The 92,817-nt window shown below is 68.9% G+C and carries 75 protein-coding genes and 1 riboswitch (1 of these 76 cut by a window edge); of the genes, 46 read left to right on the top strand and 29 right to left on the bottom strand.

Annotation, left to right across the window (positions count from 1 at the left end; translation table 11 throughout):
- On the top strand, nucleotides 1-2,561 hold the 3' portion of the coding sequence (locus E3O62_RS08580) for an ATP-binding protein (protein WP_134398221.1). Its footprint begins 820 nt before the window's first position; the window shows 2,561 of its 3,381 coding nt (coding positions 821-3,381); its start codon lies beyond the left edge, outside the window; its stop codon occupies nucleotides 2,559-2,561.
- 72 nt (nucleotides 2,562-2,633) lie between these two features.
- Nucleotides 2,634-3,191 carry a hypothetical protein gene (locus E3O62_RS08585; RefSeq protein ID WP_134394518.1) on the top strand — a complete coding sequence of 186 codons (558 nt, stop codon included), beginning with the start codon at nucleotides 2,634-2,636 and terminating at the stop codon, nucleotides 3,189-3,191.
- 230 nt (nucleotides 3,192-3,421) lie between these two features.
- Here E3O62_RS08585 and E3O62_RS08590 read toward each other — a convergent pair whose 3' ends face one another.
- From E3O62_RS08590 to E3O62_RS08600, 3 genes are read right to left on the bottom strand one after another with little or no spacing between them, the layout of a single operon-like run.
- On the bottom strand, nucleotides 3,422-3,862 hold the full coding sequence (locus E3O62_RS08590) for a DoxX family membrane protein (RefSeq protein WP_134394517.1): 441 nt from the start codon (nucleotides 3,860-3,862) through the stop codon (nucleotides 3,422-3,424).
- Nucleotides 3,859-4,167, bottom strand: a complete 309-nt coding sequence (locus E3O62_RS08595) for a hypothetical protein (protein WP_134394516.1) — start codon at nucleotides 4,165-4,167, stop codon at nucleotides 3,859-3,861. Before E3O62_RS08595 ends, E3O62_RS08590 begins: the two co-directional genes overlap by 4 nt.
- Nucleotides 4,164-5,123: a 1-phosphofructokinase family hexose kinase gene (locus E3O62_RS08600; RefSeq protein ID WP_174720126.1), complete on the bottom strand. Its 960-nt coding sequence runs from the start codon at nucleotides 5,121-5,123 to the stop codon at nucleotides 4,164-4,166. Before E3O62_RS08600 ends, E3O62_RS08595 begins: the two co-directional genes overlap by 4 nt.
- Before the next feature lie 96 nt (nucleotides 5,124-5,219).
- On the opposite strand from E3O62_RS08600, the gene E3O62_RS08605 reads away from it, so the two are divergent.
- The 4 genes from E3O62_RS08605 (at nucleotide 5,220) to E3O62_RS08620 (ending at nucleotide 10,510) form a co-directional block, all read left to right on the top strand.
- The gene (locus E3O62_RS08605; RefSeq protein WP_134394515.1) at nucleotides 5,220-5,636 is read left to right on the top strand and encodes a VOC family protein; all 417 of its coding nucleotides are present in this window, start codon (nucleotides 5,220-5,222) and stop codon (nucleotides 5,634-5,636) included.
- Nucleotides 5,637-5,711: 75 nt separating this feature from the next.
- The gene (locus tag E3O62_RS08610) at nucleotides 5,712-6,443 is read left to right on the top strand and encodes a glutamine amidotransferase (RefSeq protein ID WP_134398222.1); all 732 of its coding nucleotides are present in this window, start codon (nucleotides 5,712-5,714) and stop codon (nucleotides 6,441-6,443) included.
- Between the two features lie 76 nt (nucleotides 6,444-6,519).
- Entirely contained in the window at nucleotides 6,520-8,667 is a 2,148-nt protein-coding gene (gene malQ, locus E3O62_RS08615) for a 4-alpha-glucanotransferase (protein ID WP_134398223.1), read from the top strand.
- A 139-nt stretch (nucleotides 8,668-8,806) separates the two neighbouring features.
- Nucleotides 8,807-10,510 carry an AMP-binding protein gene (locus E3O62_RS08620; protein ID WP_134398224.1) on the top strand — a complete coding sequence of 568 codons (1,704 nt, stop codon included), beginning with the start codon at nucleotides 8,807-8,809 and terminating at the stop codon, nucleotides 10,508-10,510.
- Between the two features lie 17 nt (nucleotides 10,511-10,527).
- Here the strand turns inward: E3O62_RS08620 and E3O62_RS08625 are convergent, their stop codons facing one another.
- Genes E3O62_RS08625 through E3O62_RS08640 form a run of 4 tightly spaced genes read right to left on the bottom strand, consistent with a single transcriptional unit; the run spans nucleotide 10,528 to nucleotide 14,428 of the window.
- A complete protein-coding gene (locus tag E3O62_RS08625; RefSeq protein WP_134398225.1) occupies nucleotides 10,528-11,955 on the bottom strand; it encodes a phosphotransferase in 1,428 nt (475 codons plus the stop codon).
- A 4-nt stretch (nucleotides 11,956-11,959) separates the two neighbouring features.
- On the bottom strand, nucleotides 11,960-12,475 hold the full coding sequence (locus E3O62_RS08630) for a GNAT family N-acetyltransferase (protein ID WP_134398226.1): 516 nt from the start codon (nucleotides 12,473-12,475) through the stop codon (nucleotides 11,960-11,962).
- Between the two features lie 25 nt (nucleotides 12,476-12,500).
- Nucleotides 12,501-13,703: an MFS transporter gene (locus E3O62_RS08635; RefSeq protein WP_134394509.1), complete on the bottom strand. Its 1,203-nt coding sequence runs from the start codon at nucleotides 13,701-13,703 to the stop codon at nucleotides 12,501-12,503.
- Between the two features lie 41 nt (nucleotides 13,704-13,744).
- A complete protein-coding gene (locus E3O62_RS08640; RefSeq protein WP_134398227.1) occupies nucleotides 13,745-14,428 on the bottom strand; it encodes a GntR family transcriptional regulator in 684 nt (227 codons plus the stop codon).
- Nucleotides 14,429-14,654: 226 nt separating this feature from the next.
- Between E3O62_RS08640 and pflB the strand changes: the two genes are divergently transcribed.
- The 3 genes from pflB (at nucleotide 14,655) to E3O62_RS08655 (ending at nucleotide 20,197) form a co-directional block, all read left to right on the top strand.
- Nucleotides 14,655-16,913, top strand: coding sequence for a formate C-acetyltransferase (gene pflB / locus E3O62_RS08645; protein WP_134398228.1), 2,259 nt, complete (start codon nucleotides 14,655-14,657; stop codon nucleotides 16,911-16,913).
- A gap of 40 nt (nucleotides 16,914-16,953) precedes the next feature.
- The gene (gene pflA / locus E3O62_RS08650) at nucleotides 16,954-17,811 is read left to right on the top strand and encodes a pyruvate formate-lyase-activating protein (protein ID WP_134394506.1); all 858 of its coding nucleotides are present in this window, start codon (nucleotides 16,954-16,956) and stop codon (nucleotides 17,809-17,811) included.
- A 193-nt stretch (nucleotides 17,812-18,004) separates the two neighbouring features.
- The gene (locus E3O62_RS08655) at nucleotides 18,005-20,197 is read left to right on the top strand and encodes a transglycosylase domain-containing protein (RefSeq protein ID WP_166786447.1); all 2,193 of its coding nucleotides are present in this window, start codon (nucleotides 18,005-18,007) and stop codon (nucleotides 20,195-20,197) included.
- On the opposite strand, the gene E3O62_RS08660 is transcribed toward E3O62_RS08655, so the two are convergent.
- Both E3O62_RS08660 and E3O62_RS08665 read right to left on the bottom strand, forming a co-directional pair.
- Entirely contained in the window at nucleotides 20,194-20,724 is a 531-nt protein-coding gene (locus E3O62_RS08660) for a heme-binding protein (RefSeq protein WP_134398230.1), read from the bottom strand. The two genes, E3O62_RS08655 and E3O62_RS08660, sit on opposite strands and share 4 nt — an antisense overlap.
- A gap of 21 nt (nucleotides 20,725-20,745) precedes the next feature.
- Nucleotides 20,746-24,150, bottom strand: a complete 3,405-nt coding sequence (locus tag E3O62_RS08665) for a DNA polymerase III subunit alpha (RefSeq protein WP_134398231.1) — start codon at nucleotides 24,148-24,150, stop codon at nucleotides 20,746-20,748.
- Nucleotides 24,151-24,311: 161 nt separating this feature from the next.
- On the opposite strand from E3O62_RS08665, the gene E3O62_RS08670 reads away from it, so the two are divergent.
- Nucleotides 24,312-25,388, top strand: coding sequence for an AI-2E family transporter (locus tag E3O62_RS08670; protein ID WP_134398232.1), 1,077 nt, complete (start codon nucleotides 24,312-24,314; stop codon nucleotides 25,386-25,388).
- Nucleotides 25,389-25,416: 28 nt separating this feature from the next.
- Here the strand turns inward: E3O62_RS08670 and E3O62_RS17545 are convergent, their stop codons facing one another.
- Nucleotides 25,417-27,666: a 3-hydroxyisobutyryl-CoA hydrolase gene (locus tag E3O62_RS17545; RefSeq protein ID WP_370448901.1), complete on the bottom strand. Its 2,250-nt coding sequence runs from the start codon at nucleotides 27,664-27,666 to the stop codon at nucleotides 25,417-25,419.
- A gap of 273 nt (nucleotides 27,667-27,939) precedes the next feature.
- Here E3O62_RS17545 and E3O62_RS08680 point away from each other — a divergent pair, with 273 nt between their 5' ends.
- From E3O62_RS08680 to E3O62_RS08740, 13 genes are all read left to right on the top strand, one after another.
- Nucleotides 27,940-28,158, top strand: a complete 219-nt coding sequence (locus E3O62_RS08680) for an FAD-dependent monooxygenase (protein WP_134394501.1) — start codon at nucleotides 27,940-27,942, stop codon at nucleotides 28,156-28,158.
- 17 nt (nucleotides 28,159-28,175) lie between these two features.
- Nucleotides 28,176-29,003 carry a CoA transferase subunit A gene (locus E3O62_RS08685; protein ID WP_134398233.1) on the top strand — a complete coding sequence of 276 codons (828 nt, stop codon included), beginning with the start codon at nucleotides 28,176-28,178 and terminating at the stop codon, nucleotides 29,001-29,003.
- Nucleotides 29,004-29,005: 2 nt separating this feature from the next.
- On the top strand, nucleotides 29,006-29,695 hold the full coding sequence (locus E3O62_RS08690) for a CoA transferase subunit B (protein WP_134394499.1): 690 nt from the start codon (nucleotides 29,006-29,008) through the stop codon (nucleotides 29,693-29,695).
- Complete coding sequence (locus E3O62_RS08695) at nucleotides 29,692-30,903, top strand: acetyl-CoA C-acetyltransferase (RefSeq protein ID WP_134398234.1); 1,212 nt, start codon at nucleotides 29,692-29,694, stop codon at nucleotides 30,901-30,903. The genes E3O62_RS08690 and E3O62_RS08695 overlap by 4 nt, the downstream gene beginning before the upstream one ends.
- A gap of 62 nt (nucleotides 30,904-30,965) precedes the next feature.
- Complete coding sequence (locus tag E3O62_RS08700; protein WP_134398235.1) at nucleotides 30,966-32,243, top strand: serine hydrolase; 1,278 nt, start codon at nucleotides 30,966-30,968, stop codon at nucleotides 32,241-32,243.
- 146 nt (nucleotides 32,244-32,389) lie between these two features.
- Nucleotides 32,390-32,872 carry a molybdenum cofactor biosynthesis protein MoaE gene (locus E3O62_RS08705; RefSeq protein WP_241973392.1) on the top strand — a complete coding sequence of 161 codons (483 nt, stop codon included), beginning with the start codon at nucleotides 32,390-32,392 and terminating at the stop codon, nucleotides 32,870-32,872.
- Between the two features lie 117 nt (nucleotides 32,873-32,989).
- Complete coding sequence (locus tag E3O62_RS08710) at nucleotides 32,990-33,280, top strand: DUF2249 domain-containing protein (RefSeq protein WP_134394496.1); 291 nt, start codon at nucleotides 32,990-32,992, stop codon at nucleotides 33,278-33,280.
- A gap of 22 nt (nucleotides 33,281-33,302) precedes the next feature.
- Complete coding sequence (locus tag E3O62_RS08715; RefSeq protein WP_134398236.1) at nucleotides 33,303-34,409, top strand: hypothetical protein; 1,107 nt, start codon at nucleotides 33,303-33,305, stop codon at nucleotides 34,407-34,409.
- A complete protein-coding gene (locus tag E3O62_RS08720; RefSeq protein WP_134398237.1) occupies nucleotides 34,406-37,021 on the top strand; it encodes a multicopper oxidase domain-containing protein in 2,616 nt (871 codons plus the stop codon). The genes E3O62_RS08715 and E3O62_RS08720 overlap by 4 nt, the downstream gene beginning before the upstream one ends.
- A 341-nt stretch (nucleotides 37,022-37,362) precedes the next feature.
- Nucleotides 37,363-39,732, top strand: a complete 2,370-nt coding sequence (locus tag E3O62_RS08725) for a nitric-oxide reductase large subunit (protein WP_134398238.1) — start codon at nucleotides 37,363-37,365, stop codon at nucleotides 39,730-39,732.
- On the top strand, nucleotides 39,729-40,547 hold the full coding sequence (locus E3O62_RS08730; protein WP_174720127.1) for a hypothetical protein: 819 nt from the start codon (nucleotides 39,729-39,731) through the stop codon (nucleotides 40,545-40,547). Before E3O62_RS08725 ends, E3O62_RS08730 begins: the two co-directional genes overlap by 4 nt.
- On the top strand, nucleotides 40,547-41,392 hold the full coding sequence (locus E3O62_RS08735; RefSeq protein WP_134394568.1) for a slipin family protein: 846 nt from the start codon (nucleotides 40,547-40,549) through the stop codon (nucleotides 41,390-41,392). Before E3O62_RS08730 ends, E3O62_RS08735 begins: the two co-directional genes overlap by 1 nt.
- Nucleotides 41,392-41,640, top strand: a complete 249-nt coding sequence (locus E3O62_RS08740) for a hypothetical protein (RefSeq protein WP_134394492.1) — start codon at nucleotides 41,392-41,394, stop codon at nucleotides 41,638-41,640. Before E3O62_RS08735 ends, E3O62_RS08740 begins: the two co-directional genes overlap by 1 nt.
- Nucleotides 41,641-41,732: 92 nt before the next feature.
- Here E3O62_RS08740 and E3O62_RS08745 read toward each other — a convergent pair whose 3' ends face one another.
- Nucleotides 41,733-42,893 carry a TIGR04053 family radical SAM/SPASM domain-containing protein gene (locus tag E3O62_RS08745; protein WP_134394491.1) on the bottom strand — a complete coding sequence of 387 codons (1,161 nt, stop codon included), beginning with the start codon at nucleotides 42,891-42,893 and terminating at the stop codon, nucleotides 41,733-41,735.
- Nucleotides 42,894-42,967: 74 nt separating this feature from the next.
- On the opposite strand from E3O62_RS08745, the gene E3O62_RS08750 reads away from it, so the two are divergent.
- From E3O62_RS08750 to E3O62_RS08795, 10 genes are all read left to right on the top strand, one after another.
- Complete coding sequence (locus E3O62_RS08750; RefSeq protein ID WP_134398239.1) at nucleotides 42,968-43,693, top strand: metalloregulator ArsR/SmtB family transcription factor; 726 nt, start codon at nucleotides 42,968-42,970, stop codon at nucleotides 43,691-43,693.
- Between the two features lie 62 nt (nucleotides 43,694-43,755).
- The gene (locus tag E3O62_RS08755; protein ID WP_134398240.1) at nucleotides 43,756-44,436 is read left to right on the top strand and encodes a Crp/Fnr family transcriptional regulator; all 681 of its coding nucleotides are present in this window, start codon (nucleotides 43,756-43,758) and stop codon (nucleotides 44,434-44,436) included.
- A gap of 45 nt (nucleotides 44,437-44,481) precedes the next feature.
- The gene (locus tag E3O62_RS08760) at nucleotides 44,482-44,739 is read left to right on the top strand and encodes a heavy-metal-associated domain-containing protein (RefSeq protein ID WP_134398241.1); all 258 of its coding nucleotides are present in this window, start codon (nucleotides 44,482-44,484) and stop codon (nucleotides 44,737-44,739) included.
- 21 nt (nucleotides 44,740-44,760) lie between these two features.
- Nucleotides 44,761-46,734, top strand: a complete 1,974-nt coding sequence (locus tag E3O62_RS08765; RefSeq protein WP_134398242.1) for a cation-translocating P-type ATPase — start codon at nucleotides 44,761-44,763, stop codon at nucleotides 46,732-46,734.
- The gene (locus E3O62_RS08770) at nucleotides 46,731-47,441 is read left to right on the top strand and encodes a metalloregulator ArsR/SmtB family transcription factor (RefSeq protein WP_134394486.1); all 711 of its coding nucleotides are present in this window, start codon (nucleotides 46,731-46,733) and stop codon (nucleotides 47,439-47,441) included. The genes E3O62_RS08765 and E3O62_RS08770 overlap by 4 nt, the downstream gene beginning before the upstream one ends.
- A 79-nt stretch (nucleotides 47,442-47,520) precedes the next feature.
- A complete protein-coding gene (locus E3O62_RS08775) occupies nucleotides 47,521-51,306 on the top strand; it encodes a nitrate reductase subunit alpha (RefSeq protein WP_134394485.1) in 3,786 nt (1,261 codons plus the stop codon).
- Nucleotides 51,307-52,974, top strand: coding sequence for a nitrate reductase subunit beta (gene narH, locus E3O62_RS08780; RefSeq protein WP_134394484.1), 1,668 nt, complete (start codon nucleotides 51,307-51,309; stop codon nucleotides 52,972-52,974).
- Nucleotides 52,971-53,663, top strand: coding sequence for a nitrate reductase molybdenum cofactor assembly chaperone (gene narJ, locus E3O62_RS08785; protein WP_134398243.1), 693 nt, complete (start codon nucleotides 52,971-52,973; stop codon nucleotides 53,661-53,663). Before narH ends, narJ begins: the two co-directional genes overlap by 4 nt.
- Nucleotides 53,660-54,433: a respiratory nitrate reductase subunit gamma gene (gene narI, locus E3O62_RS08790; protein WP_134394482.1), complete on the top strand. Its 774-nt coding sequence runs from the start codon at nucleotides 53,660-53,662 to the stop codon at nucleotides 54,431-54,433. The genes narJ and narI overlap by 4 nt, the downstream gene beginning before the upstream one ends.
- Nucleotides 54,434-54,721: 288 nt before the next feature.
- Nucleotides 54,722-55,243: a DUF2231 domain-containing protein gene (locus tag E3O62_RS08795; RefSeq protein ID WP_134398244.1), complete on the top strand. Its 522-nt coding sequence runs from the start codon at nucleotides 54,722-54,724 to the stop codon at nucleotides 55,241-55,243.
- A gap of 444 nt (nucleotides 55,244-55,687) precedes the next feature.
- Here the strand turns inward: E3O62_RS08795 and E3O62_RS08805 are convergent, their stop codons facing one another.
- From E3O62_RS08805 to E3O62_RS08840, 8 genes are all read right to left on the bottom strand, one after another.
- Nucleotides 55,688-56,155, bottom strand: a complete 468-nt coding sequence (locus E3O62_RS08805) for an SRPBCC domain-containing protein (protein ID WP_134398245.1) — start codon at nucleotides 56,153-56,155, stop codon at nucleotides 55,688-55,690.
- Between the two features lie 15 nt (nucleotides 56,156-56,170).
- Nucleotides 56,171-57,496, bottom strand: a complete 1,326-nt coding sequence (locus E3O62_RS08810; RefSeq protein ID WP_134394478.1) for an MFS transporter — start codon at nucleotides 57,494-57,496, stop codon at nucleotides 56,171-56,173.
- 131 nt (nucleotides 57,497-57,627) lie between these two features.
- Entirely contained in the window at nucleotides 57,628-57,867 is a 240-nt protein-coding gene (locus tag E3O62_RS08815) for a MoaD/ThiS family protein (protein WP_104170174.1), read from the bottom strand.
- Entirely contained in the window at nucleotides 57,867-58,154 is a 288-nt protein-coding gene (locus E3O62_RS08820) for a DUF6457 domain-containing protein (RefSeq protein WP_134394477.1), read from the bottom strand. Before E3O62_RS08820 ends, E3O62_RS08815 begins: the two co-directional genes overlap by 1 nt.
- A gap of 6 nt (nucleotides 58,155-58,160) precedes the next feature.
- The gene (locus tag E3O62_RS08825) at nucleotides 58,161-58,844 is read right to left on the bottom strand and encodes a molybdenum cofactor guanylyltransferase (RefSeq protein ID WP_134398246.1); all 684 of its coding nucleotides are present in this window, start codon (nucleotides 58,842-58,844) and stop codon (nucleotides 58,161-58,163) included.
- A gap of 2 nt (nucleotides 58,845-58,846) precedes the next feature.
- Nucleotides 58,847-59,344, bottom strand: a complete 498-nt coding sequence (gene moaC, locus E3O62_RS08830) for a cyclic pyranopterin monophosphate synthase MoaC (protein ID WP_134398247.1) — start codon at nucleotides 59,342-59,344, stop codon at nucleotides 58,847-58,849.
- Nucleotides 59,341-60,639 (bottom strand): gephyrin-like molybdotransferase Glp, encoded by a 1,299-nt coding sequence (glp, locus tag E3O62_RS08835; protein ID WP_134398248.1) that lies wholly within the window; start codon nucleotides 60,637-60,639, stop codon nucleotides 59,341-59,343. The genes moaC and glp overlap by 4 nt, the downstream gene beginning before the upstream one ends.
- A 2-nt stretch (nucleotides 60,640-60,641) precedes the next feature.
- On the bottom strand, nucleotides 60,642-61,892 hold the full coding sequence (locus E3O62_RS08840) for a ThiF family adenylyltransferase (protein WP_134398249.1): 1,251 nt from the start codon (nucleotides 61,890-61,892) through the stop codon (nucleotides 60,642-60,644).
- Nucleotides 61,893-62,083: 191 nt separating this feature from the next.
- Here E3O62_RS08840 and fdhA point away from each other — a divergent pair, with 191 nt between their 5' ends.
- From fdhA to fdhD, 3 genes are all read left to right on the top strand, one after another.
- Entirely contained in the window at nucleotides 62,084-63,298 is a 1,215-nt protein-coding gene (fdhA, locus tag E3O62_RS08845) for a formaldehyde dehydrogenase, glutathione-independent (RefSeq protein WP_134398250.1), read from the top strand.
- Nucleotides 63,299-63,430: 132 nt separating this feature from the next.
- A complete protein-coding gene (moaA, locus tag E3O62_RS08850) occupies nucleotides 63,431-64,459 on the top strand; it encodes a GTP 3',8-cyclase MoaA (protein WP_134398251.1) in 1,029 nt (342 codons plus the stop codon).
- Between the two features lie 6 nt (nucleotides 64,460-64,465).
- Nucleotides 64,466-65,326, top strand: coding sequence for a formate dehydrogenase accessory sulfurtransferase FdhD (fdhD, locus tag E3O62_RS08855; protein ID WP_134394471.1), 861 nt, complete (start codon nucleotides 64,466-64,468; stop codon nucleotides 65,324-65,326).
- Here fdhD and E3O62_RS08860 read toward each other — a convergent pair.
- Together E3O62_RS08860 and E3O62_RS08865 are read right to left on the bottom strand one after the other, a co-directional pair.
- Complete coding sequence (locus E3O62_RS08860; RefSeq protein ID WP_174720128.1) at nucleotides 65,323-66,711, bottom strand: phosphatase PAP2 family protein; 1,389 nt, start codon at nucleotides 66,709-66,711, stop codon at nucleotides 65,323-65,325. The two genes, fdhD and E3O62_RS08860, sit on opposite strands and share 4 nt — an antisense overlap.
- Nucleotides 66,708-69,023, bottom strand: coding sequence for an FdhF/YdeP family oxidoreductase (locus E3O62_RS08865; RefSeq protein WP_134398252.1), 2,316 nt, complete (start codon nucleotides 69,021-69,023; stop codon nucleotides 66,708-66,710). Before E3O62_RS08865 ends, E3O62_RS08860 begins: the two co-directional genes overlap by 4 nt.
- 93 nt (nucleotides 69,024-69,116) lie before the next feature.
- Between E3O62_RS08865 and E3O62_RS08870 the strand changes: the two genes are divergently transcribed.
- Nucleotides 69,117-71,366: a glycosyltransferase gene (locus E3O62_RS08870; RefSeq protein WP_134398253.1), complete on the top strand. Its 2,250-nt coding sequence runs from the start codon at nucleotides 69,117-69,119 to the stop codon at nucleotides 71,364-71,366.
- A complete protein-coding gene (locus tag E3O62_RS08875; RefSeq protein WP_134398254.1) occupies nucleotides 71,363-72,679 on the top strand; it encodes a glycosyltransferase in 1,317 nt (438 codons plus the stop codon). The genes E3O62_RS08870 and E3O62_RS08875 overlap by 4 nt, the downstream gene beginning before the upstream one ends.
- A 19-nt stretch (nucleotides 72,680-72,698) precedes the next feature.
- On the opposite strand, the gene E3O62_RS08880 is transcribed toward E3O62_RS08875, so the two are convergent.
- The 4 genes from E3O62_RS08880 to E3O62_RS08895 all read right to left on the bottom strand — a co-directional run bounded on the left by E3O62_RS08880 (nucleotide 72,699) and on the right by E3O62_RS08895 (nucleotide 76,205).
- Nucleotides 72,699-73,268, bottom strand: coding sequence for a DUF2017 family protein (locus E3O62_RS08880; protein WP_241973397.1), 570 nt, complete (start codon nucleotides 73,266-73,268; stop codon nucleotides 72,699-72,701).
- Nucleotides 73,268-73,552: an ATP-dependent Clp protease adapter ClpS gene (gene clpS, locus E3O62_RS08885; protein WP_241973393.1), complete on the bottom strand. Its 285-nt coding sequence runs from the start codon at nucleotides 73,550-73,552 to the stop codon at nucleotides 73,268-73,270. The genes E3O62_RS08880 and clpS overlap by 1 nt, the downstream gene beginning before the upstream one ends.
- 83 nt (nucleotides 73,553-73,635) lie before the next feature.
- On the bottom strand, nucleotides 73,636-74,304 hold the full coding sequence (locus tag E3O62_RS08890) for an NTP transferase domain-containing protein (RefSeq protein ID WP_134398256.1): 669 nt from the start codon (nucleotides 74,302-74,304) through the stop codon (nucleotides 73,636-73,638).
- Between the two features lie 479 nt (nucleotides 74,305-74,783).
- Nucleotides 74,784-76,205 carry an amidohydrolase family protein gene (locus E3O62_RS08895; protein ID WP_134398257.1) on the bottom strand — a complete coding sequence of 474 codons (1,422 nt, stop codon included), beginning with the start codon at nucleotides 76,203-76,205 and terminating at the stop codon, nucleotides 74,784-74,786.
- A gap of 204 nt (nucleotides 76,206-76,409) precedes the next feature.
- On the opposite strand from E3O62_RS08895, the gene pulA reads away from it, so the two are divergent.
- Nucleotides 76,410-82,187: a pullulanase-type alpha-1,6-glucosidase gene (gene pulA / locus E3O62_RS08900; protein ID WP_134398258.1), complete on the top strand. Its 5,778-nt coding sequence runs from the start codon at nucleotides 76,410-76,412 to the stop codon at nucleotides 82,185-82,187.
- 44 nt (nucleotides 82,188-82,231) lie between these two features.
- Here the strand turns inward: pulA and E3O62_RS08905 are convergent, their stop codons facing one another.
- The 3 genes from E3O62_RS08905 to E3O62_RS08915 form a co-directional block, all read right to left on the bottom strand.
- Nucleotides 82,232-85,051 (bottom strand): molybdopterin-dependent oxidoreductase, encoded by a 2,820-nt coding sequence (locus tag E3O62_RS08905; protein WP_134398259.1) that lies wholly within the window; start codon nucleotides 85,049-85,051, stop codon nucleotides 82,232-82,234.
- Nucleotides 85,048-86,058 (bottom strand): FAD binding domain-containing protein, encoded by a 1,011-nt coding sequence (locus E3O62_RS17410; protein WP_134398260.1) that lies wholly within the window; start codon nucleotides 86,056-86,058, stop codon nucleotides 85,048-85,050. The genes E3O62_RS08905 and E3O62_RS17410 overlap by 4 nt, the downstream gene beginning before the upstream one ends.
- 188 nt (nucleotides 86,059-86,246) lie before the next feature.
- Nucleotides 86,247-86,786 carry a molybdenum cofactor biosynthesis protein B gene (locus tag E3O62_RS08915; protein WP_241973394.1) on the bottom strand — a complete coding sequence of 180 codons (540 nt, stop codon included), beginning with the start codon at nucleotides 86,784-86,786 and terminating at the stop codon, nucleotides 86,247-86,249.
- Nucleotides 86,787-86,870: 84 nt separating this feature from the next.
- Between E3O62_RS08915 and E3O62_RS08920 the strand changes: the two genes are divergently transcribed.
- The 7 genes from E3O62_RS08920 to E3O62_RS08950 all read left to right on the top strand — a co-directional run bounded on the left by E3O62_RS08920 (nucleotide 86,871) and on the right by E3O62_RS08950 (nucleotide 92,049).
- Entirely contained in the window at nucleotides 86,871-87,293 is a 423-nt protein-coding gene (locus E3O62_RS08920; RefSeq protein WP_134394460.1) for a molybdopterin-binding protein, read from the top strand.
- Nucleotides 87,290-88,084 (top strand): molybdate ABC transporter substrate-binding protein, encoded by a 795-nt coding sequence (modA, locus tag E3O62_RS08925; protein WP_198410900.1) that lies wholly within the window; start codon nucleotides 87,290-87,292, stop codon nucleotides 88,082-88,084. The genes E3O62_RS08920 and modA overlap by 4 nt, the downstream gene beginning before the upstream one ends.
- A gap of 7 nt (nucleotides 88,085-88,091) precedes the next feature.
- On the top strand, nucleotides 88,092-88,910 hold the full coding sequence (locus tag E3O62_RS08930; RefSeq protein ID WP_241973395.1) for an ABC transporter permease: 819 nt from the start codon (nucleotides 88,092-88,094) through the stop codon (nucleotides 88,908-88,910).
- Nucleotides 88,907-89,665 (top strand): sulfate/molybdate ABC transporter ATP-binding protein, encoded by a 759-nt coding sequence (locus tag E3O62_RS08935; RefSeq protein ID WP_134394459.1) that lies wholly within the window; start codon nucleotides 88,907-88,909, stop codon nucleotides 89,663-89,665. The genes E3O62_RS08930 and E3O62_RS08935 overlap by 4 nt, the downstream gene beginning before the upstream one ends.
- Before the next feature lie 55 nt (nucleotides 89,666-89,720).
- Nucleotides 89,721-91,037 (top strand): aminotransferase class V-fold PLP-dependent enzyme, encoded by a 1,317-nt coding sequence (locus E3O62_RS08940; RefSeq protein ID WP_134398262.1) that lies wholly within the window; start codon nucleotides 89,721-89,723, stop codon nucleotides 91,035-91,037.
- On the top strand, nucleotides 91,034-91,597 hold the full coding sequence (gene sufU / locus E3O62_RS08945; RefSeq protein ID WP_134398263.1) for a Fe-S cluster assembly sulfur transfer protein SufU: 564 nt from the start codon (nucleotides 91,034-91,036) through the stop codon (nucleotides 91,595-91,597). Before E3O62_RS08940 ends, sufU begins: the two co-directional genes overlap by 4 nt.
- 52 nt (nucleotides 91,598-91,649) lie before the next feature.
- A riboswitch (guanidine-III (ykkC-III) riboswitch) is annotated at nucleotides 91,650-91,713 on the top strand.
- Between the two features lie 12 nt (nucleotides 91,714-91,725).
- Entirely contained in the window at nucleotides 91,726-92,049 is a 324-nt protein-coding gene (locus E3O62_RS08950; RefSeq protein WP_134342038.1) for a multidrug efflux SMR transporter, read from the top strand.
- A 57-nt stretch (nucleotides 92,050-92,106) separates the two neighbouring features.
- Here the strand turns inward: E3O62_RS08950 and E3O62_RS08955 are convergent.
- A partial coding sequence (locus E3O62_RS08955; protein WP_134398264.1) for an HNH endonuclease signature motif containing protein occupies nucleotides 92,107-92,817 on the bottom strand: 711 nt, incomplete at its 5' end.

Below are 92,817 nucleotides of genomic sequence, written 5' to 3' on the forward strand. Positions count from 1 at the left end.
TCGCCGAGGCGCAGAAGGCCAAGGTGCTGGAACGCCTGCCCGACCTGCATCGCGTCTACGAGACGGCGACCGATAAGGCCGACCTGATCGACACCTTTGGCGTGCACCGCTCCGGCGACACCCCATTCGTGCTGTGGCAACTCCGCACGGAGCAGAGCCTGCTCGAGGAAGCAGCCGACGTCAACCGGGTGCAGCGGCGCGACACCCAGCTGCGCTCCACGACGGCCCGGGATGCCGAGACCGCGTTGAAAGCGCGCGTCGCCGACCTGCAGCGCCAGCAGCGTGACAACGGTGGCGACGTGCTCGTCAGCCTGCAGAACGAGCTTGGCCAGCTCACCGACAAACGCGACGACGTGGCCGCCGAGCGCTCCAAGTTCGACGAGCGCATCCGGCCTCTCGGCCTCTCCATCGACTCCGGCGACGACTTCGATCGGGCCCGCGCCGCGGCCGACGGGTTCCTGTCCGGCTTTCCCACTGCCGAGACCGACCTCGAGAACACGAGAAGCGCGCTGCAACGCACGGCCTACCCGGTCGAGGAGAACCTCCGCACCCTGGGGCAGGAGCACCAGTTCCTGTCCGGGCGGGCGAGCCTGGTTCCCCAGCACCTGCACAGCGCACGCCTGCTGATCGCCGAGGCGTCGGGCATCCCCGCCGAGGAGCTACCCTTCCTCGCCGAACTGATCGATCTGGCCCCCGGCGAGGACGCCTGGCGCCAGGCGGCCGAGGTCACCCTGGCATCCGTCGTGCGCGTCCTGCTCGTCGACGAGACTCGTCTGCGCGCGCTGAGCCTGGCCATCGACCCGCTCCGCATCCCCGTGCGCATCCACTTCGACGGGGTGCCGCTGCGCTCGCACGAGCAGATCGACGGTGACCCGCGCTTCGTGTCGGGAAAGCTCGTCTTCAAGGACTCGCCCTTCAGCGGTTGGGTGCGGGACCGGGTACAGGCCGCGAATCTCGACGCGGAGTGCGTCGCCACGGCCGCCGACCTCGTCGGGGACGGCCCGAGGGTCACCCCGAGTGGGCAGACCCGCAACGGTTCCCGCGGCGCCCATGGCTGGAACAGCGACCAGAAGTCGATCATCGGCTTCTCCAGTCGCACCCGCCTGCACGACATCGACGAGGAGTTGGCCCGCCTGCGGCTGGAGGCCGACAGCCTCGCGCGTGAAGCCTCCGCGCATGGTGCGAGCCTCGCCAACCTCCGGGCCCGCAGGGCCGCACACCAGTTCGTCGTCGACGCGGCCTGGCCGGCCATCGACGTGCAAGCCGCGGATGTCCGCATCGCTGAGAAGCAAGCCGAGCGCGAGCGCGTGCTCGCCGACAGTGACGTGCTGCGCGCCCTGAAAGATGAGGAAGAGCGGCTGGCCGCCGAACTGGAAACAGCCCAGAAGCTGAAGCACGCCACGGAGGTTGCCCTGCAGGCCCTCGTCGCCGAGCAGGGCCGCATCGTGGACCGGCAGGATGCGGTGAGCAGCCGCCTCGACCGCATCGATGGTGATCCGGAGACCGCGCTGTCACTGTCGGAGGAGCACACCACCCACCTCGACGCCCAGTTCGCGGCTGTCGCCGACCAGCATGACCTCGACGCGTTCGACGGGGCCATCAGGCGGCTGCGCGAGCGCCTCACCGAGCAGTCCAGCCAGGACCGGGACAGCGCCGCGGGCGCCCGCAACACTCTGGTCGGCATCTTCGAGACCTTTCAGAACCGCTGGCCCGACCCGAACATCGGCGTCTCGCTGGATTCCTACCCGAGCTACCGGGACATCCTTGATGCCGTCTACACACTCGGCCTGCACGAGCGGCGTCAAGAGTGGAAGCGCCGCCTCGCGCTCTGGAGCGGCCAGGACCTGGTTCCCCTGGTCGGGGCATTCACCTCCTCCATCGAGGAAATCGAAGATCGCCTCCGTCCCATCAATGAGATCCTCACCACGCTGCCGTTCGGAGCCGGGCGCGACCGCCTCAAGATCGCGTTGCGTCGCCTCCACCGCGACGACGCCACCGCGTTTCGCACGGAACTCAAGGTGCTGTCCTCCGGATCCACGGACGCCTTCACCGACGAGCAGACCGAAAGCCGGTTCACCCGGTTGCAGGCGTTCATGAACCTGATCCGTAAGTCCGCCGACGGTCCGCGCCAGGAATCCCAGCGCGATCTGCTGCTCGACGTGCGCCGGCACGTGGAGATCACCGCCGTGCGCACCACCCCGGAGGGCGTGGAAGTCAGCACCTACTCGTCGCTCGGCGGCAAGAGCGGTGGCGAGTCCCAGGAACTGGTGGCGTTCGTCGTGGGAGCCGCCCTGCGGTTCCAGCTCGGCGACGAGAGTCGCACCCGCCCGCGCTTCGCGCCGGTCTTCCTCGATGAGGGTTTCGTGAAATCGGACTCCGAGTTCGCCGGCCGTGCCGTGTCGGCGTGGAAGGGACTGGGCTTTCAGCTCATCATCGGTTCCCCGCTCGACAAGGTCACCGCGCTTGAGCCGCACATGGAGCTGGTGCTCTCGATGACCAAGAACAACAGCACCGGGTTCTCCTACATCACGCCGCTCTCGTCGCCGGTGCGTTCGGGTTAAGCTTCGCGCAGGGCCCAACCGCGACAGGGGAAGCCCTGGTTTCGGCGGGCCCGCACAGTAAGATTTTGTAGCGTGGCCGCAATTAAGGTGATCGTCGACGAGGGGCTAAAGATCGCGCTTTCCGCCGTCCGGATGGCGGTGAAGAACGACATCATCGTGGGCGCTCTCGGTGATCACGCCGACTACGATCCGGAACGCTACGCGGCGACCGCCCGTCACGAGCTGCACCTGCTCACCCGGCAGAACGAGCAGTACGCCCGCCGGGTCAAGGACCAGCGCAAAGAACTGACCAGGTCACGGTGGACCTCCGATCTCACGGAAGACCAGCATCACGACATCATTCAGCTCAAACTGCGCCGCCGCGTGCACGAGAAGCTCGCCGAGGCCCTCGAGGCCGTGGCCGCCGACGACGACAAGGTCGCGCGTCTCGTGCGGCGGGCTCAGCGGGCCGCCAGCGACGAGGTCAGTGACGCGGTGTCATCACGCCTGATCAGGCTGAACATAGACTGGCATGACCCCGATTACGAGGCCCGGCGGGAGGCCCGCACCGAGGTGTTCCTGCACATCGACCTCGCCCTTTTGAAGCTCAAGCATGACGCCGCGACCGACCTGTCCGCCAGCGACTACTGACTCCGGACTCAGCTGCGGGAGAAGAACCGAGCGAAGAAGCCGGGGGTCGGGGCGTCTTTCTCGTGTCCGCGGCACCGCTGTGCCCCCGGAACGCCTCGCATCACCTGGTCGACGTGCTGGCCGCACCCGGCCCAGGTCGTTTTTCCACACTTCTTACACGTAACTTGACGGCACATCCGTTGAACCCTTTCGTTGAACTCGTCCGCCCAACATACCCCATGGGGTATCAGTTACGCTGCACGGCGTGCCCGCCAGGCGCGCCACGCACCGGTCGACCACAGCGCCCACGCCACGAGCACCGGCTGGAAGAGCAGGCGGATGCCGCGGGACAGGTCCGAATCCAGGCCGAACGAATCGGTGGCCGTGACGAACTGGGAGATGTTGCCGGGGAAGATTGCCAGGAAGAACAGGGCCACGACCCAGCCCACCTGCACCGTGCGCCTGGCCAGCAGCAGCAGTGACAGGCCCAGAGCGATCTCGACCAGGCCCGACGCAACCACGACGAAATCACCCTCGAGCGGCAACCAGGTGGGCACCTGGGCGAGGAACGCCTCACGGTTCCACGCGAGGTGGCTGATTCCGGCGACGAGCAGGAACGCCCCCAGAGCCAATCGGCCGATCAAGCGGGGGATCGAGGTGCGGAGGGTGCCGGTGGCAACGTCAGCGGTCATGAATCGACTTTAGCCGCGATCTCGGCGTCCGTTCGGGCGTTGAAGATGCCCCACATGATGTGCGTCGGGCCGCTGCCGTCCCTGCCGGGCGCCGCCGCGCGGCTGATCCACCGCTCGGCGGCCGCGGTGGCGCCGAGCGCGGTCAGAGACGGCGCGATCCGGGACTTGCGAATCTTGCCGGCCATCACGCCGCCGTCCGGCGCAAGCCTCCAGCCGCGGCTGGAGGCGAGCACCTGCCCCACCTCTTCGTCGGTGAGCCACCGGGAAAAGCTGCGGCTGGGTGGATCAATGTCGGTGAGCTTCACGCGAGTGCCACCAGTTCGGCCTCCAGGCGTTCCACATCGACCCGGTGGCAGAGTTCCGTGGCCGGTGTCATCGCGGTGGCGGTGCCGGCGGCGACGGCGGCCCGGAACGCCCGGTCCACCGGGAACCCCTGCGCGATCCGCAGCACGAACGCACCGAGAAAGCTGTCGCCGGCCCCGACGGTGCTCTGCACCGTGACCTGCGGCACCCCCAGACGGATGATCCCGCTCGCCGAGGCGAGCACGGCTCCCGCTCCGCCGAGCGTCAGCGCGACGACTTCCGCGGACCCGCGGGCGACGAGCTCGGCGGCCGCGTCGATCTTGCTCTGTTCGGTGTCGAGGGTTGCGCCGACAAGCTCTCCCAGCTCACGCCCGCTCGGTTTGACCAGGTAGACCCCCTCGTCGAGCGCGGCCGCGAGCGCGGGACCGGACGTGTCCACGATGCAGCGGGCGTCGCGCCCGTGCGCCAGACGGGTGACCCGGGCGTAGAAATCGTCCGGGACTCCCGGCGGCAGGCTGCCGCTGGCGACCACATAGCCGCCGACCGGAATCGACTCTCCGACGACCGCGAGACAGGCCCGCCACTCGGTTTCACTGAGCTCGGGGCCTTCCAGCACGAAGCGGAACTGCTTGCCGGTGCCCGTCTCGTCGACGGTGAAGCTCTCGCGGGTGCTGCCGTGGATCGGCACCGCCAGGGTCGGGATGAGTTCGGCTTCGATCAGCCGGCGGAAGGCCTCCCCGGTGGGGCCGCCCGCGGTGTACACGGCCAGGGCCTGCCCGCCGAGACGTTGCACTACCCGAGCCACGTTCACACCGCCGCCACCCGGGTCGAGGCGGGACCGGCCACAGCGCATCTTGTGTTCGCTGACCACGTGCTCGGTTGACGTGCTCACGTCGAGAGCAGGGTTGATGGTGAGGGTGAGAATCGGCCGCAGCAGGGCGGCCCTGGGGGAGTCCATGGTCCCAGCGTAGAAGACTTCCCCGCACGCCTCGTGCTGGCGCGGGGTCGGGCCGATAATCGGAGCATTCGCCCCATGACAGAAGGAGGCTCCACCATGACGACCCAACTCAATCCCTACCTGGGGTTCCGGGATACGACCCGGGAAGCGATGGAGTTCTACCGGACGGTGTTCGGCGGCGAGCTGACGCTGAGCACGTTCGCCGAGTTCGAGGCGAGCGACGACACGGCTGAGCAGGACAAGATCATGCACGCCATGCTGACCACCGACGACGGCCTGGTGCTGATGGCTTCCGACACCCCGAACCGGCTGGAGCACCGTCCGGGCACCAACTATTCCGTGTCGCTCAGCGGCGACGACGAACCGGTGCTGCGCGGCTACTGGGACAAGCTCGCGGCCGGGGGCACCGTCGTCATGCCGCTCGAGCCGTCGCCGTGGGGCGACAGCTTCGGCATGTGCGTCGATAAATTCGGCGTGAGCTGGATGGTCAACATCGCCGGCGCACCCGCATAGGTCGGTGGTGGGGTTCGCATTCGACACCGCGCAGATGCAGCAGCGTCTGCCGAGGCCCACCACTACGATGATGCTGTGAAGCCCTTCCTGCTGCTCGCCACCCGTTCTGAGGACGAAGCCGCCGATGACGAGTACGCCGGATTCCTCGCGGCCGGCGATCTGGAACCCGACCAGCTCCACCGGGTGCGGCTCGAGGCCGCGCCGATGCCACCGATCGACCTGAACGGATACTCGGGCATCATCGTGGGCGGCAGCCCCTTCAACGCGAGCGATCCCGCCGAGGTCAAGTCGTCCGTGCAACGCCGCGTCGAGGCCGAGTTAACCGCCCTCCTCGACCAGGTGCTGGCCCGGGACTTCCCCTTCCTCGGTGCCTGCTACGGCGTCGGACTGCTCACCAGTCATCTGAGCGGCAGGCTCGACCGCACCTGGTCCGAGGAGGCCGGGCCGACCTGGATCTCCCTCACCGAGGCCGGCGCAGCCGACCAGCTGTTCGCCGCGCTCGCGCCCACCTTTCAAGCTTTCGTCGGGCACAAAGAGGCCTGTTCAGAGCTGCCGCCCGGCGCCGTCTTGCTGGCGACCGGGCAGAACTGTCCCGTGCAGGCGTTCCGGGTCGGCAACAACGTCTACGCGACGCAATTCCATCCGGAACTGACCAACGCCGGCATCCTGACCCGCATCCGCATCTACCGCGAGTACGGCTACTTCGATCCCGACGCCCTGGACGACGTCATCGCGGCGATCGACGCATCCATCGTCACCGAGCCGGCCAACCTGATGAAGGCCTTTGTCCTGCGCTTCGGCAGGTAGGGCCGGCGGGGTCCGGCACGGGTCCGGCACGGGTCCGGCGCGGGTCCGGGACCGGTCCCGGATCTAGAGTGGTCCCATGGAACTCGAACCAACCGACCGTTCTGCGGCGGCGCTGCTGGAACTGGCACGATCACTCGGGGTTGACACCTCTTTCACCGGCTGGGACGGTGCTTCACGGGCGGTCGACGTCGGCACCCTGCGTAGGGTCCTGGGCGCCCTCGGCGTTCCCGCCGGCACGCCTGCCGAGGTTGATGCGGCGCTGACCGAGCAGAGCCTCGCGCCCTGGCGCCGGCTCCTGCCTCCCGTCGTGGTGCTCCGCGAGGGCGGCGAGGACGAGGTGCCCGTGCACACCGGCGCCGGTTCGACGGCCCTCGTCTGGATCGTCGCCGAGGACGGCACCCGGCACGAGGTGTTGCAGACGGGGCTCTGGGAGAAACCCCGCACCGTCGACGGTCGGCCGATGAGCCGGGCGACGTTCCAGATCCCGGCCGGCCTGCCGCTGGGCTGGCACACCCTGCACGCAGAGAGCGGAGACCACACGGCGCGCTGCGGCCTCGTCGTGACCCCGCCCCGGCTCGAGACCACTCGAAACCTGGCCGGGCATCGCGACTGGGGTCTGATGGCCCAGCTCTACTCGGTGCGCTCCTCCCGGAGCTGGGGGATCGGCGACTTCGCCGACCTTGCCGACCTGGCCGCCATCTCCGGCTCCCAGTACGGAGCCGACTTCGTCCTGGTCAATCCGCTGCACGCGTCCGAGCCTGCCCCGCCGGTCGAGCCCTCCCCGTACCTGCCGTCGAGCAGGCGCTTTTTCCACCCGCTGTACATCCGGGTCGAGGACGTGCCCGAATACGGCTACCTCGCCCCGGCGGCACGAGCCGTTGTCGAGTCCCTCGCGGACCGGCAGCACTCGGCCAACCTGGAGGCGGACCACCTCGACCGCGACTGCGCCTACGCTGCCAAACTGACCGCGCTGGAAGCCGTGCACCAGGTGCGGCCGACCCCCTCCCGTGCCCACCGGTTCGAGGAATTCTGCGCCGAGCAGGGTCAGGGTCTGGTCGACTTCGCGCTCTGGTGCGCCCTGGCCGAGCTGTTCCCGACGGATGCGCCGGAATGGTCGATCGAGCCGCGCGGCCCCCGCGGTCCCTTCGCCGCCGAGCACCGGGAGCAGCTCGCGGACCGCATTGAATTCCACAGCTGGCTCCAGTGGCTCTGCGACCAGCAGTTGGAGACCGCTCAACGCGCGGCGACGGATGCCGGAATGACCATCGGCATCGTGCACGACCTCGCGGTCGGGGTACAGATCACCGGGTCCGACGCCTGGACCCTGCAGGGCGTTCTCGCCCCGGGCATGACCGTGGGAGCCCCGCCGGACATGTTCAACCAGCAGGGCCAGAACTGGTCGCAGCCGCCGTGGCACCCCGGCCGGCTGGCCGAGTCGGGCTACGTCGCCTACCGGGACATGCTCCGCAGCATCCTGCACCATGCCGGCGGCATCCGGGTGGACCACATTCTGGGTCTGTTCCGCCTGTGGTGGATCCCGGTCGGCGCCGGACCGGGAGAGGGCACCTACGTGCACTACGACCACGAGGCACTCATCGGTATCCTGGCCCTCGAGGCCCAGCGCGCCGGCGCGGTGGTGATCGGCGAAGACCTCGGCGTCTTCGAGCCCTGGGTGCGTGAGTACCTCGCCGAACGCGGCATCTTCGGAACCTCGATCCTCTGGTTCGAACGAGACAACGGTGTGCCGCTGGCCCCCGAACGGTACCGCCAGTCCTGCCTGACCAGTGTGAACACCCACGATCTGCCTCCGACGGCCGGCTATCTCGCCGGCGACCACGTGGCCCTGCGCGAGTCGCTCGGTCTGCTCGGGCGATCGGTCGAGGAGGAGCGCACCGCGGACCTCGCCGAGCAGTCCGCCATGCTGGCCGCGCTTCGCGAACGCGACCTGCTGCCGCCCCTCGGCGCCGAGCCAGCCCCGACCGTGCAGGAGACGGTTGAGGCGCTCTACGCGTACACCGCACTGACGCCCTCGTCGCTCCTTGGCGTGGCTCTGGTGGATGCGGTCGGCGAGCGCCGGACCCAGAACCAGCCCGGGACCTCGAACGAGTACCCGAACTGGCGCATCCCGCTGGCCGGCCCCGACGGAAAGTCCGTGCTCATCGACGACCTGCCCGGCAACGCCCGCTTCGCCGCCCTGGTGGACGCGATCCGCGCCACTCCCTGAAGCGCTTCATCACGCCGAGGAAGATCTTCGCGCCGTTCGGCCCGAACGGCACCGAGCTGCGGAACCTCCGGGACCTGCCGGCCTCGCGGCCGGGTGTCGTATTCCGTTTCGGGCATTTGAACCGAGGAAAATGGGACGGATGACCACCCCCCAGAGCACCACCGCCTTTCGAGGCGCGCGCGACCACCTCCTGCAGTTGCGAGACGATCATGCGCGCGCCCAGGCCGAGTTCGAGTGGCCGGATGTGGGGGCGAACTTTAACTGGGCCGTCGACTGGTTCGACGTCATGGCCGCGGGCAACGACAGGACCGCCCTGTGGATCGTGGAGGAGGATGGCAGCGAACTGACGGTGACCTTCAGCGAGATGTCGGCGCGCTCCGACCAGGTGGCCACCTGGCTGATCTCCCGGGGCGTCGGGCACGGCGACCACGTCATGCTGATGCTGGGCAACCAGGTCGAGCTCTGGGAGCTGATGCTCGCCATCATGAAAGTGGGCGCGGTCATCCTGCCCACGTCCACGGTGCTTGCGACCGGCGACCTGGCGGATCGGGTTCTGCGCGGAGGGGTGCAGCACGTCATCGCCAACGCCGGCGACGCCGCCAAGTTCGACGCGGTGCCCGGCGACTTCTCGCGCATCTGCGTCGGTGCGGCCACCCCCGGCTGGGCCGACTACGCGGATGCCGCGCTCGTCGCGGCCGAGAAGCCCGCCGTGGTCGTCTCGTCCGACGACCCGTCCCTGATCTACTTCACCTCGGGTACCACCAGCAAGCCGAAAATGGTGGTGCACACCCAGACGTCCTATCCCGTGGGGCACCTGACCACCATGTACTGGATCGGACTGCGCCCGGACGACGTGCACCTGGCCATCAGCTCGCCCGGCTGGGGCAAGCACGCCTGGAGCAGCTTCTTCGCCCCGTGGATCGCCGAGGCCACCGTCTTCGTCTACAACTACGCCCGGTTCGAACCGTTCGCCCTCGCCGACCAGCTGCACCGCGCGAAAGTGACCACCTTCTGCGCCCCGCCGACCGTGTGGCGCATGCTGATCCAATCCGACGTCGGCGCCAAGCCGGTAGGACTGCGCGAGATCCTCTCGGCCGGCGAGCCGCTCAACCCGGAGGTCATCCATCAGATCCAGCGTTCCTGGGGACTCACCATCCGGGATGGCTACGGCCAGACCGAGACCACGGCGATCGTGGGCAACGCCCCGGGTTCCGCTCTGCTGGCCGGTTCGATGGGGATGCCCCTACCGGGCGTCGCGATCACGCTGCTCGACCCCATCACCGGTGAGGAGAGCGACGAGGGCGAGATCTGCCTCGACCTGTCCCGCACCGCGGTCAACCTGATGGCCGGCTACCACGGGGATCCCGAACGCACGCGTGAGGCCGTGCGGGACGGCTACTTCCACACCGGTGATGTCGCCAGCCGCGACGCCGAAGGCTATATCACGTTCATTGGCCGCACCGATGACATCTTCAAGTCCTCCGACTACAAGGTCTCCCCGTTCGAGGTCGAGAGCGTGCTGCTGGTGCACCCGGCCGTGGCCGAGGCGGCCGTCGTGCCCGCGCCCGACGACACCCGGCTGAACATCGCCAAGGCCTACATCGCCCTGGCGGCGGGCTGGGAGTCCAACGGCGAAACGGCGCTCTCGGTGCTGCGCCACGCCCGCACCGGTCTGCCCCCGTACATGCGGGTGCGGCGGGTCGAGTTCTACGAGCTGCCCAAGACCAGTTCCGGCAAGATCCGCCGGGTGGAACTGCGCATGCGCGAGGATGCCGCGGCCGCCGAGAACACCCGGCTCCCCGGTGAGTGGCGCGACGACCAATTCCCCGAGCTCAAGCGCTGACCGGCCGTTCCGGCCGCTCACGGTAATCCGGCGGAGACCCCCAGGACGAGGCCGCGGATGGCCGCGAGCGGGATCGGCAGCCAGGAGGGTCGGTTGCGGGTCTCGTAGACGGCCTCGTAGAGGGCCTTGTCCAGCTCGAACGCATCGAGCAGGGGTTCCTGACCGGCCAGGCTCTGGCCGGATTGCCGCGCGTAGCCGTTGAGGAAGGCCTGCCGGCATGCCGCGGCCCACTCTTCGGCCGACGCCGTCTGGTCGCCGGGCGATGACCGCTCCACCGTGCCGGCCACATAGGAGAAGGACCGCAGCATCCCGGCAATGTCCTTCAACGGCACATCCGGCTGAGTGCGATCGAGAAGAGGGCGCAGCGGTTCGCCCTCGAAATCCACCAGCACCCAGCCGCGGCCGGGGACCTCGAGGGCCTGGCCGAGATGGAAATCGCCGTGGATGCGCTGCAGCCGGGGCCAGCACGCCCTCTCCGCCCGCTCGAAGATCGCCTCGACGGCCGTATCGTAGCCGGTCAGGGCGGGCACCTCGGCGGCGGCGCTGCGGTAGCGCTCGCGCATCCGGCCGAGTTCGGCGGCGATGACCGCGGGGGTGGCGTCGTGAGTGGGCATCACGGCGGCCAGGTCGGCGTGCACTGCTGCCGTCGCCACGCCCAGCGCCCGCGCCTGTTCGCTGAAGTCCTCCCCGGCCCCGGCAGAGACCAGGGCTGCCCGCCAGGCATCCGGGGCGCCCGGCAGGAACTCCTGGGCGAAGACGAGATGGCCCGTGAGGGTGACCCACGGTTGCTCCGGGTCGGTCCACTGGCCGACCACGCAGCCCACCGGTTCCGGCACGAAGTGTGAGCCGGCCCGGGCCAGGGCCGACTGCACGGACACGTCCGGATTCTCGCCGGGATGCAGCATCCGGAACACCTTGCAGATGACGGGACGAGCCGGGCGCCCGGCGGCGTCGACGCAGTCCAGAATGATCGAGGTGTTCGACTGTTCTCCGCGCAGCACCCGGCCGGCGACAACTCGGGCCGGCCGTTCGGCGGGATCTGCGCTCGACAGGAGTTCGCCGCGAGCCCGCGCGCCGAGGTTTCCGGGCTCAGGTGAGGTGGCCTGGCGCAGGATGAAACCCAGCAGAGCGCGCCCGTAGGCCGGGTCGGCGGTGCCGTCGTAGACCGCGCTGCCGTCGGCGAGGGTGACGATGAGGCCCTGCCCGTCTGCGGGCAGGGGAGTGGTCCGCTGGGTCAGGGGCAACTGGTAGAGGGTGCGGGTCGGGGCTGCGGCATCAAAGACGAGCTCAGTGCGGATGTCCACCTCTGCTTCCTCGCTCGGAAGCACCCAGCGTCCGATGCTGACCAGTCTCGGCACACGGCCCTTGTCGGCGAACCATCGCTGCGTCGCCACCCAGTGGTTGAGGTAATCCGGGAGTAAGATTGCGCGACCGTCGACAGTCATGGCCTCAGCGTGCGCCCGCGGCGACGGGAGCCGACAGCAGGGACACCACGACGGTGCCCCCCTTCGTCGACTGCTCGCCGATCGGCTCGAAGCCAAGCCGGGAGTGGAACGCCAGCGACCGAGGGTTCGGAGGGGTGATGTTCACTTCGCAGAAGACCTGGCCGACGTCGGCCGCCCGGGCCGCCGCGAAAATCGCGGTGTACAGCAGGGCCCCGAGACCCTGGTTGCGGGCCTGGTCCGACACCACGATGCGGTCCACGTAGAGGAAGGACTCCGACCGGGCGGAGAACCACCGGTAGTTCTCGCTCGCGTAGTCGGCGTCGACCCCGAACAACACGGCGAAGCCGAGCACCTCACCCGGCGCCTCGTCGTGCACGACCGCGAGGGCGTGGCTGCTGGCCGCGAGCAGGGCGGAGAGGCTCGCCTCGTCATGGGCGTTGACGGCAGGCACGGCGGCGTTGTTGAGTCCGAGCACCGGCGCGGCGTCGGTGGGAAGGAGATGGCGGAGCGAATAGGGCATGGGATGACGATAATCCAGGTGCCGCCTACTCGGTGACGCGCCGGCGCATCCCGTTCGCCACCAAGGCCAGGCAGAGCGCGCAGACCACGAACAGAATGCTCAGAAGCACCGGGTAATCGAAGACGGCAGTGAGCCAGGCGAAGGCGACCGGCAGCAGGAAGCCGATGTAGGTGAGGCTGTAGTAGACCCCGGTGATGCCCGCCAGGTCGGCTGCCGTGGAGATCTTCTGGATCTCCACGAGCCCGGCCACGATGCACACACCGTAGGCGGCGCCGAGCACGATGGCCGTGAGGAACGCGAGCACCGGGGACAGCACGATCGCCGTCGCCACGCTGAGACCCACTCCCAGCAGCATTACGGACATCCCGACAATGAGTGCACGCCCAGCGGTGACCCGGTTGATCCGAGCCACCTGCGGTTGCACGAGCGCGCCGGTGCCGAGGGTCACGACCGTGAGCAGGGTCGCGTAGGCGAGGTTGAGGTTGCCGAGTTGGTCCCGGACCAGAGTGGGCATGATCGCGTAGGCGATGCCCGCGGCGCCGAAGACCCAGGGAGCTGACGGAATGATCACGCGCACGAAGCGGCGGTGTCCGGCCAGCGGAACCGCCAGGTCCTGCCAGAAGGGCCGGTGTGCCCGGTAGCGCGGCACGGTCTCCGGGGCCCTCAGTAGGCGGGGGAGCACAAGCAGGCTGAGTACGATGTGTACGACATAGGGGGACAGGGTCGGCATCGGCCCCCACTGCGCGAGCACTCCGGCCACCCCGGCCCCGAGCCCGAACCCGACCGTGAGGGTGAGGGCAGGCCGCCGCGCCCCTGCCGTGCGGCCGGCCTGGTTGTCGAACGGCGGGCTGGACAGCTCCTTGAGCCACGCGGTTCCCACTGCCATCGCCACGGCGACGCTCAGCCCCGCCAGCAGGCGCCCGGCGGAAAGCATGATCCCGCTTGAGAATCCCAGACCCAACAGGATGCTGGCGAGAATTCCCAGGACGACGCCTGCCAGGGTCAGGGCTTTGCGCCCGTAGCGGTCCGAGAGTGCGCCGGCGAGCAGCAGCCCGGGGACCAGGCCCACCACGTAGAAGCCGAGGAAGAGGTCGGCCATGACGACGGAATAGTGGCCGAGCGATTCGTACATATGCAGGAGGGGCGTGAAGTGGTTCCCACCCCAGGCCATGACGAACAGGGCAGGAGCGGCGAGCTGCCAGGCGGGAACGGTACGGCGGAAAGTCATGGGTCTTTTCTGAAAAGCAGGTGCGGGTAGGTGGGGGACGATCAGGGCGCCAGCTGCGCGTGATGACCGTCTTCGACGTGCTGGCGCAGAGCGACCTCGTAGGCGAGGGTGTCGCCGCCGCGCAGGTGGTGGGCAAGGATTCGGTGTTCGGCCACCAGACGGTCGAGGTTGCGCGGGTCGCGCAGGGCTGCCCGGTGCACGAGGCGCTCAAGCCGGGGGCCGAGCCGGGTGTAGATTCCGTCGATGACCCGGTTGTGCGTCTCGTCGACGATGCGGGCATGGAACCGGTGGTCGGCGCGGGCGAACGTGAGCAGGTCGCCGGCCAGGGCGGCGTCGGACTGGACCTGAATAAGGTCCTGCAGCTCGGCGTCGACGCCCGGGATGTCGTCCGGCCGCTCGCTGAGCAGGGTCACCGCCGTGTTCTCCAGCATGATGCGCACCTGCAGCAGCTCGGCCGTCTCCGTGTCGCCCAGGGCTGTGACGACCGCGCCCTTCTTGGGGAAGAGCGTCAGGAGCCCGTGGGCCTGAAGTTCGAGAAAGGCCTCCCGCACGGGGGTGCGGCTGGTGGACAGGGCCTCGGCAATCTCGCCCTCGGTGATCAGTGAGCTCGCGGCCAGGGTGCCGGAGATGATGGCGTCGGCGACGGTCGTGTAGATCCGGTCGACGGCCGAGGGGGCCGCGGCGGGGGGCCTGGCGGCTCCGCGGGACACCGGGAGGAAGCTCATCCCTCAACCCTAGTCACTCAAGCACCTATCAATAAATGCATCAATGGATGCAATTCCATAAATTTCGCGTTCGGGTGGGTCTGACGGGAGTAGTGTTGGAAAAGAGGGCAAGTCACACGGTGCATCGTTGCATTAGCCGGAGCCTCGTGGTCCTGCTCTCTCGGCCCGACTGCGGGAGAGACACTTTCGCGGAGGGTGTCTCGATCCCACGAGGAGAGCAATCTACATGACAATCACTGAAGGTGTTCGCAGCGGAACGGATGATGCCGGTCAGACTGACTTCGCCTCCGGCCCCTGGCAGGATTCGATCAATCTGCGCGACTTCATCCAGCGCAATTACACCCCCTACCTCGGCGACTCGAGCTTCCTCGTCGGCGCGACCGCACGCACCACGGGAATCTGGGCCAAGCTGTCCGAGATGTTCCCCGAGGAACGCCGGAAAGGCGTCTACGACGTCGACGCCGCCACGCCGTCGTCCATTACGGCCCACGCTCCGGGCTACATCGACCAGGCCAACGAGGTAATTGTCGGACTGCAGACGGATGCTCCGCTCAAGCGTGCCATTATGCCTTTCGGCGGGTGGCGCATGGTTGCCACCTCGCTCGAGACCTACGGCTACCCCGTGTCGCCTGAGCTCGAAAAGATCTTCACCGATTACCGCAAGACCCACAACACCGCCGTCTTCGACGCGTACACCCCCGCCGTTCGACGTGCGCGCAACAGTCACCTGATCACGGGTCTGCCCGATGCCTACGGCCGCGGCCGGATCATCGGCGACTACCGCCGCGTCGCCCTCTACGGCGTCGACGCCCTGATCGCCGGCAAGAAGAACGACCGCGCCGAACTCGACATGGAGCCCTCGACCGAGGACATCATCCGCGCCCGCGAGGAGAACTCGGAGCAGATCCGGGCCCTCAAGGAACTCATCCAGATGGCGGCCTCCTACGGCTCCGACATCTCCAAGCCGGCCACCACCGCGCGCGAAGCCGTGCAGTGGCTCTACTTCGCCTACCTCGGCGCCGTCAAGGAGCAGAACGGTGCGGCAATGTCGTTCGGCCGCAACGCGGCCTTCCTCGACACGTTCATCGAGCGCGAACTCGTCGCCGGCACCCTGACCGAAGAGGGCGCCCAGGAGCTGATCGACGACCTCGTCATCAAGCTGCGCATCGTGCGCTTCCTGCGCACCCCCGAATACGACGAGATCTTCGCCGGCGACCCGACCTGGGTCACCGAGTCGCTCGCCGGCATCGGTGAAGACGGCCGCCCGCTCGTCACCAAGACCACGTTCCGATTCCTGCAGACGCTGTACAACATCGGCGCAGCACCCGAGCCGAACCTCACCGTTCTCTGGAGCGACGCTCTGCCCGAGGGCTTCAAGCGTTTCTGCGCCCAGGTGTCGATCGACACTTCGGCCATCCAGTTCGAGTCCGACGAGATCATCCGCGCCGAGATGGGTGACGACGCCGCGATCGCCTGCTGCGTCTCGCCCATGCGCGTCGGCAAGCAGATGCAGTTCTTCGGTGCACGCGTCAACGCCGTCAAGGCGCTGCTGTACTCGATCAACGGCGGCAAGGACGAGGTGTCCGGCAAGCAGGTCGCCCCGGCCACCCTTCCGAACGCCGAAGAGGTGCTCACCTACGAGACCGTCTTCCCGGCCTACCTGGAAACGCTCGAATGGCTCGCCGAGACCTACGTCACGGCCCTGAACTGCATCCACTACATGCACGACAAGTACGCCTACGAGCGCCTCGAAATGGCGCTGCACGACAAGGACATCATCCGCACGCTGGCCTGCGGCATTGCCGGCCTCAGTGTGGTTGCCGACTCCCTGTCGGCCATCAAGTACGCCACGGTCCGTCCGGTCCGCGACGAGACCGGTCTGGTCATCGACTACACGATCGAGGGCGAATTCCCCCAGTTCGGTAACGACGACGACCGCGTCGACACCATCGCCGTCGACGTGATGGAGCGGTTCATGACGATGATCCGCAAGCACCCGACCTACCGCGACGCCATCCACACCCAGTCGATCCTGACGATCACGTCCAACGTGGTCTACGGCAAGGCCACCGGCAACACGCCGGACGGCCGCCGCAAAGGCGAGTCGTTCGCTCCGGGTGCCAACCCGATGAACGGTCGCGACACCCACGGAATGCTCGCGTCGGCGCTCAGCGTCGCCAAGCTTCCCTACAGTGAAGCGCAGGACGGCATCTCGCTGACCAACACGGTCGTTCCCAGTGGCCTCGGCCACACCAAGGAAGAGCAGATCACCAGCCTGGTCGGCCTCATCGACGCGTTCACGTCGGCGACCGGCTACCACATCAACGTGAACGTGCTCAACCGCGACACTCTCGAAGACGCCATGGCGCACCCGGAGAACTACCCGCAGCTGACGATTCGCGTCTCCGGCTACGCGGTGAACTTCGTTCGCCTGACCCGCGAGCAGCAGATGGATGTCATCAGCCGCACGTTCCACTCGCACTGACCACTGATATCGTCGCGGCGACGCTGAGTAGGACGAGACAATGCCAGCAGTAAACCTCGGTCTGCCCAGCGCCGGCGCGGCCATCGCCCTGGTGGACGGTTCATCCGTGAGCAGTGAACAAGCCGAACTGGCTGAACTCCACCACCTCGAAATGGAAGCGATCCACAACGGGTCGGTCGCCAGCGTCCACTCGTGGGAACTGGTCACCGCCGTTGACGGTCCCGGCACGCGAATGACACTCTTTCTTTCCGGGTGTCTGCTGCGCTGCCAGTACTGCCACAATCCGGACACCTGGAAGATGAAGGACGGGCTGCTCACCACGCTGGACGACCTCGTCGCCCGGGTCAAGCGCTACAAAGGCGTCTTCGACTCGACCGGCGGCGGGTTGACCATCTCCGGTGGGGAACCACTCATGCAGCCTGCCTTCGTGACGCGGCTCTTCGAGGAGTGTCACAAGCTCGGCGTGCACACCACCCTGGACACCTCCGGGTTCCTGGGTAAGAGCGCGTCCGACAAGCTGCTGGACAACCTCGACCTCGTGCTGCTCGACGTCAAGTCGGGCATCCCTGAGACCTACAAGGAGGTGACCGGCCGAGACCTCGCTCCGACGATCGCGTTCGGTGATCGCCTGAGCGAACGGAACATTCCCGTCTGGGCGCGTTTCGTTCTGGTCCCGGGGCTCACCGACGCCGTCGACAACGTCGACGCCGTCGCCGAGATCGTGTCGCGCTGGCCGAACGTGCAGCGCGTCGAGGTTCTGCCCTTCCACCAAATGGGTGAGGACAAATGGGACCGGTTGAACATCCCGTATCCGCTGCACGGCTCTCACCCCCCGGATGAGGCACTCCTCGTGCGGGTCCGGGCCCAGTTCGCGGCGCGGGGCCTGACGGTCTTCTAAGCAGGAATCACCGCTCGACGCACACCCCCGGATCAGACGAGGCGTGGCATCTCTACAGATGCCACGCCTTTTCTGCGCGGTAAACCAGCAGATGCCTCCGGCCGACCTGTGCGCAACCCCCTAGCCGCGGAGTACAGCTCAGGTTTGCATGCCATCGGACCCTTTCGGGGTCATGGACGCTAGGGGTGGTGCAATGGGTACGCCGAAATTCACCGGTCGCAGAACTGTCGGAGGCGTTGTGGGAGGCCTGCTGGCCCTCGTGGTCTTGAGTGGCGTGGCCGGGCTGCTCGTCACCGCGGCCATCACCCCCGTGATCGCGCTCTCCGGCCTCGGTGCCACCAACACGATCACCGTGTTCGAGAATCTGCCGGGCTACCTGGACATCGAACCGCTCTCCCAGAAGAGCAACATCTACGCCACCCGGAACGACGGCACGTCCGTGCTGCTGGCCTCCTTCTACGATCAGAACCGCATCGAGGTCGACTGGGACGAGATCAGCCCCTACGCCCGGGATGCCGTCATCGCCAGCGAGGACCCGCGCTTCTACGAGCACGGCGGGATCGACGCCCAGGGCACCCTGCGCGCGGTGGTGACGACCACCCTCGGGGGAGTCACGCAGGGTGGGTCGTCGATCACCCAGCAGTACGTCAAGAACGTGCGCGTGCAGAAGTGCGAACTCGAGCCGGACGACCGGCTGCGGCAACGATGTTACGACGCCGTCACCGCCGCCACCCCCGACCGCAAGATCAAGGAAATGCGCCTCGCAATCGGGGTGGAGAAGAAATATCCCAAGAACGACATCCTGCGCCAGTACCTCAACATCGCCGGTTTCGGCGGCACCGTGTACGGCATCGAGGCCGCGGCGAACTACTACTTCGGCACGACGGCCGCAGAGCTCACCCTGCCGCAGGCCGCAAGCCTGGTGGCGATCGTGAACAACCCGGCCAAGTTCCGCCTCGACAATTCCGGTAGTGAGAGCAACGGCTACGCAGTCAACAAGGCGCGCCGGGACTACATCCTGCGCGAGATGGTGAAGCATGAGAAAATCACCGCAGCGGAATTCCAGGCTGCCGTGGCCACACCGGTTCAACCGGCCATCCAGGAGCCGAGCAGCGGCTGCCAGACCGCCGGGGGCAGCGCCTACTTCTGCGACTACGTGACGCACCTGCTCCGGAACGACCCGGCGTTCGGGGAGGACGACGGGAAGCGCCTGCAGAACTTCCGGCGCGGCGGCTACGCCGTGTACACCACCCTGGACCTCGACCTCCAGTTGGCGGCGGAAGCGACCCTGGCGGCCAATGTGCCGATGGAGTACCCCGGCTGGGACGTGGGCAGCGTCATCACGAGCGTGCAGGTCGGCACCGGGCGGGTGCTGGCCATGGCACAGAACAAGCGATACAGCCAGGACCCGACCGTGCAGGCCACCAGCGCCGCCTACACCGAGGTCAACTACAACACCGACTATGCCGAGGGTGGTTCGAGCGGGTTCCAGCCGGGGTCGACCTACAAGGCCTTCACCCTGGCGGAATGGTTGAGGACGGGCCACCGGCTGGACGAGCGCGTCGACTCGGCGCGGAAGGCCAACTGGGGCACGTTCGACGACAGTTGTCGGGGGCCGCAGAACTATGATTCGCAGAACTGGAACCCGAGAAACGACGCCGGGGAGAGCGGCGGAAACTACAGCGCGCTCGAGTCCACCCTCGGCTCGATCAATACGGGCTTCATCGGGATGGCGAAGAAACTGGACCTGTGCGGCATCCGTCAGACGGCCGAGGCTTTCGGAGTGCATCGCGCCGACGGCAGCCCGCTCGTGCAGACCGCGGCGGCCGTGATCGGAACGAATGAGGTGGCTCCGCTGACCATGGCCGTTGCCTTCGCGGGCATCGCCAACCGCGGGGTGACCTGCTCACCGATCGCGATCGACCGCATCGTGGGCGCTGACGGTGACGAGGTGCCCGTGCCGGAATCGGAGTGCGCCGCTTCGGTGGACCCGACGGTGGCCGAGGGCATGGTCTACGCGATGCGTCGGGTGATGACCGACGGCACGGCTCAGCAGTCCTGGGGTGCCACCACGCCCCGGGTGCCTCTGATCGGCAAGACCGGCACCACGGACGGAGGTAAGGACACCTGGATGGTCGGGGCCAGCTCGAAGGTGGCGACCGTCGCCGCCGTCGTCAGCGTCACCGGGGAGGCCCGGCAGCGCTCCATCAGATTCGCCAGCGGCCCGGCCGCCACGGCCCGGCACCGGATGTGGCCGGACGTCATGTCGGTCGCGAACGCGAAGTATGGGGGAGACGAGCTGGCCGAGCTTGGGCCGACCCCGGTGGTTGTTCCGGTCGGGGACACCGGGGTATCCGACGGCCCGACGGACGGTTCCGACGACTAGGGGTTTCCGGAACCGGAACGGGTGACGGCGACGAGCGCTTCGTTGTGCCTGAGGAAGCCCGGCTTCCAGGGTGGGTCGAAGCGGGCGAAGTAGGGTCGGCCTGCGAGCAGGAGACCCTCGCGGCTCACCGCGTCGACGAGGAGGGTGCCGTTCTGCGCGAATCTTTCCTCGCTCCAGCCGCCGTTGAAGCGGCGGGCGGCGACCGTGCGCTCGGGGACCTCCTTCGTGCTGACCTGCGCGTTGCGGGGCACGGGCACCTCCGCGGGCGGCATCCCGTCGGGGAGGACGAAGCTGACGGTGTGGCTCTGCGCGGTCGTGGTCTCCTGGATCACGGGCGCGGTCATCGCGAGGCGTGTCGAGGTCTGATTGTTGCCGCTGATGTATTGGAAGAGCGGCCCGAAGCCGCGGTTGCCGGCCGCGGCGAAGTCCCCGGCCACCTCCACCTGCACCAGCACGGTGCGGGGATAGTGACGCAGTTCGAAGTCGGCGTACTGACGAAGCACGTCGTAGCGCTGTTTCTCGGTCATGGACACCAGTGTAAGCGCGGGTCAGGCGGTGCGTCGGGGCCATAGATGGTGCACATTCGTGGTCGCCATGGCCGCCAGGTCCTCGGCCAGTTCGTCGGCCAGGTCGTGGGCGCGGTCGGCGTTCCGGGCGGCCGCCTCGCCCGCGTGACGCAGCTTGACCCGGCGGGCGACATCCGTGAGATCCCACAGGTTCTCGCCCGTGACGGAGACGCCCTTCGCGCCGGACCGACGGGTGCGGCCGCGCACCAGCAGCTGGCCGGTGTGGAACACCGGGCCGCCGATGCGCTCCTGGGCGTCGTGGAAGAACACGACGTTCGAGACCGGTCCGGTGCCGTCGTCGAGGCTGACGAAGACCACCCGGCGCCCGTTGCGCATCGGCGGCGTGTTCGTGGCTCGGCGCACCCCGGCCAGGAGCACCTCGGTGCCGCCGGGCAGGTTGATCAGCTCGGAGGCCGGCGTAACGCCCAGCTCCGTGAACAGCGGGTAGAACCGGGCCATCTGGTGCCCGGACACCGCCAGGCCCAGATCCCTGAGTTCGAGGTCGGTCTGGCTGCGGCCGCGCAGCTCGAGCGAGGTCACCGCGTTGAACCGGGACCCCTCGTATTCGAGCACCGGCAGAGGCACGTCGAAGGCGAGCTGGTCGTCGTGGATGGTGACCGCTGTGCCGCGGAGAGACTGGATGTGGGCGAGCAGCTCGTGCCGACGGGTGCGGTCGTACCCGATGAAGCTGTCGAGTGCTCCCACCCGGGCGAGCGCCTCGAACGTGCTGCGCCGCGGGCGCACCCGGTCCCGGAAGTCCTGCAGCGAGGTGAACGGCTGGTGGCGCACGATGCGGGCGCGTTCGGCGGCCGTGCAGCCGGAGAGTTCCGGCAGGGCGAGACGGATGCCGCGCCGGCCGCCGTCGGACTGCTCGCCGTCGATCTGCTCCACCCGGTAGTCGAGGGCGCTGTGTTGCACGTCCAGGCCCAGTACCGGCACGCCGAGCAGCCGAGCCTCGGCCACGATCAGGTCTTTCGGCCACATACCGGGGGCGTGGGTGAGGAGTCCGGCCAGGAACACCGCGGGGTGGTGGGTCTTGAGCCAGGCGGACTGGTAGGTGGGCAGGGCGAACGCCGCCCCGTGCGCCTTGGCGAAACCGAAACTGCCGAACCCGGCGAGCACCGTCCAGGCGCGGTCGATCACGGCGGGAGTGAACCCGCGCTCGAGGGCACGCATCCGCACGTACTCCTCGATCCGGGGAAGCTGCTCCGGTTTGCCTAGGTGGCGGCGGAAGACATCCGCCCGCCCGAGCCCGCAGCCGGTGAGTTCGTCGAACAGGCGCATCACCTGCTCGTGGAAGATCACCACACCCTGGGTCTCCCGGAGGAACGGCTCGAACCGGGGGTGGATGTAGTCGGGCATCACCTCCCCATGCCGGGCCTGAAGGTATTTCAAGGGCATGTTGTTCTGCATCGGCCCGGGCCGGAACAGGGAGATCTCCACGGTGAGATCGTTGAACACCTCGGGCTGCAGCTTGCCGACCAGCTCCATCTGACCGGGAGATTCGATCTGGAAGATGCCGAGGGTGCGAGTGGAGCGGATCAGTTCGAAGGTGTCCGGGTCGTTCAGTGGGATTCGGTCGAGGTCAATGATCTCGCCCGACAATCGGTGATGTTCCTCGACGGCGTGGGCCATGGCCGACTGCATCCGCACACCGAGGATGTCCAGCTTGATCAGGCCCATCGGGTCCATGTCGTGCTTGTCGAACTGGGACATGGGCAACCCCATGCCGGACGCCTGCACCGGGGTGCGGTCGAGCAGGGAGGCGTCGGAGAGGATGACGCCGCAGGGGTGCACGGAGATGTGCCGGGGAAGCCGGTCGAGTTTGGCGGTCAGGTCGACCAGCAGGTCGAGCTGCGAGGAGGCGCGCACCTCGGCGGCCAACGGCTCGAGCTCGGGCTTCTCGGCCAGGGCGCGGCGGAAGTCGCGCGCGTTGAAGCGCCACATCTGCTTGGCGACCGCGGCCACCTGCTCGTGATTCATGCCGAGGGCCAGGCCGGCGTCGCGCACGGCGCCGCGGCCGCGATAGGCGTTCGTCATGGACATCAGCGACACCCGATCGCTGCCGAAGGTGTCAAAGAGCGTGCGATAGACGTCGTGCCTTCTGGCGGACTCGACGTCGAGGTCGATGTCGGGCAGGGTCTGCCGCTCGGGGGAGAGGAACCGCTCCCAGAGCAGCCCGTTGGAGATGGGCTCGACGGAGGAGGTGTGCAGGGCGTAGTTGAGCACCGAGCCCACCCCGGACCCGCGCGCCTGGATGCGGATGCCCATTTCCCGGATGATGTCCGCCACCCGGGCGACGGTGAGGAAGTAGCCGGCGAAACCGAGGTGCTCCACCGTCTTCAGCTCGTGCACGAGACGTGCGTGCGCAGCATCCGCCAGCGACCGGCCCGCCGGCGACGTGACGGGGTAGCGGTCGTCGATGCCGGCCCGGGCTCGGGCGTGCAGCTCGGTCAGCGGGTCGCCGCTGACGCCGATGATGCGCGCCTCCGGCATGCGCGGGCGACCCAGGCCGATGTCGGAGTCCGGGTCGAGGCTGCACCGCCCGGCAAGCTGCTCGGTGTCGCGGAACAGTCGGTCGACGGCGCCGTCGTCGTGCAGCCCGGCGTCGACGACCATGCGCGCCACCTGCCTCATGGCGACTTCGGGTTTCAGCCAGGCCTGGCCGTTGGTCTGCAGCTGCTCCAGGTTCGCCAGCGCCGTCAGGGTGCGGGCCGCGTCGGCCAGGTCGGCGGTGACGGCCTCGTCGGGGGTGCCGTAGCGCACGGCGTTGGTGAGCACGGCGGGCAGTGCGGCGTGCTCGAAGAGGGCGAGCATGCGGGTGGCCGGCGTCACACTGCCGGGAGTGCCCGGCGCCGCCAGATGGCAGACGATTTCACCCACCACCGATTGCGGCGGCAGGGCGCGCAACCACGCGGTGAGGCAGGCGCCGGCAGCATCGGTGTCGCGGCGCTCGACCGATTGGCCCACGTCGGAGGCAGGGCCGAGCAGCACGGTGAGGCAGTGCAGTCCGGCCAGCTCGGCGAGGTGCGAGCGGGCGATGCTGGGGCGCCCCGACGCGCTGTGCGCGGCGCTGTTGTGGGCGGCGCTGACCGCGCGGCAGAGGGCCGCATAGCCACGACCGTTCATATCACCGTGGGCGAGCACCACGATCCGGCCCAACGGATGCCCGTCGTCGTCGTGCACCGCGAGGTCGGCGCCCAGCCCCGGCCGGATGCCCGCTGCCGCGCAGGCGCGCACGTGTTTGACCGCGCCGTAGAGACCGTCCCGGTCGGTGAGGGCCAGGAAGGAGCCGTTCTGCGCCTGCGTCTGCTCCACCAGTGACTCGGGGAGAGTGACCCCGAAGTGCGTGGAGTAGGCGCTCGCGACGTGGAGGTGTGCGAACATGTGTGTACTCCTCTGCGGGCAGGTCGATGGGTGATAGATAGAACAAATGTTCGATGTAGGGAGTGTACGTCACACGGCCGACACGCGCTACCGGCAGTCTGCCGAGGCAGTCTGGCTAGGCTGGGTGGCTCAGCCGTTGTTCGCCTCGTTTGGAGATCCCTATGACCACGCCCACTTCGTCCTGGACGGACTATCTCGGCCGGGCCGCCATCCGCTCCGGCCAGGCCCTGCTGGTCCTCGCCCTGCTGGTGGTGGCCATCTACGGGATCACGCAGCTCAAGCTGGTCTTCACCCCGCTCCTGATCGCCCTGATCGTGGCCTCGGCGCTGCGCCCCTTCATGCGGTTCCTGCTGGCCCGCGGGGCGAACGAATCCCTTGCCGCGGCGATCACCCTGATCTTGAGCGTCGCGGTCTTCGGTGGCGTCGTCACCCTCGTGGTGTTCGGCATCCGTGGCGAGTGGGACACCCTCTTCACCTCGGCCAGCAAGGGGCTCGACAGCCTGCAGGAACTGCTCACCAGCGGCACGCTGCCGATCGATTCCGCTCAGATCGATTCGGTGCGCGAGTCGGTCATCGACTTCGCCACCAGCAGCCAGTTCGGGTCCGGGGCCCTGGCCGGGGTCTCCGTGGCCGCCGAGATCGTGGCCGGCGTGGTGCTCGGCCTCGTCGTGCTCTTCTATTTCCTGAAGGACGGCCCCCACATTTGGAGCTTCCTCATCCAGCCGCTCGCCGGCAAGCGGCACGAGCGGGCCGCACGCATCGGCGTGAGCAGCGTCGAGGTATTCGGCAACTACGTGCGCGGCACGGCGATCGTCGCGTTCGTCGACGCCCTGTTCATCGGGATCGGACTGTGGATCCTGCAGGTTCCGCTGGCGCTGCCGCTCGCCGTCATCGTCTTCGTCGGCGCCTTCATCCCCATCGTCGGGGCGACGGCCGCCGGCATCCTCGCCGCACTGGTGGCCCTCGTCACGAACGACCTGACCACCGCCATCATCGTGGTCGCGATCGTGGTCGCCGTGAACCAGCTCGAGGGCAACTTCCTGTCCCCGGTGGTGCTCGGCAAGTCACTGCGCCTGCACGGCCTGGTGATCCTGCTGGCGCTGACGGCCGGCACGATCCTGGGCGGCATCGTCGGCGCGGTCATCTCGGTGCCGATCGCCGCCGTGGGCTGGGCCGTCATCAAGGCCTGGAACGCTCCCACGCCGCCGGTTCCGGTGCCGCCGGTCGCGCCGGTCTAGCTCACGAATTCGTTCGGGCGAGCGGTGATCAGCTGAAGGCGGAGATGCCGGTCACGGCCCGGCCGACCAACAGCGCGTTGATCTCGTAGCTGCCCTCGTAGGAGTAGATCGCCTCGGCGTCGGCGAAGATCTTGGCCATCTCGTACCGGGTGCTGATGCCGTTGCCGCCGAGCAGACCGCGGCCCAGGGCCACCGTTTCGCGCATCCGGGTCGTGCAGGTCGCCTTTGCGAGGGCCGCCTGGTCCATCGTGAGCCGCCCGCTCTCCTGCAGTCGCGCCATCTGCACCATCAGCGACAGTGACAGGGTGGCGTTGCCGATCATGCGGGAGAGCTGCTCCTGCACCAGCTGGAAGGATGCGATGGGCATGCCGAACTGGCGCCGCTCCAGCGCATAGGCGCGGGCCACATCGAAGGCGGCGAGCTGCTGGCCGACCGCCTGCCACGACACCCAGATCCGCGAGTTCCGGAGCAGCACGTTCGTGTCCTGAAAGCTCCGGCTGCCCGGCAGCCAGTTCGTGTACGGGATCCGCACCTCCGTGAGGGTGATGTCGGCGTTCTGCACGATCCGCACCGCGATCTTGTTCTCGATCGGGGTGGCCGTGAACCCGGGCCGCTCCGTCTCGACGATGAATCCCTTGATCTGCCCGTCCGCGGTGTCCCGGGCCCAGACCAGCACGTAGTCGGCCATGGCGCCGTTGCCGATCCAGCGTTTGGTGCCGTTGAGCACCCACTCGTCGCCGCTGCGGGTGGCCGTGGTCTCCATCATTCGGGAGATGTCGGACCCGTGTTCCGGTTCCGTCAGGGCGAAGGCCCCGATCTTCTCCAGGGCCAGGAGGCCCGGTAGCAGACGTTCCCGCTGCTCGGGTGAGCCGAGCTCGTCGATGGCGGCGGCGAACAGCTCGTGGTGCACGCCGTAGAACGTGGAGATCGAGGTGTCGGCGCGGGTCAGCTCCATCTGCAGCAGCCCCGTGAGCAGATGGCTGGTCGCGGCAGCACCGGTCGCGGCGAGGTTCTGCGCGGCGAGGCGGGGCAGCAACTCGAACGGGAACTCGGCGCGGTTCCAGTAGTCCACGGCGAGAGGGCGCACCTCGGCCTGATAGAACGATCGTGCCGCGGCCAGCCGCGCGCGCTCACCCGGGGTGAGTAGATCGGTGACGAAGATCAGGTCGGCGTCGACGTAGGGCATCTCGCCCAACCCGAGCCCCACTCCCAGCCCCAGCTCCTGCTCGCCGAGCGGCGCGAAGAACGCCGCGACGGACGCCTCCGTCACCTCGCCGAGGCCGGCGGGCGACCACCGGGGGCTGCGGTCCTTGTCGATCACCTGGGCCCGGATGCCCTCCTGCAGCTCGCTCCGCTGCAGGAAACGGAGCGTCACCCGGTACTCCTGATCGAGCGCCTCGTCGAGGCTCGGGAGCCGCCGGGCCCGGCGCAGCGAGGCCAGCGTGACCGCGAGGGCGGTCGGCGACCTCGTGAGGATGAGGGCGGCGGCGTCGCGGGCGGCTTCCACCGGGGAACGTCGCAGGGCGGCGACGATCTCGCCCACGTCATCGGACGCGTAGCACTCGTCGATCCAGTGCCGCTGGGCGAGGAGGTCGGAGGGCGGGGGAGTCTCGGCCAGGGCGCGCACGGCCTCGGCCGCGTCGGTCACGGCCAGGGTGCGGGCCAGGGCAGGGAGTCGGTCGCTGTGCACGAAGTGGTCGGCCAGGCCCAGCGCGATGGCGTCGGACCCGGAGACCAGGGCGGCGGTCAGGGCGAGGTGGGTGCCGAGCTCACCGGGGGCATGGGACAACAGCCAGCTTCCGCCGACGTCGGGTACGAAGCCGATCGCGGTCTCCGGCATCCCCAGCCGCGTGCGCTCGGTCACGATCCGGGTGTTCGCGTGGCCGGAGACGCCGACCCCGCCGCCGAGCACGACGCCGTCCATCACGGCCAGGTACGGTTTGGCGAACCGGTGGATCTGCGCGTTCAGATGGTACTCGTCGGCGAAGAACCGGGCGGCCTCGGCGTCAGCGTCCGCTCGATCGTCCGCGCCCGCGTCCGCACTGCGGTAGATCGCCACGATGTCGCCCCCGGCACAGAGGCCCCGGTCGCCGCTACCGGTCAGCAGAACGGTCTCGACCTGCCCGTCGGCGGCCCAGTCGGTCAGCACCGCGGACATCCGTCGGATCATCGCGTGGGTCAGGGCGTTCAGCGCCGCCGGGCGGTTCAGGATGATCTGGGCGAGCCGCCCGTCGCGGCGCAGCAGAATGTCCGGCCGGTCATCCATGAGCTCGAGCATGGACCCCACGCTACCGGCACGGACTCAGATCGCTCGGAAGCGACTCCGCAGCGACGCAGAACCGGGCGAGCTGCTCCGCCTTCTGGGCATCGAATTCGGCGTCGGTGACGGTCCCCGCGTGCCTGTTCGCCGTCCGACGGCCGCGACGATCCGCTACCGCCGGGCCACATCGTGACCATTGCTGCCTTCAACTGAGTGGAAACTACCGGACCAGGTGGCATCATCACCCCACAGGATGACTTCATCACCTGTCACCGTCGCTAGGAGAAACCCGTGTCCCCAGAAAACACCCGTGTCGCCATCATCGGCGCCGGCCCCGCCGGACTTCTGCTGGCCTGGGCCCTACGTGACGCCGGAATCGACCCGATCGTGGTCGAGAACCGTTCCCAGGACTACGTGCTCGCCCGCATCCGGGCCGGGGTGCTCGCGAATTCCGCTCTGGCGGTGGCCCGCGATACCTTCAAGACGATCGACATCGGCACCACGAACTGAAGCTGAAGGACCACTCCATGGACAAGACGTACTCCTCCGCCGCGGCTGCCGTCGCCGACATCCCGGATGGGGCCTCCCTCGCCGTCGGCGGCTTCGGCCTGGTCGGCGTCCCGATCGTGCTGATCCGGGCGCTCCTGGCCCAGGGCACCACCGACCTCCGGGTCGCCTCCAACAACTGCGGTGTCGACGGTTGGGGGCTCGGCGAACTGCTGCGGGAAGGGCGGATCAGCCGGGTGATCGCCTCCTACATCGGCGAGAACAAGGACTTCGCCCGCCGCTATCTCGGCGGTGACATCGAGGTAGAACTGACCCCGCAGGGCACCCTGGCCGAGCGGCTCCGGGCCGGCGGCAGCGGAATCCCCGCCTTCTACACCGCCAGCGGCGTCGGCACCATGGTCGCCGAGGGTGGGCTGCCCTGGCGCTACGGGCCGGATGGGTCGGTGACGGTGTCGTCGCCGCCCAAGGAGACCCGCACCTTCGCGTCGCTCCGCGGCGGGGAGAAGGAGTACGTGCTCGAGGAGGCCATCGTCACCGACTTCGCCCTCGTTCGCGCGGCGAAGGGCGACCGGCACGGCAACCTCGTGTTCGAGAAGTCGGCCCGCAATTTCAACCCGGTCGCCGGCATGGCCGGCCGCATCACCATCGCCGAGGTCGACGAGTTGGTCGAGCCGGGGGAGCTCGATCCGGATGCCATCCACCTCGCCGGTATCTACGTGCACCGCATCGTGGCGCTCTCCGGCGCCGAGGCCGCCGACCTGCCGATCGAGAAGACCACCACCCGGCCGCGGCCCGTCGCATCCGTCGCATCCGTCTCATCCGTCGCATCCGTCGCAAAGGACAGCTGATCATGCCGTTGACCCGCAATGAAATGGCCGCGCGCGCCGCGCAGGAGCTCACCCCCGGCAGCTACGTCAACCTTGGGATCGGGCTGCCCACGCTGATCCCCAACTTCCTGCCGGAGGGGGTGAACGTCATCCTTCACTCCGAGAACGGGGTGCTCGGGGTGGGACCGTACCCGTGGGAGGGCGAGGAGGACCCGAAGCTGATCAACGCCGGCAAGGAGACCATCACGGTCAACCCCGGTGCCAGCTACTTCGACTCCGCGCAGAGCTTCGGCATGATCCGCGGCGGAATGATCGATGTGGCCGTGCTTGGCGCGATGCAGGTCTCCGCCACCGGCGACATCGCCAACTGGGCCGTGCCCGGCAAGATGATCAAGGGTATGGGCGGTGCGATGGACCTCGTGCACGGCGCCGACACCGTGATCGTCGTGATGGAGCACACCGCGAAGAACGGCGACTTCAAGATTGTGAACGAGTGCGGCCTGCCGCTGACCGGCAAGCGCGTCGTGACCCGCATCATCACCGACCTGGCCGTGATCGACGTGACACCGGAGGGTCTTCTGCTGCGCGAGATCGCGCCGGGACTCACCGTGGCCGAGGTACAGGCCGCCACCGAGGTGCCGCTGCTCGTACCGGGGACGCCGACCGTCATCCACACGCTCCTCTCCGCCCCGAACCCGGTGGCCGCGTCGTGAGGGACGTCGTCATCTGCGAACCGTTACGCACCCCGATCGGCCGGTTCGGCGGCGTCTTCAGGGCGGTCGCGCCGGCCGACCTGGCCGCGGCCGTGATCACGGCGCTGATCGAACGCACCGGAATCGCCGGGACCGTGGTCGACGACGTGATCCTCGGCCAGGGCTATCCCACCGCGGAGGCCGCCTCCGTGGCGCGCGTCGCCGCACTGAACGCCGGCCTGCCCGTGACGGTCGGCGGCGTGCAGGTGGACCGGCGATGCGGCTCAGGGCTACAGGCCATCCTCGACGCGGCTATGCAGGTGCAGACCGGTGTCAGCGACGTCGTCGTCGCCGGCGGGGTCGAATCGATGAGCCAGGCACCGTTCTACACCGTCGACTCCCGCTTCGGTGTGGGCGGCGGCGCCGGAATCCTGCTCCGGGACGCGCTCAGCCGCGGCCGCGAAACCGCCGGTGGGCGCCGCTACCCGGTACCCGGCGGCATGCTCGAAACCGCCGAGAACCTGCGCCGCGAGTACGGCATCGGCCGTACCGAACAGGACGACCTGGCTCTCCGGTCGCAGGCGCGGGCATCCGTCGCCGTGGCCGAGGGCCGGTTCGACGACGAGATCGTGACGGTCACGGTGCCGGGCCGCACGGGCCCTGTCGTGGTCTCCGCCGACGAGACCCCGCGGGCCGACAGCAGCCTGACGGCTCTGGCCGGCCTCCGCCCGATCCTGTTAGAGACGGACGCCGACGCCACCGTCACCGCCGGAAACGCCAGCGGCCAGAACGACGCCGCGGCCGCGTGCATCGTGACTACCCCGGAACGGGCGGCCGAGCTCGGGCTGACCCCACTGGTGCGGCTGGTCACATGGGCGCGTGCGGGAGTCGAGCCGTCGCGGATGGGAATCGGGCCGGTGCCGGCCACCGCCCGGGCGTTGCGGCGCGCTGGGCTGAGCCTCGCCGACATGCACCTGATCGAGCTCAACGAGGCCTTCGCCGCGCAGGTGCTCGCGGTCAGCCGGGAATGGGAATTCACCGAGGCAGACTGGGCGCGCACCAACGTCAACGGGTCGGGTATCTCGCTCGGGCATCCGGTCGGGGCGACCGGGGCGCGCATCCTCGCCACCGGCGCCCGTCACCTGCACCGCACCGAGGGGCGCTATCTGCTCGAGACCATGTGCATCGGCGGCGGCCAGGGGCTCGCCGCCATCTTCGAGCGGGTGTAGGACGCGTGTCTCGCGCACGGGTTAGGCGCCTGAGCCCCGATGGGGCAAGCTGGTGGAGAGCATTGGGGGATGCCATCATCAAGCCCACCATTCGACGTCGTGCGCTGCTCGCACTCGGCGTCGCCGCAGCCGTCGTGCTGAGCGGCTGCACCGCGGGCCGGAACAGCGTCGACCAGAGCAGCACGCCGTTCGCGGTGGACATCGCCGGGCAGCTGGACGCGGCCGTGGGCGAGGCGATGGCGCTATCGGGTTCCTCCGGCGCTCTGGTCGGGGTCTGGTCCGCCGCCGGCGAATGGACCGTCGCGCACGGCACGACGGAAATCGGCGGGTCCGTCCCGATGAGCAGCGGGATGCACTTCCGCATCGGCACCAACACCACGGCCATGACCTGCACGGTGCTGCTCCGGTTGGTCGACGAGGGAACCGTGACGCTCGACGACCCGGTCTCCACCTACCTGCCCCGCCTCGTCGGTGTGGCGGGCGTGACGCTCGGCCAGCTCTGCCAGGGCACTTCGGGGCTGGGGTCCTACAGTCCCGTTCTGGCCGGGGAGTTCGTGCACAACCCCCTGCGCACCTGGCCGGCGATGGAACTCGTCTCCCAAGGGCTGGCCACGCCCCGAACGGGTGCTCCGGGCAGCGTGTGGGGTCCCTCGAACACCGGAATCGTGCTGCTCGGGATGGCGCTCGAGCGGGCCACGGGCCGGCAGTGGGCGGCGCTCTACGATGAGTACATCTTCCATCCGCTCGGTCTGCACGACACCTCATATCCTCACGCCGGCGATATGGACCTCCCCGCACCACACTCGCACGGGTACGCGGCCGCGGTGGGCGCCGACGGTCCGGTGTGCACGGCCATCACCGATAGCACCCTGCTCTCCAATTCGATGAGCGGCGTGGCGGGCGGTATCGTTTCGACGCTGGCCGACATGAGGACCTGGGCAGGCGCTCTCGCTGCGGGTGGTCTCTTGTCCGAGTCGTCGGCGAGCGCCCAGTGGGACACCGTGAACGAAGATGTGACGACCCCGTCGTGGCAGAGCTACGGCCTCGGCGCGGAGCAGGTCGGGCCCCTCCGCGGGCGCACCGGATCGATCCCCGGATTCATCTCGGCGACCCTGGCGGATCCGGACCAGACCATGACCGTGGTGGTCATGCTGAACAACTCGAGCGCGGGTGACCCGTTCGCCCTGACACTGGCCCGTCAGCTGGCCGCCATCATCGCCGATGCCCCGGCTGGGCGGGGGAACGAACCGTCGGTCGCGCTGCCCTGGACGGTTGCGCAGACCCAAGTCGAACTGGCTGCCGAGGCGGCCTGCCCGACTGTGGCAGAGATCGTCGGTTAGCTGAGTGGGCCGTGACCGTTCGGTGGTGTCGCTCGCCGCGCGCCGCGAAACGGGGATCGACCCTCGGCCTCAGGTTTTTTGGCCCTCGATGCTCCGGGAACAGTGGAGTACGTTTATCGTTCCGCTTCCGCGCGTACTCTGAATGTGTGAATTCAGTAGGAACGACTGACCGAAGCGGCGTGAATGAGAACGACGCGAACCCTGGCGAGGGTGCCGTCAACCAGGTGGCCACGGCGCCGCTCGACCTGGCCGCGCACGTTGCGGCCGTGTCGACCGGATCCTGCGGGGCCGTCGTGACCTTCATCGGCCAGGTGCGGGACCACGACCCCGACGCCGCCGGGCAGGTGACCGGCCTCGATTACAGCGCGCATCCGGATGCCGGCCGCATCCTGTCCGAGATCGTCGCCCGGTACTCCCGTGAGTACCCGCAGGTGAACCTGTCGGTCAGCCACCGCATCGGCCACCTCGACGTGGGCGACCTGGCCCTGGTCGCGGCCGCGGCCAGCGCCCACCGCGCCGTCGCATTCGAAGCCTGCGAACGCCTGGTGGAGACCGTCAAACTCGAGGTGCCGATCTGGAAGAAGCAGTACGAGGTCGACGGGTCCACCGCCTGGGTGGGCCTGACCTGACCTGGTCCGACGCGATCCGACCTGGTCCGACCTGGTCCGATTCCGGAATAATTAACCGGACGTGTATCCTGTTTATTAGCGGCCGGCTCGGTCGTTCCACCGAGGAGGACTCATCCTATGACCGCCGAACCCATCACCCTGAGCAGCGCGCACACCTGCAACTGCAACCATGACGACGCCGAGACCATCGTGCTCGACGGACGCACCATCCCGCACGCGGTTCGCCACGCGGCCATTTTCGGTGCCCTGGAGGCCATCCAACTCGGCTTCTCGCTCGACCTGATCGCCCCGCACGACCCCCTGCCCCTGCTGGCGCAGCTCGAGAAGGCACGCCCGGGAGCGTTCACCGTGTCGTACGTGGAGCGTGGCCCGGACGCCTGGCGCATCCGCTTCACCCGCGCCGCCTAGTCTCCCGAGATTCGACACCACCGTGCACGGCAACGGGCGATTAGCGTTTCTGCTGCTCGGCGGTCTCTCACTGCTGGCCGGGCTCGACGGTGCGCTGCTCCTGCTGGGTTTCCCGGCGCCGGTGGTGACCGCGCGCCTGGCGGATGTGCACGGACCCCTGATGGTCTTCGGGTTCGTGGGAACCGTCGTCGTGCTCGAGCGTGCCGTCGCCGTGCGCCGGAACTGGGCCTACCTGTCGCCGGGGCTGCTGGGCCTCGGCGGCCTGTCACTCGTGTCGCCGCTTCCCCTGGTGGTCGGACAGCTTGCCTTCGTGGCTGGGTCGGCCGTGTTGCTGGCCATCTACCGGGCGATCTGGCTCCGGCAGCCGTCGACGTCCGCCGCGGTGCAGGCGCTCGGTGCCCTGCTCGGTCTCACGGCCACCGTGCTGTGGCTCGGCGGCGTGCCCGTGCCTGTCCTGGTGCCCGCGATGACGCTCTACCTGGTGCTCACAATCGCCGGTGAGCGGCTCGAACTCGCGCGCATCTCGCCCTCCGTCGACCACCGCGCCGAAATGCGGATGCTGGCCGCCGGCCTGTTCCTGACCCTCGGCGCGGTCGTCGCTCTCGTCTGGCCCCGGGTGGGCTACCCCGTTCTCGGACTCGGGCTGCTCGGTCTCGTCGCCTGGTTGTTCCGGCACGACGTGGCGACCCGGCTCATCCGCAGCACCGGTCTGCCACGGTACATGGCCGCGTGCCTGCTGGCCGGCTACGGCTGGCTGCTCTCGGTCGCCGCCAGCTGGATCATCGTCGGCCCGAGCTTCTCCGGCCCCGGCTATGACGCCGTGCTGCACGCCGTCTTCCTCGGGTTCGTGATGTCGATGATCATGGCGCACGCCCCGACTATCCTGCCGGCCGTGCTGCGCCGACCGCTGCCGTACCGGCCGGTGCTCTACCTGCCGGTGCTGCTGCTGCACGTCTCCCTGCTGGTGCGCATCCTGCTCGGTGACGCGCGCGACCTGCCGGCACTGGTGCAGTGGGGTGGCGTGGCCAACATTGTGGCCGTGCTCCTGTTCGTGCTGCTGGCCGTGATCTCGGTGGTGCGCGGCGTGCCGCTGCGCCAGCCAAACACCAAACTGAAAGTCACACCATGAACCGTCGACTGTGGCACCTCATCACCGGGCTCCTGACTCCGACGTGGCTCCTCCTCACTCTCATCGCCGTGCTCATCCACCGGTTCATCCCGGTTGCGCCGTGGCTCATGGTGCACCTCCTGTTCCTGGGCGCCGTGAGCACCGCGATCCTGGTCTGGAGCCAGCACTTCGCCGACACCCTGCTCCGGCATCCGGCCCCCGGCGGCCGCGTCTCGCTCGGGGCGCGGCTCGGCGCGCACACCCTCGGAGCGGTGCTCGTGATCACCGGCATCGTCGGCGGCTGGTGGCCGGTCGTGCTGGTTGGCGGCATCCTGGTCGGCACGAATGCCCTCGCCCACGCCCTGCTGCTGTTCCGGCAGTCGCGGGGAGCGCTGCCGGGACGGTTCGCACCGCTCGTGCGCTACTACATCGCGGCCGGAATCGCGCTGGCCATCGGTGTGGTCCTGGGCGTGCTGATGGCCCGGACCGATATCGATGGTGAGTCCGCGGAACGGATGTACATCGCCCATGTCGGGTTCAATCTGCTCGGCTGGGTCGGCCTGACCGTGATCGGCACGGTGGCCCTGCTCTGGCCGACGGTGCTGCACGCCCGGGTGCAGACGACGCGCGCCTCGGCCCGCGGAACCCTGCCTCTGTTCCTGGCCGGCCTCGCTCTGCTCGGGATCGGCCTGCTGATCGACCAGCGCCTGGTCGCCGCCGCGGGTGTCCTGCTCTACCTGGTCGGCCTCGGCCTGGTGCTGGTGGAGGCCGTGCGCCTGGCCAGGCAGTCCCCGGCCGTCACCTTCGCCGGTTGGAGTCTCGGCGCCGCCCTCACCTGGTTCTTCGCCTGCGTGCTCGGGTTCGGCCTGATCGTGACGTTCGCACCGAGCTGGGTAGCCGCGACCGACCGGCTCGGGCAGCTCGTGCCCGTGTTCGCGGTCGGTTTCGCCGCGCAGATCCTGCTCGGAGCCCTCAGCTACCTGGTGCCGGTCGTGCTCGGCGGCGGACCCTCGGTCTCGAAAGCCACGGCCGCCCTGCTCGATCGTGGCGCCCTGTTCCGGGTCATCGTCGTCAACGTCGGCCTGATCCTCTATCTGCTGCCGGTGCCCAGCCTGGTGAAGGTCACGGTCTCGCTGCTCGTCGTCGGCACGCTCGCCTCCTTCCTGGTCCTGATGCCGCGGGCGCTGCGGCAGAACCGCCGGCTGCGCCGGGCGACGGATGCGACGGCTCCGCCGGCCCGGCCGTCTCCACCGGCCGCCGCGGCGCAGGCCAGCCGCACCGGCGCGACCGTCACGGCCGTCGGCGTTCTGCTCCTGGCCGTGACCCTGGGGATCGCCATGGACCCGGCCGCCGCCGGAATTGCCAGCGGCGGGGCATCCGTCGACAGGGTGTCGACCGGCCACACGACCACGGTCGACGTCGTCATGAAGAACACGCGCTTCAGCCCGGACACCATCGAGGTGCCCGTCGGCGACACCCTGGTGATCAACCTGACCAACGACGACGAGATGGTGCACAACCTCGTGCTCGCCACCGGCGTGGTCTCCGGTTCCATCGCTCCCGGCACCAGCCGACAGGTCGACGCCGGTATCGTGGGCGCCGACGTAGAGGGCTGGTGCTCCATCGCCGGCCACAAGGTCCTGGGCATGGTGCTCACGGTCGTGGCCGTCGGAGCCGAGCCTCAGTCCGGCGACGACTCCCCAGCGATGGACCACGGCTCCGCGTCCGCCGGCGGGGCGTCCAGCGCGGCAGACGATCTCGATTTGATGCGTCAGCCCGACGCCGATTTCGTTGCCCGCGACCCGGTGCTGCGAGCGGCGGAGGCGGAGACCGTGCACACGCTGACCATGCGGGTGGAAGACGTGGAGACCGAGGTGTCTCCCGGCGTCACCCAGACCCTGTGGACGTTCAACGGCACAGCCCCCGGCCCGACCCTGCACGGCAAAGTCGGGGACGTCTTCGACATCACCTTCGTCAACGACGGGTCGATCGAGCATTCCATCGACTTCCACGCGGGTGCCCTCGCACCCGACCGGCCCATGCGCAGCATCAATCCGGGGGAGAGCCTGACCTATCGTTTCACCGCGACCCGCTCGGGGATCTGGCTCTATCACTGCGGCACGATGCCCATGTCGGTGCACATGGCGAACGGCATGTTCGGCGCCGTGATCATTGATCCACCCGGGCTTTCAGCGGTCGACCGGGAATACGTCCTGGTGCAGTCCGAGCTCTACCTCGGTGCGCAGGGCGGGGAGGCCGACGCCGACAAGGTGGCGGCGCAGTTCCCCGACCTGGTGGTCTTCAACGGCATCGCCAACCAGTACGGCGCCCGCCCGCTGACGGCGAAGGTCGGCGAGAAGGTGCGCATCTGGGTGCTGGACGCCGGCCCCAACGTGGGCAGCTCCTTCCACGTCGTGGGCGGACAGTTCGACACCGTTTTCACGGAGGGCGAGTACCAGTTGCGTGATGGCGGCAGCACCGGCACGGGCGGCTCCCAGGTGCTCGACCTGGCCGTGGCCCAGGGCGGCTTCGTCGAGTTGACCTTCCCCGAGGCCGGCAGTTACCCCTTCGTCAGCCACATCATGTCCGACGCCGAAAAAGGCGCTCGTGGCGTCGTCCTGGTCAGTCCGTGATCTTCGTCTGAGTTTCCCGAAGAATAGTTGTGTGCGGCGTGTCGCCGGTCAGGTGAAAGAAATGGGCGGCCCGTCGTCTCTGCCTGCTGTGTGCGGGTATTACCGCGGTGGACAGGGTTTTTATCGGGGAATATCGTGACAGCGAATCCGGTGAAGTGAATAGAAATGTCACTCATGCTTTTAATCCTGTGGTAGCTTTCAACCACCCCGCGTGACCTATCCGGGGGAGGAACCGTGACAGGTGGCAGCACCTGCTTCCGCGCCCTTGAATCACGCAACATGGAAAGGGGCCCACCGTGGTCCGATTGAGAGCCGGTGCAGGAAAACTGCGATCGGAGTTGATGGTTTCCAAAGGATGGTTGCAGGGCGTAGCCCTGGTGATGGTCTTCGGGTTCGCCGTGATGGGCTTCCTGGCCCTCCGAACCTATACGGACTCGATGCCCCAGCCCAAGCAGGTCGTCGACTCGCAGGGTGAGGTTGTCTTCACGACGGCCGACATCACCGCGGGCCAGCAGACCTTCGTGCGGCGCGGCCTTCAGCAGTATGGCTCGATCCTGGGTCACGGCGGCTACCTCGGACCGGACTACACGGCCGACTACCTGCGGCGCTCCTCGACCGAGGTGCTCGAGGCCCTGACCGCGTCCGGTGTGCAGGACCCGCAGGGTGCCCTCGTCGAGATGATGCGGACCAACCGCTACGACAAGGCCACCGGCGACCTCGAATTCACGGATCTGCAGATTGAGGCCTTCGACACGCTCAAGCAGCACTACGCCGATTTCTTCGGTTCCCCGACCACCCAATACGGCCTGATCCCGAATGCCATCACGGACTCGGCGGACATCCACGACCTGACCGCCTTCTTCGCCTGGACGTCCTGGGCAGCCTCTGCTGAGCGGCCCGGTCACAACTACTCGTACACGAACAACTGGCCGGCCGAGCCGCTCGTGGACAACGTTCCGACCGCCGACATCATCGTGTGGAGCGGTCTCTCGCTCGTGGCGCTGATGGTCGCCCTCGGCGCCCTCTTCGGCCTCTACGGCCGGTGGAGCAAGAGGATGGGCTGGCAGCACGGGGAAGAAACCCCCGCACTGTCCTTCCGACAGCCGGGGGAGGTGGCGGTGACACCCGCCCAATCCGCCACGGCCTGGTTCTTCTTCGTGGTGGCTTTGATGTTCCTGGCCCAGGCCTTCCTGGGTGCCGCCATCGAGCACTACCGGGTCGACCTGTCGAGCTTCTTCGGGGTCGACCTGGCTCAGCTGCTGCCGTTCAACCTCGCCCGAACCTGGCATGTGCAGCTCTCGTTGTTGTGGACGGCCACCTCGTTCCTGGCCGCAGGCATCTTCCTCGCCCCGTATATCTCCGGGCGTGAACCCAAACGTCAGCACTGGTTGGCCTACGGTTTGCTCGGCGCCCTCGCCCTGGTCATCGTCGGATCGTTCGTGGGAGAAGCCTTGAGCATCTTCGGCGTCGAGGCCGCGAAGGGCTCGCCGTTCTGGGACATGCAGTGGGAGTACATCGACCTGCCCAGGGTGTGGCAGGGCATGCTCGTCGTCGGACTCTTCCTGTGGATCGCGATCATCTACCGCGGCATCCGGGCACGTCTGAAGTCTGAGCACCGCTTCAACCTGCCATGGCTCTTCTTCTACGCCGGTCTCGCGATCCCCGCGTTCTACGCCGTCGGAATGCTCGCCGGCACCGAGGTTCACCTGAGCGTCGCCGAGTTCTGGCGCTTCTGGGTGGTGCACCTCTGGGTTGAGGACTTCCTGGAACTGTTCACGACCGTGATGGTGGCCTACATCTTCGTCATGCTCGGGGTCGTGAACCGCAAGATCGCGATGCAGATCATCCTGCTCGACGTCATCCTGTATTCCGCCGGTGGCATCCTCGGCACCATGCACCACCTGTACTTCTCGGGAACCCCCGTCGAGCACATGGCGCTGGGAGCCTTCTTCTCCGCCCTGGAAGTCATCCCGTTGACCTTCCTGACGATCGAGGCCTGGAGCTTCCTCCAGCTCGGTGCCCGGCAGGAGTCGCGCAGTTCGGCTCCGTTCCCGCACCGCTGGGCCGTGATGTTCCTTGTCGCGGTCGGCTTCTGGAACTTCCTGGGTGCCGGCGTCTTCGGATTCCTGATCAACCTGCCGATCGTCTCGTACTACGAGATCGGTACCGCGCTGACGGCCAACCACGCCCACGCGGCGATGATGGGCGTGTACGGAATGATGGGCGTCGGTCTGTCGCTCTTCGCCCTGCGCTACCTGATCCCGGCCGAGCGCTGGCCGGACAAGCTCGCGAAGATCTCGTTCTGGTGCCTCAACATCGGCCTGGCCTGGATGACGTTCGCCACGCTGCTGCCGCTCGGTGTCATTCAGCTCTGGCACTCCATCAACGACGGCTACTTCGAAGCCCGCAGCCTCAACTTCATCAACGAGCCCGGCAACGCCGTTCTCGAATGGCTGCGGATGCCGGGTGATCTCGTCTTCATCGTCGGCGGCGTGATGCCGTTCGTCTGGATCACCTGGCTCGGGGTGCGCTACCGCATCAAGGCCACCACCCATGACGTGCCGATGGAGGCCTTGTTCGTTGAGGCGGTCCCCGCCGCCGCGACACTCACCGGCGGCGCGGAGCCGACATCCGGATATTCCTCGGACTACCGCTCCACCGGCACAGGCAGCGGAGAGGACGGTGGGGACCGCCCGGGCGGCGGCGCGTGATGGCAGCCATCAACCCGGAGGTCTGGTTCGCGCTTGTCTACGGCGGCTTCCTGCTGGCCGTGGCCCACGTGCTGGACCTCCTGGCGCGGCGCACCGGGGCGAAAACCACCGCCATGAGTTCGAGCGGGTTCGAGTACCACGAAAACCACGACGCCTGGAAGTGCCAGGAGGACCAGTGGCTCTGGCCGATCTCCTTCGATCCGGATAACCGGGTGACGCGATACCAGGCCAGCCCCACGGTCTGCAACCCCTGCCCGGTCAAGGACACCTGCACCACCTCGGATGCGGGCCGGCAGCTCGCGCGCAACATCGACCCGTGGCCCAGTTCGGAGGCGGAGCGGTTCCATCGCGGGATCGCCTGCTCCGTCGTCGTGCTCGGGCTCATCTGGCCGCTGGCGTCCATGTTCCAGAACCGCACGGGCGTGGAATTGCTGATCCTGGGGTCAGCCTCGGCCGTCATCGCCGCCGGCAGTTGGCCGTTGTGGTCGCACCTGCGTCGCACACCCGCTCGCTTTCCCGAGCATCTCAAGGTCGTGGGGCTCGACGAAAGCGTCGCGGCCCGCGCCGCCACGGCGGCGATTGAGGCGCAGCGGCGCAGCGGCTATGGCAGCATCAGAAAAACGGGCCCGCGGCCGGTTCGGATCGAACCGTACGCGAGCGCCCGGGCGTCGGAGCACACCGACGCCGATCCGGAAACGATGAAAGGAAACACCGTGAGCGCCTCATTCTCAGCGCGTTGGGCTGAACTGGAGACGGAGGCCGACCCGGGCCGTTCCGGCCCCGCCGTGGGCTGGAGCCGGAGGGGCAACTCGTGATGGCCTGGCAGATCGCGGCCCTGATCGTGGTGCTGCTGCTGCTCATTTGGCTGGCAGCTTCCTTCAAGGTGCTGCAGGAGTACGAGCGGGGCGTGACGTTCCGATTCGGCCGGCTGCGCCCGGTGCGGGAACCGGGTGTGCAGATGGTGTTCCCCGGACTGGACAAGATGGTGCGGGTCGACCTCCGGATCGTGACCCTCACGATCCCGCCGCAGGACGTCATCACCAAGGACAACGTCCCGGCCCGGGTCAACGCCGTCGTCCTGTTCCAGGTCACCGACCCGGTCCGTTCGGTGATGGCGGTCGAGAACCACGCCGTCGCCACCTCCCAGATGTCGCAAACGACACTGCGTTCAGTCGTGGGCCGCGCCGACCTCGACACCCTGCTTGCCCACCGGGCCGACCTGAACGAAGACCTCGCCCGCAACATCAACGCGCAAACCGAACCCTGGGGTGTGCAGGTGAAGGTCGTCGAAATCAAGGACGTCGAGATTCCGCAGGCGATGCAGCGTGCCATGGCCCGTGAAGCCGAAGCCGAGCGGGACCGCCGGGCGAAGATCATCAACGCCCACGGTGAACTGCAGGCGTCGGAGGAACTGGGCCAGGCGGCGGAAATCCTGAGCCGCAATCCCGCGTCGCTTCAGCTGCGCTACCTGCAGACCCTGCTCGAGCTGGGTGCCGATCAGAAATCGACCGTGGTCTTCCCGCTTCCGATGGACATTCTCGGTCCGTTCCTCAACAACAAGGCACTGCCGGACCCGGCGGAGACCGCCGCGGCATTCGCCACCGCCGTCGCAACCGCGGTTGCGGCTGCGACGACACAGACAACGGAGGTTCCTGCCTGATGGCCTACACCGATTCGACCGACCGCACCCTCAGCATCCGTCTGATGCTGATCGGGGCCTTCGTCGGCATTTTCGCACCCATCTTCGGCTTCCTCGGCGGCACGATCGTCGGAGTCGACCAGACGGTCGGCGGCCTCGAGCCGCTCTTCGTCTGGCTCTTCGTGGGCATGGTCGTCGGGATGCTCGGAGTGGCCATCGGGATCCTCGGCGCGCTGCGCTGGGTCAAGGGCAAGCATCACCTGGACTGAGTGCGACCCACGTCCCTCCCGCACGCAGAAGCGCCCGGCCGAATTCTCGGCCGGGCGCTTCTGCGTCTGATGAATTACTGGACTGCGATCACTCAGTCGGTGCTGGGCTGGTAGCCGCAGCTGGGGTCCTCGGCGAGCGGGTCCCCGGTCACCGCGTAGGCGTGCGAGCGGGAGCCGCCGCAGACCGTGCGGAATTCGCAGTGACCACACCGGCCGCCAAAGAGATCCGGGGTGCGCAGCTCCTGGAGCAGCTGCGCCTCCCGGTAGATTTCGGAGAAGGACTGCTTGTGCACCGACCCCACGGACACGGGCAGGAACCCGCTGGGGTAAACGAGACCGACATGGTCGACGAAGGCGAACCCGCGCCCGGAATTGACGTCGAGGGGGGCCCTCGGACGCCGCCGCCTCGGCTCGTCGCCGGTGAGCAACCGCTCCGTGGCCTCCCGCAGCAAGGCTCTCAGCGGGCCGACCGGGAACACGGTGTCAAGGTCCACGCCGTCGCCCACTCCGGCCCGCTGAATCGCGATCCGCCGGTAGTGGGGTGCCTCGGTGGTCTTGACGGCGACCAGATCGGAGACGTCGTGCAGCCAGTGCAGCACCTCCTCCTCCTCGGCCGCGGTCAGGGCGTTCAGGAGCTTGCCGCGGCCGGTGGGCACGAGGAAGAAGACACTCCACAGGGTGGTGCCGAGATCGAGGACGGTTTTCAGGATGCCGGGCAGCTCGTGCACGGTGTCGCGGGTGACGGTCGTGTTGATCTGCAGTCGGTAGCCGACCTCGCGCACCATTCGGGCGGCGATCATGGTGTCGTCGTAGACGCCGTCGACACCGCGGAAGGCGTCGTGGGTGGCCGCTGAGGCGCCGTCCAGCGAGAGCGAGACCGCTTTGGCCCCAGCGTCGTGGAGCTCGACCAGGACCTCACGGGTGAGGCGCGGGGTGACCGAGGGGGAGAGGGCCATGCTCAAGCCGAGGCTGGTGCCGTGGGCGACGAGCTCCGGCAGGTCGGGGCGCTCGAACGGGTCCCCGCCGGTGAGCACGACCAGCGGGCGCGGTGTGCCGAAGGCGGCGAGGTCGTCCAGCAGTTTGCGACCCTGGTCCGTGCTCAGCTCGAACGGATTGCGCGTGCGGATGGCGTCGGCCCGGCAGTGGGTGCAGACCAGTTGACAGGCGCGCGTCACCTCCCAGATGACGATGAAGGGCCGTTCGGCGGTGTCGTGGTGCAGCACCCGGATGGGGCGCACGTGGGTGTCGGTCATGGGGTATGTCCTAGCTCAGCGCCGAATTTCGGCCCTCAGTTGTTTTTACCATAGATATAGGGAAAACTAATCGGGTGCCTATCGAACCTCTTGACGCCCGCACCCACCGCGTGCTTTCCGGAATCAGTCGGGTCGCCATTCTCGAACTCCTGCGCGATGCCGACGCGGAGCTGGATGTGCCGGCCATCGCCCAAGCGGTCGGGCTGCACGCGAACACGGTTCGGTCCCACCTCGACCGGCTGGTCGAGGTGGGCCTGGTCGCCGAGACCGTCGAGGCGCGCGTGCGTCCTGGGCGGCCCCGGCTTTTCTTTCGCGCCACGTCACCCGCCGCCGAGGTCCCGGCCGAGTCCTACCGGCTTCTCGCCGGTCTCCTGGCCGGCGGCCTGGGCAGGGACGTTTCCCCGGGTGCAGGCGCAGGCGCGGCCGCGGAGGCCGGGCGGCGTTGGGGCAGGGAGATGGCCGAGACGGATGCCGGACTCTCCGACGCGCAGTCGGGGGCGGCCCACGGAGCATCGGTCGGGCGTATCGTTCAGATCCTCGACGAGGTCGGCTTCGAGCCGCGCCTCGGCGCCGCCGCCGGCAGCACCCCTGCCCCGGTCGACGTCGTGATCGAGCTGCACCGCTGCCCGTTCCTCGATGTGGCGAAGGACCACAGCGACGTCGTGTGCGCGGTGCACCGCGGCCTGATGGAGGGCGCCCTCGAGCGTCTGCACACACCCGGAGTCGGCGTCACCCTCGAGCCGTTCGCCCGCCCGGGCGTCTGCCTCGCCCACCTCGAGGTCCCGGCGACGAAGCCGTGAGCGTGGCCCGGCGCACACCGCTGCGCAGCACCTGCGCGCGGCCGCATCCGTGCTCCTCCGCCATGCGGAACACCATTCTGGGGCAGATCCCGATCTTCCAGGACCTGTCGGCCGGCGAGCTCTCCGACCTGGCCGAACGGATGCTGTCGCTCGCCTGGGGTCCCGGAGACACGCTGTTCACCGCCGGCGAGCCGTCCGAGCACGTGTTCGTGCTCGCGGCCGGCCAGGCGAAGGTGTTCCGATCGACCCCGACCGGGCAGTCCACGAGCCTCGACTTCCTCGGCCCGGGAGCAGTGCTGGGCAGCCTGACCGCGCTGGACGCGGGCCGGTACCCCGAGACGGCCGTCGCCCTGGTGACCACTTGCGCCCTGCGCCTCGAATCCGGCGCCTTCCGGCAGATGTTGCTCACGCATCCGCTGGTGGCGCTGCGCGTGCTGGACGTCGTCGTCGACCGTCTTCATCGGGTCCGGTCGAGGGAGGCCGAGCAGGCCTCCGTCACCGTCACAACGCGGGTGGCAGCGACCCTGCTGCGCCTCGCCGACACCTTCGGCGTGGCGGGCGACGACGCCGGTACCACCCTGATCCAGCTGCCTCTGACCCGCGCCGACCTGGCCGCCATGACCGGCACGAGCGCCGAGTCGGTGTCCCGCGCCATGAGCGGCCTGCGCCGGGACGGGCTGATCGATTCCGGACGGCGGTGGACCGCTGTGCTCGACCGTTCCGGCCTGATTGCGGCAAAGTGACGGCCGTCATGGTCGCCGCCGCCTCGAGTTCGTAACGTCGCAGTCATGACGATAATCATCCCCACCGAAACACCCACCCCGGCCACCGTCCACACCATCCTGCGGGCCGACGGCTTTTCCTGCCCGTCCTGCGTCGCCAAGATCGAGAAGCAGATCGGCCGCCTCGCCGGAGTCACCGCGGTGACGGTGTTCTTCGCCACCGCCCGGATCGAGATCGACCACGACCCGGCCGTCGTCAGCACGGATGTCCTCATCGCCGCCGTCGGCAAGGCCGGCTACACCGCCCGCCTGGCCGCGTTCTGACCGGCGGACCGGGGGAGTGACATGACCATCGTGCGCCGCCACCTGATTCCCCTCATTTCCGGCGCGTTGATCGGCGCCGCCTGGCTGCTCGGCCTCCTGCCGGTGCCGCCGCTTGTCTCCGACGCGGCGATGGTGGCGGCCGCGGTCGTGGCCGGGTTCCCGATCATGCGGACCGCCGGGCGCGCGCTGCTCGCCCGGGTCGTGGGCATCGACCTGCTCGTCACGGTCGCCTCCGTCGGCGCCATCGTGCTCGGCGAATACTGGGAGGCCGCCGCCGTGACCTTTCTGTTCGCGATCGGGCATGCCCTCGAAACGGCCACCCTCAACCGCACCCGCTCCGCCCTGACCGCGCTCGTGGCCCTGGCCCCGGACGTCGCCCTCGTGCTGCGGAACGGCGAGCAGCTCGAGGTCCTGGCCGGGTCCGTTCGGACCGGGGAGACCGTCCTGGTCAAGAACGGCGCGCGGGTGCCCGTCGACGGCACCGTGCAGCGGGGCACGGGCACGATCGACGAGGCCTCCATCACGGGCGAGTCCCTCCCTGCCGAGAAGCGCGCCGGCGACCGCGTCTTCGCCGGCACGGTCTCGACCGGCGGCTTCCTGCAGGTGCTGGCCACCGAGGTCGGCGCGGCTACCACCCTGGCCCACATCGTGCACCGGGTCGAGGAGGCCCAGGAGGCCACGGCCCCGACCCAGGTCTTTATGGACCGGTTCTCGGCCTGGTACACCCCCGGCATCCTGGTACTCGCGACCATCGTCGGCGTGGTGACCGGCGACGTGTTCCTGGCGCTGACCCTGCTCGTGATCGGGTGTCCCGGCGCCCTGGTCATCTCCATCCCGGTCGCGATCGTTGCCGGGATCGGCCGCGCCGCGCAGCTCGGAATCCTGATCAAGGGCGGCGAGTTCCTCGAGACCGCCGCGAAGATCACGGTCGTCGCGGTCGACAAGACGGGCACCCTCACCCGGGGCCGCCCGGTCCTGACGGATGTCGTGGTGCTGAACCCCGCCCTGACCCGTGCCCAGGTGCTCGACTGGGCTTCACGGGCGGAGGCCGGCTCCGAGCATCCGTTGGCCGGAGCGATCATGCAGGCCGCTGCGCGGGAGGCCGCACGCGAAGCCGCGCAGGGCGCCCAGGTGATCGGCCTGCCGGAACACATCACGTCGGTGCCCGGGCAGGGCATCGTCGCCGCGGTGGCCGGCCACACCGTGCTGATCGGCAATCCGGCACTGCTCCGCACCCACCGGATCGCGGGTACGGATGCCGCCACGACGCTGGCCGAGAGACTCGCCGCCCACGGGAGCACGCCGCTGATCGTCGTGCTCGACGGCGTCGTCGCCGGCGTCCTGGCCGTGGCCGACGAGGTGCGTCCCGACGCCGCCGACATGGTGGACGCGCTGCACGCCGCGGGCATCGTTCGGGTCGTCATGCTCACCGGCGACGGGCCGCTCGTGGCACAGGCCGTGGGTGCCCACGTCGGAATCGACGAGATCCGGTCGTCGCTGCTGCCGGAGGACAAGCTCGACGTCGTCACCGGGCTCCGGCGGGACGGCCACGTCGTGGCGATGGTGGGAGACGGCGTCAACGACGCCCCGGCCCTGGCCATGGCGGACATCGGCATCGCGATGGCGGCGGCCGGTTCGGCCGTCGCGGTCGAGACCGCCGACATCGCGCTGATGGGTGACAACCTGCTGATGCTTCCCGCCGCCATCGACCTGGCCCGCCGCACGGTGCGCGTCATGCACCAGAATGTGGCCCTCGCGCTGGTCACGGCGGCGCTGCTGCTGGCCGGTGTGCTGTTCGGCGGCGTGACGATGTTCGGCGGCATGCTCGTGCATGAGGCATCCGTCCTGATCGTGATCGTGAATGCGATGCGCCTGCTGCGCCGGTCCGGGGCGCGCGCGGAACGCAGGCCACAGCATCGGATTTCATCCGAATCGCCTGTCCAGTCCCCGGAAAAGTCAGAGAAATCAGAAAATAAGGAGATGATTGGGGGGTGACGCCGTTCTCCCCCTCGTCGAGCTACCGCACGCTCGCGTCCTTCAGCAGGATTCAGCTTCTGTACTTCCTGCAGCAGCGCGGAACAATGACGGTGGGCGACCTGGCCGAGGCCACCGGTCTGCACCACAACACGGCCCGGGAGCACCTGCAGCGCCTGATCGGGGACGGTTTCGTCACCTGTCACCCGGAAAACAAAGACTCCAAGGGCCGGCCTCGGATGTTGTACAGCGCCGCCGCCGGCCCGGACCACGTCGACGGCTCCATCCGGGCCGCGAAGGCCGAAGCCGCCGAGCGCCACGGTGACCAGGTGCGACGGATGCTGCGGGTCGAGGCCGTCATCCACTCCCCGCTGCAGCGGCAGCTGGACGCCCTCGACGACCACCTCGACGAGTCCGGCTTCGACGCGCGGCTCGAGATCGACGGTGCCGGCGGCAACCGAGTGCACCTGCACGAATGCCCGTACAGCGAGATGGTCAAAGCGCACCCCGAGGTCTGCCGGGTGCACTTCGGACTGCTGAAAACCCTGCTCGAGGTGACCGAGGGACCCCTGAGCGCCGACGCGCTGCACCCGCTGGTCGCACCCGACACCTGCACCCTCGACCTGCACCGGTCCGACGCCGACCCAGGTGTCGAAACAGGCACCGAACCCACCGCCGAGGAACGGCCCACGCCGGCAATCATTTATCACGGCGTTTCCGGCTTGTAGCGAATTTCGCCACCCCTGAGACTGGACTTCGAGGGTGGTTGCCGACCATGGTGACCCCGGGCAGTGCAAGGGGTACGTTGTGAAATCACTCAAGAATTCGGCCTTCGTCAAGCCGGCTAAGACCCGGCCGGCCAAGCCCGGCGTCGACGGCCCGATCGACGACACGATCCTGAAGCTCGGGCGGTTCCTGCGCCGAGGCACGGCCTCACCCGACCTGCGATCCGTGTTCCTTGCGGGCGGCCGCGACGCCGACTCGTTCTACCGCGACCGTTGGACCCACGACAAAGAGGTGCGGTCCACCCACGGCGTGAACTGCACCGGCTCCTGCTCCTGGAAGGTGTACGTCAAGGACGGCATCATCACCTGGGAGACCCAGCAGACCGACTACCCCTCCGTCGGCCCCGACTCACCCGAATACGAGCCCCGCGGCTGCCCCCGCGGCGCCGCCTTCAGCTGGTACACCTACTCACCGACCCGGGTCAAGTACCCCTACGTGCGCGGCGTGCTGCTCGACCTGTTCCGTGCGGCGAAGGCCCGCACCGGCGACCCGGTGCTCGCCTGGGCCGAGGTCACCGGCGACCCCGAGAGCGCCCGCGCCTACAAGAGCGCCCGCGGCAAGGGCGGCCTGGTGCGCACCAGCTGGGACGAGGCGTCCGAGATCGTCGCCGCCGCCCACGTGCACACCATCAAGAAGTACGGCCCCGACCGCATCGCCGGCTTCTCGCCGATCCCCGCCATGTCGATCGTCTCGCAGGGGGTGGGCAATCGGTTCATCTCCATGCTCGGCGGCACCATGCTCTCGTTCTACGACTGGTACGCCGACCTGCCCGTGGCGTCCCCGCAGGTGTTCGGCGACCAGACCGACGTGCCGGAATCGGCAGACTGGTGGAACTCCTCCTACCTGATCATGTGGGGCTCCAACGTGCCGGTCACCCGCACGCCCGACGCGCACTTCATGGTCGAGGCCCGCTACAAGGGCCAGAAGGTCATCACCGTCTCGCCCGACTACGCCGACAACTCCAAGTTCGCCGACGAGTGGCTGGCCGTGCACCCCGGCACCGACGGCGCGCTCGCGCTGGCCATGGGCCACGTCGTGCTCAAGGAATTTTTGGTCGACCGCCGCACGCCCCGCTTCGTCGACTACATGAAGCGTTACAGCGACTCCGCCTACCTGATCAGCCTCACCAGGCGCGGCGACGCGTACGTGCCCGGCAAGTTCGTGACCGCGGATGCCCTGCCCGGCCTCGACCCGACGGTCGCCAGCGCCGCGTTCAAGCCCGTGCTCCTCGACCAGAACGGCCAGGTCGTCGTGCCCAACGGTTCGATCGGGCACCGTTTCTCCGAGACCGACGTCGGCAAGTGGAACCTCGACCTCGAGGGTGTCGACCCGCTGCTGTCCATCGCGGACGCCCCCGACTACGACCAGGCATCCGTCGCCATCGACATGCCCCGGTTCGACGTCGCCCCGGAGACCGACGAGATCGGCGAGCAGCACGCGGGAGGTGCGGGCATCATCCGTCGCGGCGTACCGGTGCGGATGGTGGCCGGCCAACTGGTCACCACCGTGTTCGACCTGCTGCTCGCGCAGTACGGCGTCGGCCGGCCCGGCCTGCCCGGAGTCTGGCCCACCGGCTACGACGACGCCACCTCGCCCGGTACCCCGGCCTGGCAGGAGGGCATCACCTCGGTGCCGATGCAGGCCGCCGAACGCATCGGCCGCGAGTTCGCGCAGAACGCCGAAGACTCCGATGGACGCTCGATGATCCTGATGGGTGCCGGAACCAACCACTGGTTCCATTCCGACACCATCTACCGGGCTTTCCTGGCGCTGACCACCATGACCGGCTGCCAGGGCGTCAACGGCGGCGGCTGGGCTCACTACGTCGGCCAGGAGAAGGTGCGCCCGCTCACCGGCTACGGCCAGTACGCGTTCGGCCTGGACTGGGTGCGCCCGCCCCGCCAGATGATCGGCACGGGCTTCTTCTACCTCGCCACCGACCAGTGGCGCTACGACGGCCTCGCCGCCGACACCCTGTCCAGCCCGCTCGGCGCAGGCACCTTCGCCGGCCGCACCACCGCGGACTGCCTGGTCGAGTCGACCAAGCGCGGTTGGATGCCCGGCTACCCCACCTTCAACCGCAACTCGCTCGACCTCGTCGACGACGCGGTCCGGGCGGGCGTCGACCCGGCCCAGTATGTGGTCGAGTCCCTCGGCGACGGCACCCTCGAGTACGCCATCGAGGACCCGGATGCGCCGGAGAACTTTCCGCGCATCCTCGACGTGTGGCGGGCCAATGTGATCGGATCGTCCGGCAAGGGCAACGAGTACTTCCTGAAGCACCTGCTGGGCACCAAGAACGCCGTGCGTGCCCCCGAATCGCCGCCCGAGAAGCGCCCGAAGTCCATGAAGTGGCACGAGACCGCCCCCGAGGGCAAGCTTGACCTGATGGTCACCAGTGACTTCCGCATGACGAGCACCACCATTTTCAGCGACGTGGTGCTGCCGCCGGCCACCTGGTACGAGAAGAACGACCTCTCGACCACCGACATGCACCCCTTCATCCACTCGTTCAACCCGGCGATCGCCCCGCCATGGCAGGCGAAGACCGACTTCGACATCTTCCACATCCTCGCGGAGAAGATCTCCGAGATGAGCGTGGAGCACCTCGGGGTGCGGAAGGACCTGGTCGCCGTTCCGCTGCTGCACGATACCCCGGATGCGATGAGCGCCCCGCACGGCATCGTCGAATACGACCAGGTGCTGGTGCCCGGCGTGACCATGCCCAAACTGGTCGTGGTCGAACGCGACTACCCGGCCTTCGCCGCCCGGCTCGGCGCCCTCGGCCCGCTTACCGAGAAGCTCGGCATGATGACCAAGGGAGTCAAGTTCAACCCCGACGTCGAGGTGGCCTACCTGGCGAAGAAGAACGGGCTCGTTACGAGCGGCCCCGCCGCCGGACGGCCGCAGCTGAAGACCGCCATCCAGGCCTGCGAAATGGTGCTCGCGCTCTCCGGCACCACCAACGGACGGCTCGGTACGCAAGGCTTCCGCAAGATGGAGGAGCGCACCGGCCAGAAGTTGGCTCACCTGGCCAGCGACAACGAGGGTCGTCGTTTCTCCTACCCGGATGTGCAGGGTGCCCCGGTCCCGGTGCTCACCTCCCCGGAGTGGTCCGGCAGCGAGCACGGCGGGCGACGCTACAGCGCGTTCACGATCAACGTGGAGCACCTCAAGCCCTGGCACACCCTCACCGGGAGGCAACATTTCTACCTCGACCACGACTGGATGATCGAGCTGGGGGAGACCCTGCCGATCTTCCGGCCGCCGCTGGACATGCACCGCCTCTTCGACGACTCCATCGTCGGGTCGACCTCCGCCACCGGCGCGACCGGCTCGAAAGGCCGGGCCGAGGTGGCCGTGCGCTACCTCACCCCGCACTCCAAGTGGTCCATCCACTCCGAGTACCAGGACAATCTGATGATGCTGTCGCTGTCCCGCGGCGGACCCACCATCTGGATGTCACCGCAGGACGCCGACAAGATCGGCGTGCGCGACAACGAGTGGATCGAGTCCTACAACCGCAACGGCGTCGTCGTGGCCCGTGCGGTCGTCTCGCACCGGATGCCCGAGGGCACCGTGTACATGTACCACGCGAAGGACCGCACCATCAACGTGCCGATCGCCGAGACGAGCGGCATGCGCGGCGGCACGAACAACTCGCTCACCCGGATCCTGCTGAAACCGAGTCACCTGATCGGTGGCTACGCCCAGCTGTCCTTCGCTTTCAATTACCTCGGCCCGACCGGGAACCAACGCGACGAGGTCACCGTGATCCGTCGACGCAGCCAGGAGGTTGAGTACTAAATGCGCGTAATGGCTCAGATGTCGATGATCATGAATCTCGACAAGTGCATCGGGTGCCACACCTGTTCGGTCACCTGTAAGCAGGTGTGGACCAACCGCACCGGCGTCGAATACGTCTGGTTCAACAACGTGGAGACCAAGCCCGGCGTCGGCTACCCACGCCGCTACGAAGACCAGGACAAGTGGAAGGGCGGCTGGCAGCGCAACAAACGCGGACGCCTGAAACTGCGCTCCGGTGGCCGCATCAAGCGCCTCGCCACCATCTTTAACAACCCCGACCTCCCGGTGATCGACGACTACTACGAGCCGTGGACCTACGACTACGACATGCTGACCAAGGCTCCGCTGAGCACGGAGAGCCCCGTCGCCCGGCCCAAGTCGCTGCTCACCGGCCAGAACATGGACATCAAGTGGTCCGGCAACTGGGACGACGACCTCGGCGGCTCGCAGGAGACCGCGGCCGACGACCCCATCCTCGCCACCATGAGCGAGCACGTGAAGATGGAGTTCGAGAACACCTTCATGTTCTACCTGCCGCGCATCTGCGAGCACTGCCTCAACCCCGCCTGCGTCGCGGCCTGCCCCTCGGGCGCCATGTACAAGCGCGAGGAGGACGGCATCGTCCTCGTCGACGAAGACGGCTGCCGCGGCTGGCGGATGTGCGTCTCCGCCTGCCCGTACAAGAAGGTCTACTTCAACCACAAGACGGGTAAGGCCGAGAAGTGCACGCTCTGCTACCCGTTGATCGAGCAGGGCAAGCCCACGATCTGCTCGGAGACCTGCGTCGGCCGGCTGCGCTACCTCGGCCTGATGCTCTACGACGCCGACGCGGTCCTCGCGCAGGCCTCGGTCGAGAACGAGCATGACCTGCTGGATGCCCAGCGCGCCTGCTTCCTCGACCCGTTCGACCCTGAGGTCATCGCCGCGGCCAAGGCCGAAGGCATGGAGGACGACTGGATCCTCGCGGCCCAGAACAGCCCGATCTACAAGCTCATCTCCGAGTACAAGGTGGCCCTGCCGCTGCATCCGGAGTACCGCACCATGCCCATGGTCTGGTACATCCCCCCGCTGTCCCCGGTGGTCGACGTCATCTCGACCACCAACAATGACGGTGAGGATGCCCGCACCCTGTTCGCCGCCATCGACAAGCTCCGCATCCCGGTGGAATACCTCGCCGGACTGTTCTCGGCCGGGGACGTCGTTCCCGTCGAGTCCTCGCTGCGCAAGCTCGCCGCCATGCGGTCGTACATGCGCGACATCAACCTCGGCCGTGACCGCGACGAGTCGATCCCGGAAGCGGTCGGCATGACCGGTCCCGAGATCGAGGCCATGTACCGCCTGCTGGCCATCGCCAAATACGAGGACCGCTACGTCATCCCCAAGGCGCACGTCGAGACGGCGCGTGAGCTGGAGGAACTGGCCTGCTCGCTCGACACTGACGGCGGCCCCGGTATGGGCGGCCCCACCGCCGCCACGGCGGCCGGCCCGTACGGGAAGACCCCCGGGATGCCGTTGAACGCGACCGTCGACAACTACAACGAGATGGTCGGCACGGGTGGGGAACGCACGAAGCCCACCACCCCCGGCCGGATCAACCTGCTCAACTGGAGCGGCGGCGGCCTGCCGGAGGGCTTGTTCCCGCCCAAGGCCACCGGGAGTCCCGCATGAGGCTGCCGAAGCTCCCGAACCGCAAGATCACGGCGCTGCCTCTGTCCGCGGAGGACGGCCGGATGGCGCACATGGCGGCATCCATCCTGCTGGATTACCCCAACCAGGAGCGACGGGCCCGCTTCGGTGCTGTCGCCGCGTCGGTGACGTTGCTGCCGGATCCGCTCCGCCACGCCTTCGAGGCGTTCCTGACGAAAGCGGATGCGATGACTCAGCAGGAGTTGGAAATCCACTTCACGGCCACTTTCGACCTCAAGCGCAAGTGCTGCCCGTACCTGAGCTACTACGCGGCGGGGGACACCCGACGCCGCGGCATGGCGCTCGTGCGCTTCGTCGAGGCTTACCGCGCCGCGGGCTGGGAGGTCGCCGCCGACGAACTGCCCGACTACCTGCCGATGGTGCTCGAATTCTCCGCGCGGAGCGACTTGCCGATCGCCCAGGAACTGCTCGCCGCGCACCGAGACGGTATCGAGGTGCTCCGCATGGCACTCGAGGCCGTGCCGAGCCCCTACGCTCACATTGTGGAGGCGGTCTCCCTGTCTCTGCCGAAGATCGACGAGGAAACGCGTCAGCGCTACCTCAACCTGGTGAACGAGGGTCCGCCGACCGAGACGGTCGGCATGACCTTCCTGGGCAATCTCAAACCGTTCTCGCCGTCGGGCGCGAACAGCGAGGACGTACGGGTATGAATCCGCTCGACATACTGCTCTGGGTGGCGTTCCCCTACGCCGCCGCCGGGGTCTTCATCGTCGGCCACCTGCTGCGCTACCGGTTCGACCAGTTCGGCTGGACCTCACGGTCGAGCCAGACCTACGAGAACAAGTGGCTCCGCTGGGGCTCGCCCATGTTCCATTACGGCATCCTGATGGTCTTCGGCGGTCACATCGTCGGACTCTTCATCCCCAAGCCGTGGCTCGAGTTCTTCGGCGTCACCGAGGAGATCTACCACTTCGGGGCCACCTGGCTGGGCAGCGTCGCCGCGGTGCTGACCATCGCCGGCCTCGCCATCCTGCTGATCCGTCGCCGCCTGGTCGCCCGGGTCAAGCTGGTCACGACCGTGATGGACAAGGTCATGTACCTGTTCCTCGCCGGCACCATCGCCTTCGGCACGACGGCGACCGTGCTCTACCAGGTGCTCGGCGCCGGCTACGACTACCGTGGGTCGATCTCGCCGTGGATCCGCAGCCTGTACGCCTTTCAGCCGGACCCGGCGCTGATGAGCGACGTGCCGTTCTTCTTCCAACTGCACGTGCTCTGCGCCACGATGCTCTTCCTGCTGTGGCCCTTCACCCGACTGGTGCATGTATTCTCGGCTCCGCTCGGCTACTTCGTGCGCCCCTACATCGTCTACCGCTCGCGGGACGGCCACCGCGGTGCGGGCGCCCAGAAGGCCCGCCGTGGCTGGGAGAAGAGCGAACTACCGCGGGACACCCGCGACAAGGTGGGCGGCCGCCGCTAGCCGAGGAGCCCAGGGACGTCGACACCGGTGCGCGACCCGCCGCTGCCCCAGGCAGCCGGGGAAGCGCGTCGCGTAGGGGCAACGGATGATGCAGGCCACCGGCACCTGGGCTGCCCGAAGGGCTCGTCCGCGCGCATCGGCCGCCTGCAGGCGATCGAGGGCGTCTTGATCCCGCCGCACTCGGGCTGGTAAGCGAAGCCTGCGCTGTATGGCGGGGTTTCGCTCCGGTGCCTAGCATTGCCAGTGCGGGCCCACATTCGTGCCTGAGGATGCCCCAGAGGGAGACACATGTTCGATGCGCTGCTCGACACCATCTTCGGTTTACCTGTGCACCCCCTCGTGGTGCACGCCACCGCAGTCGTCGTTCCCACGGCCGCCCTCGTCGTCGTCGTCGCGGCCCTCCGGCCCCGGTTTCGCCGGTGGGCGAAGTTCCTGCCGCTGATCCTCGCATTGGCCGCGCTCGTTCTCGTGCCGCTGGCGCGCGAATCCGGGGAGGCGCTGAGAGAGCGGGTCACCGAGACCGCGTTGGTCGAGACCCACTCCGAGCTGGCCGAAGGGCTGCTGCCCTGGGTTGCCGCCCTGGTCGTGGTCGCCGCCGTTCTGCTCTGGTGGAACTACCGGGAGTTCGGCAGCCGGACATCCGTCGCCCGCGCCCCGAAGTGGGTGACCGTCGTACTGGCCGGGGCCGCGCTGGTCGCCGCCACGGGAACCACCGTGCAGGCCGTGCTCATCGGTCACAGCGGGGCGACGGCCGTCTGGTCCGAGGTCGGGGGAGCACCGGCGCCCGCCGGGGGAGAAGACGACGACTGAGCCGGCCTGAACTCAGTCGGTCACGGAGCTGGCGGCGCCCGGGTCGGCGGCAACCTCGCGGGCCCACTCGGCGGAGATTCTAGCTCTCTCCTGACTCTGCCGGCTCTCCTGACTCTGCCGGCTCTGCCGACTCTGCCGGCTCTGCCGGCTCTGCCGATTCTTCCGTGGGTTAGGTCCGTTCGCGCGCGCGTGTGTCTCTGTCTCTGTGTGTGTGTGGCCAACTCAGGACATCCGTTGCCGGCATGCACCGGCCGCCACGGATCAGTGCGGAACCAGTGTGGATGTTCGGCCAAACCGGACGGATCTCCTGAGTTGGCCACAGCCCCCGCCGGACGGGCAGCAGCGCTGGTGCGGATCGGGCATCGACCACTCGCTCCGCCCCGTTCGGGGCTCGGAACCGCCAGTCCGTCCCGTCATCGCCCACGGCTGGCAGGACCCGGGCGACTAGTCGGCGGTGGCGGCCCGTTCCTCGGCGTGCTCCGCGAGCCGCGCGAGGGCGCGGGGCCAATCCGCAGCGAACAGGGCCGTGAATTCCTCGTCGGTGTCGACGGCCACCACGAGTGTGGTCACCCCGTCGGACTCGCTGAAGGAGTAGTCCTCGTGCGCGCCCGCGAACCGCCGCGCGTGAGCGCTCGTGGTGTCGTCGATGCCCCGGGACACTGCACCGTGGATTTCCAGGGAGATGAACTCGTCCGGCCGGTTTTCGACGACCGTGGCCACCAGCCCGTTGTGGGCAGCATCCTCGCCGGGGGCGAGGAAGCGGATCGTGCTGCCCTCCGCCCAGCTTCCGACGTAGTGGGAACCCTCGCGGAACGCCCGGGTCCAGTCCCGGTAGGTGGACTCGTCGAGCATCGTGGTCCAGACGGTGTGCACGGGTGCGTCGACCCGAATCGTGAAGTGCAGCTTGTCCATGCGGGTAGCGTACAGCTAGCTGGGGAAGGGAGCACCCTTGCGGGCGTAGTAGAACCAGGCGAGCCAGGTGCAGAACACGCAGAACACGGCGCAGCCGGCGAAGAACGCGGTCGGGCTGATCATGGTGAGCGAGATACCCACGACGAACGGTCCGAAGGCCGCGATCGCGGAGGTCCAGGCGATGGCTCCGCCGGCCTGACGCTTCGGGAAGATCATCGGCATCTGCTTGAACGTTCCGGCGTTCGCCAGCCCGGCGAAGAAGAAGATGATCAGCATGCCGGTGAGGAAGCCCCAGAACTCGTCCACGCTGGTCGGCGTGAGGAAGAAGGCGGTGAGGGCAGTTCCCGCCACCATGCCGAGGCCGCCGATGAACGTGAAGATCGCGCCGCCCCACCTGTCGCAGAACGGGCCGCTCGCCGCCCGCACCAGGGCGCCGAGGACGGGACCGATGAACGCGAAGGCCAGCGGGTTTGGGGCATCCGGGAAGTCGCCGTAGACGTTGAGGATGATCAGGCCCATCTGGGCGGCCAGGCCGCTGTAGGCGCCGAAGCTCATCAGGTAGATGGCGGTCATGATCCAGGTGTGCTTGACCCCGAAGATGTCCATCTGCTGGCGGAAATTCGCCGTGATCGGCACCCGGCGCAGGTACATCACCGCCAGGACGACGGCAAGCAGAGCCCAGGGGATGAGCACCAGCCCGCCGTTGTGCAGCCAGACGAGGTCGCCGTCGGCACTGCTCTGGGGGGTGAGGGCGGCGGTGCCGAGTAGACCGAATCCGACGACCCAGGGCAGGATCAGCTGCATCAGGCCGATGCCGAAGTTGCCGAGGCCTGCCTGCAGGCCCAGAGCCGTTCCGGCGAGGCGTTTGGGGAAGAAGTAGCTGGTCGACGCCATGAAACCGGAGAAGGTTCCGCCGCCGATGCCGGCCGCGAACGCGAGGGAGAGCAGCACCCAGTACGGCGTGGACGTGTCCCGGGCGGCGAGAGTCCAGCCGAGCATCGGGATCACGAGCAGGGCCGACGACATGGCGACGAGGTTGCGGGTGCCCATCATCGGCGGCAGGAACATGAAGACCAGGCGCAGCAGGCCGCCGGCGAGCCCGGGAAGGGCGACGAGCCAGTACAGCTGGCTGGGTGCAAGGGAGTAGCCGATGTCGTTCAGACGCGGGGCGATCGCGCTGACGAGGTACCAGGTTGCGAAGCTCAGAGTCAGGCTGAAGGTGGTGATCCACAGCGTGCGCCAGGCGAGCCCCGGATCCCAGGTCTCGTCATTCTCCGGGTCCCAGTTGGACAGATCCGGTTTGAGTTTCGAGGCGAACTGTAGGGACGTTTCGACTGACATGGACTTCCTCGGCTGGTTGCTGCCGGGCACCAGGCCCGCGTAGCTTCCACCCTCGCGGTGCAGCGGAAATGCGACAACGCGTGAACGCCGTGAAAAATGATTCGGTCGAACTAAACCGAAATCGGCGGGCGTCAGCCGCCGGCGAAGGGCGGCAGCACGTCGACGGTGTCGCTGCCGGAGAGCGGCACCGTGTCATCCGTCGCCCGCGTGCCGTTCACGAGCAGGGAGCACCGGCCGAGGATGCGTTCGAACTCGTCGCCGTAGAGGCTGGTGAGCTGGGCGCGCAAGTCGCCGATGGTGGCGGCATCGACCGCGGCCGCGTCGGCGGCGGCGGATTCGGCTGCCGCGGCGAAGAAACGGATGGTCGCCATCACCGTGTCGCCTCCGGCTGGTCCGGCGACCAGGTGAGGGCGAGCCGGGTGGCCAGCGCACTGGCGGCCTCGATGGCGGCGGGTGTGCCGCCGTTCCGGGCGGCGGCCAGACCGACCAGGAACGTGCTCAGCGGGGCGGCGGGCCGGGCCACGTTGTGGGCCACGTCGCGGGCCACGTCGAGCAGCGTGCCCACGGGGATGTCGGCCGGATCCAGGCCGAGTGCGGCGGCGAGGGCCACGAGCCACTCGTCGAGAGCCTCAGGGGGAAGCGGGGTAGAGGTGCTCATTGGGTATCACTCCTGATCGGATTGCTCCGCGGTCGGATTGCTCCGCGGTGGGGTGCTGGTCAGCAGTGCGGAACTCCTCTCCACATCCTGCCATGTGTCCACGTCGCTCCCCTCGCCGTTCTGGTCGCGGACGCCCCGCAGCTCGAGCGGGGCCAGCAGTCCGCGCATGCTGGCGCCGTGGACGTCGGTGCCGAGCCGGTGCGCGGCCGCCCGCAGCGGCGCCAGACGATAGATCCCCGCAAGCCACTGCGCGCGGCCGCCCGCGTCGACCAGGTGCAGGCCGTGAACGGATGCCGGCAGCCCCGGGTCGGACGCCGCCGGCACCAGTAGGCGGGCGGCATCCGCTGCCCACGGCAGGTCGCAGGCCAGCAGGAGCACCCAGTCCGCGGCCCCGGACGCGGCCCCGTGCTCGAGCGCCGCGAGGCCCGCCACGATGCCGGCGACCGGGCCGCCGAACGGGGGATCTTCGAGTGTCCAGGTCAGCTCGGCCGGGTCGTCGGCCGGGACGGCCGCACGGGCCGCCTCCGGCCCGACCACGACGACGTTCCGGGCGAGTCCGCGGGCGTCCAGCACCCGGGAGAGCAGCGTGCGCCCGGCCACCTCGACCGCGGGCTTGACCGCACCGTCGAGGCGCCGGGCGCGCCCGCCCGCCAGCACGATCAGGTCGACGCTCACGGCTGCTCGGGTCATCGCTACTCGTTCGGGCGGTGCCAGTCGCCGGACTTCCCTCCGGTCTTCGTGATGAGGCGCACGTTCTCGATCCAAACGGACTTGTCGAGGCCTTTGACCATATCGACCACGGCGAGGGCGGCGACCGACACGGCGGTCAGCGCCTCCATCTCGACGCCGGTGCGGTCGGCCGTGCGCACGGTGGCCGTGACGCGCACCCCGGTGTCTTCGATGACGAGGTCGACGGCGGCGCCGTGCACCCCGATCACATGCGCGAGGGGGAGCAGGTCGGCGCACTTCTTGGCACCCTGGATGCCGGCGATGCGGGCCACGGCGAGCACATCGCCCTTGGGGGTGCTGCCGTCGCGAAGAGCCGCGATGACCGTCTGGCCGCAGGCCACGAAGCCGGCGGCGGTGGCGCTGCGCACGGTGGGCTGCTTCTCGGTGACGTCGACCATGCGGGCCTGGCCGGAGGAGTCGAGATGCGTGAAGGGATGTGCGGACAGGTCGCGGATGCTCATGTCAACAGCATGACAGTGACGCGGTCACCCTCGACAATCCGCGTCACGTTTTCCGGCACGATGGCCAGCCCGACGGCCTGAGCAAGCCCGGCGACGAGGTGGGATCCCGACCCGCCCGCGGCGGACCGGCGGACCACGCTGCGGATTCCGAGGCCCTCGACGGTCACCGGCATGTACTGGGCACGGCCGGGCGGGGAGTCCCAGCTCTCCCCGGCGGTCGCCGAGATCGTCGGGCGAAAGATGTCGATGTGCCCGCCGAGGCGGCGCAGGGCCGGCCGCACGAACACCTCGAACGACACGAAGGCGCTGACCGGGTTGCCGGGGAGGGCGAAGATGAGCGGTCCCTCGACTGCATTGTCGTCGGCCGGCCAGCGGCCGAAACCCTGAGGCTTGCCCGGCTGCATCTTGACCGGCCCGAACCGTACGGTGCCGAGCGGGGCGAGCACGGCCTTGACAACGTCGTAGGCGCCGACGCTCACCCCGCCGGAGAGCACGATGGCGTCGACCGTGCCGGCGAGGCCGGCCAGCAGGCCGCGGAGCGTGTTCTCGTCGTCGGGAACCGCGCCGAGCCGGATCGGCACCCCGCCGGCCGCGGCGACGGCCGACGCGAGGAGATAGGAGTTGGAGTCGGGGATCTGGCCGCGCCGGGTGGGTTCGCCGGGGGTGACGAGCTCGCTCCCGGTGGAGATCACGGCGACGCGCGGAGCCGGGTGCGCCCGGAGTGACGAGGTGCCGGCGCTGGCGGCCGCGGCAACCCGGGTCGGCCAGAGCACCGATCCGCGGGTGAGCACGGTGTCGCCGGCGTGGGCGTCTTCGCCGGCGCGACGGATGTGCGCTGCCGGCTGCGGCGCCCGAACGACGGTGACCGTGTCGATGCCCTGATCGGTGTCTTCGATCGGAACCACGGCATCCGCCCCGTCCGGAAGCGGCGCCCCCGTCATGATCCGGGCCGCCTGGCCGGTCTCCAGGTGCGGGTTCTGGCTGGTTCCGGCCGCGAGGTCGGCGACCACCGGCAGCGTCACCGGGTGCTCGGCGGAGGCCTGCAGCAGGTCGGCGCGCCGGACGGCGTAGCCGTCCATGGCCGAATTGTCGAAGGGAGGTGTGTCCGTGGCGCTCCGGACATCTTCGGCCAGCATCAGGCCCAGCGCCTCGTCAAGTGAGACCAGCACGGGCGGCAGCGGGGCGACCGCGGCAAGTACGAAGGAGAGCTGGTCGGCGACGCTGCGGGCCGAGAACGGTACGGCGCACGCGTCGACGTCGTGCTCGTGGGCGTGCTCGTGCGTGTTCCCCGTCATGGTCAGTTCCCCGCTGTGGTCATCGAATCGCTGGACACGGCGTCGCCGGCCCACTTGCTGCCCCGGCCGGGAGCGGTGCGTGCGGCGACGGCAACGTCCCAGGCGACGATCCCGCCGGCGAGCAGGGTGAGGCCGGTGAAGCCGGCCGCGTCCAGGGCCATCGCGGCGCGTTCGGCCCGCGGCCCCAGGTGGCAGTGCAGCACCAGCGGCACGTCCCGCGGCAGGGTGGCCATCCCGGCCTCGGTGAGCAGGTCGCCGAGAGGCAGCAGGACGGCATCCGGGATGGCGCTCTCGGCGTGCTCGTCGGGCTCGCGCACGTCGACGAGCACGAACGGGTCGGTTCCCTCGGCGCGGGCAGTGAGCCGGGCCACGAGCTCCACCGGGGTGAGCGTCGGCCAGGCCTCAGCGGCGGCGGCCTGCGCGGAGCCGCGGGCGGCGGCGAGGGTCGCTGCCGGGTTCGGGTCGGCGGCGGCGATGCCGGTGCCGATCAGGGGCACCTCGGTGAAACGGCCCGAGAGCGCGTCGATCACGAGCACGCGCCCGATCAGCGGAGTGCCGATACCGGCGATCAGCTTGATCGCCTCGGTGGCCATCAGCGAGCCCACCTGGCCGCAAAGCGCACCGAGCACGCCGGCTTCGGCGCAGTTGGGCACCTCACCCTCTGCGGGCGGGGTCGGGAACAGGTCGCGCAGGTGCACCCCGCTGAGGCCGCTCTCGGCCGGTGGGGTGGCCCAGAACACCGACAGCTGGGCGTCGAAACGGAGAACGGATGCCCAGACCAGTGGCAGGCCCAGGGCCGCGCAGATGTCGTTGACCAGGAAACGGGTGGGGAAGTTGTCGGTGCCGTCGATGACCACGTCGTAACCGCCGATGATCGCGGCGGCGTTGCCGGCGTCGAGCCGTTCGGCGTGCTGCACGACCACGGCCTCCGGCGCGATCTGGGCGATCGATTCGGCGGCGCTGACCACCTTGGGGCGTCCGACATCCGCCTGGCCGTGCACGATCTGGCGTTGCAGGTTGCTGGGTTCGACGTCGTCGCCGTCGACGATGCCGATCGTTCCCACGCCGGCCGCGGCCAGGTAGATGAGCGCGGGGGACCCCAGCCCGCCGGCGCCGAGCACGAGCACCCGGGCGTTGGCGAGGCGGCGCTGGCCGAGCTCGTTGAGCTGGGGCAGACGGCGTTGGCGGGCGGTGCGAACGGATTCGGCGCCGCTCAGGCGGGCGATCGGCTCGACGAGAGGGGGAATGGCCATGCTTCCACGGTAAGCGTTGGCAGCGCCCGGTGGGTACCCAAAACAGTCATCTGAGCACACCCCTTGAATTTCAGGCCGCAATGGAGTCCTCTAGAGGAGAAACAGACACCAACGAGAAATTTCGATGTAGTCTCGCGCGGCCCGACGGGTCTCGCTGTGAGGGAAGCAAACAGGAACTAGGAAGGTACTTCATGACTGGGAACAGAGCAGTTGCCTACAAGAGCCCGGGTGTCGTCGAGGTCATCGACATCGACTATCCGACCTTCGAGCTGAAAGACGGTCCGGGTGTCAACCCGGCGAACGTCGGCCGCAAGGTGCCGCACGGGGTCATCCTCCGCACGGTCACCACCAACATCTGCGGCTCGGACCAGCACATGGTTCGCGGACGCACGACCGCGCCGTCGGACCTCGTCCTCGGCCACGAGATCACCGGCGAGGTGGTCGAATGCGGACCCGACGTGGAGTTCATCAAGGTCGGCGACATCGTCTCGGTGCCGTTCAACATCTCCTGCGGCCGGTGTCGCAACTGTAAGGAGCGCAAAACCGGTATCTGTCTCAACGTCAACCCCGACCGCCCGGGCAGCGCCTACGGTTACGTCGACATGGGCGGTTGGGTCGGCGGCCAGGCCGAGTACGTGCTGGTGCCGTACGCGGACTGGAATCTCCTGAAGTTCCCGGATCGGGACCAGGCGCTGGAGAAGATCATGGACCTCACCATGCTCTCGGACATCTTCCCGACCGGCTTCCACGGTGCGTTCAGCGCGGGCGTCGCGGTCGGATCGACCGTATACATCGCCGGCGCGGGCCCGGTGGGTCTGGCCGCGGCGGCATCCGCTCAGCTGCTCGGGGCCGCCGTCGTCATCGTCGCCGACCTCAATGAGGAGCGGCTGGCGCAGGCCCGCAGCTTCGGCTGCGAAACCATCGACCTGCGAAAGGGCGAACCGCAGGATCAGATCGAGCAGATCCTGGGTGTGCCCGAGGTCGACTGCGGCGTGGACGCGGTCGGCTTCGAGGCCCGCGGCCATGGCAAGGATGCCGGAACGGAGCGTCCGGCCACGGTGCTGAACTCGCTGATGACGGTCACGGCCGCCGGTGGTGGCCTGGGCATCCCTGGCCTCTACGTCACGGGTGACCCGGGCGGGGTCGACGAGGCGGCGAAGGTCGGCTCGTTGTCCATCCGGCTGGGCCTCGGCTGGGCCAAGTCCCTGTCCTTCGCCACCGGTCAGACCCCGGTGATGAAGTACAATCGATCGCTGATGATGGCGATCCTGCACGACAAGGTGCAGATCGCGAAGGCCGTCAACGCTCAGGCGATCAGCCTGGACGATGCCCCGCGCGGCTACGCCGAGTTCGACGCCGGCAAGTCGATCAAGTACGTGCTGAACCCGAATCAGTACGTCAAATGAGCGTGTTCGACCAGTAACAGGACACCCGGCCGGCGGTTCGCCCCGGCCGGGTGTCCTGTTCTGCTGCGGGCCGGGCATTTGTCACCGTCCCGAGGGACTGTTGCCGCGGAGGGCGGCGGTTAGTGTGGAGACATGATTGATCAGTTCCAACGCCCGCTGCACGATCTGCGCATCTCGGTCACCGACCGCTGCAACTTCCGCTGCGTGTACTGCATGCCCAAAGAGGTCTTCGGCAAGGACTTCGCTTTCATGGAACGCGACGAACTGCTCTCCTTCGAAGAGATGACCCGGCTGGCGCGGATCAGCGTGGCGCACGGGGTCGAGAAGATCCGCCTCACCGGCGGTGAGCCGCTGCTGCGCAAAGGGATCGAAGAACTGGTGGCGATGCTGGCGGCGCTCCGCACCCCGGACGGCCGCCCGATCGACATCGCGATGACCACCAACGGTTCGGTGCTGGCGCTGAAGGCCCAGGCTCTGAAGGACGCCGGGCTGAAGCGCGTCACGGTGTCGCTGGATTCGCTCGACGACGCCACGTTCCAGGCGATGAACGACGTGAAGTTCCCCGTCGCCAAGGTGCTGAACAGCCTGGACGTGGCCCACTCGGTCGGGCTCGGCCCGATCAAGATCAACATGGTGCTCAAGCGCGGGCAGAACGATCAGGACATCGTTGCCATGGCGCGCCACTTCAAGGGCACCCCGTACATCCTCCGGTTCATCGAGTTCATGGACGTGGGCTCAAGCAACGGCTGGGAGATGGGTGACGTGGTGCCCTCGGCCGAGGTCGTGGCCCGCATCAACGCGGAATTGCCTGTCGACGAGGTGGCCCCCAACAACACCGGTGAGACCAGCCGCCGGTGGCGCTACCGCGACGGCGAGGGGGAGATCGGCGTGATCTCCAGTGTCACCCAGTCGTTCTGCCATTCCTGCTCGCGGGCGCGGGTCTCCACCGACGGCAAGCTGTTCACCTGCCTGTTCGCGACCGAGGGACACGACCTGCGTGCCCTGATGCGCGGCGGTTGCACCGATGAGCAGCTGGCTGAGGTGCTGAAGCAGATCTGGCGAGAGCGCACGGACCGCTACTCGGAGCTGCGCAGCGCCGAGACCGGCCGGCTGCGCGCATCCGGCAAGAAGAGAATCGAAATGTCGTACATCGGTGGGTGAATCCAGATGAGCAGGATCACGGTCAGGCGCAAGGTCGTTCGACTCACGGTGGGCGAGAATCCCACCAGCCGGGAAGACGTGCTGGCGGTCGAAGAGCCACTCGAGATCCGCGTGAACGGCCGCTCCCTCGCTGTCACGATGCGAACCCCCGGCAACGATTTCGACCTCGCCGCCGGGTTCCTGGTGTCGGAGGGCGTCATCACCCGGAACGAGCATTTTTCCACGGCCCGGTACTGCGCCGGCGCCACCGTCGAGGGCGTGAACACCTACAACGTGCTCGACGTGTCGCTCGCGCCCGGGGTCACACCGCCCGACCCGAGCCTGGAGCGGTCGTTCCTGACGACGAGTTCCTGCGGGCTCTGCGGCAAGGCCAGCATCGACGCCGTGCGCACGAAGTCGGCGTTCCCGGTGACGGCTGACCCGCTTCAGGTCGACGCAGAGCTCCTGACGCGCTTCCCCGAAGTCTTGCGCGCCGCCCAGGACGTTTTCGAGAAGACCGGGGGCATCCATGCGGCCGCCCTCTTCGACGGGACCACCGGGCGGATGCTGGTGCTGCGCGAAGACGTCGGCCGCCACAACGCGGTCGACAAGGTCGTCGGCTGGGCGCTGAAGGAAGACCTTCTCCCGCTCACCGGCACGGTGCTGATGGTGTCGAGCCGGGCGAGCTTCGAACTGGCGCAGAAGGCGCTGATGGCCGGGATTCCGGTGCTCGCCGCCGTGTCGGCGCCGTCGTCGCTGGCCGCCGAGTTCGCGGACGAGGTAGGCATGACCGTGGTCGGTTTTCTGCGCGGCGACTCCATGGTGATCTACGCCGGGGCGGAACGCATCACGAGCGGCGAGCGGACGCCGCAGAGCGTTCCCGGCTAGCCGCGCTCCGCGGGTTCGACCACCCGCCCGGTGCGCCAGGTGTCGACCGCGATCACGCAACCCACCACCACCAGGGAGATCGAAACGGAGGCCAGGGCATCCGTGGTCCAGTGGTAGCCGAGGTACAGGCGGCTGAGGGCCGCCAGCACGATGCCGACCACGGCGACGCTGAGGGCGGCGGCGGTGGCCCGCATGCTGAAACGGCGCGAAAGCAGAAGGTAGGCGGTCACCAGCAGGAAGTCGGATGCACCCAGCACGTGACCGGAGGGGAACGAGAACGTGAGGTCCGTGCCGAACAGCATCAGGTCGATCGGCGGCCGCTCGCGGCCGACCGTGCGTCCGATGACCTGGGCCAGCACCACGCCGCTTGCCATGGCACCGGCGAGCAGCAGCGCGCGCCAGGCGTGCCGGGTGAGAAGACCCCAGCCGACGCACACGACCAGCACGATCAGGGGCAGCGCGACCGGCCCGAATACGACCGCCAGCACCACCATCACGGTCGTCAGAACGGGGGAGCGGGCCTCCAGCAGCCACTCCTGCACGGGGAGGTCGATCGCGGTGACGCCTCCGCCGCTCAGCACACTCAGCAGCGTGAGCGTGAAGAAGACGGCGCCGGAACCCAGGCAGGCGATCGCGGTGACCCGGAGCATGCGGCGGGACCGGTCAGTGAGTTCCCACCTCTCGACGACGTACCGGTCGTGGAACGTGCGCCACGGATGTGACGCACGGCTGCGCCGGCGTTCGCGATCGAGTGTCACGGCCAGGGGAGCCCAGACGGCCACCGCGATCCCGATGCCGAGCAGTGCCGCCCCGACGGTGTCGGTCAGCCAGTGTGCGCCCAGGTAGGTGCGGCTGAGCATCATCAGCGCCGTGTACAGCGCGCCGGCCAGCCACACCCAGCAGAACCGGAAGAGCAGCGCCAGGATTATCGCCAGCGTCGCCGCATTGGCGACATGGCCGGAGGGGAACGACCCGAAATCAACCCTGACCAGCAGATCTTCGAGTTCGGCCGGGCGGGCCCGGCCGAACAGCCACTTGAGGAGGTGCACGGCGGCACCGGAGATCACGGTTACCGCGAGGGCGAAGCCCGCGGCCCGCGGGCGCTTGAGGAACAGGAGCAGGCCGATGAGCAGGCCGGGCGCGACGACGGAGCCGGTGAGACCGCCGCCCAGGCTGTTCATCACGAGGGCGAGGGAATCCCACACCGGTGCCCGATTGCCGGACACCGCGATCATCCACTCCGTGTCCAGGGCGAACGGCTTGCCGTTCCGGGAGATGACCAGGCCCAGACCCACCGCCAGCGCGACGGCGACCAGCCCGGAGAGCAGCGGCCACCAGTGGGTGACGCGCTGTGCCCCCGCGCCCGGGTTCACGCCCCGGCTCACGTCAGCGGTGCTGACTTCGCTGCCTCGTGGGCGATGAACCGCACGGACATGGCCTTGTAACCGGGGGTGTTCGACTCCCGGGCCACGAGCTCGCGGTGCATCAGGGCGTTCGCCTCGGGGAAATACGCGGCCGCGCAGCCCCGCGGGGTGGGGTAGACCACCAGGCGGAACTCGTTGGCGCGCCGCTCCTCGCCCTGGAAAGTGCTGATCACGTCGACCATGTCGCGGTCCGCAAAGCCCAGCTCGGTGGCGTCGTCCTGGTGGATCAGGATGACCCGGCGGCCGCCGGAGATGCCGCGGTAGCGGTCATCCAGCCCGTAGAACGTGGTGTTGTACTGGTCGTGGCTGCGCATGGTCTGCAGGATCAGGTGGCCGGCCGGTGGGGTGAGGTATTCGAGTGGGCTGACCGTGAACCGGGCCCGGCCGATGTCGGTGGCGAAGCTGCGGGTGTCCCGGGGCGGGTTGGGCAGTACGAAACCGTTCTTCGTCTTGAGGCGCGCGTTGAAATCGGTGAAGCCCGGGAGCACCTGCGAGATGCGATCACGGATGACGTCGTAGTCGTCGGCCATCGCCTTCCAGTCGATCACGTGGTCGTCGCCGAGGGTGGCGCTGGCCATCCGGGCGACGATGACGGGCTCGGCGAGCAAGTGCTCGGAGACCGGGTCGAGACGCCCCTGCGTGGTGCGCACGACCGACATGGAGTCCTCGACCGAGAGCACCTGGCGACCACCCGGGTGCTTGTCGTCGGTGTCGGTGCGCCCCAGCGTCGGCAGGATCAGCGAGGTCGTGCCGTGCATGATGTGCGACCGGTTGGGCTTGGTCGACACGTGCACGGTCAGGCCCACGCGCTGCATTGCCGCCTCGAGGGCTACGGTGTCGGAGCAGGCGAGGGCGAAGTTGCCGCCCATCGACACGAACACGTCGACGTCGTCGTTCTCGAAGGCCGCGACGGTATCCACCGAGTCGAGGCCGTGCGTGCGGGGGGACTCGATGCCGAATTCCTTGTCCAGCGCGGCGAGCATCGGTTCCTTGGGCTTCTCCCAGACGCCCATGGTGCGGTCGCCCTGTACGTTGGAGTGGCCGCGCACCGGGCAGGCGCCGGCGCCCGGCTTACCGAAGTTCCCCTGTAGCAGGAGCAGGTTGATGATCTCCTTGAGCGTGTTGACCGAGTGCGGCTGCTGAGTGAGTCCGAGCGCCCAGCAGATGATCGTGGCCGTGGAGTCGATCATCATCTGCGCGACGGTGGAGATCTCCACCGCGGTGAGCCCGGTGGCCTTCTCCGTCTCGGCCCAATCGATGGTCGTGCGGGCGGCCCGGTACTCGTCGAGGCCCTGGGTGTTCGCCGCGACGAACTCCGCGTCGACGACGGAGCCGGGGACGCGCTCCTCCGCTTCGAGCAGCAGGTGGCCGAGGGCCTGGAACAGGGCCAGGTCGCCGCCGACCTTGATCTGCAGGTACTCGTCAGCGAGTGCCGTGCCGTCGCCGATCAGGCCGGAGACCGACTGGGGATCCTTGAAATTGAACAATCCGGCCTCGGGCAGCGGGTTGACGGCGACGACCCGGCCGCCGTTGTCCTTGCACTCCTTGAGGGCCGACAGCATCCGCGGATGGTTGGTGCCCGGGTTCTGGCCGACGACGAGGATCAGCTCGGCCTGGTGGATGTCCTCGAGCGAAACGGTGCCCTTGCCGATGCCGATGGTGGCGTTCATGGCGCTTCCGGAGGACTCGTGGCACATGTTCGAGCAGTCGGGCAGGTTGTTCGTGCCGATCGAGCGGGCGAACAGCTGGTAGAGGAACGCCGCCTCGTTGGCGGTGCGTCCCGAGGTGTAGAAGACCGTGCGGTCGGGAACGGTGGCTCGGATCCGCTCGCCGATGAGCTCGAAGGCTTCGTTCCAGGAGATCTGAGAGTAGTGCGTGTCGCCGGGACGGATGACCACCGGATGCGTGATGCGGCCCTGGTTGCCGAGCCAGTACTCGGTCTTCGTGGCGAGCTCCTCGATCGAGTGCTCGGCCCAGAACGCCGGCGTCACGGTGCGCAGGGTGCTCTCCTCGGCGACGGCCTTGGCGCCGTTCTCACAGAACTCCGCGGTCTTGCGGTGGCCCTGCGACTCCGGCCACGCGCAGCCCGGGCAGTCGGTGCCGTCGCGCTGGTTGAGGCGCAGCAGCGCCTTCGCCGTGCGGGGAACGCCGGCCTGCGCGAACCCGCGATCGAGCGCCACCAGAACCGCTTCCACTCCGGCCGCGGACTTCTTCGGCTTCGTGACGACCAAATTGTCTTCGTTGATGTCTTCGATCGGAGCGCGTCGTGTCATGTGACCATTTTGCTCCATTCCACAGGGCGTTCCGACATCGGCCGCGTGTATGTTCGGATCGGACTGCTTGTTGCAGGAGACAGAGAGGGCACCGTGGGAACTCACACGACGCTGGACACGATGCGGCAGACCCGGTCGATCCTGGACGGCATCCGCTGCGCCGACGACCTGACCATCGCGGCGAGCCGGGACGGCGGCATCCGCGCCGTGCGCCTGCTCGCGCAGGCGGCGACCGACCCGGGGGACCAGCTGACCGCGATCGCGGCCATCCACTCGCTCGGCCAGGTGTTCGACGAGTCCGCGGATGACGTGCTCGTGTCGCTGATCACCCATGACTCCCTCTTCATCCGCGAACACACGGCCTGGGCGTTCGGCGCCCGGCTGCCCCGGTTCGAGGCGATCTCTGGACTGCTGAGCATGGTGGTCGACGGTGGCTTCTCCGGCATGATCGCCCAGCGCACGCTGGAGCAGTGGAGCTCGTCGGTGCCGGTGCATGTGGCGCTCGCCCTCGAGGGCACCCTGATCGGCGTGCACGAGTGCGGCGCCCGCACCCGCCTGGTCGAAACGATGGGTCTCATCGCCGGGCGCATCCCCGAACGGCTGTTGCGCCGGGTCGCCGTCGACTCGTCCGAGCCGAACGCGGTGCGTGCGGCGGCGATCGCGGCCCTCGGCGACCTCGGTCCGAACGAGGCCAACATCCGTATCGTGAGCGACCTGTCGCAGGGCAGCGGCGTGCTTGCCGACGTGGCTCGGCTCGCCCTGATCGACCTGACTGTGCCGGCCTACCCGCGCCCACCGTGGAGCCAGGGGTTGACGGTGGCCCAACTCTTCCTGCACGCCGACATCGACCGCGAACTCAGCCAGGTGGGGGCCGGCGACAATGGCGGCATCGCCACGCTGCTGGTGCGCCTGGGCGACGCGCTCGTCTCCGGGAGTGGCAGCGGTGGCAGCGGCGGCCGTGAGCGCGGCGGCTCCGTGGAACGGGTGCTCACCCTCTCCCGCGGCAGCTTCGCCGGCGCACTCACCTCCCTGTCCGAGGTCGGGTCTTCCGTCGCGGAGCACGCCTTCGCGACCGTGCCCTTCCTGGGCGAACCCGTCGCCTCGGTCGATGCCTGGCCGCGGCGGATTGCGACGCAGCGCGGCATCCGTCGCATTCTGCGCGCCGCCGGCACCGTCGACGCGATCCACCTGCGAATGGCCGACATCGGCACGCTGGCCGCCTCCACCGTCGCCCGCGAGCTCGACATTCCGATCGTGTTCACGGTGGCCCCCGACCCGCACAGCGTCATCCACTCCCTCGACAGTTCCGGGGTGCTCACCCGGGCGAACTTCGGCACGGTCGACGAGACCGAGCACTTCTGGTTCCGGGCCCGGCTCGTGCAGCGGCTGGCCGCGGATGCCGCGCACACCGTTCTCTTCCCGAGGCCCGAGCTGCGGCGTGACATGCGCGACCTTGTGGGAATCGATATCCGGCAGCATCCGGAACGCCACTCCGTGATCGCGGAGGGCATCGACGTCGCCGTGATCGAGCGTGCACTGGCGGATGCCCGCCTCACGGCCGACCCAACCACCGCGCACGCAGCCCCCGGCGCGACCGGCGCGACCGGCGCGACCAGCGCGGCGGGCGCAGCGGGCGCAGCGGCGCTAGCCGAACTGGACGACCTGCTCACCACCCTCCCGCCGAGCCGGCGCGGGCTTCCGCTCGCCGTCACCGTCGGACGCCTGCACCGCGTCAAGGGCATGGCGGCCCTGGTTCAGGCGTGGGCCGCGGATGCCGACCTGCGCGCCCGCTGCAACCTGCTCATCCTCGGTGGGGACCTGAATTCTCCCTCCCTCGACGAGAAAAGCCAGCTGGACCAGATGGCCGCGGTCGTCGACCTCGCCGATGCGGCCGGCCAGGGCCTGCTGCTCGCCGGGCACCGCACAAACGACACCGTGGCGCACTGGCTGGCCGCGGCCCGGTACGGCCGGCCCGGATTGGCGGCCCCCAATGGGGCGTATGTCTGCGCGAGCATGAAGGAGGAATTCGGCATCGCCCTGCTTGAGGCCATGGCGACCGGACTGACCGTCGTCGCCCCGAATTCCGGCGGCCCGGCCACCTATGTGGAGCACGCAGTGACGGGTTTCCTCGTCGACACCGGCAACCGGACGGCCCTGGCGGGCGGGATCAGCGCCGCACTCGAGTTGGCTGCCGGCCCCCTCGGACCGGAGTACGCGAACCGGGCCGGAGAAATGGTGTCGCGTTCCTTCACGATCCAGGCCATGGCTGAGACGCTGACCCGGGTCTACCGCGACGTGGCCGACACGAACGAGTCGGGCGCGTACCTGGTGGGCGTTTCATGACGCTGCTGATCATCAGCCCGGACTACGCCTCCCACCTGTTCCCGCTGGCCACTCTGGGCACCGCGTGGCTGGAGGCCGGTGAACGCGTCGTGGTGGCCAGCGGTCCGGCCACCGCCGACATCGTGGCCGCGTTCGGATTCGAGCGCGTGCACCTGCAACTGGGCCGCGGCTCGAACCCCGGCACGATCCGCGCCGAGGAACAGCCGACGGGCGAGGACGACGCTCTCCGCGGGTTCTTCGACGCCACCCGGCTCGGTATGGTGGAAACGCTCTGTTTCCAGGCCGAGGCACGCAGCAGCGACCTGCTCTGGAACCCGGTGGAGGTGGCCCGCGCGGTACAGCTCATCGTGGCCGAGGTGCAACCCGACCACGTGATCGTCGATCACCTGGCGTTCAGTGCGCGCCTCGGACTGGTGAGTGCGGGCATCCGTCACGCCGATGTGGTGCTCGGCCACCCGTCGGCGCTGCCCGTGGGCGAGGAGGTCTACGGTTTCCCGCCGGAGTGGCCGCTCGCCTTCGCGCCGGACAGCGGCGACCTCGGCGCACTCCTGGCGACCTGCGAGAGCGTGCGGGATGCGTTCACCACCCAGTGGAACGACGCCCTGCGGGTTCTCGACCCGGACGCGCTGCCGAGCCCGGATGCGTTCAAGGAGTGCGGGGACATCCTGCTGCTCAATTATCCGGTCGAACTGCACGACGCCGCACGTGGCGAGTTGCTGCCGGCGCACGCGTTCCTCGGCTCCGCCGTGCGCAACGAGGCCGACGACGACGAGGTGAACGCCTGGCTCGCCGCCGACAGTGACCGGCCCATCGTCTATGTCAGTTTCGGCAGCTTCCTGTCGGTGCGCGGGGATGTTCTCGCCCGGGTGGCCGAGGCGCTTGCCCCACTCGACGTGCGGGTGGCCGTCGCCACCGGTGCCACCGATCCCGCGGAGCTCGGGCCGATCCCCGACTCCTGGCTCGTGCGCGCGTTCCTGCCGCAGGTCACCGTGCTGGCGCGCTCGGCGCTGGCGGTGTCGCACGGCGGCAACAACAGTGTCACCGAGGCGATGACCTCGGGGGTGCCACTGCTGCTGCTGCCCTTCTCCACCGACCAGTTCGGCGGGGCAGCCGCGGTCGAGCGGTGCGGATTCGGGCTGTCCCTCGCGCCCAACACGGCTACGGCTGAGGAGCTTCGGGCCGGAATAGCCGAACTGCTCGCGCTCGACGGGGACGCCCGGCAAAGCCTGGACCGGTTGAGTTCCTCGCTGCAGGGTGGGGCCGGGTCCAAACGCGCGTACGCGGCGCTGCTGGCGGTGCCGGTCGAGCTGTAGGTTGCGAGTATCCGGTGGGTCAGACGTCGACCGCGTAGACCAAGGATTCCTGCACCATACCGAACCAGTCGTAGATGTCGTTCAGGAATGGTGCCTCGTCGGCGCTCCGCCCCGGCACCCCGTCGGGCCCGATCTCGAGGCGTTCGGCAAGGGTGAGGCGCAGGTCGGTGAGCGTGCGCAGCCAGGACTGCACATCGTCGGCGTCGAGGTCGATGGTCACGGGCGCCTCGGCGGATGCGGCCGCGTCGGCGGCCGCATGTAGCTCGGCGTCGGTTGGTTCGTCGCCGATGTCGGCGTTTGGTTCCTCGGCGAGCGTCGCAAGCAGGCACCGGGCGTTCCGCACTTTGCGCTCGAGCAGGTCGTCGGCGGTGAACCGGCGGAATTCCGCGGCGGCCTCGGGATCATCGGCGTAGGCATCCGGCAGGAGCCGACGCAGGGCCGGGTCACCGGATGTGCCGAGTGCGTGGGTTTCGGCGGCCTCCAGCAGGTCAATCAGCTGGCTCGCGGCCAGGCGCAACAGGCCGATCTCGACGGGTTCGAACCGGGCGGTCACGCTGCCGGCGTTCTCGCTGCCCGACATGAACTGCATCACGCGTCGGCCTTGGCGAGGGTGGCCCACAGCCCGTAGCCGTGCATGGCTTCGACGTGGCGTTCCATGGCTTCCCGGTTGCCGGAAGCGACGACGGCCTTCCCGTCGTTGTGCACCTGCAGCATGAGGCGCTCGGACTCCCGGGCGGAGATGCCGAAGTAGCTGCGGAACACGTAGGAGACGTAGGACATCAGGTTCACCGGGTCGTCCCAGACGATGGTGATCCAGGGGCGATCGAGGGACACGGCGTCTCGCAGATCGAGTCGTTCGTCAGTCTTCGGCACGGGTTAAGCCTCACACGGAGGGGGGGCAATTCCAACCCGGTGTGGCCGGTGTTCGGGGGCGTGGTGCGGTGCGGTTTCGATGCTCAGTCGCGCGTGTCGACGTCGAGCCCGGTCTCGAGGTCGGCGCAATCGACCAGCCGGGTGTCGTGAGACTGCAGGTAGGGTCGTGCGCCGGTGTCGCCGGTGGCGGAGTCGATGAGCGCGCCCCAGTGTGCTCGCCCGATCACCACCGGGTGTCCCGGGCGGGCGTCGAAGCCGGCCTGCCGGAGCGTGAGCGGGCCGACGGGGTTCGCGTCGGCATCCGCATCACCGGGCAGGGTGATTGTGGGCAGGGTGATTGTGGGCAGGGTGCCGATCAGTCGTGCGACCGTGCCGGGCAGCAGACCCGGGATATCGACCGGGACGATCGCCACGGCGACCGGAGCAGGCAGGAGCTCGGTGGCCTGCAGCTCGGTGGCTTGTCGCAGGCCCGCTCGCAGGGACGCGGAGAGTCCCTCTGCCCAGTCTTCAGCCTGCGTGAGGACGACCGACGGGGTCATGCCGAATTGGTGGAGCAGTGCCCGGACTTCTGCGGTTTCGGCGCCGAGCACGACGATCACCGGTGAGCAGCCGGCATCCGTGAGCGTGCGGATCGTGCGCACCAGCCAGGGGATGCCGTCGTTGCCCCGCGCAAGTGCCTTCGGCATGCCGTAGCGGGAGCCGGCGCCGGCTGCGAGCACGAGGCCGGCGATCGGTGCGGAGGAAGTGGCCATGCCTGCCATCGTAGGGCGGGGCGGTGCGGTGCGGTGCGGTGCAGGGGCGGGTGCGGGTGAGGGGGCGGGTGTGGAGGTCGGTCGGGCACGGCCCGCACGACTCTCGGCCTTTTAGGCCATCAACCCCTGACGAATTCGACGGAGATTCTACCGATTTCAGGGTGAAACGGATGTCGGGGGCCGGTTCGGAGCAAAAATCTCCGTCGAATTCGTTCGGCCGGGGCGGGTTTGGAGGGTGGCTCGCCGGTTTCGACGAGCTCAATCACCGGTGTTCGCTCCGCCGTGGTCGTCCGGTTGCAGGCACCCGCGCCCCTCAGGCACCCGGGCTCCCTAACGAATTCGACGGAGATTCTACCGATTTCGCGCCCAAACGGATGCTCGGGGCCGGTTCTGAGCAAAATCTCCGTCGAATTCGTTCGGCCAGGGCGGGATTGAGGGCGGGACTGGAAGGCGGGAGGGCGGCTCAACGGCCAGGCGGCTCAACCGCCGGTCGGGGCGAGCACCCGGCGGCCGCGCACGAAGACGCCGGCGATCGCGGGCTGGCGGAGGGCCAGCAGAAGTGCGAAGAGGGTCTGGTCGGTGGCCATTTCCTCGTCGTCGGCCCGGATGCCGCGCTCGAGCACCGTGGCGAGGGGCTCCCAGCGGTCCGGCTCGATCAGCAGGAAGTCGGCGTCCTTGCCCACGTCGAAGTTACCGAACCGGGCCTCCATGTCGAGTGCGCGCGCGCCGGCCAGGGTTCCGGTGAAGAGCAGGGCGGCCGGGTCCAGCGATAGGCCCGCCTCTCCGGGCTCGGACAGGTGCACTTTGAAACAGTCGTTGAGCACCCGGGAGATGAGCCATTCGTCGCCCGCGCCGACATCCGACCCGATCGCCACATTCACGCCGAACGACGTCGTGCGCAGCCATGGCATGGTGCCCGATCCCAGGAACTGCTGCGACGTGGGGCAGTGCGCCACGCTCGTTCCCGTCTCGGCCAGGCGGGCCAGCTCGCTGTCCTCACAGTGCACGGCGTGGGCGAGGATGCTGCGCCGCCCCAGCAGGCTCGACCCGCCCCGCGCCGACCCCGGCAGGAACCGGCCGTCGTAGGTGTCGAGGTAGGTGTCGACCTGGTAGACCGACTTCACGGCGTCGATCTCGCCCGTGCCCGGCCGGTTGTTCTCGTTCAGGTGGCTGTGGAAGTAGACCCCCTGGCCGCGCACCGAGTCGTAGAGCTCGCCGAGCCCCGCCAGGGTCGTGGGGGTGACCGAGAGGCTGAACCGCGGCACCACCGCCACCTGAAGCAGCGCGGTGGCGGGGTCGCCGGTGTCGACCGCGTGCCAGCGGGCGATCTCATCCGTCACAAGCTCCAGGGCCCTGGCCTCGCTGGTGAGCAGCGCCTGCGAGGGCTCCGAACCGACCGTCTGGATTCCGCGCCCGCTGACCAGGCGCAGTCCGGCCCGGTGCGATTCCTCGAACAGGGCGTCCTGCGCGGAAGGGAACGCGGAGCCGAAGACCAGGGCGCTGGTCGTGCCCGCGGCGACGCGGCGACGGGTGAAGTCCCGGGCGATCTGCTCGCCGAACCCGGGGTCGGCCAGGCGCGCCTCGGCCGGGAAGACGCAGTTGTCCAGCCACTCGAGCAGCTGGCCGCCGCCATAGGCATCCGTGGAATAGGTCTGCGGGAAGTGCACGTGGGTGTCGACGAAGCCGGGCAGGATGAAACCGCCCCGGTTGTCGGTGACCGCCAAAGTTTCGTAAACGGCAGGGAGGTCGACGAATGAGCCCACCCAGGCGATTCGGCCCGTGTCGGTGGTCACCAGGACGCCGTCGGGGAGGGACACGAGGTGCCGGTGCGCGGCGGCCACGGTGGGGGAGCCGGCAATGTGGAAGATGTGGCCGCGGTAGACCCGGCTGGACGGTGTCACGTGAGAGCCCGTTCTCTGTTCGTCGTTCTCTTCCACTGGACTCGTTTCCACCGGACTCGTTCAGTGTATGGGGGGTCATCCGGCTCGGCCGCCGCGCAATCAAGTAAACGCTTGCAGCAAACGCTTGCATGTGCGGTACGCGACGGAGTAGCGTCACTTCTGTTGTTCTCAGCGCCACCGGGCGCGAGACAGGGGGAGTCACTGTTGACGAAACGCACCGCTACACGCCGCCCGGCCATCCGCCGCATCGTGGCCACGATCGGAGCCGGCGCGATCGTTCTCTCCGGTCTCGCCTTCTCCGAGGTGTCCGCGGCCGCCGCCACCCCGACGGTCGCCCTGGTCGGCAGCCTGCAGAGCGAGTTGGGCTGCACGGAGGACTGGCAACCGACCTGCGAGTCCACCGAGCTGGCCCCGACGGGCGTCGACGGGGTCTGGTCCGCCGAGTTCACGGTGCCGGCCGGCAGCTACGACTACAAGGTCGCCCTCAACGACGCGTGGGACGAGACCTACGGGCTGGACGGTGGTGCCGACAACATCCCGCTGACCGTCGCCGGTGAAAGCCGGTTGAGCTTCACCTTCGACCTCAGCAGGAAGCGCGTCGGCCTCGAGGTACTCTCCCTGGCCGGTGCCTACTCCGCGGAGGACGAGGCCGTGGCGGCCGCGCCCATCCGCCAGCCCGGCAGCGACGAGCAGTTCTACTTCGTGATGACCGACCGGTTCAAGGACGCCGACCCGGCCAACAACACCGCCGGCCTCGGCGACGACCCACTGGTGTCCGGCTACGACCCCGCGAACAAGGGCTTCTACAACGGCGGCGACCTCGCCGGGCTCCGTTCCCAGCTCGACTACATCGAGGGTCTCGGCACGAGCGCCCTCTGGCTCACGCCGTCCTTCAAGAACCGGGCCGTGCAGGGCGAGGGCGCGAACGCCTCCGCGGGCTACCACGGCTACTGGATCACCGACTTCACCCAGATCGACCCGCACCTCGGCACCAACGCCGAGCTCAAGGCGCTTATCGACGACGCGCACGCCCGCGGCATCAAGGTGTACTTCGACATCATCACCAACCACACCGCCGACGTCATCGACAACGAGGAGAAGCAGTACTCCTACATCGACAAGGCCACGTCGCCCTACACGACCGCGGCCGGTGAGCCCTTCGACCCGGCCGACTACGCGGGGACCGACGAATTCCCGACCCTCGACGGGACCTCCTTCCCCTACACGCCGTTCGTCGCGGCCGCCGACGCCACGGCCAAGGTGCCGGTCTGGCTGAACGACCCGACGCTGTACCACAACCGGGGAGACTCGACCTTCGAGGGTGAGAGCAACCTCGACGGCGACTTCTCCGGTCTCGACGACCTGATGACCGAGAACCCGGCCGTCGTCAACGGCTTCGTCGACGTGTACACGGACTGGGTCGACCTTGGTATCGACGGCTTCCGTATCGACACGGTCAAGCACGTCAACCTGGAATTCTGGGACACGTGGTCCACGCAAGTGCTCGACTACGCGCACGCCGCCGGCAAGCCCGACTTCTTCATGTTCGGTGAGGTCTACGACGCGGATGCCGCGAAGACGTCCCCGTATGTGCGCAAGACCGACCTCAACTCGGTGCTCGACTTCGGATTCCAGTCGCAGGCGACCAGCTTCGCCGCCGGGAACTCCGCGAAGGGGCTCAGCCAGCTGTTCGCCTCCGACGACCTCTACACGACTCCCGACTCCAACGCCTCCGCGCTGCCGACCTTCCTCGGCAACCACGATATGGGCCGGATCGGCTACTTCCTGAAGAACACCGATGATCCGCTGGCCCGCGACGTGCTCGCCCACGAGCTCATGTTCCTGACCCGCGGCCAGCCGGTGGTCTACTACGGCGACGAGCAGGGTTTCATGGGCGCGGGCGGCGACAAGGACGCCCGTCAGTCGTTGTTCGCCAGCCAGGTGTTCGAGTACGCGAACCAGCCGCTGATCACCGGCGAGACCGCTGGTTCGGTCGACCGGTTCGCGACGGATGCGCCGCTCTACAGTCGGATCGCTGAGCTCTCCGCGCTGCGGAGCGACCACCCGGCCCTCGCGACGGGCGCCCAGATCGAGCGTTACGCCGACACCGGGGCCGGCGTCTACGCGTTCAGCCGGGTCGACCGCACGGAGAAGATCGAACACCTCGTCGCCGTCAACAACTCGGCCGCGGCGAAAACCGTGACGATCCCCACCCTCACCACGGACGCGTCCTACTCGGTGCTGTTCGGCGACACCGCGGCCGCAGTATCCGGCGACACCGGCGACCTGGCCGTCACCGTGCCGGCCCGCGGCTCGGTGGTGCTCGTGGCCGACCGACCCGTCAGCGCTCCGGCCGCGGCCGCCGCGATCACGGTCGCCGCCCCGGCAGCCGGAGCCGGCGTCACCGGCGTCTCACCCGTCGGGGCCACCGTCGACGACGGGACCTGGCAGGAGACCGGCTTCGCCTGGCGGGTCGTGGGGGACACGAAGTGGACCAGCCTCGGCACCGCTGAAGACACCACTCCGCGGGTCTTCCACGACACCGCCGGCCTCACCACGGGCACCCTGGTCGAATATCGCGCCGTCTCCACGGATGCCGCCGGCCAGCGGGCCGCCGCGTCCAGCTTCGCCTCCGTGGGCAACACGGTGTCGCTCGCCGATACCGGCACGCCCGACGCCGCGATCGACCTGGTCACGGTGGCCGGTAGTCACAACTCCGAGATGGGTTGTGCCGGGGACTGGCAGCCCGGCTGTGAGGCCGCGAAACTGACCCTCCGAGCCGACGGCATCTACGCCGGCACATTCGACCTTCCGGCCGGCGACTACGAGTACAAGATCGCCGTCAACGGCTCCTGGGACCTCAACTACGGTTCCGGCGGAGTTCCCGGCGGCGACAACGTGAGCTACACGACCGCCGGCGGCCCGGTCACGTTCTACTTCGACCCGCGCAACAACTTCTTCCAGGGCACGGCCGAGGGCGATATCGTCGTCGCGGCCGGTTCCTTCCAGGAGGAGGCCGGTTGCCCCGGAGACTGGAAACCGGACTGCCTTGCAACCTGGTTGCAGGACGTGAACGGCGACGGCATCCTCACCCTGAGTTCGAACACCCTGCCGACCGGCTCGTATGAGGCGAAGGTCGCGCACAACCTCGGCTGGGACGAGAACTATGGCGCCGACGGCGTGCCGAACGGCGCGAACCTGTCGTTCACGGCCACCGAGGGCAAGGAAACCCTGTTCAGTTACGACCTCGCCGCCCACGTGCTCACGATCACGGTGACCGACCCGCCGCTGGCCGGCACGGGAGCGCAGCGCGCGCACTGGGTGAGCGAGAAGACTCTCGCCTGGCCGCGTGACCTGCTGCCCGTGAATGCCGACCCGGCCGCGCTCGGCTTCGCGTTGCACTCCTCGCCGGCCGCCGACCTGGCGGTCGTCGACGGAGCGGTGACCGGCGGTGACACGGTCGCCCTCGAGTACGACCCGGCAGGCCTCTCCGACGCGGAGAAAGCGCGTTTCCCGGCCCTCGTCGGGTCCGTGGCCCTGCGCCCGGTCGGTGTGGACCGGTCGGAGGTGGAACAGCTGTTCACCACCCAGCTGGCGGTGGCCCAGTCCGGCACCGGGACCGACGACACCACAGGCATCCTCACCGCGTTCACGGGCGTGCAACTGCCCGGCGTGCTCGACGACCTCTACGCGGATGCCGCAGCGGACCGGACGCTCGGCGTCACCTGGTCGAAGAAGCGGCCCACGATCGCGGTCTGGGCTCCCACGGCGCAGAACGTCGACGCGCTCGTCTGGACGGCGGGCGACACGGCCGACCCGGAGCGCATCGTGTTGACGCGTCAGGGTGACGGCACGTGGACCGCGACCGGCGCCAAGAACTGGACCGGCGCATCCTTCGTCTTCGAGGTCACGGTGTTCGCACCGACGACGGGCAAGATCGAGTCGAACCAGGTCACCGACCCGTACTCGGTCGCCCTGACGCAGAACTCCACCCGGTCGGTGCTCATCGACCTGGCCGATAAGGCCTACCGCCCCACGGCGTGGGAGAAAGCGAAGTCGCCGCTGATCGAGAAGGCCGTGGACCGGTCGATCTACGAGCTGCACGTGCGCGACTTCTCGATCTCCGACGACACCGTGCCGGAAGAGCTCCGCGGCACCTACGGCGCGTTCGGGGTCGACAGCGCGGGAACCCGGCATCTGTCCGAGTTGGCGGCTGCCGGGCTCAACACCGTGCACCTGCTGCCGACCTTCGACATCGCCACGATCCAGGAAGACCGCGCCCTCCAGGCCGTGCCCGCCTGCGACCTGGCCTCCTTCGGACCGGCCTCGCCGGACCAGCAGGCGTGCATCCAGGCGATCAGGGACCAGGACGGCTTCAACTGGGGTTACGACCCGTTCCACTTCTCGGCGCCGGAGGGGTCCTACGCGGTGAACGCCGACGGCGGCGCCCGGGTAGCCGAGTTCCGCGGCATGGTGGGGGCCCTGCACGAGGACGGCCTGCAGGTCGTGCTCGACGAGGTGTTTAACCACACCGCGCAGAGCGGCCAGGGGGAGAAATCGGTGCTCGACCAGGTCGTGCCCGGTTACTACCACCGTCTCAACCCGCAAGGCGCCGTCGAGACCTCCACCTGCTGCCAGAACATCGCCACCGAGCACGAACTGGCTCAGAAGCTCATGGTCGACTCCGTCGTGCTCTGGGCGAAGGAGTACCGCGTGGACGGGTTCCGGTTCGACCTGATGGGCCACCACTCGAAGGCCAACCTGCTGGCCGTGCGGGATGCCCTCGACGCACTCACCCTGAAGAAGCACGGCGTGGACGGCCAGGCGATCTACCTCTACGGTGAGGGCTGGAACTTCGGCGAGGTCGCGAACAACGCCCTGTTCGAGCAGGCGACGCAGGGCCAGCTGGGCGGAACCGGCATCGGCACGTTCAACGACCGGCTGCGCGACGCGGTGCACGGCGGCAGCCCCGTCGACGGCAGCACCGTGCAGCAGCAGGGCTTCGGCACCGGGCTCGGCACCGATCCCAACGGCGTGGCGATCAACGGCACCCCCGAGCAGGCGCTCGCCCGGCTCGGGCAGGCCAGCGACCTGGTGCGGCTCGGCCTGGCCGCGAACCTGCGCGACTTCAGCTTCGTCACCAGCGACGGCACGGTGAAGCGCGGCGACGAACTCGACTACAACGGGTCGCCGGCCGGGTATGCGGACCAGCCGGACGAGGTGATCAACTACGTCGACGCGCACGACAACGAGACGCTCTACGACCTGCTCGCCCTCAAGCTGCCGGCCGACACCGGGATGAGCGACCGGGTGCGCATGAACACCTTGTCCCTGGCCACCGCGACCCTGTCGCAGGCACCGTCGCTCTGGCACGCCGGAACCGACCTGCTGCGCTCGAAGTCGCTCGATCGCGACAGCTACAACTCGGGCGACTGGTTCAACCGCATCGACTGGACCGGCCAGACCAGCAACTTCGGCGTCGGTCTGCCGTCAGCGGCCGCCAACGAGGACAAGTGGGACATCATGCGCCCGCTGCTCGAGGACCCGGCCCTCAAGCCGACGCCGGACGACATCTCGTTCGCGTCTGCCCAGGCCCAAGACCTGCTGCGCCTCAAGCAGTCGACCGAGCTGTTCCGGCTCGGCGATGCGAAGCTGATCAACCAGAAGGTGACCTTCCCGGCCGGCGGACCGGACGCCACCCCCGGCGTCATCACGATGAGCGTCGACGACACGGTAGGTTTCGACGTCGACAGGAAACTGGACGGCCTGCTGGTGCTCTTCAACGCCAGCCCCGAACCTCAGACGGTTCTGCTCAGCGAGTTGGCCGGGCGCGGCTACGCCCTCAGCGGCATCCAGGCCGCCGGTGCGGATGCGCTCGTCAAGTCGACGACCTGGGACACGGCGACCGGCACGGTCACCGTTCCCGCCCGAACGGTCGCGGTGCTCGTCGACGCGCAGGAGCGGACGGCGAAGAAGCGGTAGTCCGCGGCCGCACCCCGTCGCTGCACCCCGTCGCTGCGCCCCGTTCAGGAGCGAACGGGGTGCAGTAGCCGCCAGATCCGGTCGCGCGACATCGGCAGTTCGGTGGGACGGATGCCGATGGCGTCGCGCACCGCGTTCGCCAGCGCGGGCGCCACCGGGTTGTAGGGCGACTCGCTCATCGACTTCGCCCCGAACGGGCCGAGCACGTCGCTCGTGTCCGCGAAGTACACCTCGGTCACGGGCAGGTCGGCGAGCTGCGGGATGTGGTAATTCCGCAGCACGCTCGTGGTCACGGTGCCCGCCCCGTCGAGGATGACCTCCTCGTAGAGTGCGGTGCCGATCGCCTGCGCGACCCCACCCTCGATCTGGCCGCGGCACTGCTCCGGGTTCATCACGACCCCGGCATCCGCCGCCTGGATCGACTGCAGAATGCGCACCTCGCCGGTTTGCGTGTTCACGGCCACCCGGAACGCGTGCACGTTGAACGCCACCGAGCGACGGGCGCCGTCTTCGGCGCCGACACCGCGGAGAGCGGGTGCCCCGGGCACGGATGCCTGCTCGGCCAGTTCGGCCAGTGACACGAACACCTCACCGCTGCGCAGCCCGTCGGGTTCCAGGGTCCAGGCGGCGGCCGGGATCTCCGGGTGCATCTCCGTGGCGGCCGACCGCAGCGTGTCGGCCAGGTCGTTCGCCGCCGCGAGTACGGCCTTGCCGGCGATGACGACGCCCGCGGAGCCGAACGCGCCGGTGTCGTAGCCGATGGCATCCGTGTCGGACTGCAGGATCTCGATTCGGTCGGGAGTCGTGTGCAGGGCCGTGGCGGCCAGCTGCGCGTGCACGGTGGTGGTGCCGTTGCCGAACTCGACGGTGCCGACGCGGACGGTGTAGCGGGTACCGGAAGCGTCCAGGGTCGCGCTCTCCAGGGACACCGAGGCCTGCGCGTAGTGCCCGCGCGGCGGGGTGGTCGCGATCATGGCGGTGGCCATGCCCTCGCCGGTCTTCCAGTGCTCGCCGGGCGGCACGGTGGCGCCGTTGCCGCGGGCCAGGGCCGTCTGGGCCAGGTCGAAGCACTGGTCGAGGCCGTAGCTGCCGAAGATGAGGTCCTCGCCCTCCACGTGGGTGACCACGAGCGGGTCGTTCGGGCCGACCGAGTTTTGCCGGCGCAGGTCGAACGGGTTGATGCCGACGGTGCGGGCGAGCTCGTCGAGCGCGGACTCGACGCCGAAGATCACCTGGCCGAGGCCGTAGCCGCGGAAGGCGCCCGACGGGAGGTTGTTCGTGTAGACGCTTCGGGCATCCACCCGCTTGTTGGGCACCCGGTAGAGGCTGACCGACTCGGAGCTGCCGTGGAACATCACCCCGGGGCCGTGGTTGCCATAGGCGCCGGTGTCGGCGAGCACACCCAGCTTCAGTGCGGTGAGGCGGCCGGCGTCGTCGGCGCCGAGGGTGACGTCGATGCGCATGGGGTGACGGGCCGGGGAGAGGGTGAACTCGTCGGAACGGCTGAACTCGTATTGCACGGGGCGCCCGGTCTTCAGCACCGCGAGCGCGACGATGTCCTCGGTCAGGATCTCCTGCTTGCCGCCGAAGCCGCCGCCGACCCGGGCCGTGAACACGCGCAGCCGCTCCGGGTCGAGGGCGAACAGGCGGCAGATCTCGCGGTGCACCAGGAACGGCACCTGGGAACTGGTGCGCAGGATGAGCCGGTCATCCTCCAGCCAGCCGATGGTGGCGTGCGTCTCCAAATGGGTATGCGCCACCCGTTGGGTCTGCCAGGTTCCGCTCACGCTGTGGGCGGCGCCGGCCAGGCCGGCCGCGATGTCGCCGTATTCGCCGTGCAGCTCGGCCACCAGGTTGCGGGTCGGGTCGGCCAGCCGGCTCGCGGCGGCATCCTTGTCGCCGTGAACCAGGGGTGCGCCGGGCAGGAGAGCGGCGTACGGGTCGAAGACCGCCGGCAGCGTCTCGTAGTCGATCTCGATCAGGCGGCAGGCGGCCTCTGCGATGGCGAGCGTGTCGGCGACGACGGCCGCGACGCGCTGGCCGCGGAACCGCACGACCGAATCGAGCACGAGGGTGTCGTCGGGGTCGTCGAGGCGGTCCTCGTGCCGGGCGGTGGAGAACAGGATGGCCGGGGAGTCGGCGTGGGTGAGCACGGCGTGCACCCCGGGTAGTGCCGCGGCTGCGTCGGTCTGGATCGAACGGATGCGCGCGTGCGCAATCGTGCTCTGCAGCACGCTGAGGTGCAGGAGGCCGGGCAGCGTGACGTCGAGGGTGTACGGCTCCTGCCCACTGACCACGCGTTCGCTGGCCGGGGCCGCCAGGGAGGTGCCGACCGTGCCGGGGCGCGGTCCGGTCTGGACGACCGGGCCCAGGCCGGTGCGTGCCGGTGCGTCGGCGCGACAGGAGCCGTCTGTCCTGGCTGAGCTGTTGACGGGGGTGTGGGTGCCGCGGATGGCGTCCTCGATGGCGCGGTAGCCGGTGCAGCGGCACAGGTTGCCCTTGAGCAGGCGGGGGAGGTCGTCAAGGTCGGTCTCGGTCAGGGCGGACGCGGTCACGATCATGCCGGCGGTGCAGAACCCGCATTGGAACCCGGCGGCGTCGACGAAGCGCTGCTGGACCTTGGCCAGGTCGCCGGGCAGGCCGAGCCCGGCCACGGTCGTGACCTCTGTGCCCTCGGCCCGGAACGCCGGGTAGATGCAGGAGTGCACCGGAGTGCCGTCGACCAGCACGGAGCAGGCGCCGCAGTCGCCGGTGTCGCAGCCCTTCTTGACTTCGAAGTGCTCCTGGTCGCGGATGAAGGAGCGCAGGCACTGCCCGGGGGCAGGGGAGGCATCGACGGGTTCGCCGTTGATCTGGAATCTCATGAGCGGTCTCCGCTCCGGGGTGCCGCCTGGTCTCGCGCGGCCGGTTCGGGTTCCTGTCTCGGTTCGGGCTGCTGTTCCAGCTCGGCTCGGATCTCCTCGCCGAGCACGCCGCTCACGGCGCGGCGCCAGTCGGCGGCGCCGTGGGCATCCGTGAACCAGCAGTCGATGGCGGCGATGTCCTGGGCGAGTGTGCCCGCGTCGGGCAGGGAGTCGTAGCGCAGCTGCACCGGACGCACGGTGCCGGCGGTGACGGTGAGTACGAAGCGGCCGGTGCCGGCGCTGTCGTCGCGGGCGGCCGTGTCGTCGCTGTCGGAGGGGTCGGCGCGGTCGAGCCGGCCGATCAGCACGGCGCCGGAGCGGCCGAGTGGGGAGAGGGCGATCTTGCGGTACGCGGTGCGGGCCGCCAGCGAGGAGGTCGGCACGTGGATGGACCGCAGCACATCGCCGGTGCGGAGCGCGTTGGTGGTGTTGCCGGTGACGAAGGACGCTGCGGGCATCCGTTCGTCGCTGCCGTCACGGCGCCAGATCAGCACCTCCGCGTCGAGGGCGGCAGCCAGGCTGGTCATCGGGCCGGCCGGCAGGGAGGCGCAGAGGTTGCCGCCGACGGTGGCGACGTTCCAGATCTTGAATGAGCCGTAGAGGGCAGTGCAGCACTGGAAGATCAGGGGATGCGCGGTCCAGCCGGGTGCGGCCGCCAGACGGGAGAGTTCGGCGATGGTGCAGGTGGCGGCGATGGTGAGGCCGGGGGTGGTGCCGGTGGCGCGCTCGCCGGTGTGGGCATCCGTGCCGGTGACGGCGCCTGGGCCGGTGTCCGGGGTGCCGGTATCCGTCGTCAGGGTCAGAGCGGGCCAGCCCAGGGTCTGCAGGTCGACCAGCCCGGTGAGGTGCGTCTGCGGGTCGGCGAACAGGTCGGAGCCGCCCGCGAGCGGGGCCACCTGGGCGTCGAGGAGCGCGAGATCGTCACGGTGACGGGCGGGGGTGATCGTGAGCACGGTGTTGAGATCCATCGTTTCCCTCACTCGACCGCTCGAGTGCAGGTCGACACCCTGAATTATCCGCTCGCCCGAGTCGCCCCGCGAGTCGACGCGCGTGCTCGCGGCATCCTCACGGCGAGCCACCCTGTTTTCGCGCAGGGCACGGGTACGCGGAAGGGCGGGAGCCAGCGGAGCTCGTGGGGCCAGTGGGGCCCGTTCAGCTAGTGGTCCACACCGTGGAGCTGGTCGAGGATGTGGTCGAGCACGTCGGCGAGGAGACCCAGCCCATCCTTCACGCCGTTGGGGGAGCCGGGGAGGTTGATCACCAGGGTGCGCCCGCGGGCGATCCCGGCGTGACCGCGCGAGATGACGGCCAGAGGGGTGGATGCGGCGCCGCGGCGGCGGAATTCCTCCATCAGCCCGGGGAGCAGCCGGTCGAGGTGCGGGAGGGTCTGCTCGGGGGTGAGGTCGTGGGGGCTGACGCCCGTGCCGCCCGTGGTGATCACGAGGTCGATGCCAGCGTCGAGGGCCTCGATCAGGGCAGCGCCGACCGGGTCGCCGTCGGGCACGACGCGGCGCTCGCCGAGCGTGAAGCCGCACTCCCGAAGCCAGGCATCGAGCACGGGGCCGGTGCGGTCCGGGTACACCCCGGCCGCGGCGCGGGTGGAGGCGACGATGACCTGCGCGCGGCGCGGTGCACGTGGTTCGCGTGGTTCGGTGGGTTCGGACGAAGTCGACGGAAGGTTCGCTGTGGCGGTCACGCGCTCCATCCTGCCTCACTGCGGCAGCCTCGTTGCCGCCCCTCCCGGTGTCTATTCCGCAGATGCGGTAATAAGATGCTCAATATGTCGCAGATACGGATCAAGGAAGCCGCCGGGTACCTCGGGGTCAGCGACGACACCCTGCGGCGTTGGATCGACAATGGGGCGCTCGCCGCGAGCGCCGACGACGCCGGACGCATGGTCGTCGACGGATCCGACCTGGCCCACCTGGCCCGGGAGACCGCGCTGGCCCGAGAGAACGCGCTGTCGCCCGCGGATCCGTCCACGACGGCGAGCTCGGCCCGCAACCGTTTCGTCGGACTGGTCACCCGCGTGGTGAGCGATCCGGTGATGAGCCAGGTCGAGCTGCAGTGCGGCCCCCACCGGGTGGTGTCCCTGATGAGCACCGAGGCCGTGCGTGACCTCGGCCTGGTACCGGGGTCGGTGGCCGTGGCCGTGGTCAAGGCCACCACCGTGATCGTCGAAACCCCGAAGGGCCAGTCGTGACCCGAGTGTGGAGCGTGCGCGTCGCGGTCGGACTGGCGGCGGCATCCGTCGTGCTGGCCGGCTGCGCAGGAACGGCCGGGGCCTCGTCGGGGGCGACCGGGGCGTCTACGGAGCCGGGTCAGACGCTCACCGTGTACGCCGCGGCATCCCTCACCGAGACCTTCACTGAGCTGGCCGACCGGTTCGAGGCCGCCCATCCCGGCGTAACGGTCGCGCTCAACTTCGCGGGCTCGGCCGACCTCGTGACCCAGATCCGGGAGGGCGCCCCGGCCGATGTGTTCGCGGCGGCGGACGCCAGGACCATGGCCAAGCTCAGCGGCGACGGCCTCCTCGACGGCGTCCCGGCGGTCTTCGCCACCAACACCCTCATGATCGCCGTACCCGCCGACAACCCGGCCGGCATCGATTCCTTCGCCGACCTCGCCGCGCCGAGTGTGGACGTGGTGGTCTGCGCGCCGCAGGTGCCGTGCGGCGCCGCGCTGCCGGCCCTCGAGGCGGCGGCTGGCGTCCGGCTCGCGCCGGTGAGCGAAGAGAACGCCGTCACCGGCGTGCTCGGCAAGGTCACATCGGGCGACGCGGATGCCGGGCTCGTCTATGTGACCGACGTTGCCTCCGCCGGCGACGCGGTTCTCGGCATCCCGGTGCCGGAAGCAGATCAGGCCGTGAATGAATACCCGATCGCCGTCGTGGCGGGCAGTAAGCAGGCGCTGCTCGGGGCGGCCTTCACCCGGTTCGTGACCGGAGCGACCGGTCAGACCGTGCTCGGGGCGGCCGGTTTTGGCGCGCCGTGAGGTGGTGGTGAGTCGCTCCGACTCCCACACCGGCCCCCACGACGGCCGGGTCACCCTCGGCGTGCCCCGCTGGACCCTCCTTGTGGCTGCCCTCGGCGCCCTGTTCATCGTGCTGCCGATCGTGGGCATGACCCTGCGCGTTGACTGGTCGCGGTTCGGTGCGCTCGTGACCTCCGAAGCGGCGGTCGCGGCGCTGCTGCTCAGCCTGCGCACCGCCACGATGAGCACCGTGCTCTGCCTGCTATTCGGCGTGCCGATGGCTCTCGCCCTGGCCCGTAGCCGGTTTCCCGGACAACGCCTCGTGCGCGCCGTCGTGTTGCTGCCGCTCGTGCTGCCGCCCGTCGTGGGCGGTATCGCCCTGCTGTCGACCTTCGGGCGCCGCGGCCTGCTCGGCGCGACCTTCGAGGTGCTCGGGATCCAGATCGCGTTCTCGACCACCGCCGTCGTGCTCGCGCAGACCTTCGTGGCGCTGCCGTTCCTGGTGCTGAGCGTGGAGGCGACCCTGCGGGCCTCCGGCGCGCGCTTCGAGGCGGTCGCCGCCACGCTCGGCGCCACCCCCGGCACGGTCTTCCGGCGGGTGACGCTACCGCTGGTGCTGCCCGGGTTGATCTCCGGCGCGGTGCTCGCGTTCGCGCGCGCGCTCGGTGAGTTCGGAGCGACCCTCACGTTCGCCGGCAGCCTGCAGGGGGTCACCCGCACGCTGCCGCTCGAGATCTACCTGCAGCGGGAAACGGATGCGGATGCGGCCGTCGCCCTGGCTCTGCTCCTCGTAGCCGTCGCCCTGATCGTGATGGTCGCCACCCACCGGCCGCGCGGACTGTCGTGACCTTCGAACTGGCCGCCGTGATGCGCCGGCGCGGACTGGAGGTCGCCTTCACCGTGTCGCCGGGCGAGACGGTGGCGCTGCTCGGCTCCAACGGGGCCGGCAAGTCGACCATCGTCGAGCTCTGCGCGGGTCTGCTGCGGCCCGATTCGGGTCGGGCCACCCTCGATGGGCAGGTCTTCTTCGATCTGGCGGCCGACGGTGCAGACCGTGCCGGCGATGGGCGACCGGGCATCTTCACACCGCCGCACGCCCGACGCACGGTGCTGCTCGCCCAGGAGCCGCTGCTCTTCCCGCACCTGAACGTGCGCGACAATGTGGCGTTCGGGCCGCGCAGCGCGGGGGAATCCCGGGCTGCGTCACGACTTCTCGCCGACGAGTGGCTCGCCGCCGCCGAGGTGTCCGACCTCGCCGACCGGCGGCCCGGGATGCTGTCCGGCGGCCAAGCCCAGCGGGTCGCGGTGGCCCGGGCCCTCGCGGCCAGCCCGCGGCTGCTGCTGCTCGACGAGCCCATGACCGCGCTCGACGTGGCGGCGGTGCCCGCCCAACGCCAGTTGCTGCACCGGGTACTGCTCGATCGGTCCGTCATCCTGGTCACCCACGACCCGCTCGACGCCCTCGCGCTGGCCGACCGGGTGATTGTGCTGCAGGGCGGGCGCATCATCGAGCAGGGGCCGACCCGCTCGGTGTTCGCGCACCCGCAGGCCGAGTTCACCCGGGCCCTGACGTTCGGGCTCGACTTGTCTGCCTCGCCGTGACACCCCTGTCAGAGTTCGGTGTGCATTGCCCGGGGGAGGGAATACGCTGGTAGATATGACGTCTTCCGCTTCACCGTCCACCCGTGCGATCGCTCGCCCGCTGACGGACGAGGAAGTCGACCGCATCCGCAACGACTTCCCGATCCTCGATCAGCTGGTCAATGGGCATCCGCTCAATTACCTCGACTCGGGCGCGACCTCGCAGAACCCGCTCAGCGTCATGGAGGCCGAGCAGGAGTTCTACGAGCAGCGCAACGCAGCCGTGCACCGCGGGGCCCACACGCTCGCGTTCGGAGCCACCGAGACGTTCGAGGCTGCCCGGGCGACCGTGGCCGCATTCATCGGGGCGGAGGCCGACGAGATCGTCTGGACGTCGAACGCGACCGAGGGCATCAACCTCGTCGCCTACGCCTTCTCCAACGCGTCGCTCGGCCTCGGCGGCCCCGCGGCGACACGATTCTCACTCGGCGCCGGCGACGAGATCGTCGTCACCGAGATGGAGCACCACGCCAACCTGATTCCGTGGCAGCAGCTCGCGTTGCGCACCGGCGCGACCCTGCGGTTCATCCCGGTTCAGGATGACGGCACGCTCGACCTGGCCGCGGCGGCGGGAGTCATCGGAGCCCGCACCCGCCTGCTCGCGCTCACGCACGCCTCCAACGTGGTGGGCACGATCAACCCGGTCGCCGAGCTCGTAGCTCTGGCCCGCTCGGTGGGAGCGCTGGTGCTGCTGGACGCCTGCCAGTCGGTGCCGCATCTGCCTGTGGACGTCGCCGCCCTCGACGTGGACTTCGCCGTGTTCTCCGGGCACAAGATGCTCGGCCCGACCGGCATCGGTGTGCTCTACGGCAAGGCCGAGCTGCTCGCGGGCATGCCGCCGTTCCTGACCGGCGGATCCATGATCACCACCGTGGACATGCACACCGCCGAGTTCCTCGCCCCGCCGCAGCGGTTCGAGGCCGGTACCCAGCGCATCTCCCAGGCGATCGCCCTGGCCGCCGCGGTGGAATACCTGACCGAGACCGGGATGGAACGCATCGCCGCGCGCGAGGCCGAACTGGGGCAGCGCCTCGTGGCCGGGCTCGCCGGCATCCCCGGGGTGCGTCTGCTCGGGCCGCCGGCCGGAGTCGACCGCATTGGTCTGGCCAGTTTCGACCTGGCCGGGGTGCACGCCCACGATGTCGGTCAGTACCTCGACGAGGCCGGTATCGCGGTGCGCGTCGGGCACCACTGCGCCCAGCCGTTGCACCGCCGGCTCGGCGTGACTGCGTCGACCCGCGCGAGCACCTACCTGTACACGACCACCGACGAGGTGGACCGGTTCCTGGCGACCCTGGCCGAGGTTGCCCCGTTCTTCGGAGTGAAGTCATGACCCAAAGCGCCATGCAGCAGCTCTACCAGCAGATCATCCTCGACCACGCCAAGTCCCGGAACGGTGCCTCGGCGGAGGGGCTGCCACCGCTCGAGGCAGCCGGGACTGCTGCCGGTGCTGCTCGTGGCGCCGCTTCTCCTGCCGGTGCGGGTTCCGGGTTGCGCGTGACCGAGTCGCATCAGGTGAACACGACCTGCGGCGACGAGGTGACCGTGCGCATCGGTGTGCGCGCCGGGGAACCCGGCGGCTCGCCCGAGTCGGCCGGTGAGCCTGCCGACGACGCCGTGATCGAGGAGTTCGCCTGGGCCGGCGACGGATGCTCGATTTCGATGGCCTCGGCATCCGTGCTGCACGACACCGTGCGGGGCGAGAACGTCGCCACCGCGCGGGCCGTGCTGAACACCTTCCGCGAGATGCTGCGCTCGCGCGGCACGATCGAGCCCGACGAGGAGGTGCTCGGTGACGCTGCCGCGTTCGCCGGCGTCTCCCGCTACCCGGCCCGCGTCAAGTGCGCCATGCTGCCCTGGGTGGCGTTCGAGGCGGCTCTGCTCGCGGAGTAGGGCCTGTGTAGGTCTGCGCAGGGATCGCGCAGGCTCGGAGGCTAGGGTGGGCGGAGGCCGCGCGACGCGGCTCCGGACGACGGTTCAGTACCCGGCACGCGACAAGACTGGCCTTGGGAGCTGTTGTCATGTCGTGGATCATTCTCATTGTGTCCGGGGTTCTGGAAGCCGTCTGGGCCACGGCGCTCGGTAAGTCGGCCGGGTTCACCCGACTGTGGCCATCCGTCGTGTTCGCGGTGGCGCTCGTGCTCAGCATGGGCGGGCTGGCCTTTGCCATGCGGGACATCTCGACCGGGACCGCGTATGCCGTCTGGGTCGGGATCGGCGCGGCACTCACCGTGCTCTACGCCATGGTCTTCGGCGCCGAGCCGGCCTCCCTGCTGAAGATTGTGCTCATCCTCGGCCTGGTGGGGTGCGTCGTCGGGTTGAAATTCGTCGACGCCGCGCACTGAGTCGGTCGCTGAGCGCGTCCGACGCTGCGAGCATCAGAGCATCAGAACGGTGGAACATCAGAACGGCGGCGGCTCGTCCGCTTCGGGTGGCCGAGACCTCGCTTGAGATGAAGGCCTCGGCGTCGGCCCCGGCGTCGGCCCCGGCTGCGGCCCCGGCTTCGGTCGACGCTCCGGTGGGCGGATGATCGTGGCTGGCTCACTGATGAACGTGCGCCCGGTCGGCGAGGTCCACTTCAGGGTTCCGTCCGGGAGGTGCGTGTAGGTCCACCGGGTCTCTGACTTCAGTGCATGGTCGGCTGGACACAGATGCGCGAGGTTGTCGTGCTCCGTCAGCCCGTCGTACTGCCAGTCGAGGGTGTGGTCGATGTCGCACTGTGTCGCCGCCCGGCGGCAGCCCGGCCACCGGCAGGTTTCGTCTCTCACCCGGAGGTACCGTCGCAGTTCTTTCGGCACCTTGTAGCGGGTGCGCCCGACCGAGAGCACCGCTCCCGTGTCCGGGTGGGTCAGGATCCGGATGAAGCCGGGTGCCCGAGCCGCGATCTCGCGTGCGGTGTCGGGGTCGATCGGTCCGTATCCCTCGAGGTGCCCGGGGGCCTCGGAGTGGCCGAGGAGCGTCATCGCCGGGACGGTCACGTGCACCGACCCGCGAACACCCTGGCCCAGCCCTGGCGCGGTGACCCCGTCGAGGATCAGGTCTTCGAACACGTCTGCCCGCAGCTGGGTGAGTGTGCGGGTCTCGTTCGGGCCCTGCAGGCTCATCCCCATCAC

It is taken from the genome of Cryobacterium sp. TMT2-15-1 (genome assembly GCF_004402345.1).
In the GTDB taxonomy this organism is placed as follows: Bacteria; Actinomycetota; Actinomycetes; order Actinomycetales; family Microbacteriaceae; genus Cryobacterium; species Cryobacterium sandaracinum.

Coding starts and splice junctions, on each gene's coding strand:
- E3O62_RS08655 (WP_166786447.1), top strand. CDS start 18,005: ATGGGTACGCCGAAATTCACCGGTCGCAGAACTGTCGGAGGCGTTGTG.
- fdhA (WP_134398250.1), top strand. CDS start 62,084: ATGACTGGGAACAGAGCAGTTGCCTACAAGAGCCCGGGTGTCGTCGAG.
- E3O62_RS17410 (WP_134398260.1), bottom strand. CDS start 86,058: ATGGATCTCAACACCGTGCTCACGATCACCCCCGCCCGTCACCGTGAC.
- E3O62_RS08690 (WP_134394499.1), top strand. CDS start 29,006: ATGCCGTTGACCCGCAATGAAATGGCCGCGCGCGCCGCGCAGGAGCTC.
- E3O62_RS08630 (WP_134398226.1), bottom strand. CDS start 12,475: ATGCCCTATTCGCTCCGCCATCTCCTTCCCACCGACGCCGCGCCGGTG.
- E3O62_RS08635 (WP_134394509.1), bottom strand. CDS start 13,703: ATGACTTTCCGCCGTACCGTTCCCGCCTGGCAGCTCGCCGCTCCTGCC.
- pflB (WP_134398228.1), top strand. CDS start 14,655: ATGACAATCACTGAAGGTGTTCGCAGCGGAACGGATGATGCCGGTCAG.
- E3O62_RS08795 (WP_134398244.1), top strand. CDS start 54,722: ATGTTCGATGCGCTGCTCGACACCATCTTCGGTTTACCTGTGCACCCC.
- E3O62_RS08805 (WP_134398245.1), bottom strand. CDS start 56,155: ATGGACAAGCTGCACTTCACGATTCGGGTCGACGCACCCGTGCACACC.
- E3O62_RS08760 (WP_134398241.1), top strand. CDS start 44,482: ATGACGATAATCATCCCCACCGAAACACCCACCCCGGCCACCGTCCAC.
- sufU (WP_134398263.1), top strand. CDS start 91,034: ATGACCCAAAGCGCCATGCAGCAGCTCTACCAGCAGATCATCCTCGAC.
- E3O62_RS08665 (WP_134398231.1), bottom strand. CDS start 24,150: ATGTTCGCACACCTCCACGTCGCGAGCGCCTACTCCACGCACTTCGGG.
- fdhD (WP_134394471.1), top strand. CDS start 64,466: ATGAGCAGGATCACGGTCAGGCGCAAGGTCGTTCGACTCACGGTGGGC.
- E3O62_RS08950 (WP_134342038.1), top strand. CDS start 91,726: ATGTCGTGGATCATTCTCATTGTGTCCGGGGTTCTGGAAGCCGTCTGG.
- glp (WP_134398248.1), bottom strand. CDS start 60,639: ATGACGGGGAACACGCACGAGCACGCCCACGAGCACGACGTCGACGCG.
- E3O62_RS08880 (WP_241973397.1), bottom strand. CDS start 73,268: ATGCAGTTCATGTCGGGCAGCGAGAACGCCGGCAGCGTGACCGCCCGG.
- narH (WP_134394484.1), top strand. CDS start 51,307: ATGCGCGTAATGGCTCAGATGTCGATGATCATGAATCTCGACAAGTGC.
- E3O62_RS08765 (WP_134398242.1), top strand. CDS start 44,761: ATGACCATCGTGCGCCGCCACCTGATTCCCCTCATTTCCGGCGCGTTG.
- E3O62_RS17545 (WP_370448901.1), bottom strand. CDS start 27,666: ATGCTCGAGCTCATGGATGACCGGCCGGACATTCTGCTGCGCCGCGAC.
- E3O62_RS08815 (WP_104170174.1), bottom strand. CDS start 57,867: ATGGCGACCATCCGTTTCTTCGCCGCGGCAGCCGAATCCGCCGCCGCC.
- E3O62_RS08590 (WP_134394517.1), bottom strand. CDS start 3,862: ATGACCGCTGACGTTGCCACCGGCACCCTCCGCACCTCGATCCCCCGC.
- E3O62_RS08710 (WP_134394496.1), top strand. CDS start 32,990: ATGACCGCCGAACCCATCACCCTGAGCAGCGCGCACACCTGCAACTGC.
- E3O62_RS08840 (WP_134398249.1), bottom strand. CDS start 61,892: ATGGCCATTCCCCCTCTCGTCGAGCCGATCGCCCGCCTGAGCGGCGCC.
- E3O62_RS08745 (WP_134394491.1), bottom strand. CDS start 42,893: ATGACCGACACCCACGTGCGCCCCATCCGGGTGCTGCACCACGACACC.
- E3O62_RS08755 (WP_134398240.1), top strand. CDS start 43,756: ATGCGGAACACCATTCTGGGGCAGATCCCGATCTTCCAGGACCTGTCG.
- E3O62_RS08625 (WP_134398225.1), bottom strand. CDS start 11,955: ATGACTGTCGACGGTCGCGCAATCTTACTCCCGGATTACCTCAACCAC.
- E3O62_RS08825 (WP_134398246.1), bottom strand. CDS start 58,844: ATGACCCGAGCAGCCGTGAGCGTCGACCTGATCGTGCTGGCGGGCGGG.
- pflA (WP_134394506.1), top strand. CDS start 16,954: ATGCCAGCAGTAAACCTCGGTCTGCCCAGCGCCGGCGCGGCCATCGCC.
- narJ (WP_134398243.1), top strand. CDS start 52,971: ATGAGGCTGCCGAAGCTCCCGAACCGCAAGATCACGGCGCTGCCTCTG.
- E3O62_RS08810 (WP_134394478.1), bottom strand. CDS start 57,496: ATGTCAGTCGAAACGTCCCTACAGTTCGCCTCGAAACTCAAACCGGAT.
- E3O62_RS08740 (WP_134394492.1), top strand. CDS start 41,392: ATGGCCTACACCGATTCGACCGACCGCACCCTCAGCATCCGTCTGATG.
- moaA (WP_134398251.1), top strand. CDS start 63,431: ATGATTGATCAGTTCCAACGCCCGCTGCACGATCTGCGCATCTCGGTC.
- E3O62_RS08905 (WP_134398259.1), bottom strand. CDS start 85,051: ATGAGATTCCAGATCAACGGCGAACCCGTCGATGCCTCCCCTGCCCCC.
- E3O62_RS08640 (WP_134398227.1), bottom strand. CDS start 14,428: ATGAGCTTCCTCCCGGTGTCCCGCGGAGCCGCCAGGCCCCCCGCCGCG.
- E3O62_RS08890 (WP_134398256.1), bottom strand. CDS start 74,304: ATGGCCACTTCCTCCGCACCGATCGCCGGCCTCGTGCTCGCAGCCGGC.
- E3O62_RS08670 (WP_134398232.1), top strand. CDS start 24,312: ATGACCACGCCCACTTCGTCCTGGACGGACTATCTCGGCCGGGCCGCC.
- E3O62_RS08920 (WP_134394460.1), top strand. CDS start 86,871: ATGTCGCAGATACGGATCAAGGAAGCCGCCGGGTACCTCGGGGTCAGC.
- narI (WP_134394482.1), top strand. CDS start 53,660: ATGAATCCGCTCGACATACTGCTCTGGGTGGCGTTCCCCTACGCCGCC.
- E3O62_RS08865 (WP_134398252.1), bottom strand. CDS start 69,023: ATGACACGACGCGCTCCGATCGAAGACATCAACGAAGACAATTTGGTC.
- malQ (WP_134398223.1), top strand. CDS start 6,520: ATGGAACTCGAACCAACCGACCGTTCTGCGGCGGCGCTGCTGGAACTG.
- E3O62_RS08660 (WP_134398230.1), bottom strand. CDS start 20,724: ATGACCGAGAAACAGCGCTACGACGTGCTTCGTCAGTACGCCGACTTC.
- moaC (WP_134398247.1), bottom strand. CDS start 59,344: ATGAGCATCCGCGACCTGTCCGCACATCCCTTCACGCATCTCGACTCC.
- E3O62_RS08940 (WP_134398262.1), top strand. CDS start 89,721: ATGACGTCTTCCGCTTCACCGTCCACCCGTGCGATCGCTCGCCCGCTG.
- E3O62_RS08735 (WP_134394568.1), top strand. CDS start 40,547: ATGGCCTGGCAGATCGCGGCCCTGATCGTGGTGCTGCTGCTGCTCATT.
- E3O62_RS08620 (WP_134398224.1), top strand. CDS start 8,807: ATGACCACCCCCCAGAGCACCACCGCCTTTCGAGGCGCGCGCGACCAC.
- E3O62_RS08725 (WP_134398238.1), top strand. CDS start 37,363: ATGGTTTCCAAAGGATGGTTGCAGGGCGTAGCCCTGGTGATGGTCTTC.
- E3O62_RS08685 (WP_134398233.1), top strand. CDS start 28,176: ATGGACAAGACGTACTCCTCCGCCGCGGCTGCCGTCGCCGACATCCCG.
- E3O62_RS08600 (WP_174720126.1), bottom strand. CDS start 5,123: ATGGACTCCCCCAGGGCCGCCCTGCTGCGGCCGATTCTCACCCTCACC.
- E3O62_RS08820 (WP_134394477.1), bottom strand. CDS start 58,154: ATGAGCACCTCTACCCCGCTTCCCCCTGAGGCTCTCGACGAGTGGCTC.
- E3O62_RS08875 (WP_134398254.1), top strand. CDS start 71,363: ATGACGCTGCTGATCATCAGCCCGGACTACGCCTCCCACCTGTTCCCG.
- E3O62_RS08720 (WP_134398237.1), top strand. CDS start 34,406: ATGAACCGTCGACTGTGGCACCTCATCACCGGGCTCCTGACTCCGACG.
- E3O62_RS08605 (WP_134394515.1), top strand. CDS start 5,220: ATGACGACCCAACTCAATCCCTACCTGGGGTTCCGGGATACGACCCGG.